The 111,454-nt window shown below is 58.5% G+C and carries 108 protein-coding genes and 18 pseudogenes (1 of these 126 running past the window's edge); 64 read left to right on the top strand and 62 right to left on the bottom strand.

The features are described from left to right. The 7 genes and pseudogenes from amyA to P3R82_RS07450 form a co-directional block, all read right to left on the bottom strand. Window positions 1–232 carry the start of an alpha-amylase gene (gene amyA, locus P3R82_RS07420; protein WP_113177616.1) on the bottom strand. 1,256 nt of this gene lie to the left of the window's left edge, so 232 of the gene's 1,488 nt are visible here — the first part of the coding sequence; it begins with the start codon at window positions 230–232; the stop codon falls past the left edge of the window. 718 nt (window positions 233–950) lie between these two features. Then, window positions 951–1,172 (bottom strand): annotated as a pseudogene (gene trkD, locus P3R82_RS07425) (potassium transporter Kup); the annotation flags it as partial. A gap of 732 nt (window positions 1,173–1,904) precedes the next feature. Next, entirely contained in the window at window positions 1,905–2,936 is a 1,032-nt protein-coding gene (locus P3R82_RS07430; protein ID WP_112949825.1) for an IS110 family transposase, read from the bottom strand. Window positions 2,937–3,214: 278 nt separating this feature from the next. Next, window positions 3,215–3,709, bottom strand: coding sequence for a lipocalin family protein (locus P3R82_RS07435; protein ID WP_283193910.1), 495 nt, complete (start codon window positions 3,707–3,709; stop codon window positions 3,215–3,217). A gap of 46 nt (window positions 3,710–3,755) precedes the next feature. Next, window positions 3,756–4,307, bottom strand: coding sequence for a hypothetical protein (locus P3R82_RS07440; protein ID WP_111564235.1), 552 nt, complete (start codon window positions 4,305–4,307; stop codon window positions 3,756–3,758). Then, window positions 4,307–5,335, bottom strand: a complete 1,029-nt coding sequence (locus P3R82_RS07445; protein ID WP_283193616.1) for a cyclopropane-fatty-acyl-phospholipid synthase family protein — start codon at window positions 5,333–5,335, stop codon at window positions 4,307–4,309. Before P3R82_RS07445 ends, P3R82_RS07440 begins: the two co-directional genes overlap by 1 nt. After that, the gene (locus P3R82_RS07450) at window positions 5,332–6,132 is read right to left on the bottom strand and encodes a DUF1295 domain-containing protein (protein ID WP_111564233.1); all 801 of its coding nucleotides are present in this window, start codon (window positions 6,130–6,132) and stop codon (window positions 5,332–5,334) included. Before P3R82_RS07450 ends, P3R82_RS07445 begins: the two co-directional genes overlap by 4 nt. A 152-nt stretch (window positions 6,133–6,284) precedes the next feature. Here P3R82_RS07450 and P3R82_RS07455 point away from each other — a divergent pair, with 152 nt between their 5' ends. Continuing rightward, entirely contained in the window at window positions 6,285–6,656 is a 372-nt protein-coding gene (locus P3R82_RS07455) for a DUF2147 domain-containing protein (protein WP_283193617.1), read from the top strand. Between the two features lie 63 nt (window positions 6,657–6,719). Here P3R82_RS07455 and P3R82_RS07460 read toward each other — a convergent pair whose 3' ends face one another. After that, complete coding sequence (locus P3R82_RS07460; RefSeq protein ID WP_111564231.1) at window positions 6,720–6,899, bottom strand: DUF3309 family protein; 180 nt, start codon at window positions 6,897–6,899, stop codon at window positions 6,720–6,722. A gap of 298 nt (window positions 6,900–7,197) precedes the next feature. Here P3R82_RS07460 and P3R82_RS07465 point away from each other — a divergent pair, with 298 nt between their 5' ends. Both P3R82_RS07465 and P3R82_RS07470 read left to right on the top strand, forming a co-directional pair. After that, entirely contained in the window at window positions 7,198–8,010 is an 813-nt protein-coding gene (locus P3R82_RS07465; protein WP_111564230.1) for a DUF1206 domain-containing protein, read from the top strand. A gap of 175 nt (window positions 8,011–8,185) precedes the next feature. Beyond that, window positions 8,186–9,055, top strand: a complete 870-nt coding sequence (locus P3R82_RS07470; RefSeq protein WP_111564229.1) for a TIGR02587 family membrane protein — start codon at window positions 8,186–8,188, stop codon at window positions 9,053–9,055. Window positions 9,056–9,372: 317 nt separating this feature from the next. Here P3R82_RS07470 and P3R82_RS07475 read toward each other — a convergent pair whose 3' ends face one another. From P3R82_RS07475 to P3R82_RS07510, 8 genes and pseudogenes are all read right to left on the bottom strand, one after another. After that, a complete protein-coding gene (locus P3R82_RS07475) occupies window positions 9,373–9,648 on the bottom strand; it encodes a hypothetical protein (RefSeq protein WP_283193618.1) in 276 nt (91 codons plus the stop codon). A gap of 459 nt (window positions 9,649–10,107) precedes the next feature. Next, a pseudogene (locus P3R82_RS07480) lies at window positions 10,108–10,586 on the bottom strand (pyridoxamine 5'-phosphate oxidase family protein). A 197-nt stretch (window positions 10,587–10,783) separates the two neighbouring features. Beyond that, window positions 10,784–11,008: pseudogene (locus P3R82_RS07485) on the bottom strand (DJ-1/PfpI family protein); the annotation flags it as partial. Between the two features lie 358 nt (window positions 11,009–11,366). Next, on the bottom strand, window positions 11,367–12,275 hold the full coding sequence (locus P3R82_RS07490; RefSeq protein WP_283193619.1) for a hypothetical protein: 909 nt from the start codon (window positions 12,273–12,275) through the stop codon (window positions 11,367–11,369). A 441-nt stretch (window positions 12,276–12,716) separates the two neighbouring features. Beyond that, complete coding sequence (gene catE / locus P3R82_RS07495) at window positions 12,717–14,864, bottom strand: catalase C (protein ID WP_111564225.1); 2,148 nt, start codon at window positions 14,862–14,864, stop codon at window positions 12,717–12,719. A gap of 81 nt (window positions 14,865–14,945) precedes the next feature. Further along, window positions 14,946–15,449 carry a ferritin-like domain-containing protein gene (locus P3R82_RS07500; protein ID WP_112437013.1) on the bottom strand — a complete coding sequence of 168 codons (504 nt, stop codon included), beginning with the start codon at window positions 15,447–15,449 and terminating at the stop codon, window positions 14,946–14,948. A 212-nt stretch (window positions 15,450–15,661) separates the two neighbouring features. Further along, a complete protein-coding gene (locus tag P3R82_RS07505; RefSeq protein ID WP_111564223.1) occupies window positions 15,662–16,219 on the bottom strand; it encodes a response regulator in 558 nt (185 codons plus the stop codon). Between the two features lie 68 nt (window positions 16,220–16,287). Then, window positions 16,288–16,497 carry a DUF4142 domain-containing protein gene (locus tag P3R82_RS07510; protein ID WP_111564222.1) on the bottom strand — a complete coding sequence of 70 codons (210 nt, stop codon included), beginning with the start codon at window positions 16,495–16,497 and terminating at the stop codon, window positions 16,288–16,290. A 287-nt stretch (window positions 16,498–16,784) separates the two neighbouring features. Between P3R82_RS07510 and P3R82_RS07515 the strand changes: the two genes are divergently transcribed. The 7 genes and pseudogenes from P3R82_RS07515 (at window position 16,785) to P3R82_RS30240 (ending at window position 22,496) form a co-directional block, all read left to right on the top strand. Continuing rightward, window positions 16,785–17,849, top strand: coding sequence for a DNA topoisomerase IB (locus P3R82_RS07515; RefSeq protein WP_112437012.1), 1,065 nt, complete (start codon window positions 16,785–16,787; stop codon window positions 17,847–17,849). Between the two features lie 117 nt (window positions 17,850–17,966). Further along, complete coding sequence (locus P3R82_RS07520; protein ID WP_283193620.1) at window positions 17,967–19,058, top strand: IS5 family transposase; 1,092 nt, start codon at window positions 17,967–17,969, stop codon at window positions 19,056–19,058. Further along, the gene (locus tag P3R82_RS07525) at window positions 19,058–19,402 is read left to right on the top strand and encodes a hypothetical protein (protein ID WP_112437010.1); all 345 of its coding nucleotides are present in this window, start codon (window positions 19,058–19,060) and stop codon (window positions 19,400–19,402) included. Before P3R82_RS07520 ends, P3R82_RS07525 begins: the two co-directional genes overlap by 1 nt. 402 nt (window positions 19,403–19,804) lie before the next feature. Further along, window positions 19,805–19,996, top strand: a pseudogene (locus P3R82_RS07530) (DsbA family protein); the annotation flags it as partial. Window positions 19,997–21,242: 1,246 nt separating this feature from the next. Next, entirely contained in the window at window positions 21,243–21,584 is a 342-nt protein-coding gene (gene fdxA / locus P3R82_RS07535; protein ID WP_113177632.1) for a ferredoxin, read from the top strand. A gap of 20 nt (window positions 21,585–21,604) precedes the next feature. Further along, entirely contained in the window at window positions 21,605–22,027 is a 423-nt protein-coding gene (locus P3R82_RS30235) for a dihydrodipicolinate synthase family protein (RefSeq protein ID WP_349294043.1), read from the top strand. Next, window positions 21,960–22,496: a dihydrodipicolinate synthase family protein gene (locus P3R82_RS30240; protein WP_349294044.1), complete on the top strand. Its 537-nt coding sequence runs from the start codon at window positions 21,960–21,962 to the stop codon at window positions 22,494–22,496. Before P3R82_RS30235 ends, P3R82_RS30240 begins: the two co-directional genes overlap by 68 nt. Window positions 22,497–22,514: 18 nt before the next feature. On the opposite strand, the gene P3R82_RS07545 is transcribed toward P3R82_RS30240, so the two are convergent. The 10 genes from P3R82_RS07545 to P3R82_RS07590 form a co-directional block, all read right to left on the bottom strand. Then, window positions 22,515–23,912 (bottom strand): amidohydrolase family protein, encoded by a 1,398-nt coding sequence (locus P3R82_RS07545; RefSeq protein ID WP_113177636.1) that lies wholly within the window; start codon window positions 23,910–23,912, stop codon window positions 22,515–22,517. A 7-nt stretch (window positions 23,913–23,919) separates the two neighbouring features. After that, entirely contained in the window at window positions 23,920–24,486 is a 567-nt protein-coding gene (locus P3R82_RS07550; protein ID WP_283193621.1) for a LysR substrate-binding domain-containing protein, read from the bottom strand. Next, window positions 24,378–24,842 (bottom strand): LysR family transcriptional regulator, encoded by a 465-nt coding sequence (locus P3R82_RS07555; RefSeq protein ID WP_283193622.1) that lies wholly within the window; start codon window positions 24,840–24,842, stop codon window positions 24,378–24,380. Before P3R82_RS07555 ends, P3R82_RS07550 begins: the two co-directional genes overlap by 109 nt. 35 nt (window positions 24,843–24,877) lie before the next feature. Beyond that, entirely contained in the window at window positions 24,878–25,654 is a 777-nt protein-coding gene (locus P3R82_RS07560; protein ID WP_283193623.1) for an enoyl-CoA hydratase-related protein, read from the bottom strand. Further along, a complete protein-coding gene (locus tag P3R82_RS07565) occupies window positions 25,651–26,808 on the bottom strand; it encodes a CoA transferase (protein WP_283193624.1) in 1,158 nt (385 codons plus the stop codon). The genes P3R82_RS07560 and P3R82_RS07565 overlap by 4 nt, the downstream gene beginning before the upstream one ends. Beyond that, window positions 26,805–28,163: an FAD-dependent oxidoreductase gene (locus tag P3R82_RS07570; RefSeq protein WP_113177644.1), complete on the bottom strand. Its 1,359-nt coding sequence runs from the start codon at window positions 28,161–28,163 to the stop codon at window positions 26,805–26,807. Before P3R82_RS07570 ends, P3R82_RS07565 begins: the two co-directional genes overlap by 4 nt. Window positions 28,164–28,234: 71 nt before the next feature. Beyond that, a complete protein-coding gene (locus P3R82_RS07575; RefSeq protein WP_283193625.1) occupies window positions 28,235–29,068 on the bottom strand; it encodes an ABC transporter permease in 834 nt (277 codons plus the stop codon). Then, the gene (locus P3R82_RS07580; protein WP_113177648.1) at window positions 29,065–29,877 is read right to left on the bottom strand and encodes an ABC transporter ATP-binding protein; all 813 of its coding nucleotides are present in this window, start codon (window positions 29,875–29,877) and stop codon (window positions 29,065–29,067) included. The genes P3R82_RS07575 and P3R82_RS07580 overlap by 4 nt, the downstream gene beginning before the upstream one ends. A 5-nt stretch (window positions 29,878–29,882) precedes the next feature. Further along, entirely contained in the window at window positions 29,883–30,917 is a 1,035-nt protein-coding gene (locus P3R82_RS07585; protein ID WP_113177650.1) for an ABC transporter substrate-binding protein, read from the bottom strand. 737 nt (window positions 30,918–31,654) lie between these two features. After that, window positions 31,655–32,509, bottom strand: coding sequence for a LysR substrate-binding domain-containing protein (locus P3R82_RS07590; protein ID WP_113177652.1), 855 nt, complete (start codon window positions 32,507–32,509; stop codon window positions 31,655–31,657). 88 nt (window positions 32,510–32,597) lie between these two features. Here P3R82_RS07590 and P3R82_RS07595 point away from each other — a divergent pair, with 88 nt between their 5' ends. The 3 genes from P3R82_RS07595 to P3R82_RS07605 all read left to right on the top strand — a co-directional run bounded on the left by P3R82_RS07595 (window position 32,598) and on the right by P3R82_RS07605 (window position 34,962). After that, window positions 32,598–33,299 (top strand): haloacid dehalogenase type II, encoded by a 702-nt coding sequence (locus P3R82_RS07595; protein WP_113177654.1) that lies wholly within the window; start codon window positions 32,598–32,600, stop codon window positions 33,297–33,299. Window positions 33,300–33,313: 14 nt separating this feature from the next. Then, on the top strand, window positions 33,314–34,105 hold the full coding sequence (locus P3R82_RS07600) for an aldolase (protein ID WP_283193626.1): 792 nt from the start codon (window positions 33,314–33,316) through the stop codon (window positions 34,103–34,105). 185 nt (window positions 34,106–34,290) lie between these two features. After that, the gene (locus P3R82_RS07605) at window positions 34,291–34,962 is read left to right on the top strand and encodes a GNAT family protein (RefSeq protein WP_283193627.1); all 672 of its coding nucleotides are present in this window, start codon (window positions 34,291–34,293) and stop codon (window positions 34,960–34,962) included. Window positions 34,963–35,185: 223 nt separating this feature from the next. Here the strand turns inward: P3R82_RS07605 and P3R82_RS07610 are convergent, their stop codons facing one another. Further along, entirely contained in the window at window positions 35,186–35,398 is a 213-nt protein-coding gene (locus tag P3R82_RS07610; RefSeq protein ID WP_162746483.1) for a hypothetical protein, read from the bottom strand. A gap of 577 nt (window positions 35,399–35,975) precedes the next feature. Here P3R82_RS07610 and P3R82_RS07615 point away from each other — a divergent pair. From P3R82_RS07615 to P3R82_RS07655, 9 genes and pseudogenes are all read left to right on the top strand, one after another. Beyond that, window positions 35,976–37,002: pseudogene (locus P3R82_RS07615) on the top strand (MFS transporter); the annotation flags it as partial. 177 nt (window positions 37,003–37,179) lie between these two features. Continuing rightward, on the top strand, window positions 37,180–37,884 hold the full coding sequence (locus P3R82_RS07620; RefSeq protein WP_283193628.1) for a YoaK family protein: 705 nt from the start codon (window positions 37,180–37,182) through the stop codon (window positions 37,882–37,884). Window positions 37,885–37,902: 18 nt separating this feature from the next. Continuing rightward, the gene (locus P3R82_RS07625; protein WP_111564218.1) at window positions 37,903–38,328 is read left to right on the top strand and encodes a DUF1622 domain-containing protein; all 426 of its coding nucleotides are present in this window, start codon (window positions 37,903–37,905) and stop codon (window positions 38,326–38,328) included. A 32-nt stretch (window positions 38,329–38,360) separates the two neighbouring features. Further along, entirely contained in the window at window positions 38,361–39,404 is a 1,044-nt protein-coding gene (locus tag P3R82_RS07630; RefSeq protein ID WP_283193629.1) for an LLM class flavin-dependent oxidoreductase, read from the top strand. 329 nt (window positions 39,405–39,733) lie between these two features. After that, window positions 39,734–40,912: an alkene reductase gene (locus P3R82_RS07635; RefSeq protein WP_283193630.1), complete on the top strand. Its 1,179-nt coding sequence runs from the start codon at window positions 39,734–39,736 to the stop codon at window positions 40,910–40,912. Between the two features lie 211 nt (window positions 40,913–41,123). Beyond that, the gene (locus tag P3R82_RS07640; RefSeq protein WP_283193631.1) at window positions 41,124–41,870 is read left to right on the top strand and encodes a cytochrome c; all 747 of its coding nucleotides are present in this window, start codon (window positions 41,124–41,126) and stop codon (window positions 41,868–41,870) included. Window positions 41,871–41,955: 85 nt separating this feature from the next. Continuing rightward, the gene (locus P3R82_RS07645) at window positions 41,956–42,405 is read left to right on the top strand and encodes a cytochrome c (protein ID WP_283193632.1); all 450 of its coding nucleotides are present in this window, start codon (window positions 41,956–41,958) and stop codon (window positions 42,403–42,405) included. Then, on the top strand, window positions 42,402–42,875 hold the full coding sequence (locus P3R82_RS07650) for a (2Fe-2S)-binding protein (protein WP_111564215.1): 474 nt from the start codon (window positions 42,402–42,404) through the stop codon (window positions 42,873–42,875). The genes P3R82_RS07645 and P3R82_RS07650 overlap by 4 nt, the downstream gene beginning before the upstream one ends. Beyond that, window positions 42,872–45,114: pseudogene (locus P3R82_RS07655) on the top strand (molybdopterin cofactor-binding domain-containing protein). Before P3R82_RS07650 ends, P3R82_RS07655 begins: the two are co-directional and overlap by 4 nt. A 4-nt stretch (window positions 45,115–45,118) precedes the next feature. Here P3R82_RS07655 and P3R82_RS07660 read toward each other — a convergent pair. Further along, on the bottom strand, window positions 45,119–46,039 hold the full coding sequence (locus tag P3R82_RS07660) for a LysR family transcriptional regulator (RefSeq protein ID WP_111564213.1): 921 nt from the start codon (window positions 46,037–46,039) through the stop codon (window positions 45,119–45,121). A gap of 189 nt (window positions 46,040–46,228) precedes the next feature. Between P3R82_RS07660 and P3R82_RS07665 the strand changes: the two are divergent. The 4 genes and pseudogenes from P3R82_RS07665 to P3R82_RS07680 all read left to right on the top strand — a co-directional run. Next, window positions 46,229–47,380 (top strand): annotated as a pseudogene (locus P3R82_RS07665) (MFS transporter). Window positions 47,381–47,382: 2 nt separating this feature from the next. After that, a complete protein-coding gene (locus tag P3R82_RS07670) occupies window positions 47,383–48,495 on the top strand; it encodes an FAD-dependent monooxygenase (RefSeq protein WP_112980588.1) in 1,113 nt (370 codons plus the stop codon). A gap of 72 nt (window positions 48,496–48,567) precedes the next feature. After that, window positions 48,568–48,793 (top strand): annotated as a pseudogene (locus P3R82_RS07675) (XdhC family protein); the annotation flags it as partial. After that, window positions 48,791–49,003, top strand: a pseudogene (locus P3R82_RS07680) (transposase); the annotation flags it as partial. The pseudogenes P3R82_RS07675 and P3R82_RS07680, both read left to right, overlap by 3 nt. 321 nt (window positions 49,004–49,324) lie before the next feature. Here P3R82_RS07680 and P3R82_RS07685 read toward each other — a convergent pair. Beyond that, the gene (locus P3R82_RS07685) at window positions 49,325–49,777 is read right to left on the bottom strand and encodes a VOC family protein (RefSeq protein WP_283193633.1); all 453 of its coding nucleotides are present in this window, start codon (window positions 49,775–49,777) and stop codon (window positions 49,325–49,327) included. A 12-nt stretch (window positions 49,778–49,789) separates the two neighbouring features. After that, on the bottom strand, window positions 49,790–49,951 hold the full coding sequence (locus P3R82_RS07690; protein ID WP_283193634.1) for a hypothetical protein: 162 nt from the start codon (window positions 49,949–49,951) through the stop codon (window positions 49,790–49,792). A 236-nt stretch (window positions 49,952–50,187) separates the two neighbouring features. Here P3R82_RS07690 and P3R82_RS30245 point away from each other — a divergent pair, with 236 nt between their 5' ends. The 7 genes from P3R82_RS30245 (at window position 50,188) to P3R82_RS07720 (ending at window position 55,083) form a co-directional block, all read left to right on the top strand. Further along, a complete protein-coding gene (locus P3R82_RS30245; RefSeq protein ID WP_349294045.1) occupies window positions 50,188–50,652 on the top strand; it encodes a LysR family transcriptional regulator in 465 nt (154 codons plus the stop codon). Next, window positions 50,580–51,128, top strand: a complete 549-nt coding sequence (locus tag P3R82_RS30250) for a LysR substrate-binding domain-containing protein (RefSeq protein ID WP_349294046.1) — start codon at window positions 50,580–50,582, stop codon at window positions 51,126–51,128. The genes P3R82_RS30245 and P3R82_RS30250 overlap by 73 nt, the downstream gene beginning before the upstream one ends. 442 nt (window positions 51,129–51,570) lie before the next feature. Beyond that, on the top strand, window positions 51,571–52,659 hold the full coding sequence (locus tag P3R82_RS07700; protein WP_111564207.1) for a PHB depolymerase family esterase: 1,089 nt from the start codon (window positions 51,571–51,573) through the stop codon (window positions 52,657–52,659). A 78-nt stretch (window positions 52,660–52,737) separates the two neighbouring features. After that, on the top strand, window positions 52,738–53,607 hold the full coding sequence (locus P3R82_RS07705; protein ID WP_111564206.1) for a transglutaminase family protein: 870 nt from the start codon (window positions 52,738–52,740) through the stop codon (window positions 53,605–53,607). A gap of 219 nt (window positions 53,608–53,826) precedes the next feature. Next, window positions 53,827–54,036 carry a cold-shock protein gene (locus tag P3R82_RS07710; RefSeq protein WP_111564205.1) on the top strand — a complete coding sequence of 70 codons (210 nt, stop codon included), beginning with the start codon at window positions 53,827–53,829 and terminating at the stop codon, window positions 54,034–54,036. Between the two features lie 167 nt (window positions 54,037–54,203). Further along, entirely contained in the window at window positions 54,204–54,413 is a 210-nt protein-coding gene (locus tag P3R82_RS07715) for a hypothetical protein (RefSeq protein ID WP_111564204.1), read from the top strand. A 178-nt stretch (window positions 54,414–54,591) separates the two neighbouring features. Continuing rightward, window positions 54,592–55,083, top strand: a complete 492-nt coding sequence (locus P3R82_RS07720) for a hypothetical protein (RefSeq protein ID WP_112437003.1) — start codon at window positions 54,592–54,594, stop codon at window positions 55,081–55,083. Window positions 55,084–55,693: 610 nt separating this feature from the next. On the opposite strand, the gene P3R82_RS07725 is transcribed toward P3R82_RS07720, so the two are convergent. Together P3R82_RS07725 and P3R82_RS07730 are read right to left on the bottom strand one after the other, a co-directional pair. Then, a complete protein-coding gene (locus P3R82_RS07725; protein WP_283193635.1) occupies window positions 55,694–55,996 on the bottom strand; it encodes a hypothetical protein in 303 nt (100 codons plus the stop codon). A gap of 329 nt (window positions 55,997–56,325) precedes the next feature. Then, window positions 56,326–56,838 (bottom strand): annotated as a pseudogene (locus tag P3R82_RS07730) (transposase); the annotation flags it as partial. Window positions 56,839–57,134: 296 nt separating this feature from the next. Here P3R82_RS07730 and P3R82_RS07735 point away from each other — a divergent pair. Continuing rightward, the gene (locus P3R82_RS07735) at window positions 57,135–57,512 is read left to right on the top strand and encodes a response regulator (protein WP_283193636.1); all 378 of its coding nucleotides are present in this window, start codon (window positions 57,135–57,137) and stop codon (window positions 57,510–57,512) included. Window positions 57,513–58,267: 755 nt separating this feature from the next. On the opposite strand, the pseudogene P3R82_RS07740 reads toward P3R82_RS07735, so the two are convergent. Then, window positions 58,268–58,771, bottom strand: a pseudogene (locus tag P3R82_RS07740) (transposase); the annotation flags it as partial. A 239-nt stretch (window positions 58,772–59,010) separates the two neighbouring features. On the opposite strand from P3R82_RS07740, the gene P3R82_RS07745 reads away from it, so the two are divergent. After that, window positions 59,011–59,136 (top strand): hypothetical protein, encoded by a 126-nt coding sequence (locus P3R82_RS07745; RefSeq protein WP_283193637.1) that lies wholly within the window; start codon window positions 59,011–59,013, stop codon window positions 59,134–59,136. Window positions 59,137–59,532: 396 nt separating this feature from the next. On the opposite strand, the gene P3R82_RS07750 is transcribed toward P3R82_RS07745, so the two are convergent. From P3R82_RS07750 to P3R82_RS07765, 4 genes and pseudogenes are all read right to left on the bottom strand, one after another. Further along, window positions 59,533–60,135 carry a general stress protein gene (locus P3R82_RS07750; RefSeq protein ID WP_111564201.1) on the bottom strand — a complete coding sequence of 201 codons (603 nt, stop codon included), beginning with the start codon at window positions 60,133–60,135 and terminating at the stop codon, window positions 59,533–59,535. 23 nt (window positions 60,136–60,158) lie between these two features. Beyond that, the gene (locus P3R82_RS07755) at window positions 60,159–60,470 is read right to left on the bottom strand and encodes a PepSY domain-containing protein (protein ID WP_111564200.1); all 312 of its coding nucleotides are present in this window, start codon (window positions 60,468–60,470) and stop codon (window positions 60,159–60,161) included. Between the two features lie 243 nt (window positions 60,471–60,713). Next, window positions 60,714–60,869 (bottom strand): annotated as a pseudogene (locus P3R82_RS07760) (transposase); the annotation flags it as partial. Window positions 60,870–61,589: 720 nt separating this feature from the next. Further along, complete coding sequence (locus P3R82_RS07765) at window positions 61,590–61,841, bottom strand: GlsB/YeaQ/YmgE family stress response membrane protein (RefSeq protein WP_111564199.1); 252 nt, start codon at window positions 61,839–61,841, stop codon at window positions 61,590–61,592. Between the two features lie 974 nt (window positions 61,842–62,815). Here P3R82_RS07765 and P3R82_RS07770 point away from each other — a divergent pair. Then, window positions 62,816–63,773 (top strand): IS630 family transposase gene (locus P3R82_RS07770; protein ID WP_112950595.1). Its coding sequence is split into 2 segments (ribosomal slippage): window positions 62,816–63,157 and window positions 63,159–63,773, totalling 957 coding nucleotides; the frame shifts between segments, so codons are not numbered across the junction. Window positions 63,774–63,911: 138 nt separating this feature from the next. Here P3R82_RS07770 and P3R82_RS07775 read toward each other — a convergent pair. From P3R82_RS07775 to P3R82_RS07785, 3 genes are all read right to left on the bottom strand, one after another. Further along, window positions 63,912–64,139 carry a hypothetical protein gene (locus tag P3R82_RS07775; RefSeq protein WP_111564198.1) on the bottom strand — a complete coding sequence of 76 codons (228 nt, stop codon included), beginning with the start codon at window positions 64,137–64,139 and terminating at the stop codon, window positions 63,912–63,914. 152 nt (window positions 64,140–64,291) lie between these two features. Continuing rightward, the gene (locus P3R82_RS07780; RefSeq protein WP_111564197.1) at window positions 64,292–64,480 is read right to left on the bottom strand and encodes a hypothetical protein; all 189 of its coding nucleotides are present in this window, start codon (window positions 64,478–64,480) and stop codon (window positions 64,292–64,294) included. A gap of 1,094 nt (window positions 64,481–65,574) precedes the next feature. Further along, window positions 65,575–66,828: a cation:proton antiporter gene (locus P3R82_RS07785; RefSeq protein WP_111564195.1), complete on the bottom strand. Its 1,254-nt coding sequence runs from the start codon at window positions 66,826–66,828 to the stop codon at window positions 65,575–65,577. Window positions 66,829–68,221: 1,393 nt separating this feature from the next. Between P3R82_RS07785 and P3R82_RS07790 the strand changes: the two genes are divergently transcribed. The 3 genes from P3R82_RS07790 to P3R82_RS07800 all read left to right on the top strand — a co-directional run bounded on the left by P3R82_RS07790 (window position 68,222) and on the right by P3R82_RS07800 (window position 69,727). Beyond that, window positions 68,222–68,605, top strand: a complete 384-nt coding sequence (locus P3R82_RS07790; protein WP_283193638.1) for a hypothetical protein — start codon at window positions 68,222–68,224, stop codon at window positions 68,603–68,605. An 86-nt stretch (window positions 68,606–68,691) separates the two neighbouring features. Next, window positions 68,692–69,165 (top strand): hypothetical protein, encoded by a 474-nt coding sequence (locus tag P3R82_RS07795; protein ID WP_283193639.1) that lies wholly within the window; start codon window positions 68,692–68,694, stop codon window positions 69,163–69,165. Beyond that, on the top strand, window positions 69,155–69,727 hold the full coding sequence (locus P3R82_RS07800; RefSeq protein WP_112989758.1) for a hypothetical protein: 573 nt from the start codon (window positions 69,155–69,157) through the stop codon (window positions 69,725–69,727). Before P3R82_RS07795 ends, P3R82_RS07800 begins: the two co-directional genes overlap by 11 nt. Window positions 69,728–69,730: 3 nt before the next feature. On the opposite strand, the gene P3R82_RS07805 is transcribed toward P3R82_RS07800, so the two are convergent. The 4 genes from P3R82_RS07805 to P3R82_RS07820 are packed head-to-tail and all read right to left on the bottom strand — an operon-like array spanning window position 69,731 to window position 71,500. Continuing rightward, the gene (locus P3R82_RS07805) at window positions 69,731–70,489 is read right to left on the bottom strand and encodes a hypothetical protein (RefSeq protein WP_283193640.1); all 759 of its coding nucleotides are present in this window, start codon (window positions 70,487–70,489) and stop codon (window positions 69,731–69,733) included. After that, window positions 70,386–71,054 carry a hypothetical protein gene (locus tag P3R82_RS07810; protein WP_283193641.1) on the bottom strand — a complete coding sequence of 223 codons (669 nt, stop codon included), beginning with the start codon at window positions 71,052–71,054 and terminating at the stop codon, window positions 70,386–70,388. The genes P3R82_RS07805 and P3R82_RS07810 overlap by 104 nt, the downstream gene beginning before the upstream one ends. A gap of 18 nt (window positions 71,055–71,072) precedes the next feature. Next, the gene (locus P3R82_RS07815) at window positions 71,073–71,246 is read right to left on the bottom strand and encodes a type II toxin-antitoxin system VapC family toxin (protein WP_283193642.1); all 174 of its coding nucleotides are present in this window, start codon (window positions 71,244–71,246) and stop codon (window positions 71,073–71,075) included. Further along, window positions 71,243–71,500, bottom strand: coding sequence for a type II toxin-antitoxin system VapB family antitoxin (locus P3R82_RS07820; protein WP_111564334.1), 258 nt, complete (start codon window positions 71,498–71,500; stop codon window positions 71,243–71,245). The genes P3R82_RS07815 and P3R82_RS07820 overlap by 4 nt, the downstream gene beginning before the upstream one ends. Before the next feature lie 410 nt (window positions 71,501–71,910). Here P3R82_RS07820 and P3R82_RS07825 point away from each other — a divergent pair. From P3R82_RS07825 to ligD, 3 genes and pseudogenes are all read left to right on the top strand, one after another. Then, window positions 71,911–72,675 (top strand): annotated as a pseudogene (locus P3R82_RS07825) (DUF1932 domain-containing protein); the annotation flags it as partial. A 78-nt stretch (window positions 72,676–72,753) separates the two neighbouring features. After that, window positions 72,754–72,948 (top strand): annotated as a pseudogene (locus P3R82_RS07830) (hypothetical protein); the annotation flags it as partial. 1,357 nt (window positions 72,949–74,305) lie between these two features. Then, complete coding sequence (gene ligD / locus P3R82_RS07835; RefSeq protein ID WP_111564189.1) at window positions 74,306–76,957, top strand: DNA ligase D; 2,652 nt, start codon at window positions 74,306–74,308, stop codon at window positions 76,955–76,957. Between the two features lie 604 nt (window positions 76,958–77,561). On the opposite strand, the gene P3R82_RS07840 is transcribed toward ligD, so the two are convergent. The 3 genes from P3R82_RS07840 to P3R82_RS07850 form a co-directional block, all read right to left on the bottom strand. Beyond that, the gene (locus tag P3R82_RS07840) at window positions 77,562–78,383 is read right to left on the bottom strand and encodes a Ku protein (protein ID WP_283193643.1); all 822 of its coding nucleotides are present in this window, start codon (window positions 78,381–78,383) and stop codon (window positions 77,562–77,564) included. Between the two features lie 2 nt (window positions 78,384–78,385). Then, a complete protein-coding gene (locus P3R82_RS07845; RefSeq protein ID WP_111565253.1) occupies window positions 78,386–79,270 on the bottom strand; it encodes a Ku protein in 885 nt (294 codons plus the stop codon). A gap of 258 nt (window positions 79,271–79,528) precedes the next feature. Beyond that, window positions 79,529–79,807 carry a hypothetical protein gene (locus tag P3R82_RS07850; RefSeq protein ID WP_113037631.1) on the bottom strand — a complete coding sequence of 93 codons (279 nt, stop codon included), beginning with the start codon at window positions 79,805–79,807 and terminating at the stop codon, window positions 79,529–79,531. A 747-nt stretch (window positions 79,808–80,554) separates the two neighbouring features. Here P3R82_RS07850 and P3R82_RS07855 point away from each other — a divergent pair. From P3R82_RS07855 to P3R82_RS07885, 7 genes and pseudogenes are all read left to right on the top strand, one after another. Then, a pseudogene (locus P3R82_RS07855) lies at window positions 80,555–80,983 on the top strand (NAD(P)-binding protein); the annotation flags it as partial. A 182-nt stretch (window positions 80,984–81,165) separates the two neighbouring features. Next, window positions 81,166–81,582 (top strand): DUF2177 family protein, encoded by a 417-nt coding sequence (locus P3R82_RS07860; protein WP_111565251.1) that lies wholly within the window; start codon window positions 81,166–81,168, stop codon window positions 81,580–81,582. 110 nt (window positions 81,583–81,692) lie between these two features. Next, window positions 81,693–82,370 (top strand): sigma-70 family RNA polymerase sigma factor, encoded by a 678-nt coding sequence (locus P3R82_RS07865; protein WP_349294047.1) that lies wholly within the window; start codon window positions 81,693–81,695, stop codon window positions 82,368–82,370. Beyond that, window positions 82,367–83,020, top strand: coding sequence for a ChrR family anti-sigma-E factor (locus tag P3R82_RS07870; RefSeq protein ID WP_111565250.1), 654 nt, complete (start codon window positions 82,367–82,369; stop codon window positions 83,018–83,020). Before P3R82_RS07865 ends, P3R82_RS07870 begins: the two co-directional genes overlap by 4 nt. A 189-nt stretch (window positions 83,021–83,209) precedes the next feature. Beyond that, window positions 83,210–83,722, top strand: coding sequence for a fasciclin domain-containing protein (locus tag P3R82_RS07875; protein ID WP_283193912.1), 513 nt, complete (start codon window positions 83,210–83,212; stop codon window positions 83,720–83,722). A 1,095-nt stretch (window positions 83,723–84,817) separates the two neighbouring features. Then, entirely contained in the window at window positions 84,818–85,231 is a 414-nt protein-coding gene (locus tag P3R82_RS07880; RefSeq protein WP_112437023.1) for an OsmC family protein, read from the top strand. Next, window positions 85,228–85,497 carry a hypothetical protein gene (locus P3R82_RS07885; RefSeq protein ID WP_283193644.1) on the top strand — a complete coding sequence of 90 codons (270 nt, stop codon included), beginning with the start codon at window positions 85,228–85,230 and terminating at the stop codon, window positions 85,495–85,497. The genes P3R82_RS07880 and P3R82_RS07885 overlap by 4 nt, the downstream gene beginning before the upstream one ends. 56 nt (window positions 85,498–85,553) lie before the next feature. Here the strand turns inward: P3R82_RS07885 and P3R82_RS07890 are convergent, their stop codons facing one another. After that, on the bottom strand, window positions 85,554–86,282 hold the full coding sequence (locus P3R82_RS07890) for an SDR family oxidoreductase (protein WP_283193645.1): 729 nt from the start codon (window positions 86,280–86,282) through the stop codon (window positions 85,554–85,556). A gap of 78 nt (window positions 86,283–86,360) precedes the next feature. Here P3R82_RS07890 and P3R82_RS07895 point away from each other — a divergent pair, with 78 nt between their 5' ends. Further along, complete coding sequence (locus tag P3R82_RS07895; protein ID WP_111565246.1) at window positions 86,361–86,783, top strand: helix-turn-helix domain-containing protein; 423 nt, start codon at window positions 86,361–86,363, stop codon at window positions 86,781–86,783. Between the two features lie 9 nt (window positions 86,784–86,792). Here P3R82_RS07895 and P3R82_RS07900 read toward each other — a convergent pair. Next, window positions 86,793–87,556 (bottom strand): IS5 family transposase gene (locus P3R82_RS07900; RefSeq protein WP_283193646.1). Its coding sequence is split into 2 segments (ribosomal slippage): window positions 86,793–87,241 and window positions 87,241–87,556, totalling 765 coding nucleotides; the frame shifts between segments, so codons are not numbered across the junction. Between the two features lie 821 nt (window positions 87,557–88,377). Between P3R82_RS07900 and moaA the strand changes: the two genes are divergently transcribed. Continuing rightward, the gene (gene moaA / locus P3R82_RS07910) at window positions 88,378–89,364 is read left to right on the top strand and encodes a GTP 3',8-cyclase MoaA (RefSeq protein WP_283193647.1); all 987 of its coding nucleotides are present in this window, start codon (window positions 88,378–88,380) and stop codon (window positions 89,362–89,364) included. A 129-nt stretch (window positions 89,365–89,493) separates the two neighbouring features. Here the strand turns inward: moaA and P3R82_RS07915 are convergent, their stop codons facing one another. From P3R82_RS07915 to P3R82_RS07950, 8 genes are all read right to left on the bottom strand, one after another. Further along, entirely contained in the window at window positions 89,494–90,051 is a 558-nt protein-coding gene (locus P3R82_RS07915) for a pyridoxamine 5'-phosphate oxidase family protein (protein WP_283193648.1), read from the bottom strand. Between the two features lie 263 nt (window positions 90,052–90,314). Continuing rightward, the gene (locus P3R82_RS07920; protein WP_283193649.1) at window positions 90,315–90,791 is read right to left on the bottom strand and encodes a heme-binding protein; all 477 of its coding nucleotides are present in this window, start codon (window positions 90,789–90,791) and stop codon (window positions 90,315–90,317) included. Window positions 90,792–90,896: 105 nt separating this feature from the next. Further along, window positions 90,897–91,478, bottom strand: a complete 582-nt coding sequence (locus P3R82_RS07925; RefSeq protein WP_111565242.1) for a response regulator — start codon at window positions 91,476–91,478, stop codon at window positions 90,897–90,899. Then, window positions 91,475–92,986, bottom strand: a complete 1,512-nt coding sequence (locus P3R82_RS07930; protein ID WP_283193650.1) for an ATP-binding protein — start codon at window positions 92,984–92,986, stop codon at window positions 91,475–91,477. Before P3R82_RS07930 ends, P3R82_RS07925 begins: the two co-directional genes overlap by 4 nt. An 821-nt stretch (window positions 92,987–93,807) precedes the next feature. Continuing rightward, window positions 93,808–94,404, bottom strand: coding sequence for a TetR/AcrR family transcriptional regulator (locus P3R82_RS07935; protein ID WP_111565240.1), 597 nt, complete (start codon window positions 94,402–94,404; stop codon window positions 93,808–93,810). 2 nt (window positions 94,405–94,406) lie between these two features. Further along, complete coding sequence (locus P3R82_RS07940) at window positions 94,407–94,871, bottom strand: DUF1348 family protein (RefSeq protein ID WP_112437041.1); 465 nt, start codon at window positions 94,869–94,871, stop codon at window positions 94,407–94,409. 634 nt (window positions 94,872–95,505) lie between these two features. Beyond that, window positions 95,506–96,024, bottom strand: a complete 519-nt coding sequence (locus tag P3R82_RS07945) for a DNA starvation/stationary phase protection protein (protein ID WP_111565239.1) — start codon at window positions 96,022–96,024, stop codon at window positions 95,506–95,508. A 178-nt stretch (window positions 96,025–96,202) separates the two neighbouring features. Further along, the gene (locus P3R82_RS07950; protein WP_111565257.1) at window positions 96,203–97,039 is read right to left on the bottom strand and encodes an alpha/beta hydrolase; all 837 of its coding nucleotides are present in this window, start codon (window positions 97,037–97,039) and stop codon (window positions 96,203–96,205) included. Between the two features lie 229 nt (window positions 97,040–97,268). On the opposite strand from P3R82_RS07950, the gene P3R82_RS07955 reads away from it, so the two are divergent. Next, window positions 97,269–98,267 (top strand): GlxA family transcriptional regulator, encoded by a 999-nt coding sequence (locus tag P3R82_RS07955; RefSeq protein WP_283193913.1) that lies wholly within the window; start codon window positions 97,269–97,271, stop codon window positions 98,265–98,267. A gap of 276 nt (window positions 98,268–98,543) precedes the next feature. Here P3R82_RS07955 and P3R82_RS07960 read toward each other — a convergent pair. The 3 genes and pseudogenes from P3R82_RS07960 to P3R82_RS07970 all read right to left on the bottom strand — a co-directional run bounded on the left by P3R82_RS07960 (window position 98,544) and on the right by P3R82_RS07970 (window position 100,529). Next, window positions 98,544–99,007, bottom strand: a pseudogene (locus P3R82_RS07960) (DUF1348 family protein). Window positions 99,008–99,353: 346 nt separating this feature from the next. Continuing rightward, window positions 99,354–99,824 (bottom strand): cyanase, encoded by a 471-nt coding sequence (gene cynS / locus P3R82_RS07965; RefSeq protein WP_111565237.1) that lies wholly within the window; start codon window positions 99,822–99,824, stop codon window positions 99,354–99,356. 45 nt (window positions 99,825–99,869) lie between these two features. Then, on the bottom strand, window positions 99,870–100,529 hold the full coding sequence (locus P3R82_RS07970; RefSeq protein ID WP_111565236.1) for a carbonic anhydrase: 660 nt from the start codon (window positions 100,527–100,529) through the stop codon (window positions 99,870–99,872). Window positions 100,530–100,637: 108 nt separating this feature from the next. On the opposite strand from P3R82_RS07970, the gene cynR reads away from it, so the two are divergent. Beyond that, window positions 100,638–101,651: a transcriptional regulator CynR gene (gene cynR, locus P3R82_RS07975; protein ID WP_283193651.1), complete on the top strand. Its 1,014-nt coding sequence runs from the start codon at window positions 100,638–100,640 to the stop codon at window positions 101,649–101,651. Here cynR and P3R82_RS07980 read toward each other — a convergent pair. After that, window positions 101,557–102,456, bottom strand: coding sequence for a LysR family transcriptional regulator (locus P3R82_RS07980; protein ID WP_111565235.1), 900 nt, complete (start codon window positions 102,454–102,456; stop codon window positions 101,557–101,559). The two genes, cynR and P3R82_RS07980, sit on opposite strands and share 95 nt — an antisense overlap. A gap of 108 nt (window positions 102,457–102,564) precedes the next feature. Here P3R82_RS07980 and P3R82_RS07985 point away from each other — a divergent pair, with 108 nt between their 5' ends. The 11 genes and pseudogenes from P3R82_RS07985 (at window position 102,565) to P3R82_RS08035 (ending at window position 110,843) form a co-directional block, all read left to right on the top strand. Further along, window positions 102,565–103,197: an HD domain-containing protein gene (locus P3R82_RS07985; protein WP_052821381.1), complete on the top strand. Its 633-nt coding sequence runs from the start codon at window positions 102,565–102,567 to the stop codon at window positions 103,195–103,197. A gap of 36 nt (window positions 103,198–103,233) precedes the next feature. Next, a complete protein-coding gene (locus P3R82_RS07990) occupies window positions 103,234–103,920 on the top strand; it encodes an amino acid ABC transporter permease (protein ID WP_111565234.1) in 687 nt (228 codons plus the stop codon). A gap of 1 nt (window position 103,921) precedes the next feature. After that, window positions 103,922–104,578 (top strand): amino acid ABC transporter permease, encoded by a 657-nt coding sequence (locus P3R82_RS07995; RefSeq protein WP_111565233.1) that lies wholly within the window; start codon window positions 103,922–103,924, stop codon window positions 104,576–104,578. A gap of 71 nt (window positions 104,579–104,649) precedes the next feature. Beyond that, complete coding sequence (locus tag P3R82_RS08000; protein ID WP_111565232.1) at window positions 104,650–105,435, top strand: transporter substrate-binding domain-containing protein; 786 nt, start codon at window positions 104,650–104,652, stop codon at window positions 105,433–105,435. A gap of 61 nt (window positions 105,436–105,496) precedes the next feature. Further along, window positions 105,497–106,228 carry an amino acid ABC transporter ATP-binding protein gene (locus P3R82_RS08005; protein WP_112437288.1) on the top strand — a complete coding sequence of 244 codons (732 nt, stop codon included), beginning with the start codon at window positions 105,497–105,499 and terminating at the stop codon, window positions 106,226–106,228. Window positions 106,229–106,289: 61 nt separating this feature from the next. Beyond that, window positions 106,290–107,171, top strand: coding sequence for an NAD(P)-dependent oxidoreductase (locus P3R82_RS08010; RefSeq protein ID WP_112437289.1), 882 nt, complete (start codon window positions 106,290–106,292; stop codon window positions 107,169–107,171). A 14-nt stretch (window positions 107,172–107,185) separates the two neighbouring features. Continuing rightward, window positions 107,186–107,527 carry a hypothetical protein gene (locus tag P3R82_RS08015; protein WP_112949879.1) on the top strand — a complete coding sequence of 114 codons (342 nt, stop codon included), beginning with the start codon at window positions 107,186–107,188 and terminating at the stop codon, window positions 107,525–107,527. A gap of 5 nt (window positions 107,528–107,532) precedes the next feature. Beyond that, a pseudogene (locus P3R82_RS08020) lies at window positions 107,533–108,298 on the top strand (SDR family oxidoreductase). Further along, a complete protein-coding gene (locus P3R82_RS08025; protein ID WP_283193652.1) occupies window positions 108,267–108,812 on the top strand; it encodes a gluconokinase in 546 nt (181 codons plus the stop codon). Before P3R82_RS08020 ends, P3R82_RS08025 begins: the two are co-directional and overlap by 32 nt. 29 nt (window positions 108,813–108,841) lie before the next feature. Then, window positions 108,842–109,789 carry a 2-hydroxyacid dehydrogenase gene (locus P3R82_RS08030; protein ID WP_112949943.1) on the top strand — a complete coding sequence of 316 codons (948 nt, stop codon included), beginning with the start codon at window positions 108,842–108,844 and terminating at the stop codon, window positions 109,787–109,789. Between the two features lie 10 nt (window positions 109,790–109,799). Continuing rightward, the gene (locus P3R82_RS08035; protein WP_112437290.1) at window positions 109,800–110,843 is read left to right on the top strand and encodes an L-idonate 5-dehydrogenase; all 1,044 of its coding nucleotides are present in this window, start codon (window positions 109,800–109,802) and stop codon (window positions 110,841–110,843) included. A 14-nt stretch (window positions 110,844–110,857) separates the two neighbouring features. On the opposite strand, the pseudogene P3R82_RS08040 reads toward P3R82_RS08035, so the two are convergent. Continuing rightward, window positions 110,858–111,034, bottom strand: a pseudogene (locus P3R82_RS08040) (IS21 family transposase); the annotation flags it as partial. Between the last annotated feature and the right edge of the window lie 420 nt (window positions 111,035–111,454).

Genomic DNA, 111,454 nt, shown 5'->3' on the forward strand with positions numbered 1-111,454 from the left:
CGTATTTTGTTGCCCTGCTCCCTTTTTGTTCGAACTCCCCGAGATCGAACAGATCATAGGTGTCGTATCCGACAGAGTCAGGCCCAGACGCCCCCTTATACGCAGGCGGCAACCAGGCGTCGGTGATTCCAATTCCTGCGAGATAGGAGGCCTTTTCACCAAGCTCCTTCCAGAGACTACCGTCCCCGGCCGAGTACCAATGAAAAAATTGGAACAGCGTGCGTTTGCTCATTAAGGCTCTCGTCTAAATTATGCTGATGAAGATCGGCACGGACAATGGAATTGACGATACAATCCACTGCCAGCTACCATATTAACGACACTTCGCGGGGAAGTGACAGTTTGTAAGCAACTCCTGAAGCGTCGCGAATGGGCCGAACAACGATCGAAGGTCTCGTCTTTGCCGCTCGTCCAAATCGTATCGGTTGGCAAATTCTTCCACCCGCAGGACTTGCCGAACTCCGGTGGTTTCCATGCTCTTGATTTGAAAATGATTAGTCAACGTCCCCTCACAAAATTGCGCGGAAGAAATGTACATCGCGGCAATTGGTTCCATGAGCGCCAGCGAGAATTTCGGTCCAAAGCGTCCTCATCGTTTCCATGGCTTTACAAGCTGATCGGACGGTCCCAAGACGATTCGATACCGAGGTAGGCAGCCTGGGGTTATCGAGCCTCGCCGCCGGCTTCGTCATGGATTCAGTGGGGGCAGTCCCGACGATAGAGCTGGCAACCGGTACGCGGCCAGCGCGCGAACGCCGCTGTCCACGCTGTGCTTCGCTCGAAATCTTTCGAGCCAAATCGAGCTCAACCCCTCGCTTGAAACCTCGCCATCTTTCTTCATCGGGAATCTCCTCCGCTCCTGAAACGTAACGTTGGCCCTCGCGGGTTCCGGATGGATGCGACACCGCGGAGATCGCCCGCGGCAAAAAGATAACCGTCTGCAAATCGAACTAGGCCACGCGTCCAGACGGGGCGGAAACGGCCGGTGGCGTTGTCCGCGTTTTGAGCGAGTAGGATTGGTCAGAAGGGCATTCGCTCCTTCTTGAATGGAAGGATCGTCCGGCTTGACAGGAAGAACGATGTCGACATGGTGTCCAACTTCAGTCCAAGCTTGCGAGAAAGTACCAGTTGGCGTGGACATTCGGTGTCTCCATGCATCCGAACGTGATCACCGGCGGGCTGGTACCGCCGCCGGCGGAATCGAGGCCTTTTCCATGCACTTCCGCGGCGCTGAGTTCTGCGAGGTCAGGGTCAGCGCCCTGACGGGCGAAATCCGCGTATAGCGTTCTCTCGGCTCCTTCGACGCCGGCCAGATCCTCAACGCCAAGACGACCGCCAAGCAAGTGCGGCATCGTGATGGGCATTGGGCTAGCGCTCACCATAGAGACAACAAAAGGACTGGCCGGATGTTCAAAGCTTCGCTCGCCGAATGTCATGTTCCAGCAGAGCGAATGGATGTTCCGACGATCGACATCCTCCGCACTAACACGCCCGATCCGCAGGCGCCATCAGTGCTTGTTGTATTGGCGAGATAGGCATGACGGGGGTCGGGACGGCGGTCGCAAATCCCCAATACACTGCCACCTGTATTCCAGTGCGAGACCTGCCCATCATCCTAGGTAAAGTGCTCCCGGATGTGCCAGGAGTGCCTTCTGTAATGGGCCTTTGTGCGTCAAGTCCCTCTGAATGAATATCTCGTCGCTGAGGTCATGCTTCTGTCCGTGGTCAGCACGAAGGCCGCCACACTATGCCATCAGATCAACAAGCCGACAGGTCAATCTAGGAAGCGTGCTTCGCCGAAGCGATCACAGCACTACACACGACCTTGCCAAGCCTGCGTCCCAGCGACGGGACCTCATCTGATGCAAGCCTTATACTTGCCTGCATCAATCACATATCGATCGTCATGCCGCCATAGGGCTTGCGCTCCAGCGAAAGTCCGTCGCATCCACCCACATGCGGTGAAGAACGACACCGAGTTTGCGTGCAAGGGCAACCTTCGCGCGCTTCATTCCGCGACGCCTGGCCACATCGAGCGCCCAGCGCTTCAGACTGGAAAAGCGCGTGGCCCGCGTCAGCATTATGTGCGCGGACTCGAACAATGCGGTTCTCACCATCGCGTCGCCGACCTTGCTGACGCCGCCATCGCGATCAGTTTCGCCGGATTGATATTTCTTCGGCGTCAGCCCGAAGTAGGCACCCACGGTGCTGGACTTTTGGAACCGGGCAGGATCATCGACGGCAGAGCGATAGGTCAGCGCAACCAGGGCACCGACACCTGGCGCACTCATCAGCCGTTGGCAAACTTTGTCAGCGCGGGCGATCCTGAGCATCTCGCGGTGCAGCTTCGCAAATTCGCTCCACAACACTGCTCGCGCCGTCAGCATCGCGTCAATCACCGTCGACAATGTCGCATGCCCTGCAATCAGTTCGCGGATGCGCACCTCAAAACGCCCTCGGCTCACTTCGCCGACCTTTAGTCCATAGCCGCGCAGGATACCCCGTATGCTGAGCTCGACGTCGAGCAGCTTGGACTGCAGAAGCTTGCGACCCACCAACAGAGCCCGAGTGTCCTGCGCCGGCGACGATTTCGCGTGGACCGGACGATACCATCCCATGCGCAGAAGTTGCGCGATCCCCCGTGCATCCTTGCGATCTGTCTTCACCGTCATCGCCGAAAGCGCCGCCTTCACATGTCGTGTTTCCAGCAAAACCACCTCATGACCCGCAGCAGCGAGAGCCGCGTATAGCCATTGGGACAAAGGCCCCGCTTCAAGGCCAATGCGCTCTACCGGAAACTCCAGTTGAGCAAAATACCCGACCAGGCATTCTGGCTCGCTGCCCACCCTGGCCTCGCGAACCAACTTGCCCGTCGCGTCGACCACGCACACGCTGCTCTCTTTCAGCGAGACGTCAATTCCTGCATAATACTCCATGGCTGTTCCTCTCATGATGCTTGAGACCGATCGCTCGGACCTCGTTCCAAAACATCATCATTCTGAGGGACAGCCACCTAACTGGCTACTCGTGAGACGCCGGCCCATTACGGCATCTAGGAGACCCTAGCACGCGATCGGGCAACGAACAGGCAGCCCAGTTGTTCTGACTGCCTGCGCATCGCCATGAACTGGCGGCGGGGCCGCTGTTCCCTCAGCTGGTTCGCCGCTCCGTTATTTGAGTCCGGAAGATCCGAGCTTGTCGAGATTCGCCACCATCAAGGCCCAGACTGCGCGGGAAACTCAAGCTTTCTGACATCATAGCCGAGTTGGCTCGCCTTGCGGATCATCACCTTCAGTTTTCCTTTCGATGGCACGGCGCGCGCGTAGATCCAGAGGTTTTGCATCTTTGGATCGGCACTGATGAACCACGCCTTGTCGGGGGATTTGTAAAGGACCCAATAGTTGAATGTAATGAAGAAGGGGTAGCGTACCCGCATCTTGGCATTGCCGTGCCCGAGGTCGAGGATCCTTCCATCGCCATCGACGGTCTTCAGTCGTCCGCCAGGGGTGCCGACGCGGCAACCGTCTTCCACCTGGATCTCGCCTGGCGCTTTTCCAGGCTTGTAGGTCGAGTAGCCCGCAACGCAGCCGTCGGTCAGCCACATGGGCCGGCGGCCAATCTCAAGCCATGTTCCACGATAGTGGTCCATGCCAACCGCGACGGGCTGCGGCTCTGCTGAGGCTGAAAGGGCTGGGCTTGATAACGACATCAACGCGAGTGCCGCGGCAAAACACCAGCGAGAAATCTTATGCATACTAAGCTCCCTTTCGTTGTCGTTTGATCGGTTGGTCTGATATCCCCGCATAGCGAAGGGCTATAAACGCCAACAGGCTGGCGACGGCGAACGCATTCAGGTTGAAGAGGGTCGCGAGTTCGGGTGCAGTCCAGACATGCAGCGGTGCACCGATGAAATTGCGCGAGAAGACGAACACGGCAAAGACAAGCACGGCCATGCCGCGCTGCCACCACTTTTCGTGTGCTTGGAAAGACAGCGCGACGAGCATGATGCAGGCGGCGAAGTACAATTCCGTGCCCGAAGCGGAACCGAAGAGTTTCGTCTCAAACAAGGTGTCGAACGTGCCGATCAGCGGCAGCGCGATCCGCGCCGCCAGTGAAGATCGCCTGGCTACGAACGGGATCGCCAGGAAGAGGGGCGCTGAGAGCAATGTGCCAAGCGATGCCGCCACGCCATTGCCGACCAGATACCAGACGTAGACAGGATAAAAGGGCTTGTTCAGCACGATGACCCAGACAATCGTCACGGTCGCCTGGGTGATTGGGTCGAGCTGTTTGGCTGCTTCAGACATTATGTGTTCGGCGCCAGCAGATAGTGGCCGACACCCCAGACATCACCCTTATCATGCCCGAACAGGCCTGCAGTCGACAGGAAAAACAGCCGCCAACGGCGAATCCAGAGGGGTGCATCCCTGCCATACACCTTTGCAAGGATTGGCCGGATGCGATTGATGTCGCGGTCAAAATTCGCCAGCCAGTCGAGTGCCGTCCGGCGATAGTGCGTTCCCGACCAACGCCATTCCTGCTCCACCTTGAACAGATCGCCGAACCGATGCGGCAGGTCGTGCGCCGGCATGATCCCACCGGTAAAGAAGTGCTGGGCAATCCAATCGGACGGGTCGTTGGGATCGAACCTGTAGGAGCGATCCTTGTGGGTGAAGACATGCAGGAACAGTCTGCCATCAGGCTTCACCCAACTGCGGATACGTTCGAGAAGCGTGCGCCAGTTGGACATGTGCTCGAACATTTCCACGGAGACGACACAGTCGAATTTCGCCTCCGTGGTGAAGTGGTTCATGTCGGCGGTGATGACGTCAAGGTTTGCCAGACCTTCCCGCCGTGCGAGGTCAAGAATATGGGCGCGCTGCGAGGCCGAGTTCGAGACGCTTGTGATGCGCGAATTAGGAAAGCGCCGCGCAAGATAAAGCGAAAGCGAGCCCCAACCACAGCCGAGCTCCAGGATCGTCATGCCGTCTTCGATCGCAGCATTCGCGACAGTGTCGGCGAGCGCCAGGAATTCCGCTTCCGCGAGCGTCGTATCGGGCGTCGGATAAAGGCAGCAGGAGTATTTGCGCTGCGGGCCAAGCGCTACCGCGAAGAAGTCGGCCGGCACCTCATAGTGCTGGCGATTGGCCTCATCGGTGTGGGTTGCCACCGGGAAGCGGTCCATGAGCTGGACGAAGTCGCGTTCGGTATCCGCCGTCGTTGTCGCGAGCTTGCGCTTGGTGCGCGCGCAGAGAAAATCGATGCCTGCCAGTGTCATTGCGTCAGTAAGCGGCGCGCGCTCGGCAGTGTTGATGGCGAATGCCAGCATGTTCATTGTTGATCTCCTGGAAGGGTGGATTTGCGAGGACCTGGGAAGAAGGCGTTGACCCGGCGTTGCAGGGCACGGAATTTGTCGCCGCGCGAGCGCAGCATGTGCTCTTCGAGAGGTGGAACGCCGGAGACGTGAACCAGCAGCCAGTACATCATCAGTGGCGCGAGCAAGGACAGCCAGTTCCATATCGATCCAGTCGACGCAAACAGCGGCCAGCAACACCAGAAAAGCCACTCGAAGAAGTAGTTTGGATGGCGCGAGTACCGCCAGAGCCCGACCTCACAGACTTCCGTCTTTGCCTCGGGCGTCTTTCGGAAGCGGGCGAGCTGGACGTCGGACAGGGCTTCGCCGCCCAGCGCGACGATGGCGAGCAGCATGGCCAGAGCGTCAATGGCGCCTGGAAACGGCCGGTCATTGGCTGCGGCGAGATAGACGGCCAGGACGAGGACGAACGCGGCCAATGCCTGTATCTGCAGGAAGACGAACAGCCGCCAGGCTGCGCCGTCGCCCCAGTCTTCGATGAATTTCGCATAGCGAGGATCTTCGCCACCACCTGTGGTGCGCGAGCCGATATGGCTTGCGAGCCTTAGTGACCAGGCGCAGATCACGATCAAGAGGGCGACACGGCGGTTGAAGTCACCACCGGCGAACGAGGCAGCGACCACGCCTCCGACACCCACGGCGGCCGACCATATTGTATCGATCCACCCACTTTGTCCGCTGCTGCGCTGTATCGCCCACGCGCCGGCCATGGCCAGCGATAGCCAGATAGCAACCGAGACTAGAAGGAAAATACTCATTGGCCTACCCGAGCGCGTCGACGTCTTTGTTTACGGACGTCATGCTTCCTCGGTTTAGACCGTCCGGATAAATTTTTCGGATCTGCAAGGCTTGATGAAACCGTTCACCACTACCTCTCGTATCGATATCAACCCGAGATAAGGATCCGAACATGAGTGCAAGGATAGTCGCCGCGATCACGTTGACCTTCTGCGTGATCGTTCAGGCCAACGCCGCCGAAATCGATGGCCAATGGGCGCGAGGAGACGGAAACGCCAAGGTTCGAATTGGTTCGTGCGGATCGGAAATATGCGCCACCAACACGTGGATGAGGCCAGGAACTCCGAAGGAAAAGGAAGGAGACAAGTTGGTCATGTCCATCAAGCCTGGAGTCGATGGTGTTTATACCGGCACGGCCTTCGATCCGCAGCGTGATATGACTTACAAGCTCACGGTGACGGTACGGGGCGACAGGATGACCACCAAGGGCTGCGTCCTAGCAGGGCTCCTTTGCAAGGGTATTGATTGGCGCCGTGTCCCGTAAATGCTATTTTCATTGATCTGGGACCCGCGCGAGAGGCGCGGGTCCGTCGACTGCCACAAGGGCTTAGACAGGTGGTGCGGCACCGCCGTGCAGCGCGCCGAACAGCCATAGGATGATCAGCACGAGGACGACTAAACCCAGGACGCCGCCCAAGCCTCGGCCCCCGTACCGCCCGTGAGCGTAGTAGCCCCCGCCGCCTCCGAGCAATACCAAAAGGATGACAATAATCAGCAAAGTACTCATGGTGTTAAACCTCTAGTCGAAAGATATACGTCGGTTCAACGCCGGTAACGCCGTCGGAGTTCCGACGACGTTAAAAATGTTTAGCCATCCGTCTCTCGGTTCGCCATTTCCCAAAACCCTAACGGCGAAACGAGCCGATGTTCAGAGCTGGGTAATCGTTAAACAGTTCCACGCGTGTTGACGTGAAACATGAAACATTTTGGGAGGCCATTGTGGCCTGATGCGTTTGCGCCGTGGACTGCTGACGCGGAACCTAAGCGCTGGCCCACACGTTCTTCAAGGCGCGGGAGAACAGTCGATGAAACATACGGGATTTGCTTGGTTGGCTCGATCTGGATACGGTGCAAGGGGTATCGTATTCCTGCTAGTCGCTGGACTGGCTACATTTTCGAGTTTCGGCGGCCGACAGGCTGACACAAAGTCGGCGCTGGATGTGCTCCTTGGCCAATGGTTGGGGACAATCTGGCTCACATTGATTGCCCTTGGTCTTCTTGGCTTCGTGGCGTGGCGCCTCGCGCAGTCCTTGGCGAACGCGGATGGCCACGACGCTAGCTTCAAAAGCTATCTGGTCCGTGCCGCTCTTTTTGGCAGCGCAGGCACTTACCTAGGTTTGGCGGCCTACGCGTTTCAGAGTGTGGTAGGGATGGGGTCGAGCCATGGCGGTGGGGAAGATAGTTTGGCGGCGTGGGCGATGTCTCAGCCTTTTGGCCGCTACCTAGCGGGCGCGATCGGCGTGGGGTTTCTCATTGGAGGCGTCGCAACGGCGGCGAAGGGCATCTCGCGGCGATTTGAGCGTTATCTTGATCTTGGAGAGAATCGGCCCTTGATCTTGATTTGCGTATATGGGCTCATATCTCGCGGCGTGGTTTTTGCCATCGTGGGCATATTTTTCTGCTATGCCGCCGTGACAGTTGATGCCAGTCGGGCAGGCAGCATGAGCGACGCGCTGAATTGGATTAGGCAACTGCCTTTTGGCCGCGTGCTTTACCTTCTCGTGGCAATCGGTCTAGCGGCCTTCGGTATCTATAATCTTGTCGAAGCCCGTTATCGGCGGGTAAAGTCGCCATCCGTCGCCGATCTGCGAGTGGGGTGGCACGAGCTTCGTCGCTAGTGTTTGAGCATCATCTTCCACGCGTGACAGGGACAATGAAGATGGCAACGTTGATGTCAATGACCGCGCTGCTTTCCGCTGCTCTCGCGCTCCCGAGGCCAACGCGACTGTCAACCGTGGCCGCCCTCTTCCTTAAAGGGGCCGCGTCGGCGTTTGGACGGTGGAACTTAATATCATGAATAACGCTCTGGCTCCACGTTCAACTGCGAAGGATTTCGACCTGGGCAAGTTTCTTGCCGGCATTGCGAGAGGAATCGCCGGCGCGCTTCTGTTCGCTTTACCCATGCTAATGACCATGGAGATGTGGGAGCTTGGGTTCTACATGGACCGAACAAGGTTATTGATCCTCATGGTCCTCAATATTCCTTTGCTTATCGTCTTATCGGACCGCGTCGGTTTCGAACAGACCACAACGTGGCTTGAAGCGATGAGGGATGCAAGCATTGCCTATTGTCTTGGCATATTCGCGAGCGGCCTCATTCTCGTGGCGATCGGTGTTGTAACCTCCGATCAGGCGCCTCACGAAATCATCGGCATGATCGCTGTGCAATCGGTCCCAGCCAGCATCGGCGCGATGCTCGGACGCAGTCAGTTGGGAGGGCAATCTCAACAGGGCGATCCCGATAGTGGCGATCCGCTGCGCGACCGGGAGACTAGCTATGCTGGCGAACTGTTTCTCATGGCTATTGGAGCACTTTTCCTGAGCCTGAATGTCGCGCCGACTGAGGAGATGATCCTTCTGTCTTACAAGATGACGCCATGGCATGCCCTTCTCTTGATAGTAGCTTCCGTCGCGCTCATGCACGGATTTGTTTACACACTTTCATTCCGAGGAAGTCATGACCTTGCCGAGGGAACACCGAGCTGGCATGCCCTCGTGCGCTTCACGATTCCAGGCTACGTCATCGCTGGAATGATTAGCGCGTTTTGCCTCTGGACGTTTCATCGCACCGACGACGTAGGGGCCACGCAAGCGTTGATGATGATCGTTATCTTGAGTTTTCCTGGTGCGATTGGCGCGGCGGCCGCCCGCCTGATACTCTAGAGGCCTAAATGACGAAAAACACCGGTCACGCAAATATTGAGACTAACGAGCCTCATTGGATTGAGTGGACAACCGGAACCCTATCCGCCTTGGTCATCCTGGCGGTGCTGATCTGGATTGGTAGGGACGCATTGATGGATCGCGACACTTCCCCCAGACCTCGGCGTGTCCGTTCTTCAAGTGGAGGCACGAAGTAATGGGTTTCAAGTCCTATTCGAAATCCAAAATCGTTCGAGCCAGACCGCCTCGCAAGTAACGGTAAGGGGAGAGGTATTTGAAGAGCCTAAACTGGTGGAAGCGGCTGAGACGGTTACTGACTATGTTCCCGGCCATTCGAAGGCAGTGGGCGGACTTATCTTTAAAACCGACCCTCGCGGGAGGGCGATTTCCATCAGGGCAATCTCGTTCAATTTGCCATAAGGACGATATGTTCGCTCGAGGTGGCATACCCTGCGCTGGATCAGCTGTATCAGCAAATTAGCCGCGACCTTCGCCTTTGGCGTGGTTTCACATGGCTCCGTCACCAGTTCAGCAGCGTCCCGCAACACCTCGTATAATAGGGCAAGGTCGCTGGGGTGCATATTGGCGATCATTTCGACCTCGATAGCTTGAAACCGCGAGAACGTTGGTTGGGACTTATGGTTCCAACTTTGTTCGTTAGCGTACAAACTTCGCGTCCAAATGAAAGTCGACCCCGCGCTTTCGTAATGCAAGCTTCCAAACCGCGTCCACCGCGCGATGGTCGAATCGGGGAACGCCGGTGTTCGATGGTGGCGGGGTCCGCCTGCGTCACGTCCCCGATCCACGCTACCGTAAGCTCCCGTGCCATCCCACCCTCAAGCGCGGTCTTTTCGCTATGGGGCTTAGCCGCTAAAAAGATGTTGAATTTCTCCATCTCGCCTAAAGGTGAGCGGCGCGTGAGGTTCGGGGTCACACCTTTCGCGCGCCATAGGTCTGCGTTCGGTTGATTCTGCCGTTGCGGCGCTTCACGTGTTTCGTCTCGAAAAGCGATGCTCTGGGACGCCGGCGAGGAGTCTTAACGCGCTCCCTCGTTACATATCGACTTTTTCATTGTTACCCATGTCAGGCTTAGCGCTGCCCAAGGCGGCGGCCGCCATCTTCATATAACTCTGATCGTACCGGGGCTGCTCCAATATTCAGCGAATGAAGGTGTGACCTTAAGAACGCGAATGGATGGGTCCTCGGGGCTATCCCACCATGCCTTGGCGGGCGTGGACCACAGTTCCTTAATGCGTTCGCGGTCATTGCTCACCTCCGCCGATCCTGATATCGACACGTACTTTTGCCCCTTGCTATCGGCGAACGCTAGACAGACATGCGGGTTACGCGCAATCTCTTCATCCTTGTGTCCGTCCACGTCAGTGAGAAAATAAAACGCGTTTTCCAAACGCTCGGGATGCGCGGCCATCGGGCGTGCGCGAAGTTCGTCTGATATTCGGGTCGTCAACATGCAGAAGCCGATCTTCTCGGCGAGATCCCAGACGTTGTCGAGGTTGTTGGTGTTTGCCATTCATTTATCTCCAAATTGACAGGTTAACGGCCAATGATCGTGGAAGTTCCTAGGGAGTGTGCGCTTCCGCTGAACCCGTGACAGACGGATGCTTGGCGTTGCGAGGCTGGCCGATCGCGGAACCGGACTTCGACCTCAAAGCTCGTCCTTGACCAGAGAGAGACAAACCGGCGAGGTGAGTGGATACGGTTCGGCAACTAAGCTCGATAAACCTGCCCGGGATGCTTTCCTTCATCGAATTGCTCGATAATCTTCGCGCAAAATGCTGGTAGGTCATGCGGCTTGCGGCTTGTCACCAGGCCCTGGTCGGTCACTACCTCCTGGTCAATCCATGTGCCACCCGCGTTTTCGATATTGGTGCGAATGGACGCATACGACGTCACCGTCCGCCCATTGAGGACATTGGCTTCGGCCAAAAGCCAAGGACCGTGGCAAGATGACCCCCACTGGCTTGGACCCGTTGATTACATCTCGTACAAAGGGCACCATCTGCGCGTTTGCCCTTAGTTGTCGGCACCTACCGTGCCCCCAGGGATGATCAGGCCATCGAAATCCGATGCCGAAACTTCGCTCACCGTCTTGTCGATTTTGTAGCTACCTCCTGGGCCGAGGTCGCCATTGTTTGTTTCCGCAGAGAAATCCACTTAAAGCCCGGCCGTCTGGCGTTTGCCGGTTCGCATCCGGAACAAGCATTGCTGGGATGCATGGTGGGGTTCATCAAACGTGCCATCGACAAAACGCCCCACATGTCGAGCCACCGTGGGGCGTCTTGAATCTCCATTACACGAGCGGTCCTCGACCCGTTAGTAAGATGTCTTCTTCCTCATCGCGCTGCCTCCCTCCAAAGGCGGCGGCGGCACTCGAAATAAAGGCGCCAATGAGGAGGGAGATCGACCCTACCAATGCCGTGGTTGCGGCAGCCTTTCGCGTTTTGTCCGCGGCGGCTTGCGTTGCAACCTTGGCGTCGTCAATTTGCTTCAATATCGTGTCAACGCGTGCCCGGGCGTCCGCCTCGGTCAACCCGGTACGTGCCGTGACGATGCTCGCGATGTACGCTTTGTCACCCTCAGGCACCTCGCCCTTTGCCGCGTCGTTCAAGAGGATACGTGAGACCTCCGCCGAAGCGGCTCCATCGTCGCTCGACGCATTCGCGCTGACGCGCTCCGGGCGCAAGAGGGCATCGGTGAAATAGGAAGTGGAGAGATCCGTCGCGGATGCTGAAGATGACGCGGCGGCCGTTCCCGCGGCACCGGCCGCGGTCGCCGCCGCACCGGCGGCACTTGCCCCCGCGCCGGCAAGAGACGTTAGGGATGATGTCAAAAAGCCGACCACGAACACGGTCGCCACGGCCCAACTGATAAAACCGTGGGCCGTATCGCGGAAGAAAACTTCGTCGGTATGGGCAGCCGTCCACTTGGTGCGCAGTCGTCCTGTAAGATAGCCGCCGAGAGCCGAAGAAAGCCACTGGACGACAACGAGCCAGATTGCGGCGGTTACACCAACCGCTGCCGCGGAGCTACTTTCTCCCGACCAAGGCGAAACCATGGTCAGGCCAACGCCTGACCCAAGTAGTAAGAGAATTAGCGTGGTGCCGACGGCCGCGAAGGCACCACCGAGGATAGGGCCCCAGGACACAGCTGACTTTGAGGATTCGACAGGAACGGCTTCTTGCACACCCGATAGAGACATCGTTGCCTCCTATCGCATGAATAACGCAAGAAGGATGATGATCGGCAATGGTACGCCGAGAAGCCAAAGTAGAATGCCGCGACCCATGATGAAATCTCCCATTAAATTAAGTGTTGCGACCTAGTAACGTCGAACTTGAGTGATCGTTCCCAAGAGTTAGCGGCGCGTGTGTTGCTTAATGAATTGAGATTGAAGGGCGTCAATGTATCACCGAGAGATAGCGGGTCGCCGGTGGATTTGTTGCAATCTGAGCGGTCGTTCTCGAACTCACCGATAAACCTTCATGCCTACCGGCACGGTCGGCGTCTGGGGTTGCCAAACAGACAAGTTTGTTACGCAAGCTGGATGACGATGCATTTTGGCGGATGCGGGAGTTCAAAATGATAATGGGTTCCTGTTGGCCCATGAGAGGGCGCGGGTTTTTCCCGCGCCCGCTTTGCCTCATGCGAGTGGCGGTGAAGCCTGCCCAAGTTTGAGCGAGGGTTCGCGACCCCATACACGTAGCTTGCCGAGTTCCTCGACAAACGCGGCAATGGCCTTGCTGGCTGTCAGTTCAATCGTCCCTTCGTCGAGCTGATCTGCAACTCCCGCTTTCCCTAGAAGCGGCATGGCGGACTGGTGAAAGCCTATATACTTGCAGTGCTGGAAGGCGTCCGCGACGAAGTCGCGGGCGGTGGCTTCCTTGACGAGATCGTCGATGGCTTGATGGGACGTCAAAAGGACAACCGCGTCGAACAGGACCGAAGGCCCTCCGTCGATCATATGATTGGCCGCGATGAAGCTCCCATCGTCCGCGGTCACCCCGCTCACCTTGGGCGCGATCAGCTCGACATTAGCTTTTTCGGCGGCAATCGCCTTGGTCAGCGCGATAAGGAGCTTTCGATCGACGCCGTCGGTAACGAGAATGCCAAGCTTGCGCCCCTCGAAGCGTTTTGGGCCTCGTTCGACGATACTAAGGGCCGGAGAGGCGTCCAGATCTTGGCGGGTCGGCATCGCCGCGTCAGCGGGCTCCGGCATCGACTGGAGGCCCAGCTTTTGCGCGACCGTGGTCGCCAGCGTCTCATCGATGTTCAGAAGGTGCGAAACCATTCTCTCTCGGATCGCTGGAATTTCGACCTTGCTCAACTCAAATGTCAACGCCGAGGCGATGTGACGCTGTTCCGCGCCGGTCTGGCTAATAAAGAATTGCCTTGCTTGGCTGTAGTGATCAGCAAAGCTTTCTGGACGCGCCCGCACCTTCTGTCCCTGTTCCTCGGCGGCTAGATGCCGATAACCGCGAGTGGGCGATTCTCGCGGTCCCTCGCCATGCGAGTTCGGTTGGTAGTTGGCGCGGCCGACGGGGTTGCGCATGGCCATATGCCCGTCCTGCTGGAAATTATGCATGGGACACTTAGGCGCATTGATCGGAAGATGAGTGAAGTTCGGTCCTCCGAGGCGTTTGAGCTGGGTGTCGAGGTAGGAAAAGTTCCGGCCTTGCAGTAGCGGATCGTTGCTGAAATCGATCCCAGGGGGGACATTCTGGGTCATGAAAGCAACCTGCTCGGTCTCGGCGAAAAAGTTGTCTGGCATGCGATCGAGCACCAGCCGGCCGATCGGACGCACTGGCAACACTTCCTCCGGAATGATTTTTGTCGGATCCAGCACGTCGAAGTCGAACCGGTCGGCGAAGTCCTGATCAAACAGCTGAACCGCGAGCTCCCATTCCGGGAAGTTGCCAGATTGGATTGAGTTCCAAAGATCGCGGCGATGAAAGTCAGGATCCGCGCCGTTGATCTTAACGGCCTCGTTCCAAGCGACCGATTGCAGGCCCAGTTTCGGTTTCCAGTGGAACTTGACGAATGTGGATTTATCCTCGGCGTTCACGAAACGGAAGGTGTGAACCCCAAAACCTTCCATGAAACGGAGCGATCGGGGGATCGTCCTATCCGACATAATCCACATGACCATGTGCATGCTCTCTGGGGTTAAGCTAATGAAATCCCAGAAATTATCGTGAGCGGTCTGGGCTTGAGGGAACGCTCGGTCCGGTTCTTGCTTGGCGGCATGGACAAGGTCGGGAAACTTAATGGCATCTTGAATGAAAAAGACGGGAATATTGTTACCGACGAGATCCCAGTTGCCTTCCTTCGTATACATCTTGACCGCGAAGCCGCGGACGTCGCGCGCGAGATCCGAGGAGCCCTTGTTGCCGGCCACCGTTGAAAACCGAACAAATACGGGCGTTTTCTCGCCCGCGCGTTGAAATACATCCGCGCGCGTGATGTCCGACAGAGATTCATACGTCTCAAAGAAGCCGTGCGCACCGTAGCCACGAGCATGAACGACACGCTCGGGAATACGCTCATGATCGAAGTGGAAAATCTTCTCACGGAAATGGAAATCGTCCACTAGAAGCGGCCCGCGTGGACCTATGCGGAGCGAATTTTGATCGTCGGCGACCGGCCCGCCCTGCGATGTGGTGAGGATATCCTGTCCTTGCTCGGCGAACTGATGGAGTTCACCTCCATCGCCTCGGTGAAGCTGCTGGTCGTTGATATGGATCGTCCCATCAGGGGAGATGGATGCGGATTTCGCTGGGCGTTTGGCCATGTTGATGTCCCTTGGTAAAAATCAGACAACTGCGAAGAGGCCGCCTTGCCGGCGGCCCCCTCGTACTTCCGCTTTATGGTGTCAAGCAGCCTTGCCCTTGGCAGGCGCGTTGGCCCGTGATTCAGCAAGCTGCGTCAACTTCCGATCCGTTGCCTCTTCCTCGGCCAGTGTGGCTTCCAACAGCGGGACAGCTTCTTTTAGACCGAGCTGTTTTGCCCATGCGATCAAGGTGCCATAACGGGCAATTTCATAATGTTCGACGGCCTGCGCCGATGAAATCAGGCCGGCATCGAGCGCCGGTGAGCCCTTGAACTCCTCAATGATCTCCTCGCCCTCGGCCAGTATGCCCTGAATCGCTTCGCAGGTCTTTCCACGGGCAGATTTCCCCAGGAGGTCGAAAATTTGCTCGAGCCGATCGATTTGTCCTTGCGTCTCGTCGCGGTGCTGAAGAAATCCGGTCTTGCCTTCCTCGGATTGCGCGGCACGGGCCATTTTTGGCAGAGCCTTCAGGATTTGCTTCTCCGCGAAATAGATGTCCTTGAGTGTATCGAGAAAAAGGTCATCGAGTGTCTTGGTCGTTGCCATGATATCCTCCGTTGGTTTGTTCTCTCCCTGCATGCAAGTTGCTGGTTTAGCCGCGCCTTCGATGGGAGACGAAAGCTAACTTGGCCGCGAGACGTTTGTTCCTGTCTGCTACCGGACGGATTCATGGGAAGCTTGGGGGGATCGACAAAACCAACCTTGTCATCCGGAGGAGCGCTCCATCGGAGCATCCCCCCAGACCCGAATGCACTGACCTATGCCTTTTGGGTGTTCGTGGCGATCAACTCGAGCAATTCGAAAGCCGAGGTGGGTTTCGCGAGAAACGAGACGCCGAGCTCCTCATCATAATGCGCGAGTGTGATAAGACCCGACGTCACGATTATCTTGATGCTTGGCCAGTTAGATCGAACCGTTGCCGCCAAACCAAGGCCGTCCAGGCTCCCAGGCATGTCGACGTCCGTGAAGAGGGTGTTGATCTCGTTGTTCCTGAGGTGCACCAATGCTTCGTCGGCATTGCCTGCTTCAAACGTCTTATGTCCAGCTTCGTCAAAAAAATCGACGAAGCTATAGCGGAGCTGCGGCTCATCCTCCACAATTAGAATACTATGTTTCGCACCATGACCAGAACGCTCGTTTTGCCGCGCGCGAGAAATTACCTCAGCGCCATCGCTCGAAGCGCGGGTACGTTCAAGGAGGTCTCTCTCAAGTACGGCTTGCGCCCAATGTCTTTCGTCCTGGCCGAAGGGACGTCCTGCCTGCTCCCAGAGGGAATAAGCTCGAGTTGCGGTCCAATCGTTTCTGTTCTCATCCATGATCGTATCTCGTGGGCGTGGGAAGTGGAGGTGTCCTGTATGATTGAAGGCGATGCACGACACCGAATTCAATCCGGCTGTTTACGGCCATAGAATGTGCAACGAACGCTTTGGTTCCGGCCTAATCTTGCCTCGGGATTCACCGATTGCGCATGACGCGCGGGCCAACATTCTTCCGTGGTTTTCGCAGGATCGGTGATCATCTGCTGAGGAAAGCTCTTGGTCGACGCATCTCGCGAACGCTTGAGAGCAAGCTTGCTCGCTTGAATCTGGAACATGTGCGGCTAGCCGCCTCGGTGACGAGGTCCTTGGTCTTGGGCGCAACGCCCGGCGCGGGAGAGTTCGGTAAGGCCGACTTCGGCCACTGAGATTATGTTCTAGCGAACAATATGGGTTTGATCCGCGGCGTCATTCAATATGACCCTCCCCTGCCATGGCACACAGTGTCCCAACAGAGATAACGGCGGATCCCGTGCGAGATGCCAACGAAAACTGCATGTCCGCAATGATCTCGTCCTGACGGAGGTCGTAGGGAACCTAGCTATCAGATTTGAGTTTTAGCGGAATGGACACCGTAATAACCAAAATCGATACCACGGTAGCCGAGGCGAAACTGTCCTCCGGTCTAGTCTATATTGCGGGACTTGAAACCGGGATAACCCGCCGACAGGGCGAAAGAGGATTTCGATACTACGGACCCGATGGTCGTAGGATCACCGAGGGTTCGGAAGTGGCTCGCCTTAACGCGCTGGCGATACCCCCGGCCTACACCAATGTCGTCATCTCGACTAACCCATTCTCTCACCTGCAGGCGGTTGGCACCGACGCACGAGGACGTCGCCAGTATCGCTACCATCCAGATTGGCACGCGGAGCGTGGAAAGGCGAAGTTTGAGCGACTTGCGGAGTTTGCCAACCGTTTGCCGGATCTTCGCGAAAGGGTTGACACTGACCTGCGTTCGCGAAAACTCAACATGGATAAAGCGCTCGCGACGGTCGTTTGGATGCTCGACAACCTTTATATTCGGGTCGGCAACGCCGCCTATGCCGAGACGAACAGGTCGTTCGGGCTGACGACGCTTAGAAACCGCCACGTCAACGTTGAAGGAGGCAGCGTGAGGTTTCGGTTCAAGGGGAAATCGGGAAAGGAATGGAATTTAGCTCATAGCGACCGACGGATCGCCAATGTCGTGCGGAAACTACAGGAACTACCCGGCCAGCATCTCTTCCAGTACGTTTGCGACGATGGAGGTTGTCGGCAGATATCGTCCAACGACGTGAATGCATACATCAAGGAAGTCGCTGGCGAGGATTTCACCTCCCGACAATTTCGAACCTGGGGCGCGACATGCATGGCGGTTGAGGCCCTCGCCGGTGTGGAGAAGGCTACCACCAACCGAGCGCTGGCTCGTCAGGTGAACGAAGCGATCGATCACGTGGCCGCCAAGCTTGTAAACACTCGGTCCGTGTGCCGCTCCTCCTACATACACCCCGCGGTTTTTCAAGATTTCGAAGCGGGCCAGTTGAAGGACATTTTCAAGTTGAAAACCAGGAGCATCCGACTACTCACTTGGCTGGACGATGAAGAGATACGTGTCTTGCGATGGCTGAATAAGCGACGGTCCGCGTAGCCTCGACGCTAGTTGCAATGAGTCGCCGAGTAGAAGACTGGCAGGCTGTTGAGAAAGGCGCTGGCATATATGGTCTTGTCGTGATTCACTCTCGGTATGGCTATTTGGAGTTGATGGATGCGCGGCGGCAATGCGAGGACAGGTCAACTCTTCAGCTATGTCGATCTGGAGGATCGGGTTCGTAAAAATCATTCTCTGCGTGCAATCCGGCAGATCGTGAACGACACGCTCGTTTCGCTGGAGCGGGAGTTCGCGGGGCTCTATTCATCAATCGGACGGCCATCGATCGCGCCTGATCAGCTTCTGCGCTCCATGCTTCTGCAAGCCTTCCATTCGAGCCGTTCCAAGCGGCTTTTGATGGAACGGCTGGAATACGACCTTGTGTTCAGCTGGTTTGTGGAGATTGGCTTTGACGATCCAGCTCGGAACCATTCGGTGTTTTCAAAGAACCGCGACTGGTTGCTGAAAGGCGATATCGCCGCGAGGGTCTTGAGTACGACCCTTCCGCCGCCCAAGGTAAAGCGGCTACTATCAACGGACCACTTCTCCGTCGATGGCACGCTGATCGAAGCCTGGGCGTCGATCAAGAGCTTCAAGCCGAGGAACGGCTCGGGCGGACCACCATCGGATGGCGGCGGTCGGTATGTGGAAGCAGACTTTCATGGCGAAAGGCGTTCCAACGAGGCGCATGCTTCAACGGCTGATCCAGATGCAAAGCTCTATAGGACAGGCAGAGGCAAGGAGGCCAAGATGTGCTTCATGGGGCACGGACTGATGGAAAACCGCCATGGCCTGCTGGTCGATGCCCGACTAACAGAGGCCAGCGGATATGCTGAACGGGTAACGTCGCCGCACATGATCGGGCCCTTCACCGGGCGGACGAAAGCGATCACGCTGGGTGCCGACAGGGCCTATGACACAAAGGACGTCGTCAAAGATCTGCGGTCGATGAAGGTGAACCCGCATGTCGCGCAGAACGTCAACGGTCGCCGCTCGGCTATCGACGGACGAACGACGTGCCATCCTGGCTACGGGGTCAGCTTGCGAATGGGCAAGCGCATCGCGGAGGCGTTCGGCGGGATCAAAACCGTCGCGGAGCAAGACAAGACGAAGTTGCGCGGGCGCGGCCGCGTCGGATGGGCTTTCACCTTCGCGGCCGCCTCCTACAATCTTGTGCGGCTGCCGAAGCTCATGACGGATGCAAGCTGATGGCGAGAGTTCCTGCTTTCGCCAAGGCCTTTGCCGGTCGTTGGCGCATCGTCGAGATGGACAACTGGGACAATGACGCGCTCGATCTCGTGGAAGAGGCACATCTGTCATTCCAGGGCACGGCCGACGGCGAGATCGCATTCGTTGCTCTCAAGGGCTTTCTCGATGTCCGCTATAGCGCGCGAAGTGGATCAGCCTGTGCGGAGTTCTCGTGGGAAGGACAAGACGAGAATGACCCGGTCTGTGGTCGCGGATGGGCAGCACTTGGCTCCGCTGGACGCCTTGTCGGGCATATCTATATCCACAACGGAGACGATTCCGGCTTCGTGTGCGAACGCGACTGACTTCTTCAACAGCCTGTTAAAGGTTCAAAGACCACGCTCACGTCGGAGCCGACTATTTCGTACGGTCTCACACCAAGCTGAGTTTCTATAATTAATCTCAACTGCGGCATGTGGTCATATCCCCGTTAATTTTGAGGGGGAGGTCCATGTCGTTGTTTTTCGTTATGTTTTAAATAAACTCATATTTCTTTCCAACGCGGCGAAGGCCGCTGACGACGACTGGCATGTGGCCCGGACTACTAATCAGGCCAAGTTCACGCTGGATCAAGAGAACTGGTCCGATGTCAATGTTGGCGATCTCATCGCCAACAAGGCGTGGCTCTCGACCTGACCGCGAGGTAGGCTGCAGCTGACGAGAGGCGTCGAAACGATTTCGCTGCAACCGAACACGCTGGCTTTCCGTCACGGGCGGTAGCGCTCGACCCCGAGCAACACAGACGCGTCGAGCAGGAGGCGGCCAGATCACTAGCTGCCGGCGTCAGCTCAGTTCCTCACTTCGTCTTTGGCGGGCGCATCGCCATAAACGGGGAGCGCAGCGAAGACGAGATTGCATCGGCTATCCGTGAGGCTACGAGAATCATGCCCGCCGCTTAGCTGTGGCGACACCGTCTCGTTTCCCTCGCTGCCCGGACGCCTCGCTTGTTGTCGACTTTGTCGAGACAGAAGCTTAAAAGAACAAGGCTGGCCGGCAATCCGACACCGATGGATGAGTGCCCACCGCTGGAGAGACTGGTACCTTTTCTGGGGGGCTCACGAACTGTTAGTGCCGGCTGAGCCATCTTGATTGCCTTGATGGAGGAGGCAACGATGGCAGTGGAATGGACGATCACGATCGAGGGCCAGAATGAGTTCGGCGAAGTTGCCGGCAGGAAATCCGCATAGACAAAAGGTGGGAGCGGCTGTTTGATGGTGACCTCGGCCTGTCGATTGAGGACGGCAAGAGGATTATGGAAGCGCCGCAGAACGCCGTCGTGAACCATGAGGCCGAGACGTATTCCCTTTACCGCCGTGTCTGCCCGGACTGCCACACGTTCGGGCAGCAAAGATTACACGACGCGCCGCATCAAAACCGTTTTTGGCACAGTGAAGGTTCGCAATCCCCGCTGGATGATGTGCAGCGATTGCTATCCGGGCATGGTCACTACGTTCGCGCCACTAAAGGAAATCTGCCCTGATCGGGCGGCGTCTGAGCTAATGGAGCTGACGGCACGGCTGGGAAGCGTTATGTCCTACAGACAAGCGGCGAGCGTGCTCAAGAAGTTTCTTCCTATTGAGCCAACCGAGACGCACACGACAGTGCGCAAGCGTACCATCAGGGTCGGTGAGCTCGAAGCTTCGAGCTTGTTGTTGCCCGATGTGGTCGTGGTCTTGGTGGTAGTGGCGATGGCGGCGGCCGCAATTTTGTCACTGCCAACGCGGATCGAACTTGGCATACGCTTCGACGGGAGGGGTATTGCGGTTACGGCGACGTTACCGTGCTCTCGGATGGGGCTGAAATCCTCAAGCGCCTGCCTCGTATCCTGCCGAAACCGACGCATATTATCGACTGACATTGCCATGCGGATCTGGCAGCCCGAAGATCCCTCTCGGCCCGTCCCGGGCCATGAACCAAGGGGCTGAGGTATGAATTCGTTTACGACCAGGCGGCGAAGGTATGCTCATTCAGCAAGGGATACCGCACGGCGGTTGAACGGCCTGCATCAGCTGCTATCAGACCCAGTCACAGGCGTAAGCGTTGCCGTTTCGGCAACACAAGAACCGAAAATCAGCGCTTCTTAAGAACGCTTCAGTTTGTCATAGTTTGCTAAAGGCGCCTTCAGAGCGCCATGAGGCGAAAGACATGGCTTACGTAATTACCGAACCCTGCATCGATACCAAAGATGGAGCCTGTACGGTCGCCTGTCCGGTCGACTGCATCTATGAGGGCGGTAGGATGTTCTACATCCAGCCGGAGGAATGCATTAATTGCGGGCTTTGCCTTTCTGTTTGCCCGGTCGACGCCATCTTGTGGGACGAGGAAATGCCGAGAGAGCGCCTGTTCTTGCGTGATGTCAATCGTGATTTCTTTGCTGACAGCGTCACCGGATGGGGCGCCCCGGGTGGTTGGGACCAGAGCCACGTCACCAGCCTCGATCATCCTTTTGTGGCAGATTATCGCAGCCAGACCAAGAATAGAATCTGATGGAATAGGAGGAGCCTCTCATGACGCAGACCCGGATCGCCGGCGTGATCGCCGCCTTGCCCACCCCTTTCGACCATCATGATGACGTCGATCGCGCCGCCTTCATCGAACATGGCCGCTGGTGCCTCAACCATGGCTGCGATTTCCTGAACGTGCTGGGCACTACGGGCGAGGCCAATTCCGTTTCTGCCACCCAGCGCAGCGCTCTCATGACGACCGCAGCCCGGGAATTGGATGGGAGCAGGCTGATGGTCGGGACCGGAACGCCGGATCTGGAAACGACGGTTGGGTTGACGCGCCGAGCCTTCGATCTTGGCTTTGCGGCGGCGCTCGTGCTGCCCCCCCTATTATTACAAACCGGTCGAAGAAGACGGCTTGTTTGCCTGGTTTGCCGAGCTCGTAAGGATGACGGCGGAGACACCGATCCCGATCTACCTCTATAACTTCCCGCAATTGACCGGCATTGAGTTTTCGCCCGCCTTGTCGGCGCGGCTTTCGCAGGCTTTTCCAAAGCGGATTCTTGGGGCGAAGGACAGCTCCGGAAATCTTGCCTATGCGCGGGAGCTAACCAAGATCGCCGGCTTCGGCGTTTTCCCGAGCAGCGAGGCGGTACTTGCCGATGCCGATCGCGATGGGTATGCCGGTTGCATCTCGGCGACCGTCAATATCGACCCTCGCTCCTCGCAGCGGCTCTGGCGCGACCAGGATAATGCCGAGCTGCTGGAACAGGTGCGAGGGCTGCGGCAAGCTATCGCTGCCCATCCCCTCATTCCGACGGTTAAGCATCTCGTTGGCAAGCGCACCGGAAATGCTGTCTGGAATAGGGTGCTGCCGCCGCAATTGCCGATCACCGACAAGAAGAGGCTCGAAGGCCTCGATGCAACACGGGTCGGTCCGCTTGTCGACGCATGATCTCCGCCTGGCCCTCTATCACGAGATTCCGGGCCAGGTTGCATAATAGGCGCGAGTCGCTTCGGATAAAGCTCGGACAAGGGGACGCTGCTTTTCAAGCCGTGGCAGGTCAGCTCTTGCCTGTGCCCCAAGTTCGGAAGAGGCTGCGTCAAAGTCGATACCGGTCAATTCTCCCTGACGCATCACCTCCCGCCCCGCGACGATGAGTCCCCTGGCGTACTTGGCGCTCATGCGCGTCAACAGTACTTCCGCTTCGTCGAGGTCGTAGAAGAGCGCTTCGGCAATCAGCGCCTGGTAGTCGATGATGGTGAAGTCATCGGCTTCGTTCGCATTGATCACTTGACCGCCCACGCGGATGGCGGCATCGAATATATCCTGCGCTGTCAACCGTCGCGTCAGGTTACGACCGCCCTGCAGGAGATAGAGGAGCCGCATCTCCCGCCAGAGATCCTGATCGTCGTCCAATCCGGTTCCGTCGAGACCAATGGCGAAGACCGAGCCGCCGATCTCTAGCGCGGAGGCGATCGGAGCGATGCCCGAGCGAAGGCGCAGATTGGCTGAGGGATTAGTGACAAGCTGCACCCCGCGCTCCGCAAGCAGTTCAAGCTCGTCTGGACGCAATTGGACGCCGTGGGCAATGGCGAGCCGCGGCGACAGGAAGCCTATGTTGTCGAGATAGGTGACGACGCCCTCGGGGAAGCGGCGGTCCAGCCATATGCGCTGGCGCGGACTTTCAAGCAGATGCATGTGGATGCGTCGATTATGATGCGCGGAAGCCTCTGCAATCGCCTCCAGAAGCGCATTCGAGCACCACTGTGGTCCAATGGGCCCATACTGCACATCGACCAGTTGGCTGGAGTTGGCTGCGGCAACCGCCTCAACGGCCGCGAGCAGGGCGGAAATCGGAGCGTAGCTCGGAACCGTTGACTCCAACGCCTGCCAGTCATCCGCCGATAGAAACGGTTTCAAGCGTTGCGGCCCGCCATCATAGGCCCAGGCATCGTGGTCGAGCAGTGGACAGGAAAGGGCAAGTCGAATGCCGACATCTCCTGCGGCCCGCATGACCGCGCCTGCCTCATCAACCAGACGATCGACATTGAGCGAGTTATGGCAGTGTATCGTTGCCCCAACGCCTGTTTTGGCCAGCCGGCCGAAGGCGACAAGCGCCTCGAGATAGGGGTCCGTTCGCGGTCGCAGCCTCAGGCCCGGTATCCACATCTCGAGGGCGTCGTCGACCGCGCCAAAATCAAGGGTGCGGATGCCGTAGCCATGATCGTGCGCATTGACAGGTGTCGGCATGATCAGATCGCCAGCCAGCACCGCCGTTGCACTAAATTGCGAGGGCAGGTCTGTCAATCTATCGAAGCGCGCGGCAGGCCCATGGCCAGGACATGTTAGCAGGCGGATCTCTTTCATGTTTTTCTCATCTGCTGACGATGTCTCTCAAATCCTCACCAAACTTGCGCAGCTCGGTATGGAGTAGCTCGATGACCGCCTGGCTGGCGTGAGTCAGATGCCGGTCGCGAGGTATGAAAATGCCGATATCTATTGCGCTGAGCTTGAAGTCGCGGACAGGAATGGCAACGATCTCGCCCGTCTGGATTTCTGGCCAGAGTCCAACCGGGGTAAAAAAACCAATGCCGTCACCCGACATGACCAGTGGTTTGAGGAGGATTGGATTGTTGGATGCGACCAAGGTTCGCCCCACTCGATTGAGCCCCGCAAGTTCGACTGCGATGGCCGAACTGACGACTTCGCTGTCGAGCGCCAAAAGCAGCTTATACTGGGCGCATTCCGGCAATGTCACCGATTTCGCGCGCGCCAACGGGTGCGATGGAGCAACCATGGCCATGAAGGCTGTGCGGATCGAGCCTACAAGTTTCAAATCGTGTGGGGTTGCAAGATCAAAGCTGATGCCGATATCGATGTCGCCAGCCGCCATGAAATTAAAGATATTATTGTAGGCTCCTGCTCGGACGCGAAAGTCCACCCGGGATGCAGCTTGTGAAACCTCTTGATGAAATCGGGAAGAAACGAGACAAGTAGGCTGTCGAGAGCGGCTATATGGACGCGGCCGGTATTCTTCCCCTGAAGGTCACCAAGGTTTGACTTCATGACCTCGAAGTCCTGCAGCGTTTCCTTGGCGTGGCGCAACACGATTTCGCCGGCAGACGTTAGGCGCAAACCGTCGGAAAAACGCTCGAACAATGGTGTCCCAAGCTCGTCTTCCAGCTTCTTGATCTGGCGGCTGACAGCGGAGGTTGCCACATGCAGTTCTTCTGAAGCCTTGCGAATAGATCCCGAGCGTGCGACCTCGGTGAAATATTTCAGGATGCTGGCGTGCATGGAAAGTCCTCGGCAATCTCGAAGCTATAGCATGCCTATCTGCCGCGCCAAACCGGCGCCCGCTTCTCCCGGAAAGCCGCGACACCTTCCATGGCATCCTCGCTTTTCAGGGCCTTGATGAGGGCCGGCGTCCGTAATGCCTGCGCCTCGGCCGGGCTCAAATGCGCCGTGCGATTGACCGTCTGCTTGATGGCTCGGAGCGATAGCGGCGCACAAGCGACAATGTCGGAGACCCAGCGATCGACAGCCGCATCCAGCTCTGCGGCCGACACGACTTCATTGACGATGCCATAGCTTGCCATCTCACTCGCGCCAAACTGCCGCCCCGTCAGCATAACTGCCATGGCGCGGTTGAACGGGATCTTGCGTTGCAGGAGCACCATTCCGCCATCGAGCGGCATGCGGCCGACACGGGCTTCCGGAAGGCCGAAGCGTGCCGTGTCCACCGCGATCACAATGTCGCAGCCGAGCACCATTTCGGATCCGCCGCCCAACGCATATCCGTTGATGCGCGCGATGACGGGTACGTCGAGCGTACGGCGAAAGGCAAGGCCACCAAAACCATTCTCCCGGCCAACCGTCCAGTAGTCGAAACCGGAGCTGCCGCTGCCGCCTTTGAGGTCGGCGCCTGCGCAAAAAGCTTTCTCGCCGGAACCGGTCAGGACAACACAGCTGATGTCGTCGCGCGTCTCGATCTCCGTCCAGACCGATTCTAGCCTCTCCTCGGTCTCGGCATCGACGGCATTCATCCGGTCGGGCCTGTTGAGCGTCACGCGGGCAACGCGGTCCTCTATCGTCAAGGAAACGCTCATGCGGCGTCTCCCTGTATTTTGGAAAGGGAAGCCAGAATTTCCTCGTTGTGCTGACCGAGCTGAGGCGGCGCGATCCGCACGGTGATGTGGGCAGCAGACATGTCGATCGGTGAGCCGATCAGGCGAATCGGACCGGCTGCGGTCTCACCGGCCTCAAGAATCATCTTGTTAATGATCGTCTGCTCGTCCTCCAAGGCTTCGGGGAGCGAACGGACCGGCGCGCAAAGAATGTCCACCCCTTCCAGCCGTGCGATCCAATGCGCGGTGCTGTTTCTCACGAAATTCTCGCGGAAGATCGCCTGCAATTCCGGCCGCCGCGCCATTTGCGCGTCGAAATCCTTATAATGCGGATATTTTGAGAGGTCCTCGATCTCAAGCGCTTCACAGATGTCGCGCAGGGGGTTCGGTTTGAAGGCGCCGACCATGACGATCGCACTGTCCGTTGTCTCGAAGACACCCGTCAGTGGGAAGGCGCCCCAGTTGAGATCCTTCTGCCGCATCAGATGCGTCGTGCCCTCCTGCATCTGCATAGCGATCATGGAGTTGTAGAGGCTGACGGCAACCTGTTGACCTTCGCCGGTCTTGTCTCGCTGCAGTAGGGCGAGCAGGATGCCTTGGACGAGATGCATGCCGGCCGAGTAATCGGCAAGCGGCGTGGCATAGATCGAGGTAGGGTGGCTGTTGTCGGACTTGCGGCGCATGACGCCGGAAACAGCCTGCGCCAGCACGTCCTGGCCGCCCTTGTGTTGGTAGGGGCCAGTCAGCCCGAAGCCGGTGCCGACGGCATAAATCAGACGAGGATTGATCTTCTTCAGGTCCTCGTAACCGAAGCCCATGCGTTCCATCACCCCGGGCCGGAAGTTGTTGACGACGATATCCGCTGTTTCGAGCAGGGCTAGGACGGTCTTGCGAGCGCCGACATCCTTCAGATCCAGCGCTAAGCTCTTCTTGTTACGGTTCAAAGAGCAGAAGACCGGGTTATTGAGCCCATCCGGATCGGAACCCAGCGACCAACGGGAAAGGTCGCCAATCTTCACCTTTTCGATCTTGATGACTTCGGCGCCATAGTCGCCCAGGACCTGCGTGCAGGAAGGGCCCAGCATGACCTGCGTGAAGTCGATCACGCGGATTCCGTTGAGTGGCAAAGTCGTCATTCCGCGGCCTCCAAATATGTAGCGTTCTCCGAGGGAATGTCGCCGGGATCGGCGCCCTGGGCGCGCATCTGCTTCTGAATTGCCCGGATATCTGCCTTGCGAACGGTCGTTCCGGCATTGAGGGCAACGGTTGCGGCGATACCCGCCGCTTCGCCCATCGCCATGCAGGGCGGGATCTCGCGGCTGGATTTTTGCGCTTGCGGCGTGGACGAATAATGTCGCCCGGCAACGATCAACTGGTCGACCTCCTTGGGCAACATCGCGCGGAAGGGCGTGTAGTAATCACGGCCGCGGCAGACCGTGTCGGCAAAATGGCGGCGCGTCATGACGTCGTCCTTCGTCACGACATAGTCTCCCTGCAGCAGGCGCGTCTGGCGCACGCCAGTCTGCGGCGCGAAATCGACAACATAGGCATTCTCGAAGCCGGGCATCTTTTCCCGTGCAAAATCGAGCAGCTTTGCGATCCGCGAGCGGCCTTCCATCTCCGCGTTCGTCAGGTCTTCGACCTTCAGACCACTCAGCGTCGGCATATGCGGGCAGTTTAGCCAGACGACGCCTGGCAGCGGCGTCTTCAGCCACCAGAAGGACCAGCATCCGCCGATCAGCCGCTTGGCTTCGTGATCGAGCGCCTTGAAGACTTCCGGCTCCTGCTGTTCGAAACGTTCGGCCGCATCCGTATCGACACCGCCCCACCGTGAAACAGTCGTCAGGATGAAATTGGATTCGATATGCGATGCCCCGGCATTTGCCGCGACATCGAGGTCGCCGGTGGTATCAATGACGACATCGCCCATGATGGCCTGCATGCCGTCCTTGGTCTGGCAGACGACGCCCTTGATCGCGTCATCCTCAACGATGGCCGAGGAGAACCAGCTATGCGTCCGCAGCTTGACCCGGCTCTCGCCGATCATGTCATAGGCAGCACGCTTGAAACCGTCGGGATCGAAGGCTGCCGAAAAGCAGATCGGGTGCGGCATTGATTGCGTATGGAAATCGAAAAGACCCCAGCGCGCCCAGCGCTGCCAAGCTTCCGGCGTCTCGCGAAATTCGATCAGCTGGTCGCGATCGCTTGGCGTGACGCACAGGTCCCAGCGCTTCATCCTCTCGATCATCTCCATGCAGATGCCCCGCACGGTGACCTCGAGCTGGTTGATCATGTCGTCGAGCACCAGCACCATGCCGCCGCTCGCAAGCCCACCGACATAGGGATAGCGCTCGAGCAGGGTGACGCTGGCGCCATTGCGGGCTGCCGAAACCGCAGCCGAAATGCCGGCGGGACCGCCGCCGACGACCACGACATCCGAACGATCGACGACACGGATCTCCCGCGCAGGCTGATGAATAACCTGGGTCATTTGTCTCCCCTTGATTTATATGGCTTGTGCCTGAAGCGCGTCGCGTTTCAGATCCTTGTTTTGCGCATGCGTTAATGCTGCCCGGCGGGCTTCCAGCGCACGACCTTGGTTTCGACGACCGAAACGATGAAGAAAAGCACCACCGCCAGCAAAGCGGCGATCACCACTGTTGCGTAAAGAAGCGGCGAACGGAAATTGTAGGTCGCCTCGATGATTAGCGCGCCGAGCCCAAAACTCGATCCGATCCATTCCGCAACGATTGCACCCATGACGCTGCTGGTGGCGGCGATCTTTAGCGCCGCAAACAGGAACGGCAGGGAACTCGGAATGCGCACCTTCCAGAGGATTTCCGATTGGCTTGCAGAGAGAACCCGCATCAGGTCCAGCATGGCGGGCGGCGCGGAACGCAGCCCCTGCACCATGTTGACCAGCGTCGGAAAGAAACAGATCAGGCCCGCGATGATGATTTTTGGCGTGATCCCGTTTCCGAAGATCAAGACCAGAATAGGCGCAAGCGCAATGATTGGGATCGCCTTGACGAATACCGCAATGGGATAAAACGCCTTTTCGGCGACTTTGCTGTGCACGAACCAGATTGCGAGCAGGATGGCGACGAGATTGCCGAAAATGAAGCCGAGCACAGCCTCCAGCAACGTCGGCAGAAAGTTGCGCATCAGCGTCGCGGCATTGTCCCGCAGGGCAAACATCACCTCGACCGGGCTCGGCGCCATGAATGTCGGGATCTTGAAGACCCAGACGACCAGCTGCCAGAGGACGATACAGCCGACGGCCGCGACAATCGCCGGAATGTTTCTCGAAAGAACGCCGACCGTTGCATCGATCAGCGCGATCTTGCGCGGGACGGCGCCCATGCCGCGCTGTCCTGTTTGTACCACGTCGCTCATAGGCATTCCTCCAGGAGCGAGCGCAAATGCGCCGTGACCTTGATGAACTCCACCGTGTCGCGCATCGCAAGCGAACGCGGATAGGGAAGGTCCACTTTCATGAATTCCTTCACGCGGCCGGGATGAGCCTGCAGCATCAGGACGTACTGGCCGAGGAAAGCGGCTTCCGGAATGGAATGGGTGACGAACAGGATCGTCGTTCCCGTTTCCTGCCACAGCCGCAGCAGCTCCTCGTTCAGCTTGTCGCGGGTGATTTCGTCCAGTGCACCGAACGGTTCGTCCATCAAAAGAATTCGCGGACGAGTTACCAGGGCGCGGGCAATCGCCACGCGCTGCCGCATCCCGCCGGAAAGCTCGTGCGGCAAGGCGTTCTCGCGTCCCTTGAGGCCGACCATTTCAATCAGCTTGTAAGGATCGGCATAGGAGGACTTGTCGTGTTTTCCGACTTCGAGCGGCAAGCACACATTGTCGATGACGCTGCGCCAGGGAAGCAGGGTCGCGTCCTGGAAAACGAAGGCGAAATCGCGTGCCTCCCGCGCTTGCTGCGGCCCGCGCCCGAGAACGGAGACCGAGCCGGCGCTTATATGGACGAGATCCGCGACACAGCGCAGAAGGGTCGACTTGCCACAGCCCGATGGCCCTAGCATGGTGACAAAGGCCCCTTGTGGGATATCCACCGTTACATCGGAGAGAGCTGTAAACTCGTTATCTTTGTCGCCGAAGCGGATATCGAGATGACTGACCGCAACCGCCAGACCTGATTCGTCTGGCACAGGCGCAGGCCGTTTGGCTGATGTCGCTCCCATCATGACCCTCATCCGACCTTTTTGCGGATAGCCGCGGTTGCCTCAAGAATGGACATGGTCGCGACGTCGTCGACAGTCGGCACCGCTCCGGCAAACTGCTTGAGGTCGGCATAGGCCTTGATCTGCGCCGCCCAGTTTTCCTTGCTCATCGCGCCCCAGCCGGTTTCCTTGGTGCTGTCGCCGAAGGAGAAATCGATCACCGAACGCACGGCCTTGAGTTCGCTTGCCTTGTCCAGATTGGGATAGGCTTCGACAAGCATGTCGACCGCTTCTTCCGGATTGTCGCGGACATAACCCCATCCCTTGGCCGCAGCGGTGGTGAAGCGAACCAACACGTTGCTATGCTCATCGAGCTGCTGATCGGTCGTATAATATACGTTGGCGTAGAGCTGCAGGCCGGCATCCCAGAGCATCATGTCGACGCGATCGTCACCGAGCACGGCAAGAGCGTTCGTGTTCGTCACCCAACCGGACACCGCATCGGCCTGGCCGGTGAGCAGCTGGTTCATGTCGGAGCCCATATTGACGATCTTCACCTGGCTTTCTGCAATGCCGTTCTTTGCCAGGAGAGCCTTGAGAAGGACCATCGAGGTCGGCGGCGTCGCAATCGTTTTGCCAATCATGTCCTGCGGCGTCCTGATAGGCTTGGCCTGTTTCGAGAAATACGTAAAAGGATGCTTGCGGTAGCCCGCGAGGAAAGCCTTGACCGGAACGCCGGCGGAACGCGCCAGCATGATCGACGGGCTTGAGGAGAGCTGACCTATGGTCGACTGCCCGGCTGCGACACCGGCGACGCCATCGACATTCGGCCCACCCGGAACGATGGTAAGCGTGACGCCCTGTTCCTTGAAGAATCCCTTTTTCATCGCGGCGACTTCGCCAATCACGCCATTGGAGGCGAGCCATCCGAGCTGCATCCGCACCGCGGCCTCATCGCTGGCATGGCCGGCACGGACGCCAATAAACGTCTGGGCCGCGGCAAGACCCCCGACTAAGGCAGAATTGGATAGGAAACGGCGACGATCCATCATTAATTGAGACATGCTGATAGTTCCCCTATTGATTGGGCGATCAGACTTTTCGTCTTTTATCCACCAATGAAGCGGATGATGAGGGAATTTGGCGTTCTAATAAAGAACAATTATGCGCACTTTGAATTGCCGAAAAGGCAACGCTATTTGACCCTGGTGGCTCGCCCGATAAATGAGCTTGTCAGCTTCCAGACGCCTCGTTAGTGAAAAGTGTCGTTCGGGGCGCCGCCTCGCCTAGACTAGATCGGTAAGAACAAGTTGATCTTTGAACGGTGACATTGCCTTGGCGCAACGATTGTCCGAACAAGTTGGCGCGCCACCTTAAAAGCCTGTCCAAACATGTTTCACGTCTGGGATAGCTTTGCCAACCTTATGGCCAAAGCAGTCGAGGCGTTAAGCCGCACTTGAATCAGCTTCGGGGCCCTCGAAAAGGCCATGCGCTCCCATGTCTCATTTCTGTCAGTTAACGGCTATTCTGAAGTGGAAGCTCTTGCGCAGCATGTTAGAGACAAGGTAGCCCCAGCCACGGATCGGAGAGGTCGTGGGTTCGACCACCGTATGCACATGCAGCCACCTGGGTCTCGCTCTCGAGGTGACGCCGACTGACATCGAAACGAAATTCCCTTCCGTTCATATAACATCGGTGGTCTCCTCGGTTGGCCGCTGGGCTTTCGGTAAACTTCGGTTACGCAACTTGTTCGGGCACCTTGACTGCGAGCGGCACGCGAGCAGCGATCGACTGGACACCGCTACGACAACATATCAGCCAAAAAATTCCCGACGGACTGAGCCTCTGACGAGAGACTCGCCCGTCCTTTAACCAGTGCGATTTCGGATGCCGGCTGATCGTCGAAGCCATCCTCCGGTCCGAGTTCCCGATGTTCAGGAAGTATGGCATCGGAAGGCAGGAGACTGATGCCAAGACCAGAAGCGACGGCTGCTTGTACCCCCATCAAACCCTGGCTCGTATAAGCAATCCGCCAACGCCGACCGCTGCGCTCGATAGCGCGGATGGCGCGATCCCGATAGATGCAGCCGACGGGAAATACCGCGAGGGGCACGGGATCGGCCTCGGCGGAGCGCGTGGCACTTTCCACCCAGATCAATTGTTCTTTCCAGCTGGCAAGACATTCCCCATTTCCGGGCTCACGCTTGATCAATGCCAGATCAATCTCGCCCGCATCCAGCAGGCGGCGAAGCTCCGTGCTCCAGCCGCTGACCGTATCAAGCCTGATATGGGGTGACGCGGCGGAAAATCCCGACAGCAGGTCAATCAGGCGACGCCCGGCAAAATCCTCCGGCACCCCGAGGCGCACGGTTCGGGGTGCCGAAGGTTCGCGCATCACCTCGGCGGCTTCCTCCGCGGTTGCCAGTATCCTGCGCGCATAGCTCAGCAGCAGTTCCCCGGCCTCAGTTGTCTCGACGGTTCCGGAAGATTTGTTCCGATGCAGCAGCCAGCTGCCCATATTGACCTCCAGCTTCTTGATCTGCTGGCTCACCGTCGATTGCGTCAGGTGCACCCGCTCGGCAGCCTTGGTAAAGCCGCCGCAGTCGACGACGGCGGCAAAGGTTTTCAGGAGGTCCAGATCGAAGCCGAAGCTCATTTGATTTGCCAATGATAGGGATAATAAGATTTAATTTCTCAATCTACGCAGGTTTTGTCAATCTTGGGAAAACGCTAGGAGAACATATATGAACTTGACCGGACCCAAGCCGGGCTGGCTGACCTTTGATTGTTACGGAACCCTGATCCAGTGGGACGAGGGCCTGTTGGCGGCGATGGACAGGATACTGTCCGCAAAAGGCGGCGATATCGATCAGAAGATTTTCATCGCGGTTTATGACCGGCATGAACATGCGCTGGAAGTGGAGCGCCCTCACCGAACGTTTGCCGAGGTCAGCGCCCTTGCGCTGGAACGGGCCATGAGCGAATTCGGCCTTGCGTTCGAGGCTACGGATGCCGATATCCTGACCTCCTCCATCGGCAGGATGCCTCCATTTCCCGAGGTCGTGGCAACGTTGGAAACGTTGAAGGCCGCCGGTTTCCGCCTTGCGATCATCTCGAACACTGACGACGCTATCATCGCCGGAAATGTCGCCCAGCTTGGCGGTTCCATCGACCGTGTCATCACGGCTGAGCAGGCCGGTGCTTACAAGCCCTCCAGCCAGATTTTTCATCATGCCTGGAACAGCTTTGGCATCGGCATGAACGATCTCGTCCATATATGCGCCAGCCCGCATCTGGATCTCGCCGCAGCGCGTGAGCTTGGATTTCGCACGGTCTGGGTTGACCGCGGCACGTGCCGCAAACCACTGTCTGACTACCAGCCCAATGCAATCGTCCCGACGCTCGACAGGGTGACGGCCATCCTTCTTGCGGCAGGTTGGATGTAACTCAAGGGGAAAGCATGGCGCATGAACTGAATATTTCCAAGTTGAACCACAGTCTCAGTTATAATCTGAAGATGTATAGCGACGAGATATGGCAGGCAAGGGTTGATCTTGCTGCTTGCCTGCGCATGGCTTCTCGCCTGGGTCTTGAAGAGGGGATCTGCAACCATTTCTCGGCCGTTGTGCCCGGTCACCCAGATCTCTTCATCGTCAACCGCCTCGGCTGGGCGTTTCAGGAGGCAACCGCTTCATCACTGCTGATCTGTGATTTCGAAGGCAATGTGGTTGCAGGCGATGGAGTGCCAGAGGCGACCGCCTTTTACATTCATGCGCGGCTGCACAAGATGTCACCGCGGGTGGGCGCTGCCTTCCATACCCATATGCCAAATGCAACAGCGCTCAGCATGGTGGAAGGCGAGCCGTTGGTCTGGGCAGGACAGACGGCCCTCAAGTTCTACGGCCGTGTCGCGGTGGATGAAAACTACAACGGTCTCGCGCTCGATGAGAGCGAGGGTGACAGGATCGCCTCCGTGCTTGGTGACAAGGATATCCTGTTCATGAAGAACCATGGCGTCATGGTTTGTGCGCCCAACATCGCTGAAGCCTGGGATGATCTCTACTATCTCGAACGAGCGGCCGAAGTTCAGTTGAAGGCGATGAGCTCTGGCCGCAAGCTCCTGCCGGTTTTGCCTGATGTCGCAGCCGAAGCGGCGCGACAGATGCGGGAAGGGGACCCTGAAAGCGCCAGTATGCATCTGCAGAGCATCCGTCGGGTGCTGGACCAGGAAGCGCCGGGATACCGCGACTGATAGTTAATTCGAGCCGTCAGGCACGTCTAGAAATCCTTCAGCCGATCTGACTGATTTCAGGGGCAGGAGCTTGGTAGGTGTGGTTCAAGGGTAACTGTCGCCATGCACTCGCAAAAGAGACGAAAGCGAAAGCAAGCGGCGGTAAAAATTGTGGCTAATCCCGACCCGCGTTTGGAGTTTTACCAATGACTGACTTTAGAAACTGGAATGGTGTACCTGCTCCAGAAAAAATAGCTATGGAGGGGCGCTATGTGCGTCTCGAGCCACTGAACGTCGACACACATGGTGACCAATTGTTCGATGCCGTCTGTGGGCCAGACGCCGAACGGCTGCATCGCTGGCTTCCAGACGTCGTGCCGGAAGATAAGAACGCCTTTCGGAACTGGTTGGAAGAAAAAGCGGTATCCATCGATCCCCTTTTTTTCGTCGTCCTTGACAAGGAAACCGACAGGGTGGTGGGGCGCCAAGCTTTGATGGATATCAGCACCGCGCACGGTTCTGCGGAGATCGGGCATATTTTATGGGGCCCAGGAATGGCCGGCACACGCCTCGCTACCGAAGCTTTCTTTCTGTTTGCGGACTATATCTTTAAGCTAGGATATCGTCGTTATCAGTGGCGATGTAATTCGCGAAATGCGCCTTCTCGGAAGGCGGCCGAACGGTACGGATACCAATTTGAGGGCATATTCCGACAGAACATGGTGGTTAAAGGCGAGAGCCGCGACACCGCCTGGTTTTCGATCATTGATTCCGAATGGGAAGCATTGCGTCGGGGTTATCTCAAATGGCTAGATCCCGAGAATTTTGAAAAAGACGGCCAGCAGAGAATACCGCTTCGCCAAGCATTTAAACAGTAGGTGCTACTTCCCCTGCTCGCTATTTCGAGAGACTTTTAGAAGCCGCCACCCCCTTCATTTAGACTGGTGGCTAGGCTGACCTCTCTTAGTCCTTTGCTCGTCGAGAACAGCATCGCATTCGGCGGGTTCTTAATCAGCGGGGACCTACCGACGGCTTATTGTCATAACGAAAGACGAGCTTTCAAAGTTAGCCCTCTGCCTACCTTCAGGCAGAGCGTGCCGATCACAGTGGCCAATCCCGCATTGTCAGCACCCATGAGCAGCCATCACACGAAAGCGCCAGTTTCTTCAGTTCCTCGACGAGCACATCAAACACGATCCGGCAGCGCGCGCTGCCCCGTAGACCCTCGTGCATTACAACCCAGGTTTCTAGGTCAAAGTTGAACCGATCGGGAAGCACCCGCACCAGCTCAGGATCCGCGGCGATGATCGGCACCTGGCAGATACCAATACCAAAGGCTGCCCGGATCGCTGCAAGCTGGGCGACGTCGCTGTCGACGCGCAGCGCAAAGGCACTCGGGTTATGGCCGGGTAGCGCTGCGCGACCGCCCGGATCGCAGGCGTTTCGGTATCGAAGCCAATCGGATCATGGTTCGCAAGTGCCCCCATGCTGTTGAGAACGCCCCGGCGCTCGAGGTATCGGCGATGCGCATGTAAACCGATGGATATGACGCCGATCCTTTTCGCCACCAGGGCCTGCTGCTCGGGTTGAACCATGCGGATCGCGATATCCGCTTTGCGCTGGAGGAGATCGTCAAGGGAATTCGAAAGCGAGAGTTCGATCGCGATTGCGGGTGGTCTTCGCGCAGCCGCGTCAGGATCGAGGGCAGATGTTTGATGCCCACGATTTCGCTCGCGCTGATACGCACGGTCCCACTGACTTCACCGGCGCACCCCTCGGCCGTGCGAAGGAATGCCGCCGACACGGAGGCCAACGATTCCGCAAGCCGTCTAATCTCCAGCGCGGCGTCGGTCGGCGACAGACCGCGCCGCGTGCGGACGAAGAGTGCCGTTCGCTGGTCTGGTGGCCGCGGGCTAAGAACGCCAACGATGCGCTCCAGGAGAACTTCTTCGGCGCATTCCGGGCAGGCCTTCGCTACACCCGCTCAAGCCGGCCACTGCATGTCGTGCTGTTGCGTGCCGCGATCTTCTTCGCCTTCGCCAGCGCCGTTTGGGCACTTTTGCCCCTCGTAGCCCGCCAGTTGCTCGGTGGTGACGCCAGCTTCCATGGCATTCTGCTGGGCGCGGTCGGCGCCGACGCGATCGGCGGTGCACTGGTCATGCCGAAACTGCGCGAACGCCTGAGTTCAGATGGCCTACTACTTGGCGCGGCGGTTCTCACCGTCATCGTCATGGCCGTCCTATCGCTCGCTCCGCCAAAGATCGTCGCCATCGTTGCGCTTCTTTTCCTTGGTGGCGCATGGATCACCGCGCTGACGACACTGAATGGCGCCGCGCAGGCTGTGCTCCCGAACTGGGTGCGTGGTCGTGGTCTTTCCGTCTATCTGACCGTCTTCAACGGTGTGATGACGGCAGGCAGCCTTGGCTGGGGCGCCGTCGGTACGGCGGTCGGCATCCAGACGAGCCTGTTCATCGGTGCGGCCGGTCTTCTCGTGGCAGGCTTCATCATGCACCGTATCAAGCTTCCGGCCGGCGATGCCGACATGGTACCGTCCAACCATTGGCCCGAGCCGCTCGTTGCCGAGCCCTTTTGCCCATGATCGTGGTCCGGTCCTGATCCTGATCGAATACAAGATCGAGAGGCAGCATCGCAGCGCCTTCCTGTATGCGCTCGATACACTCTCCCAGGAACGGCGCCGCGACGGAGCCTATGGATGGGGTGTCACCGAAGACAGTGCCGATCCGGAAAAGATCGTCGAATGGTTCATGGTGGAATCCTGGGCCGAGCACCTTCGCCAGCACAAGCGGGTTTCCAATGCCGACGCCGACCTACAGGGCAAGGTGCTGACCTACCATGTCGGACCCGAAAAGCCGGTCGTCCGGCATTTCCTGACGATCAATCGGCCAGGTGCTGCATAACGATACCAGCATCAGAACAAATGGCAGGGCGGCTTCGGTCGCCCTTTTCATTATGTCGCGCGGCGCAATAAATTCGAAACTATTGATACAATTGTTGAACGGAGGATTTGCGGGCAAAACTGGGGCATATCGCGAGACAGAACATCGCGATACCAGATTTTAGATAAGAGAACAGCGATGAAAACTCCCCCCCTTCCGACCCTCCTGAGCTTCAACGGCGGTTATGTCGATACCCTTGGCTTCCTGTCGCTGTCCGGCCTGTTTACCGCGCATGTCACGGGTAACTTCGTGACGCTTGGCGCAAGCATGGCGCACGGTCTGGATGGCGCATGGTCAAAACTCCTGGCACTGCCGGTGTTCTGCCTGGTCGTCTTTGCCTCACGGCTGGTCTGCCTGAAACTGCCGAGCCAAAATCGCTCGCCGATCCGTCCGATGCTTGTGGTCAAGCTCTTGCTATTCGTCGGCGTTGCCGCCTACGCGCTCTATCACGGTCCGTTCCGGGCAGACGAAGGCGTCGCCACTCTTACGGTCGGCATGGCGCTGGTTTCCGCGATGGCCATTCAGAACGGGCTTCACAAGGCGCATCTGTCGAAAGCGCCGCCATCGACACTGATGACCGGCACGACCACGCAAATCATGCTGGATCTTGCCGACATTCTGGCCGATCCGAAAGCCGACGAGGTTGCAACGGCCAAGGCGCGGATAAAGAAGATGGCGGCTGCCGTGGCGACTTTTGCCCTTGGCTGCGGCTTTGGTGCCGTCGGCTACATGTACGCACCCGCTGTCGCTTTCACCCTGCCTGCTGTCATAGCGGTCGTCGCTCTGTTTGCAAGCAGCGCGGCAGCCGAGATCCTGAAACCTTACCAGCTTCTGCTCTGTTGAATTGAAGAGGAAATCATCATGGATATCGGCAGTGAGGCAAGCGGTATCGCCAACCTGATAGCACCCATTCTCAAGCCCTTGGCTACCGGTCTGGAATTCTTCGGCGTGGGTGTGATCCTGGTCGGCGTTCTGGTCGCAACCGTCGGATACATCAGGGATGTCTTCTCGATCGACCAACGCGAGGCCTATGAGCGCTACCGCGCCAATCTCGGCCGCGGGATCTTGTTGGGACTGGAGATCCTGATCGGTGCTGACATCATAGCGACCATCATCGCACCACTGACCTGGGAAAGCGTCGGACTTCTCGGACTGATCGTGCTCATCCGGACATTTCTCAGTTTTTCCCTTGAAGCCGAGATCGATGGCCAGTGGCCGTGGACGAAAAATGCGACCTCGTCAGCAGGATCCGGCTCGCCCTCATCGTCACTCCCAGCTGTGCGCTAACAACGTCTTCTTTTATCCGATTGGAACATATCATGACACAACCCTTGGAATTCGGCCTCGATACGTTCGGCGATGTCACAACAGGCCCTGACGGAGACCTGCTTGCGCAGCCGCAGGTAATCCGCAATGTGGTCGAAGAGGCAGTTCTGGCTGACCGGCACGGCATCGACTTCTTCGGTGTCGGCGAACACCACCGCAAGGATTTTGCCATCTCCGCGCCGGAGGTGGTGTTGGCTGCCATTGCGGCTCAGACCAGCAAGATACGGCTCGGCTCCGCCGTCACCGTTCTCAGTTCAGACGACCCGATCCGTGTGTTTCAGCGGTTCTCGACACTCGATGCGATTTCGAACGGGCGCGCCGAAGTCATTCTCGGCCGCGGTTCGTTTATCGAGTCCTTCCCACTCTTCGGCTACGACCTGTCGAAATACGAGGAACTGTTTAAAGAGAAACTCGATCTGTTCTCGGAGATCGTCTCCAAAGACGTCGTCAATTATCGCGGTGACTGGCGCGCGCCGCTGGAGGATCAGCGCATCTATCCGCCCATCGGAGACGGTCGGCTTAAAACCTGGATCGGTGTCGGCGGTAGCCCGGAGTCCGTCATACGTGCAGTCCGGTATGATATGAATCTGATGCTGGCCATCATCGGTGGCGATCCAGCCCGGTTTGTGCCCTATGTCGAGCTCTACAAAAAGGCTTCCGACCAAGCTGGGAGAACGCCAGGCGGTATTGGCGTCCATTCACCAGGCTATATAGCCGAAAGCGATGAGCAGGCTCGCCGTGACCTGTTCCCACATTTCAAGAAGATCCGGGACCGGCTCGGCAAGGAACGTGGCTGGCCGCCGGTGACCGAGCAGGATTTTGAGAACGAGATCGAACATGGTTCGCTGTATGCGGGATCGGCGGAGACCGTGGCCCAAAAGATCGCAACCACCGTCCGGACGCTTGGGATATCACGGTTCCAGATGAAGTATTCTGCTGGTCCCATGGATCACGACAAACTTATGCAGAGCATTGAACTTTATGGATCAAAGGTCGTGCCGCTGGCGCGCACCTTGCTCGACGAGTCCCCGAAGTGAAAGCGAGTAAAGAGTTATTCATGTCAAATATGCCCTCACCACCGCTCCAAATCGGCCAGCTATAGTATGGATCACCAATGAAAACGGGCAGGCAGAATTTGCCTGTCGGCAAAGGAGGGGATTCTGTCAATCGGCGCGATCGGTGTTTCATAGGCCGGATTTCTTTCCGACGCGACTGCCGGCATGGTTAGAGCCAGGGAAATGTTGGTGCCTACTGTCGGACTGAAAAGGGGCACCGGCATCATTGTAACGGAAACCGATATGCCGGCTGATCATTTATAACCACTACAGCGTCGATCGTTTTGAAGTTAGATTGCAGGTCTCGGGCCATGCATCAAAACTTCAAATTGAAAGACAAAGCCGTGAACGCCAACATTTTTTCTCCTATAGAAATAGCAGGGCTAACCTTGCGTCATCGTATTGCGATGGCACCCCTGACCCGTTCTCGCGCCGGGCAACCAGGTAACGTGCCGACCACGATGAATGTGGAATATTATCGTCAGCGTGCGGGCGCCGGCCTGATCATTACCGAGGCGACGCAAATCTCGCAGCAAGCACAGGGTTACGCCTGGACGCCGGGTATCTATACGCCTGAACAAATCGCCGGCTGGCTTGAGGTCAGCAAAGCCGTTCACGAAGAGGGCGGGGTAATATTCCAACAGCTCTGGCACGTCGGACGCGTCTCTCATCCAAGCTTCCAACCGAACGGCGGGCTGCCGGTGGCCCCGACCACAATGCCGGTGCCTGGAAAAACGTTCATTGTTGATGAAACGGGCAAGGGCGTCTGGGGAGAGATCCCGGAGCCGCAGGAACTGACCACAAGTGGCATCAAGACGATCATTGCCGACTATGTCACAGCGTCCCGGAACGCTATCGCTGCCGGTATGGACGGCGTGGAGATCCATGCGGGCAACGGCTATCTCTTGGACCAGTTCATCAACAGCAACAGCAATCATCGCATGGATGAATATGGCGGCTCGACAGAAAACCGCGCGCGGCTGCTTCTGGAAGTCACCGATGCAATCTCCAAGGAAATTGGTGCCAGTAGGGTGGGTGTCCGTTTGACGCCAATGGGGCGTTTCATGGGGATGGGAGACGACACTCCGGAAGAAACATTTGGCTACATTGCCGAAGAGCTCAGCAAACGCAGCCTTGCATATCTTCATCTGGTGGAGCCGGAAATTGTCGGAACCGTTCTCGATGAGAATTACGACCCTCGTTGGGACAGCATCATGAAGCTGCTTCGCGAGCGGTTCAAAGGCCCCCTGATTTTGGCGGGTGGCTTCACTTACGAGAAAGCCCAGGCAGCAATTGCCGAGGGACGCGGCGATGTTATCGCATTCGGACGGCTGTTCATCGCAAACCCTGATCTTCCGGATCGCTTGCGCACGAGAGCTCCCTTGAACGAGCCTGACAGTTCAACGTTTTTCGGCGGCGACAGTCGCGGATATGTGGACTATCCAGCCCTCATCCACGCGGCTGCCGAAACCGGTGCGGGAAACGGCTGACTGAAAAAGCGAGGTCGGTCCTAAACCGAGGTATAGGTCGTTCAAACCAAAGTGCGATTTCGCCATCCGCCGAGGCTGTTAAACCTTCACAAATCGATTTCTGGATGACGGCATGGATGCTGAGGCAACGGTGCGCTCAGTCTTTGCGCCTGCCACAGCGATGCTGTCAGACAGATCGTCGCCTGCATTCGTAATACAGAGGCAAGTCCATATGCATTACAGTAAACGCACACTGCAGGCGGGGGCCTCAATCCTTGGCCTCGCGATCACCGTGGGCTTTGGGGTCTTTGGGTGGATCGCCTACGAACCGGAACTTTCGACAATCCCGCCCCCTGATCGGGCTTCGATTCCGCCGGCTCTGATCCGCAAGGGTGAGCAGTTGGCGACCGTAGGCGACTGTATCGTCTGCCACACCGCCGATGACGGCCCGGCGCTTGCCGGTTCGCGGCCGTTGACTACGCCATTTGGAACTCTTTATTCCAACAACATCACGCCGGATCCTGAAACTGGGATCGGCAACTGGTCGGCAGATGCGTTTCGCCGCGCGATGAAGGATGGCGTCGCCCGCGATGGCAGCCATCTCTATCCAGCACTTCCCTATGAACATTTCACGCGCGTCACAGATGCAGATCTCGATGCTATCTACGCGTTTCTAATGAGCCGCGAGCCGGTCAAGGAGAGCGCTCCTCCAAACGAACTTCTCCCTGGTCTGGGCTTTCGTCCACTTCTTGCCGGCTGGAAACTGTTGTTTCTGCGGCACGAAGCGACGGTCTCCGAACCCATGGAAAGCAGCGAATGGAACCGTGGAAAATACCTGGTCGACGGGCTCGCCCATTGCGGAGGTTGCCACACGCCCCGAAACATCCTGGGCGGGGAAAAGTGGGCGGACGAGTTTGCTGGGGGGTGTTGCGGAAGGTTGGAACGCGCCACCTCTGGACGCTTCCAACCCGTCAGCTGATCGCTGGAACGTCGATACGCTTCAAGCCTATCTGAAAACCGGGACTGCGAAGGGCCACAGCACGGCAGCTGGCCCGATGGGGCCAGTGACCGAGGGCCTGTCGAGGCTCAACGATGCCGACGTACGGGCGATTGCCGTTTACATCAATACGACAATTCATTCCGGTACCACGCCGTCTTCGACGGTGACGCCGCCCGCCATCGCTGGGCTGCCGGACGCTCGGACAAACCTGTTCGATGGTGCGTGTGGCGGATGTCACGAGCCATCCGCGCCGATGGGCAGGCAAGGGCGCCCGCTGCTTTCAGAGACGTCGGACATGAACGCGAAAGACCCCCGCAATGCGGTTCAGGCCGTCCTGCAGGGCATAAGGGATCCGTCCAGCGACGCTCCGTTCATGCCGTCGTTTGCCGACAATCTCACCGATAGACAGATCGCGGACCTGCTGGCCTACGGCCGATCGCGCTTCACAACGCAACCACCCTGGCCGCCTCTTGAAGACACCGTTCGCGATATTCGCAAGGAGAACGCACAATGACGACATCGATCACGGTCAACGGAAAGAGACACCAGGTCGATAGCGACACAGATACACCGCTTCTTTACGTGCTGCGGAACGATCTGGAACTCAACGGCGCCAAATACGGTTGCGGGCTTGGGCAGTGCGGCGCCTGCACTGTTCATATCGACGGCAAGGCAGTCTTTTCCTGCCTCACTCCGCTAGGCGCGATTGGCGAAAGGTCGGTTCGAACGATTGAAGGCCTCGGCTCTGTCGACGCTCCAGGCGTTTTGCAAAAGGCGTTTCAGGATGAGCAAGCCGCGCAGTGTGGTTACTGTATCGCTGGCATGATCATGCGTGCGCAGACCCTTTTGGACAAGATCCCCAATCCGAGCGATGATGAAATCCGCGACCATCTGCAACCCAACCTCTGCCGTTGCGGCACCCATGCGAGGATCCTCCGCGCCGTCCGGCGCGCCAGCGACGTCATGGCAGGAGTGGCCAGATGAGCGCGATCACCAGACGATCTTTTCTGGCGGCCAGCGGTATCGCGGTAGCATTCGCTCTCGCAAGACCTGCACGAGCCCAGTTGGCCGGAGGCGGAGAAGGGGGCGCCGGCCCGGCTATTGTCAATGCCGACCTGCCAGGCAGCCTGAAATCCTGGCCCTATCTTGACGCCTGGATACAGCTCGATCAAAACGGGAAAGCCACCGTCTTCACGGGTAAGGCCGAGCTCGGACAGGGAATACGGACAGCGTTGACGCAGGTAGCTGCGGAAGAACTCGATCTTCCTCCTTCCAAAGTCACACTTGTTACGGTCGATACATTGCGCACACCGGACGAAGGGCTGACGGCAGGCAGTCATTCCATGCAGGACAGTGGCACCGCGATCCGCAACGCTGCTGCAAACGTGCGCATGCTCCTGCTCGCGAAAGCCGCCGCAACGCTCGGGGTCGCAGAGGCCGATGTTGCTACAAAGGGGAATGGAACCATTGTCGCAGCCGATGGCCGCAGCCTTGGGTATGGCGAGATTGCCGCGGCGGTATCGCTGCATGTGGAAGCGCTGCCCAATGCACCTCTTCGCCAGAAAGGCCAGTTTCGGACGATGGGTTTCAACCTACCGAGGCTGGATATCCCGGCAAAGACGACCGGGGGGAGGCGTTCATACAGGACATGCGCCTGCCGGGAATGCTGCATGCCCGGGTCATTCGCGGTCCAAGCATAGGCACACGGCTGAAGCTTCCGCCGGATAGCGAAATCGAAGCTATGGACGGCGTTGTTAAGTTTGTCCGCAACGGCGATTTTGCGGCAGTCGTCTCCCGGCGCGAGTGGGATGCTGTCAAGCTGATGCGGAGACTGCAAGCCTTACCGTACACGGCCGCGAACGAACCTCTTCCCTCGGGAGGAGTCGCCGAGACATTGAAGGCGCTGCCTGCACGCGACATCGTCATACTGGATACGAGTACACCGACTGCTGACCCCAAGCATTCTGTCAGCCAAAGTTTTACCAGAAACTGGATCAGCCATGGGTCGATTGGACCCTCCTGCGCGTTGGCATGGCTGCAAGACGATCAGCTAACAATATGGACACACAGTCAGGGGACGTTTGACGTCAGGCGTGTGGCCGCGGAGCTTCTCAATCGCCCGATAGAAACCATACGCGCCATCCACGTCGAAGGCGCCGGTTGCTATGGACAGAACGGCGCGGATGACGTTGCTGCGGAAGCTGCCCTGATTGCCGCATCGATGCCGGGCAAGCCTATCCGGTTACAATGGATGCGAGAGCAAGAGTTCGGCTGGGAACCACTTGGTCCGGGAATGGTGACGGAAGTCGACGCCGCCATCGATGCCGGCGACCGGATCGTCAAATGGAACTACGATGTCTGGAGCAATCCTCACAACAACCGGCCGGTCGGGGCGGGCGGCGTGCTTGTTGGAAACGAGGTGGCGCAATCGTTTCCTATTCCGGAGGGCAAGCCGATCCCAATGCCGGAAGGCGACGGCAGCCGCAACTCGAACCCGCTCTACGATTTGCCAAACATGCATGTCATCTACCACTTCATCAAGGACATGCCGATACGGGTTTCCGCGCTGAGGTCGCTCGGAGCGCACCTGAACGTGTTTTCTATCGAAAGCATGTTTGATGAACTTGCGTTGAAGGCTGGAGTGGATCCGCTGGATATGCGGTTGGCTCACATGGCCGACGACCGAGCACGAAGCGTCATGCTGACCGCCTCGGAAGCCTTCGGCTGGAAAACTCGCAAGAAAACTTCGCCGCTGCAAGGGTTCGGCATGGCGTTCGCGCGTTACAAAAATCTGGGCGCCTATTGCGCCGTGTTCATGGAAATCACAGTCGAGCGCGACACGGGTCGCCTGACAGTTCGAAGGGTCCAGGCTGATGTGGACTGCGGCGAGGTTGTTTCTCCGGACGGTGTCCATAATCAAGTTGAAGGGGCGATTATTCAATCGTTGAGCTGGTGCACCCGCGAAGCATCGGGCAATGACGGCACTCTGCGCACAGCCTTCGATTGGAGCACCTATCCAATTTTACGCTTCCGCGACGTACCTGAAAAGATTGCTGTCACCGTCCAGCAGCAGCCGGGAAAGCCTTTCCTGGGCGTAGCCGAGTGTGGACAAGGCCCAGCTTCCGCAGCACTTGCGAATGCACTGGCTGATGCCACCGGTGTCAGATTCACTCACATGCCGATCACTGCCGAGAAAGTAAGAGCCGCGATTGTAACCCTCTAGCAGATCAAGTTGCGACTTGGCCCCCTTGATCAGCATAGGCGGCGAAGGCTTCCTGCAGTGCCAGGACGAATACCCGCACCTTAGGCAAGACCAGCCGCGTGGTGGGATACACTGCCCAGATTGGCATGTTCTCTGGCGCGCCGTCGGCGAGAGTGACAGCCACAAGCCGGCCCGCCCGCAGGTCATCGCGGACGGCCCAGTGCGACAATAACGCAATGCCGCCGCCCGCCAGGCAGGCGGCATGGCAGATGGCAATACTGCTCGACGAAAAACGCGCATGAACGCGGATATGTTTTTCCCGCTCACTTTCCGGCGCCCTCTCGTCCCGCATCGTCCAATGACTAATGCCGTTAAGCGGAAGGCAATCGTGCAAAGCCAAATCACCCACGAAAGCCGGCTGGCCACGTCGCTGAAGATAATCGGGTGCTGCTACCAGAAGCCGCGGATTGTCGGCCAGTTTTTGAGCGATCAAGCTGTTGTCGCGCAAATGAGCAATGCGGATGGCGAGATCGATACCAGTCGCGACCAGATCAGGAAGTGTGTCGGTAACGTCGAGCGAGATGCGCAGCTCGGGATTTTCCATCAGCAGACGGGGCACAAGCGGCGCCACAAATGTAAGGCCGAAGGCCGCGGATACCGAAACGCGCAGCAATCCGCCCGCGCCCCGGCCATCGGACCTCAACCGCGATGTGGCCTCCTGCTCATTGTCGATGATCGACCGGGCATAGGGCAGAAAGGTTTCGCCTTCTGGTGTCAGCGACAACGCGCGGGTGGTGCGGTGCATCAGCCGTATGCCGAGCGATGTTTCGAGCGCAGCCAGCCGACGGCTTGCAGCCATGGCCGGGATGCCCAGCCGGCGGGCTGCTTCTGCAAGGCTGCCAGCGTCGACGGCAGTGGTGAAAACGCGCAAATCATCGGTATTCATTATAACGAGTCTCGATATTCGGGCCAAACAATCGGACCCACTAAAACTGATTAAGATTAAATTATAGAAAAGTGGCTGACGAAACCACCCTGGAGAGACATCGAAATGAAAACTTTACAAAACTCGAAAGCATCACCCTTACCCAGTGACGTGACCGCCAAAGGAACCCGTAAACTCGGCCTGCTGGCCATGGCGGCCGCCAGCGGTATCGCTGTTGCCAATATCTATTATAACCAGCCGATGCTCGGTATAAACGAGGCGGAGTTTCCTGGGCAGTCCGCGGCGACGTTGATCCCGACCGCAACCCAACTCGGTTATGCGCTCGGCCTGTTTCTGTTGCTGCCGCTGGGCGATATCCTCCATCGCAAACCGCTGATCGTCGGTCAGTTTGTCGTGCTGGCTGTCGCCTTGGCTCTGGCTGCAATTGCGCCAACAGCCTGGATGTAGGTCATGGCCTCGCTCGTCGTTGGCGCGAGCGCCACGGTGGCGCAGCAGATTGTTCCGTTTGCGGCGTCACTGGCAACACCGGAAAAGCGCGGTGCCACGATAGGCACTGTCATGGCCGGCGTGCTGTCAGGGATCCTTTTCAGCCGCACGTTGTCCGGCTTTGTCGCAGAGCACGGCGGCTGGCGTGAAATGTTCTGGATCGGGGTACCGCTGGCTCTGGTCGCCGCCGTCTTGATGTTCGTGACTTTGCCCCATCACCGGGCAACCTCCAGCATGCCCTATGGTAAGGCGCTCCGCTCGCTCGCACATCTCTGGACACGCTTGCCAACGCTGCGCACGGCGACATTCGTTCAAGCTGCTCTGTTTGCCTCGTTCACGGCGTTCTGGACTATTCTGGCACTCTACCTCCAGGGACCGCGTTTCAATCTTGGAGCCGATGTGGCCGGTCTGTTCGCCATTGTTGGCGCCGTGGGCGTCTTCGCAGCACCGCTCGCCGGTCGCGTCGCCGACAAGCATGGCCCGTCCTTCGTGGTGTGGTGTGGTGCTATCCTGACGCTGGTTGCATGGGTGGTGTTCGGTCTTTGGGGCGCGATTGCCGGTCTAATCGTCGGCGTCATCGTATTGGATTTCGGTATCCAGAGTGCGCTCGTCTCGAACCAGCACCTCATTTATGCGCTCGACCAGCAAGCCCGTAGCCGTCTGAATACCATCTTCATGACGGGCATGTTCCTTGGTGGCTCATTTGGTTCGGCAGTCGCTACCGTCGCGTGGAGTCAAGGAGAATGGACCGGCGTCAGCATCTTGGGTGGAATGCTCGCCCTCATCGCGCTTTTGGTTCTGGTCCTCGGCAACCGACGCTCAGGCGCTGCCTTCAGCGAACAAGAAGGACGCTAATCATGAAACCATTGCGTATTCGCGTTGTCGGTGGCTCGCTCGCGGGCCTGTTCACCGCAATTCTGTTGCAAATTGACGGTCATGATGTGGTTGTTTACGAGCGCTCTCACTCCGGACTTGCCGGACGCGGAGCGGGACTGGTGCCCCAGGAAGACGTCTTTCACATGCTGAGGATGATCGGCGCGGATCACGCTGCCAATGTCGGCGTGATCGCCCGCGAACGGATCTACTTCAATGCCGATGGCTCGGTCGCCCAGAAGCTGTCGATGCCACAGATGCAGATTTCGTGGGACTTTCTTTACTCTGAAGTCTTGGCACGTCTGGAAAAAGGACGGTACCAAACCGGACGTGCCGTTGAGGCCGTAATTGATGCCGACGATGGTGCTACCATCGTTTTTGCCAATGGTTCATCCGAAAAAGCCGATTTGGTGATCGGTGCGGACGGGCTCGGCTCGGTGGTTCGGGCGACCCTCAACGAGGACTGGCATAACCGATATGCGGGATATGTCGCTTGGCGCGGACTGTTGCCTGAAAATGAACTTCCTTCGGGAGCATCAATTCTGATCGATCGTTTCGCCTTTTATATCCAGTCCGGTGTGCATATTCTCGGCTACCTAGTACCTGGCCCTAACGGCGAAACGACGCCGGGACAAAGGCGCTACAACTGGGTCTGGTACCGCCCCGTCAATGACGCCGAGCTGGCAAGCACCCTGACCGATCGTGACGGAACAGCCTATCCTTATTCCCTCCCGCGCGGCACTATTGTAACAAGCCGGGTGGAGGCCCTGCATGCGGATGCTGCGGCGATGCTGCCGACACCGTTCGCGCTCGCCGTTCAGGCAGAGAATACGCCGTCGATCCAGGCGATCTTTGACTACGCGGCTGATCGCATGGTTGGCCAATCCGTAGCGCTGGTCGGAGACGCGGCCTTTGTTGCTCGACCCCATACCGCGATGGGAGTTTCGAAGGCGGCCGCAGATGCAGTTTCCCTGCAACGAAACTTGGTGCGGGCAAGCTCACTTCGGGAGGGTTTAGCAGCATATCAGTCGGAGCGCATGTTCATCGACGAGCAAACCGTTGCTTATGGGCAACGACTTGGTGGCTCGGCTCTTTAGAAGCCGGGCACTTCCCTCTGAAATCAACGCACTCACGCTTTTACCTTGTCCAATTAACGAGGATAGGTCCTTATGACGGAAATACTCGTCCCGTTCAGGGTAAGCAGCACCGACAGTCCTGTCGATATCCTCACCTTTGCGGCCTCCGCTGTGCAACGCGGCGGAGCAGCCCTTGCGACATTGGTCGAAATAAGCGGCGGCGCAGCGCGTGCGCTGGGAGCGCAAGTTGCGATCGTTGCGGATGGCGGGATTTGTTGGCTATGTGTCGGGTGGGTGTGTCGAGACCGCCGTTGCAGCTTGGCGTGGCGGTGAAGTGAAGCCGACTGCCCGTTCCAAGCCAGCAGCCAAGCGAGAGCGGCGCAGACCCGATCCTCTACTCGCCGTCACTGCTGAACTCCCGGAATGGTTCGAGGCGGAGCCTTGGCGAACTTGGCGGGAGTTTCTTGAACGCTTGCAGGTCAAACACCCCGGCTCGTATCCCGACGGCCTTATTCGAACCGTGCAGCGCCCGCCGTCGACACCAGATGGTGAAGGCGCCGATATCGCCGAATAGGCGGCTCATCTCGGCTTCCTGTGTCATATCGGCGGACATGGTGCGCAAGCGGGATCCTGCGGCAAGCGTCCCAGCGGCTGCCTGGAGCTTGTCCTTCAGCGCGCCCGACGATCACAACTTCCGCACCGCGCTCGAGCGCAGCGCCGGCCACGCCCAGCCCAATGCCGGAACTGCCGCCAATTTACGATAACTTTCTTTCCATAAGCGATGCCATGGGAGCCTCCATAAGCTTGTGATTTGGGTTGAGTTTTGCGTCGGGGAGCGTTGCGATAGAAGTTAGCCTTGGTAGGCGCGCTCCAGATCCGCGATGACGATCTTCTTCATCTTGTACATGGCCTGCATCACCCGGCTGGCCTTCGCCTGGTCGGGATCGGCAATCATCCGGAGAAGAATACTGTGCGACACCTGCCAGTAGACGCCAAACTTGTCGGTCAGCCATCCGCAGGGCTGTTCCTTGCCGCCGTCGGCGATGAGGGCATTCCAATAGTAGTCCGTCTCCGCCTGGTCGTCGGTCTCCACCAGAAAGGAGAACGCTTCGTTGTAGGGGATAGACGAGTTGGCATTGAGGGCGGCTACAGGCAGGCCTGGCAGCTCGAACCGCACGACTGACAGTTCCGGGTCGGGCAGTTTCGTGCGTTCGAGGACCTTGGATCCGCGGAACACGGACATATAGAATTCCATGGCCTCCTCGGCTCGTCCGTTGAACCAGAGATGGGGGTAGACTTTCATATCGCTTCTCCTTCAGGGCGTGAGACCACGGGGTGCGGACGATCGGACCCGGTGGATCACCGGGCTGTCCCAGTCGCGCTCGAATCCGATATCGTTGAGCCGACGATCTGAAAACCGCTCGATGCGCCGCATCGCCACGCGGTGCAGCAGAGCGAAGAGCAGGCCCGTGGTCATTCCGCTCATCGTCGAGAGCAGGGAGGAAACCGCCGGGCCAAGAGCAGATGACGGCGCACCGCCACAGTCCCCCGTGTTTGAGTGAGTATTCATCATGGCTTGTCATTCTCTTTCCGTGGCGCTGCCTTCGGACAGCGCGAAAAATGTTCTGTAATGAGGGGATTTTGAGCCTTGCACCGCTGGACGACAAACGATGAATAGTCGATCATATGTGACTGTTACTCACAGGCTTTGCCATGGCTCGTAGACTGCCGCCCCTGACGACATTGCCCGCATTCGACGCTGCTGCCCGCCATCTCAGCTTCACGAAGGCTGCTGCCGAGCTCAATGTGACCCACGGCGCGATTAGCCGAGCTGTGCGCCATCTCGAAGACGGGCTGGGCGTGCGGCTGTTCGATCGCGGGACGCGCTCAGTAGAGCTCACGGCGGAAGGCCTGGCTTATGCAGCAGAGGTAGGAGCGGCCCTGGATCGGATAAGCGTCGCGACGATGGCAACCGCCGCTTCGCGATCGTCCGGCGTGCTGAATGTCAGCACGTCCGATGGCTTTGCCGGGCGGTGGCTTGTTCCCCGGCTACATCGGTTTCATCGGCCCACCCCGATATCGACGTGTGCCTCTCAACGTCCGGAGTGCTCGCCGACTTCGTCAGGGATGGAATCGACATCGCGATCCGCTATGGCGAAGGCAATTACGACAACGTGACGTCGGAATTATTGATGGACGAGGACGTCTCTCCGGTTTGCAGTCCCGAGCTCCTCCAAAGAAAGCATCCTTTGCGGACGCCCGAGGATCTGCGGCACCACAGGCTCATTCATGACAACTTCCGCATTGCCTGGTCGACCTGGCTCCAGGCTGCGGGCCTATACGGCATTGACCACACAAGCGGCGTGAAATTTGAAACCGCGGCCTATGCTATCGAGGCTGCGGCGCAAGGGGAGGGGGTTCTTCTTGGACGCAGCGCGCTGGTTTCAGCCGATCTGGCATCGGGACGGTTGGTGCGCCCGTTCGATCTCGCGTTGAAATCCCGATGGAGCTATTACGTAGTCTACCCTGAAGGCGGGCTTCGGCATCGGAAGCTGAGAGCGTTTCGAGATTGGCTCTTCAGCGAGACGACGGCTGATGAACACCGCCTCAAGAGAAGCCTGTCGGCAAACGATTCAGCGGAAAGCTCAGTCTGATCTGGCCACATTGCGCCGCCGGCGCCACCTCCGCACTGTCAGCCGGCGCTGAGCTCTCCTCGACGTGATTTTTGCCTGTTCTGCTCGATGATTTGGGCCATTCTTTAGATAATGCTTTTCGGCGCCATCTTGACGACGCATACCGATTCATTGGCTGCCTTAGGTACTTCGCGACCATCCTCAGCTTGCCGACGTTGGTCCTGTCGGTATTCGCGACAGCCCGGCGTCAGTCAGGCTCGTGCCTTGGAACGAGAAACGCAGCGATTTCCTGCAGCCAGGCCGAGAAGGAAGCGTGATAACGGCCCTATCTGCCAGTTGAATGCGGCGTTTGCAGTGGGCTCGGCTTCTCTATCCGACGTTCGGCACTTGCAATTGTGCAGTGCAGCATTACCTACGACATCCGGGACGTCGATTGGCCTTCCGCGACCAGCGAGGATGCTCCATGAGAAGTCTTTCGGATACATTGCAGCGCTTGCAACGATACAGAAACATTCCGGTGATGGATGCGGCTCCAACCAGACTAACGCAGCTGGAGATCGCTAGCGCTAATCCCGGCAACCTCCTCGGCTGGTACTATGCTCCCGAAAACGGCGATCGATCTGGCCCGCTTGCGCTTGTCGTCGTCCTGCATGGCTGCACCCAGACCGTGGCCGGCTACGATGCCGGATCAGGGTGGTCGAAATTGGCGGACGAATTCGGTTTCGCCGTTCTGTTTCCCGAACAGTCCCGCCAGAACAACCCCAACCTCTGTTTCAACTGGTTTTCCGAAAGCGACATTGAGCGGGATCGCGGAGAGGTCCGCTCGATCCGTGAGATGATCGATACGATGGTTTCCGACCACGGCATCGATCCAGCACGAGTGTTCATCACGGGGCTGTCAGCCGGCGGCGCCATGGCGAACGCTATGCTTGCTGCTTATCCGGAGGTGTTTTCCGGCGGAGCGATCATTGCGGGTCTGCCCTATGGCGTTGCATCCACGGTCCCGGAAGCGTTTGACCGGATGCGGGGCCACGGCCTGCCCTCCCACCAACGGCTCCAAGAGCGTCTCCGATCGGCATCGCCGCATGTTGGCCCGTGGCCCACGATATCGGTCTGGCACGGTACGGCCGACAAGACCGTCGATGAGTTGAACGCACGGGCCATCATTGAGCAGTGGAAGGCTATGCACGAGGTTGGCGATCAGCCGGCGCGGTCCGACGCTATGGATGGACATGAACATCACATTTGGACAAACAGGGCAGGCGCGGACGCCATTGAGCTTCACCGCATTCGCGGCATGGGACACGGCACTCCGATCGACACGTCGAGCGGCTATGGCGCGCGAGCCCCCTACATGCTCGACGTCGGCGTCTCCTCGACGGAACACATTGCCCGCAGTTGGGGTCTCACGCCCTCCTTCGAGCGTCGGGTCCAACCTGATGGGAGGGCGACGACCTCAAACGAGATAGGAAGCGATGACCGCAAGGATGTGACGAACTATGTCCAGGATGTCATCGAGAGCGCGCTGCGATCCGCCGGGCTTATGAGATGAGATTTCCTTGGCTGCCCCGAGGGAGAAACCATCCCTGAACACATGCGCGCTTTTGGTCCTTCTGCGCGAGGAGCGTAAATGGCAGAGCTTTCCATAAAGCACCGGACGACCTACAGCTACCGGTTTCCCGTCCAACTCACGCCCTATCGGCTATTGCTGCGACCGCGCGAAGGGCCGGATCTTTTGCTGCAACATCACCAGATTACGGTCTCGCCCGAAGGCAGGGTGGCCTGGACGACGGATGTATTCGGAAACGCGGTTGCGACCCTGACGTTCTCGGAGCCGACACGCCGGCTGGAGATCGTAAGCCATGCCGACGTCGACCTGAAATCGCAGGCCTGGCCGGTGTTCGACATCGCCGCGTCGGGCGCCACCTACCCTTTCCTTTACGACGATCAGGATTGGAAGGATCTTGGTTCTCTCAGGGATGCTCAATATCCCGACCCCTCCGGTGAACTGCATCAGTGGGTCATGGGCTTCGTCATGGGGAACTCGACCGACACGCTGTCGCTGTTGAAGGACCTCAGTGCCGGCGTTGCGAACGGCGTTGCCTATCAGGGGCGAGATATTGAAGGGACGCAGGCTCCGCTGGAAACCCTTCGCGTAAGGTCCGGGAGTTGCCGGGACCTTGCGACACTCTTTGCCGAATCTGTGCGGGTTCTTGGCCTCGGGGCGAGGATCGTGTCCGGATATCTCCACGACCCAGTGAGAACCCTCGTCGGTTCGTCGCCGGGCGGATCGACCCATGCATGGGTTGAAGTGTTCCTCCCGGGTGCAGGATGGATCGCGTTCGATCCGACGAACAGGAGCATGGGTAGCGCAAACCTGATCCCGGTGGCCGTCGCACGCGACATTACCCAGCTTATGCCTGTGTCGGGAACGTTTATCGGCCCTGCGGATGCGTTCGTGTCGATGGATGTCGCCGTGGACATCGCTTTAATCGCTTGACGGTGCGAGCAACAGACGGAGCGGTTGAATTTTCCATGGGCAGAACATAAATCCGGCGCGCCCTTGTAAAATCAGAACTTGTGCCCATATATTGTTTATCGACCATTGCTTGTGATGTTGGTTCGGAGCTTCGCTCCCGTCGGATTTCCTCTCAAATCATCGATCTTATCCCGCAAGGCATCGCGGGAACCACAACGATTGTTCTGAAAGGAGATCGTCATGACGACTGGTTCCGTCAAATGGTTCAACTCCACCAAAGGCTTCGGCTTCATTCAACCGGATAACGGTAGCACGGACATCTTCGTCCATGCGTCCGCTGTCGAGCGCGCCGGAATGCGTTCGCTCTCAGATGGCCAGAAGATCTCCTACGAGGTTGTTCGGGACCGCAAGTCCGGCAAAAGCTCCGCCGAAAATCTTCAGGCGGCTTAAGTTTTCATTCGCCTCGCTGACCACGGATGTACTGGCAGCAGAGCTGAGTGACTATGAGAGGTCGAGGTTAGCGCCCGGCCTTTTTGTTTGGCTGGCCTCGTCTCCCGCTTCGATCCGACCGTCGACGTCTCGGATGCGTCCGAGCTACACACCGAAAGAGAATTATCATGACCACGACGACGCAGGAGTTGTTCAAGCCCGAGAAAATCTCCGCACGCGATAAGGCTGCGACCACGAGTCAAGTCGCGCGACAGATCATTGAAACGGAAGCGGCCGACCGGATCCGCAAAACCGAGCGCCTGCGCCAGTTGCGCGAAGCGCAGCCGATCGAGCTGAAACCGATACGTCCTGCTCGGCGCCGGAAATCAGCACCATAGGTTGGGTGATAAGGGCGTATCAGCGGGGACCAACCGCTGCTTGGACGACGCTTTCACGGAAAGAGACGATGCTTCTCACCTTTAAAAATTTTTGGCCAAGCCCTTCCAGCGCCGCTCCTGTAGCTGTCGCCGTTACAAGCTTCGTCTACATCCTGTTCCTAATCTCGGAGGGTTGGCTATGGTGAGTATAACCGGCGTGAAACAGTCTCTTCTTCGAAAGCTTCTCAAAAGAGCTGATTACGCGACGCTTGACTTGAAGCCCGAAGCGGGAGCGAACCACGCGGCGGAGAGCACTCTCATTGAGCAGATCCGATCCGGCATGATCCGACCGGATGGCTATCCCGCGCCGACAATCAAAGCTGACACGCGACGCCCTGGCGAGCCGATGGATCAAGGAACGATCTCGCACGGGCAGGCGCATCGCCTGGACGAGATGAATCCTGTTGAGAAAAGCTGTGAACCGGAAGAGCAGATCGAATTCGCCGCGAGCTCCAATGGCGACTGCTGGATCCTATGCGGTCAGAGCAAGCCTGAAAGTGCCTTTGTCCTTCATCGGGCCAATCCGGCGTCGGGCGGGCACGAAACACGAAGGTCGGTCGACGCCTTCCTCGATCTGAAACCCAACGGGCCTGAACATGAGGCCCTACGAGCGTTACTCCAAGATCGATAAAACAGGAGCCCAACCCTGGAACCAGTTTCGGGTGAAGCTTTAGCTTCAAATTTCAAGCGAAGGGCAACGGGATGAAGTCGGCACTGAACATCTTCCCACCCGATTTCATACGGATGAAGAGGGCCGACTCCCCCAAAGCGCTTTCGCTTGGAGGACGACGCTCTAACTCTGGGACCGTACAGAGCGCAATGTCGGTAAGACGTCCTATCCTGATCGCCGCGCTCAGCCACCGCGACAGGTTTCAATCAGAATGTGAGGGCATAGGTTCGATGACCCGCGGACGAGATGGACACTTAACGACCAGGACGCCGCCTGCCCGGTTTCGAGAGCAGTCACAAAGAACTTTTCAGAGCAATTCACTGTAAAGCATGGTGATCCAAAGGACGCTCCCCGCGAGCCAGACCAGCCCGGGCCACATGAGCTTGCGGCTGTCGTCGGTTCTCATTGCAAACAGAGCGATCGCGCCCCCGGCCACGCACGATGTACCAGACGCCGAGCGAGGCGAAGTGCTCTCGTCCTTTGATGAGCGTGTCGATCAGGTCGAAAGCAAAGGATATGGCAAAGAGGGCGAAGAAGGCGTGCCGTCTTCGGATGACAAACATCCTCCCTGTCACCATGGCCCTGAAGATGGTCGGGGTAGAGCGGCGTCGACATCAGGAAAAACAACGAAGCGTTGGCAAGCACGAAAATGTAGATCCAGAAATTCCATGTCTCGACCAGGCGAAGCGCGAACTCCCACCACCAGAAATGGACGGCGCCAAAGCAGAAGTGCCATTGACCAGACGATCTGCGCATGCATCCTGTCGGTCTTTCCTGGCTCCTGCAGGCGACGAGACAGACCGGACAGCACGCGAGTTATCGACAGCCCGAGGATCAGGCTGACGAGAACTCGCAAGTGTCCATAGGCGTCCATGCTTCAAATCCTCTCGCGTTATCGAGGCCTCATTGCCGGCGTTGCGGTAGCCACCGGAGACGCCTGGTTGCTGTGGTGGCAAAGGTCCCGCGTCCGTGTCGGATCCCGCTGAGAGAAATCGCAAACAGCAGCCCCGCGCAGACCAGCAACAGATATCCACCCACTTGGCGATAGGCGATCACACCCAATATGCCGCCCAGGAGAAAAGCCACGATCGTCCAGACGTGCAGCTTGAGCCGCGTACGGTTTTCGGCGGCGTGGGCATCGGGTTCTCGTCCGCGTAGAATGTCGAACGCAATACCGAACGCCCGAGGCCACCGGCGCCGAGGCGGTGCATGGATATAGCCCGTTCTTGGCTTCAGGCGCAGCAGGTGCTTCGGATTGGATGAGCGCTTCTTCGCAATCTCTTCAGGCGAGAATAATGCCGGAATGCGCCGGGCGACCGTGACATAGGATGGCATGGCAAGACCGGCTTCCTCGCAGCGCGCCTGGATCTCGGCAACGACAGGAGTGAGTGGAGGCGCCTCGAGCGTCAGCCATTCCTCGCGCAGCGTTGCGTCGATGATGTCCTCGATCTGTTGGGGCAGTCGCTTGCGCCGGCTGACGGCGGCGCGTGGCGGCAGGGCCGTCGCCGTTCGATCCGCGCGATAACGGGCAAGGAGATTGTAGACTTGCCGCGTCGTCAGCCGCAGCTCCGCTGCGGCGCGAGCCATGGCAGCTTGCCGTGGGCCATCACTATCGAGGATTTTGTCCAGCTCTCGAGACAAGCGGCGAGCGGCCGACCATTGCTCATCCGGAATCGGTCGAGTTGCGACTATTGGATCGCGCAATTGCTTGGTCAAGAGAGTGCTTTATTGAAATCGTTAGCGGAAAATTCGCGCGAATCTATTCGCTAAAACTAACTTGCCTATGACATTTTGCCGTTTGAAATCGGGAAGTAAAAGCCACAGAGGTCATATGTATCATGGGATTGCGGCCACCGTCATCTTCAAGGCCGCGATACCTGGAGGTTTTAGGACGCCACCTTCCGGCGGTTCGTTCGTATTTTATTAAATATGTTCGATAATAATCCCGTCGGAGGGGCGATCGAAAACCTGGGCGAGCGAGTTCATCTCGTATCCACGGAATGGAGACGGCCATGTACCAGCGTACCGTACTTATCGTAGAAGACGAGCTTTTGATCCGAATGGTGCTCGCCGACACATTGTTTGACCGGGGCTACGATGTGCTGGAAGCAGGAAACGTTCTCGAGGCTGTCGCAATCCTCGGGCAAAAAGAGCTTGATGCCGTAATCACCGATGTTGATATGCCGGGTGGCTTGAGCGGCCTCGATCTTCTGCGGATGATGTCAAGAAACCAGGCGAGCGTCCCCGTCATCGTCGCCTCCGGTGGGCATCTACTTAGTCAAGATGATCTGCCGACAGGCGCGGTGTTTATACCCAAGCCCTACAGCGTGACGGCCATCGCGTCATTGGTCGATGAGATGACCTCTTCCGCCAAGCGCCGTCGGGCTTGAAGGCAAGGGCGACGCGGGGAACAGGTTTGACTGCGCCGGGTTCGATGTCTCGAAACCAAATGGTGGATGAGAGATAACCCAGATTTTTTCGTACACGGTATGTTTCAGAACCACAAAAACTGGGACCGCTGGGTCCGCTTTTTTCCGCACGGGGATATGACTGCAGCGCGCCCGCGTGACCGCTACCCGGCAGGACGCTCTTTAACCACGATCGCGGATCGCAGGCGGCGCAGCACTACCCTCGCCTGGTGAAGGGCTGCGGGGTTTTGGCGCTGGAGGAAAGTATCCCCGCTGAGCCTATACTGGCGAACGCATCAGAGCGCGATCGCCTTGAACGCGGCGGCGGCGTTCGGGCCCCGCTCGGCCTTTGATCTCACGCCGATCCGGAAGCTGGCGACCGTATCAACCTTAGGGGCGAAAACGAACAGATCGCTCGCGCGTCCCTCTTTCAGTTCGATCTCGACCTCCCTATCGGAGAACGGCGGTCAGCGGAAATGGCGTAAACCTCATCAAGGGCCACCTCTATCCGTTAGCCATTCTCCACGATATTCCACAGCCGCCTCGCGATCATCAAGTCGAAAAAGGATTCAAGCTTCAGCTCGCCACCGAATTCCCCAAGCAGCCGGCTCGTGTGATCGAGAACGGGTTCGTTGCTCTCGATCAGCGCTTCCCATTCGGACCGCGCAAACAGCGATCCGCTTGGCCCCGTCGCCTTCACGGCTTGCGTCCTGGTGTCGCCCACCCGCCTGACGCGCCCGCACTTTGAGGTAGGTGCCGTCCACCCACAAGTACGGCCAGTCGCCCTCGATTGGCCGATCGAGAAAGGCTTTGACCTTGTCATCGATCTCTTCGCACAGGCGGGAAACCTGGCTCTTTGAGATGCCGCTCATCCCCATGGCCTTGACGAGATCATCCACGGAACGCGTCGAGATGCCCTGAATGTAAGCTTCCTGGATAACAGCTGTCAGCGCCTTCTCGGCCATGCGGCGTGGCTCGAGGAAGGTTGGGAAGTAAGACCCTTTACGCAGCTTTGGGATACGCAGCTCTACCGTACCTGCACGGGTCTCCCAGTCACGGTCGCGATAACCGTTGCGTTGCGCCAATCGTGATGGGCTCTTCTCACCGTGGGCCGCGCCAGTTGCAGCGCTAACTTCCAATTCCATCAGTCGCTCAGCAGCAAAATCGATCATGTCGCGCAGAATATTCGCGTCCGGGGTCTTCTCCACGAGCTCGCGTAGGTCCATTATGTCGTTGGTCATCGATGTATCCTTCGTATCTGGTTGAGTGTCAGCAACCCAACCATACCGGAGATTATCGATGACCGCCCGCAAAGCCGCTCACTCGCTACAGCGCGCTAAGGGCGCGCTCGCGAGCGGCTTTGCTACCGTCGACTTACACCACATAGCGTGATCGCTCAGGGCCTAGGCTCAGGCGTCGACTCTCCACACTGTCTCTTGTCAACTGTGGCCAGTGTGCCCAAGCTATGAGGAGAACTGCCATGAAGTATCATGCCGGACTGGATGTCAGCCAGCAAACGACATCAATCTGGATCGCTGATGACGAAGGCAGGATTGTGGCCGAGCGGAAAGTAGCGTCGTGCCCAGACGCGATTGGAAGCGTTTGAACCGTTCTCGGTAAGAGGCGGTCAAAGTGCCGACCTCGAAGAGAACAATGAGCCTGACCCGCGATGCCAGCTGCGACCAGCTTGATAACCGCGATCAGAGAACGCTCGGGGACACGATCGCGAACTCGTGCGAGGCGTCTTAAAGGGGAGGCACAATCTTCTAATGATTGGCCGATATGCTTCACTACAGCCACGAAGCATAGATCCTAGTCGGCTCTTCAGCATATCCAACTGCTCTCCACCGGCTTCCTGAAGACATGGGCGCCAGTGTGTTGGTCAGGTCCAACCGGGCCGCCTCGTGCATTGGCTTTTCGCCACGCGGCGCCGCGAGACCCCATAAAGGCGCGCTTCGAGCGGCCCGAGATGGACCGTTCGACGTTGCCTCACCGCGATGGATCAACCGCGACGATACCGCGAACGCTCCGCTTCAATCTGTTCCGCCGAATAGGGCTCAGCGTTCTCGTCGAAGCGGTTCCAACCCTGTTCCACATAGCTGGCTCGTCGCGATTGATAATCAACCGGACGGGACTGCGTAAGGATGGACTGAGCGGTTGCGACCTTGCTCTCTTCGACCCTCGCGGTAACTACCGAACCCCCTCGGCGAATTCCCTCGGCGTAAAAATTCGCTTCGTCTTCGGAAACGCCTTCCCGAACCATGGCGCCGACGATGCCGCCAACCGCGCCCCCTGCAACAGCGCCCGCGACAGCGCCAGCTGCCGTGGCCGCCAGCCATCCCGCGGCGACGACCGGACCAACACCTGGAATGGCCAACATTCCAAGTCCCGTCAGAAGACCGCCCGCGCCGCCGGCAACCGCGCCGACACCCGCGCCGGTTCCAGCCCCTTCAGCCGCATGGGATCCCTGTCCCTCGACATCGACGCCGTTTGCCTTGTTCGTGACGATACTGATGTCGTCGGACGGCACGCCAGCGTCTTCAAGCGCCTTCACAGCGGAACGGGCGTCGTCGTAGCTGTCATATAGTCCAGTAACTGTTCGCATGTTTTTGTCTCCTCTTCTTTTGTTTACTTGGCCAACGTCACGTTGCCCTGAAAGTCCAGGGAAACCTTGACGTCCGCCCCGTCCTTCTTCGCGTTGGCGCGCCAAACGCCTTGGTCGTCAAGCTTTAGGCTCATGACGTCAGTGTAGCCGGCACCTTCGATGCGCGACTTCGCCTGATCCTCGGTGAAGCTATTCTTGCCGGCGACCGGGGCGGCGGGATTGTGTTCCGTGTTAACGGCCGGCGTCGTCTGCGAGGTGGACGGGGTCTCGCTCTGCGCGAACGCGGCGGTTGCCGAAAGGATTATGGCGGCGGAAAGCGTTGTGATCTTTTTCATTGGTGTCTCCTCGAGTTACGAGGACGAAACCTCGAAAAAGACTGTTTGTTCCGAGGCTTATGACAAATTGTTTGATTAAGGTTATTCGGTCCCAATCGCGCAGTCACTGCGTGACAATCCATACTGTCCCGTCTCGCCGAGTAGACCGCAACGATGATGGCCATCCCGGTAAAGCCGATGAGCCCACGATCCTGATAATCACGAGAGTGGATGTAAATGTCGATTACGCGATGAAATTCTCATCCCCATGGCCTTGACGAGATCATCCACGGAACACGTCGAGATGCCCTGAATGCAAGCTTCCTGGATAACAGCTGTCAGCGCCTTCTCGGCCATGCGGCGTGGCTCGAGGAAGGTTGGGAAGTAAGACCCTTTACGCAGCTTTGGGATACGCAGCTCTCACTGGCTTTGATCCAGGGCATGCGGTGATGGCTGACGCGCGTTTGGATCTGATTTTTGTGTGGGGAGACGTGTCCCCACGGTGACCGCGATCACGACAACCTCCTGATGGAAAGGGATGGGCTACCGGAACCGACCAGAGCTCAGTCGTTGGAAGAATTCGCCTAACTCGTTTGGAAAACGTTTCCGAGCTGTCTCGAATCACGCGTGCGCCGTGAAGATCTAGACCCACCTCAAGACCGGATCGCCCCTACGCGGACCACCAGCCGGTCGCGGTGTATTTTCCTGACCTCTCGAAAAGCGACCGAAGTCTTTTCGTTCCATCTGAAACTTCGAAGCCGCATCTGCTCCACGTCACGCGTTTCTTCCCACGAGACAAACATATTTTCGAGACCTGCGGGGTCTCGCGTGGGCCTTGCCACGCGTTATCACGGCGTTGTGGCGCACTGTAACCGACGGCAGTGGAAGCCGCCACCTTGTCCAACGATTATCCGTTTGAATTGCGATGTTGTGTCCCGCCGTCAGACTCATGTCCAGATGACCTCACGCGCCGCCCCACGGTGACCCGGCGCCGACAGAACGGGATCGCGTTCGAGCCGCCCGGGACAGACCCCGTTAGGAGCGAGGCGACGGCAACGCTGCATGGCCCAGGAAACTTTAATGGGCCGCCGCGTCGCCGCGCGCTTTTGGGGGCTTGGTTTGAGAGCAACCGTGATTTCCTCAACGCCGGAAGATTCGTCCGATCGCGATCAGGATGCAGGCGCCGACGAAACCCGCAATGAGGTATCCAATCCAACCTCCAAGCACGACACCGAAAACGGAAAGGATAGCGTTCGCGACGATTGCGCCCACGATGCCTAGTATGATGTTCATGATCACGCCCATGTTGGACCTCATGAACTGCTCGGCGAGCCAACCCGCGATTCCACCAATGATTATTGCCGCTAACCAGCCAATGCCTGCCTGTTCCATGTTGCTTGCTCCATCGAAGCCGTTGGTCGTCAGCTTGAGTTAGGGCTCGTCGCGAAGCCGTCAATCCGACCAGTTCGTGAAGCTCCGCGGATGAGCAGCCCTCGGCAGATTATCCCCTTCAGTCCAGCTGGCGAATATCCCGACACAGGGAACCTATTCAATCGCCTTTTGTTCGGTACGAAGGCGTCCTTTGCTACCCGGATGTCTGCCCGATATCCTTCGGTCGGGTGAAGCCCTCGCGAAATTCGCGGGGGCTTCGTAGCGTGATTGGAAAGAACCGCGCTATCTAAGACGGGTGGATAATATGACTATCGTTGGGAACCCAGTGGCGTCTTCCACATTGGACTGGGGTCTCATGACTTGCGACGGGATAAATGGCCGCGGAAAACCGCGACATCAACTGCCCGCTGGGCTGTTCGCCGTCAAATCGACCTCTCTTATCCCTGCCGAGCGTGAGATCGCGATCGACACCATGGCTGAGTGGTTGGCGCTAGCACGGGGATCGGCGCCGAAACGCTCGATTACACGGACGAGAATCTCCATGAGCGTATGCTCGACCTGCCGGACGGTAGGGGTGGATGCGGTGATCGAGGCTGTTGGCATCGAAAGCCATGGGGCGGGGAGATTGATGGAAAAAATGCAATCGAAGCTCCAGCATCGAGCCTCCTTACGCCTTGTGGCAAGCGGTCCTTGCATGTCGTCCAGGCGGCATCGTCTTATTGCCTGGCATGTTCGTTGGGTCGGCCATCGCGGCGCCCTTTGGTGCATTCGTCGGCAAAGCCCTCACGTTAAAGAGGGCGCGGACCCATGTTCAGAGATGCCCGCGCCCGCTGATGGAGCGGATCGTCGAAGGGAGGAACGATCCATCTTCCCTCACCACGCATAGGACCAGGCTAGAGCGTCGGGCAGTTTCTTTGAATCTGACGATTCCCCTGGCTTCGATTTTATGATTCAACATGGCAGGAGGACTTGCCATGTCTCGCGCCTATTCTTCGGACCTTCGCCAACGGATTGTTGATGCGATCACGCAAGGCCAAACGCGTCGGGCAGCCGCTGCTGCTTTCAAAGTCTCGCCCGCCACGGCTGTTCGGCTTAAGCAGCGGGCGGATCGAACGGGCTCGGTCGAGCCCTCCCGGCGCGGTCGGCCCAGCGGCAGCGGCAAATTGGGCCCGGTCCGGGATGCCATTATCGCCAAGGTAGAGGCGCAACCGGATATAACCATGCCCGACCTGGCGGCTTGGCTGGTAGAGCATCATGGTGTGAAAGCTGATCCTTCGAACCTGTCGAAGCTTCTTTGCCGGGCGGGCTTCAGCTTTAAAAAAAACACTGCTGGCATCGGAACGCGCACGCGCCGATGTGCGCCGGGAGCGCGATGAGTGGCGCAAACGTCGCCAACCCGCTATGCAACAGAGCCCCGGACGTCTCGTCTTCGTAGATGAGACTTCGGTCAAGACCAACATGACACCACTGCGTGGCCGTAGCATCAAGGGCAAGCGCCTTCAGGCGGATGCGCCTTTCGGCAAATGGCACACCCAAACCTTTGTCGCCGGTCTGCGCTGCGATGGCATCACGGCACCCTTTGTCGTCGATGGGGCCATGGATGGAGCCAAGTTCGACACCTATGTGCGAACTCAACTCGCACCGACGCTTGAACCAGGCGACGTGGTGATCTGGGATAACCTCAACGTCCACAAGAGCCCCCGAGCAGCGGCGGCCATCGCTGAGCGGAAGGCATGGATACTCTTCCTGCCGCGATATTCGCCAGACAACAATCCGATTGAAATGGCCTTTTCGAAGCTCAAGGCACTCTTGCGAAAAATGAAAGCAAGGACTTATGACGATCTCTGGAAAGCCGTCGGAAAGGTTTGCGACCTATTCACGCCGCAAGAGTGCTGGAACTATTTCCGCCAGGCCGGATGCGTTGCACATTAATCGCCCGAGGCTCTAGAAGGAGGGCCAGAGGCCTAAAAGATTCCGCGACAAGAAGGACGGCTGCGTGAAGGTTGTCATTCGACCAAACGCATAGTTCCCTGGGGCTCTCCGGTAAAGCGGAGGCTCCAACGGGCAAGGTTACTCGGCAGCAACCCTGAGTTCCGCCGCGACGGCGTCAAGCAATTCGATCGGCGCGATTATATCGAAGTCCTCGATCATGTGGTGCTGGTCGGAACCGGTCACCGCTAGCGTCCAATAGTCTGGGTCCTCGCCAAAGATCGTGGACACTTGAACGACTGTTGCACTTCCCTTTGCATGCTTTCGCGGTCGCGCCCAATAAAACGCATCTGGGACCAATCTCGTCATCACGCTCACTCCCCACGGGTGCGCCGACGATACCAGAATTTTCTTGAAACGCCATGGTTGGCATTTGTCGGGTACCGTACCATCGCCCTGCCGGCCGGTCGCCAGGAAGTTGGACCGCAGCACGCAGCAAGGCGATGGCATGATGATCGAAACTAGTCGGTGATGCGAATTCTTGTCGCCACCATGAAACGCTCCTTTCCAGCGTTAGTGCAATGAACCGCCAGCACGGTCCCATCTTTCCCGACGACGGTTCGTGGATAGCCGACGTCCGGCAGTGGCGCGGGTTGGCCGACGACTTCCTCGTCGGACCACGATTTGCCGCTGTCGGTGCTGATTTTCATTCAGATGCCATACGGCGCGATACCCGATCCGTAAACCAACGCCACTCGTGCGCCGGGCAGCAGGGATAAGCTACCGGGATTGCCGCCGAAGCCAGTATTCTCCCCCGGTAGACCCAGTGGGCGCCATGATCTCCCCAGATCTTCCGACTTGAATGCTTCCAGCCAGCCATCCTGCCCGGCCCGCGACCTGGTCGAATGACAGTCAGCACGGTATCATCGTCCAATCGCACGCTTGATGGCATTATGCTGTAACTTTCGTCGTCGTAGGGAAGCCGACACTTGGCCTGGAACGACCTGCCACCGTTCAAGCTCTCGGCGCACAGCGTTCTTCCCGCCTGACCGTCAGGCTTCACGCAGGTCACCATGAACAATGCATGTTGCGATGATATGGGAAGGATGTCGGTTCTGGTGGCGGCGCCGCCGATATCATGCCCGCTGAACCCAAAAGGTCCGTCCCAGTGCGCGCCTCGGTCCCGGCTGAGGTAGAACCAGCTCCTAGCATTGATCCCAAGGTCTGTTCGAGCCGCCAGCAAATGCACTCCGGGTCAAGAAAATCACTTGGTGCGGTGACGCCATCGAAGTGTCCATCATGAAGCCTCGGCCCGGACCGAAGGCGTCTTGCAACGTGCTCATCCGCGGAAAGACTTTCACCGCCCGGCGCGTGCCCGTGGAATTCCTCCACCATCCACGATTTTCCCCCCATCCTTGCTACGGGCCTGCCTAGGCACGAAGTTGTGGCTTTTATCGCGTGCGTGGAGCTCACCCTGATCCTCCAACCAACACGGCGAGAACCTCTTCCTCCCAGCGCCAGAGCCCATAATCGGCTGGCCAGGCGGCGAAGTGATGCTTCTCGCGGTAGACAACGGAATGTTCGGCCAAAATCCGTCATCTATCCCCCGCGATCGCGTACAAGACCGAGGAGTTTGAACGCCGAGACCCCATTATGGTGAGGACGTAAATTTTCGCTGATATCTCTTTTGTCTCGCGGCTGCGAATAATCTTGGCGGCTTGGGGAATGAAGCTAGCGACCGAGCACATGGACGCGCCGCAACCGATCATTGTCGCCATATCCATCACGACTTGCTCCAGTGCGGTTACATTGCCGTCGGCTTCGTGGCGTCCACGCCTCGTTTGCGATCGATCCATCCCATGACGGGAGTGACCGCGATCCCGTGCAGAAAGATCGATGCCAAGATTATGACAAAGACCGTCGCCCAAACGGTTTCCATGCCGGTGAAGTCAGCCTTGCCCGAGGCGTAGGCAAGGTAATAGATCGATCCCAGACCCCGGATCCCGAAGACCGACACGATTAGCTTTTCGGCTGTTGGGTGGCCGCATCCCGCAAGGCTTAACCAGCCGGCGAGAGGCCGAACGAAGACAAGTGTCGCCGCCCCGACGATGGCGACCCGCCAATCGACTAGATCCAGCAGCGATCCTTCCGCGACGATAGATCCGAAGCAGACGAGCAGGACCATCATCAAGAGCCGCTCGATCTGTTCCCCGAAATCGTGCAGTTCACTGTGGAAGCGGCTCTTGCGCTCGACGTGACGAATGGTCAGCGCGGTCACGAATACCGCGACGAACCCGTATCCGTGCAGGAGTTCCGTCGCGCCGTAGGACAGAAACGTGAAACCTAGCGCGGCCAAACCATCCCCGGTTTTTTCGATCCGTCTGGTCTCGGGCAGTTTAAAGGTCAAATAACCGAGCAATCGACCGATGAGCCATCCGACCCCAATTCCGGCCGCGAGCTTCCAGACGACATCGAAGGCCAACCAGTAACCGATCCACTCCTGTCCGTTGCTTGTCGCCATGGCGATCGCGGCCATGACGAAGGGGAAGCTTAGCCCGTCATTCAGCCCTGCTTCCGACGTTAGGGAGAACCGAATATCGTCTTCCTCGCCGGTTTGCGGCGGTCCAACTTGTACATCGGCGGCAAGGACCGGATCGGTGGGCGCGAGTGCCGCGCCAAGCAGAAGCGCCGAGGCGGGTGGCAAGCTGAGTAGCCACCACCCAAGAAGAGCGATGCCGGCGATCGAAAGAGGCATGGCGATGCCGAGCAGACGCCAGGTGATCATCCAACGTTTCCATCCTAGCGCTCGGTCAATCTTCAGGCCCGCGCCCATCAAAGCCACGATGACCACCAGTTCCGTGAGATGCTCGGCCCAGCTGGTGTTTTCCAGGGGATTGAAGCGTGGAAGGGGCGTGAATGGCGACCAGGTCAGCAACATGCCGATGACAATGCAACAGATGGGCAGAGATATCGGCATGCGTTTCAAGGCCAGCGGCAGCCACGTCGTCAGAAGCACGATCAACCCGAATATGAAAAGTGTAATGACGTAGCTGTTCAATCGGCTATTTCTCCCGCGTCGGCTTAAGCCCGTTCCAGCGGCAATCTGGCGACCTCCGCGCCACGACCTTCACGCTTGCTTGAAAGTCCTCGGCCATGTCATGAGAAACTTGATTGGTGGCGCGGGGCTCCCGGTAACCGACATGGCGGTCCACCTCGGCGGGTCTGTCCGCCGGTATACAGCATGGATTTGAGCCAATTCGCCACCGAACGTCGCACGTTCTCGGCGCGTTCGGTGTCACCATGAATAATGACCGATAACAGACCGCGTCCAAGACGACTTGTGTCGAGTACTGCGGCCCGACACCTCGGGTCCTGTTCCAGGACCGCTCTCGCGCTCTTTGCCCTCTTGAAGCTTTTCGATGACCCACCCGGGCAGGTTTGCTCGCTTCCCGAGCCATTCTCTTCGCGGTGAGTCCGGGTCTGGCCAATGGTGTGGTGAACCGCGATCTGATCCGTGGCCAGACCGTATTTCGGTCCCCCGAACTCCACCCCTGATTTTCGGGTCAGGGGAGCCCTCCCTGAGTGCTTGCGCGCGTCGCGAGCGCCATCGGCAATTTTCGCGAGTTCCTCGTCCAAGCAATCACAGGCGGTGTCGTGAAAGTCGTGTGGCGCGAATATGCCGTCAGACAAACCAAACATTGTCATCGCGTTCCTCCAGCCGGCCTGTTTAATTAGGTAAGCCTTACACATAATCAGGTGCCCGACAACGAAATATACTTTCCAGGGTTGGTGTTTGACACATATCGGGTCGGTCCTTTTATTAGCTCCACGACGTTTGTCGGGCGTTCGCCATGGAGGCATGCGACAGTTTTTCGGACTCGTCGCCGAGACAGTTGGTCCCGCGGCAACCCTTGGCGATGCGATGGACCTCGTGGAGCGTGGCCCGCCGATCGATGGAGCGATCCTGGATATCAAGGGAAGTCTGAGGCTTGGACTGCCTTCAGGTGCAGTTGGATCCTCAAAGCTGGGGCGGGACATCGGTTTGCTCCTGTCTCGAAGCAAGTTAACGTTGGGCAATGTCACCAGTTCCAAAGCCGGATCGTCGATTTGGGCCGGTCTTGGCCGCTACGTACCGAACCTCGTTTTGCGAGCGGTTACGGAAGGCCATAATCATAGACCTTCCTATTGGTCGAACCTAGCCGAAAGCCGCTGTCTGAGATAGATATTCACAAGATGGGCGGACTGAAACGAGCAATGCGATCAAAAACGGGCAAGGCGTGGCTAACCAAGCTGCTTGCCGGTGCCGGTGGGCTGTTGGCGGCTTCGATTTCACCGGGTACACGCTGTATGAGCGCAGGCAGGCCGATGTCGTCCCTCAGGTCGAAGTTGCGACACCGGTGGATGCTGGGCGTTGGAAGGTGTCTTTCGCCGGAAGCGCTTTGGCCAAAGAGATGCCGAATGGAGCGAAGATATCGCCGGGCAAGAAGGCCATCGTTGTCAGCATGATGCTAGAAAACCTGTCGGCACAGAGCTCCAATCTCTATGGAAGCTTGATCAAGCCCACCAATCTGCCCGACACGCCGAAGCCGCAATATTACCTGAGCCGCGACCGGGCCATCCTTTGGGATCTGCAGCCTCGAATGCCCGAGGCGGTGGCTGCGGTATGGGAGGTTCCCGCGAATGTCGCATTGCCTGATGTTCTAAGGCTGCGGGTCGAGGGCGAGTTCTTCAAGCCGAGGGACAATCTCTATAACGCGCCGGGCTGGTTCCCCTTGGGGACGGTCGCGGAAATCGCATTGCCGCTGGATGGCGAGACGTCGGAGACAAAACCTTGAGGCGTGCGGCACCAAAGATTCCGGCTGTTCTTGGAGCAGCGGCTCTGCTTGCGGCACTCCAGGCAACGACGCCACCCTATGCGACATTGACCGGGCCAATCAGCACCGTGGGTCGTCAGAGCGACACGGTTTCGAGTGATACGTTCAGTGTAAAGATCAACCGCGTCCTGAAGGCGAAGAGCATTGCCTACAAGCAATTTGGACGAGCGGTGGATCTCCAGAGTTCCGGCGTCTGGGTGGCGGTCTCCGCCGAGTTGCAGGCGTTCCAGAAAACCGTGCCGGTTCGCGCCGCGACGCTGATCGGTTCATCCGGTCGAATGTACCGTCAATCGCGACGGGCAGGGGATGCGCCAAACGTTCTCTCGACGAAAACCGTTCAACCCGGATTGCCGACGACGGGCCTGTTGGTGTTCGAGCTTCCTGAGGACGAGCTCCGCAACATGAAGCTTGTGCTTTCCGAACAGTATGATCCGCAGCTGAAGGATGAGATTAGCGTGTCGCTGGAGACGATCGAGACCGCACCGCAGGCTAGGCTGGAGATTCGCAAAGATGGCGTTTGACCGCGAGAGAAGGACTTGGTTGCTGTCGCTCGCAAGCTTGCCGCTTCTCGTAGTCGCAGCTGTTGTCGTCAATGCATGGCGCAACATCGAGGATTACCGGCATCGGATCGAGACGGATATCCAGCAGGGATCCGGCCAGCTCGACTACGCCGGCGCGGCGTGGCGCCTCGAGAAGGTGAGACTTATTGGTGATGGGCGCGACGCGCAACTGCGTCTTCCCGGCGAGATGCGGCTGATCATCGTTCGCATGGTCGCAACCGCCGCCCGCGATATCGGTGACGGCTGGAGCCAATGCGAGGTCAGCCTGGTGGATGGGACGGGACGCCGGTGGTTGCCGCTCGACGTTATTCTATCAAGCGACATTAGCCGCGATCTGGAACCTAACAGCGAGCCCGTGAAAGGCTGCGGTATCACGTCGCTCCATCCGCCTCATCAAGACCATGCCGCCTTGATCGAGGAGAAGTTCGTTGTTCCCGCCGCGGCGGTCTCCACACTGGCTGTCAGGTTGAGCGTCGCGGCCTTGCGGCCGCGGGCGATCGGCTTTCCGCTCGCGCTGAACTGACAATCACGCCTCGGCGGAGCGCAATTCTCGCCCCCTCCATTCCCGACCCTGGGCAAAGCCGATTTCCAGCGTCGCCGCGAGCAGGCAAATCTTGATCGGCGTGATCAGTAGGCCGTCGCCTGGATCGCTGGGTGTGCCAATGAAGGGTGAAATCGTCTGCGCGATGACTTGCCACAGCGGCAAGTCATGCGGTCCGATGAGCTGTGTCAGCCAATACCAGCTCCAGGCGGAGCCCCAATCCAACAGCCGATAGCCGATAATGGCGACGAGGATCGAACCAATACCGGAATTCAGCGCCAGGCCTATCCCTTCGGCAAGGGCGCGATAGCGTTTCACCGTGCCTGCAATGAAGTGCGAAATGAAATCGCGCACCGACTTCGGCAGTGCTTCCCAACGTGACACGGCGCGGGCGAGGCGCCCTTCGCCGGGCATACGCACGCTATCGATGTCATAGCCGTACACGACGGCAGCGAGCGTGAGCCAGACGACCGGGTAAAGCGCATAGAAGAATAGGCTGACGAGCTGCGCTGTGATCGGCGGTGACGCGAATTCGGGTGGAATCGGCACATCCCGTTGCGCAATGGCGTCTGTTACGGGCGAAAGCAGGCTGACCAGTGTGCCGATCGATTCCGGGATATGGCTGAACCAGGCCCTGATCTCATCCTGCCACTCCGACAGGACGAACAGACCGATAAACGCCCAGTTGGCTTCGCAGACCACGATGAGGATCGGCCAGATCGGCGCCTGCGAACGCTTGTGCATGGTTTTTGCGAACCGTCTCACCACCCAGGCGACAATGACAGGGATGATCAGCCACTTGCCGCGGGAAACATCCAGCAAACCGGCGCTTTCGCCGGCCAAGAAAAAGGCTGAGCGACAGTTTGGAATAGTCCCGCACCGTGTCGGCGAGAAAACCCCAGGCGGTGTAGAAGGCGAAGAAGGGGACAAGGCTGAGCGCCAGAGCACTGACGAAATCGCCGGGGGGCGGGGGCGTCTCAACCTCGGTCGTCGTTTCGAGTCGATCCGTCAATCCATGTGAGGCGGCATTCAGCGCCGGAAGGCCGCGCCGCACCGTCTCAAACAGGGCCATGATGACGACAAGTTTCAACAGCACGACCAAGGCGAGAACGGAAAGACCAGCGAGCGAGCTCCAGCGCCCGATCATGGCAGCGAATTCGTTCAGTAGAAGATTGCCGATGAAACCGAGCAGCCAGAGGGCTGCCAATTGCGGCCAGAAACGCCAGACGAGAGAGGCGGTCAATCGCAGTTGATGCAATGCGGTCTTGAAGCCGCCGTCTAAGGTAGTCGCCTGAGCGGAGTAGGACATTTCTCCCTGATACCATTGCTAGGATTCATGGCCAAGATTGGATTTGTCGATCCCAGCCTCTGGGGGCCGCACTTCCAGCAAGGTCGGCCAGCCAATGATGACCGGCTCTCGACCGATCAGCGGCCTGAAGACTTCAGCCTCGGGCTCGTCAGCCGCTATCGCGATGATCACCGAGGTATCGACGGCGATCATATTGGTAGACCGTTCTCGTCATAGAATTCGTCGTGCGCCGACGTCGTGCCGGCCGGGATGTTGCGCCGATCTTTGGCTGCCAGATCCCAAACGGCGTCCATTGGATAGCGGATCTTGTCTTCGCGCAGCGCCTGGTCGTAACGCTCGAGCGCCAGCTCCACCAGCCGGTTGATCGGCTGCCCGGTGCGGCTGGAAAGGGCATGGGCCAGATCGCGGGCCTTGCTGCTGCGAACGGAAAGCTGCGGTTCAGACATGCGGCGGACCCGATTTTTTATGCGGCGAATATCGGGGAAGCAACGCGAGATGGCAACGTTTTGTTTGGATGGCTAACTTACGATAAGAGGTACCTATCGGATATTGAGGCAAATCCTTTGATCGCGTCATCATCCGGCTAATCTTTGGGAAGGCGCCGCGAAGCGTTGTGATACGCCAGCATGATCGGATGCAACGGCAATGGCGGCATTAATTGACCTCGAGGCGATTGCACCGGCTCAATGAATGGCGACGCTATCAATACGGAGAGATACCGCCCGTTAGACGACCGACGAGAAGCCGTTCATCGGAGTTGGGGCGCCGAGCGCTTCAGCGGTCACATGGACCGCTTGGGTTGCATCTAGCGCCACCGCCGCTAGTTCTTATGTGAGTGGAATCGCGGAAGGTGACCATGTCAAGGATTGCCGTTGTCGGAATGGGAGCAATGGGAAGTGCCATTGCAAAGGCGCTCCCGTCATCGAGCGCGGAGATCGTCACCTATCTGGAGGGACGATCATCTACGACACGTGAACGCGTGGCCGCTGCGAGCATACGGGAAGTTGAGCTGACGGCGTTGGTTGACGCGGACGTCATCTTGTCGGTTCTGCCGCCTTCCCAGGCTCTAGCGGTCGCTGACCTTGTCGCACCCGCTATGCGCTCTTTCAAGTCTTCTTCCGCGGTCTTTGTCGACTGCAATGCCATTTCAACTGAGACGATGGGCAAGGTCGCTCAAGTGTTACACAACGCCGATGCCAAGGTGCTTGACGGCTGCATCATCGGCGGGCCGTCGGAGGTGGCAAAGCCAGGTCCACGCTTCTATCTTAGCGGGGGCGCGCGAGACACAATTCCTGTTCTTGTCGAATACGGCTTGGATGCACGTGCCCTGGACCGAGACGTTGGTGCCGCGTCCGCCCTTGAAATGTGCTACGCGGCCATCAACAAGGGCCTCATCGGTCTTGGCGCCTCGATGCTCTTGGCCGCCGCGCGGAGCGGTGCGAAGCAAGCTCTAATGGCAGAGCTTTCTGAAAATCAGTCTCGGCTCGTGGCGAAGCTCGCCAAGGACATTCCCGACATGTACCCGAAAGAATACCGTTGGGTCGAGGACATGGATGAGATTGCCGCGTTTCTGGGAGCAGATGACCCGGCCGCGGATATATTCTCTGGGATGGCGGCTGTCTTCCAACGACTGGCAAACGACCGCAAGGGCAACGGCGAGATAGCGACGACCTTGTCCGAGATGCTGGCGGATCGACCAGAAGGTAGCCTCAATCGGTACGATGCCTTGAGCAACCGTAATTTTGACGAAGGCAGCAAGTGCCTCGAACCGGTCCCAAGCGCTCGTGAAAGCCAGGATAGAGCTGAACTGGAAGAGGGGCTTGAGGCCAGCTTTCCGGCTGGTGACCCGATCTCAGCTACCGTGACCAGCGAAGCGGGAAGCACGAGGACGTGAAAGCTTCCGATGACCTTAGGAAATGAGGCACAAATGGCTGTCGTCCGCGTCGTCGATCTTGAAACAGGAGGTAGTGGCCAGCAGGAGGTGTGCGAGATCGGTTGGCAGGACGTCGTCCAAAGCCGGGGATGGTCGGTGGCAGCTCGATGTCGAGCGTGGCTCATTGATGGTCAATCCGGGGCGAGCTATCTCGGCGGAAACGATGGCCGTTCATCACATCCTCGACCGTGACGTCGCCGGAGCACCATTGTGGCGGGAAGTCGCATCGTCGGTGCTGCAACCGCGTCGGCGTCCTTTGGCACTTGCCGCTCACCGCGCCGCGTTCGAACAACGCTATTGCACTCCACGTCTGAGCGGAGGTGCGCAATGGATTTGCACATGGAAGTGCGCGTTGAGACTGTGGCCAGACCTACCGCGCTTTTCAAACCAGATGCTTCGCTACCTGCGAATGCCCGACGGGCTGGTTCACGAGCTAGGCCTCCCGGCCCACAGGGCTTTGCCCGACGCATACGTGACCGCCCACCATCTCCGTGACATGCTCAATGAAGCTTCGCTAGGTCAGTTGCTTGCTTGGAGTGCCGAGCCGGGTCTTCTACCCCGCATTCCATCCGGAACGGAACGGGGAAAGACTTGGGATGAAGTCGACATGGAGGTCGTGCGGCATTTCCTTTCCGACCGAGATCGAGATGTACGCTTCACCGCCCAGACGGAGATCACGAGACGGGGCGGCGAGCCTGCTCGGGAACGTGTCCCAGCTCAAGGCCGGCTCCTCTAGCGGGTGCGGGCACGAACGACAAGAAAATAACTAGCGAGGAGGGCCGATGTTAGTCGACCCCCCTCTGTGGCCGACGTCCGCAACAGGCTAACGGACGTGGGGCTCGGCGATCTATCAATCTTCGCGGCGGCGAAAGGTTGCGGAAATGCATGTACTCACTTCGGCGTAATGCCACCCCGGGCGACCGCTGGGCGACGGTGCGTCGAGCGCCCGTAACTATCGCGGCCACCGGCGGGGAAGATGGGACCTAAGGGACCAAGACCAACTCGGCACGGACGACGAAGCGAACGGCGGGCAAGGCACAAGGCCGACGTTAAGCGCGGCCGGGCAACCGGCGTCCGACCCACGTGGTGATGACCCTCGCGGCCCCTTGATCGCCTCGGCGTCAACGCTCGCGCATGGTCCTTGTGACCTTCGATGGGCTTCCTTAGATGCGGGGCGCGCGGATCGGCCATGTTGATAGGCCGTCATGCCACCGTTGCGGCACACGATCAGCCGGAACGTCGCCGATAAAGTCAGTCTGTCCTGGAACCGTGGACGCGTTTCCGCATTTGGATTAATGACCGATCCGCGAGAAAAACCATGGCCGACAACCTCTCCAAATACCGCGCGAAACGCGATTTCAAAAAGACCGCCGAGCCAAGCGGAGAGGTTCAGGTAAAGCCCTCGAACCGCCGACGCTTCATCATCCAAAAGCACGACGCCACTCGCCTTCACTACGACCTGCGGCTGGAATTGGACGGTGTCTTCAAATCCTGGGCGGTCACGAAAGGGCCATCGCTCGATCCGCAGGACAAACGTCTGGCGGTGGAAGTCGAGGATCACCCGCTCGATTACGGCGATTTTGAAGGTACGATCCCCAAGGGCCAGTATGGCGGGGGCACGGTCATGCTGTGGGATCGGGGTTACTGGGAGCCAGAGGGAAACAAGACGCCAGAGCAGGCGCTCGCCAAGGGCGATTTCAAGTTCACCCTTGAAGGCGAACGGCTTCACGGGAGCTTCGTCCTTGTGCGAATGCGTGGACGAGAGGGCGAGAAGCGAACAAATTGGCTTCTGATCAAACACCACGATGATTTCTCTGTCGACGAAGGCGGCGCGAGGGTGCTCGAAGAGAATGAAACATCTGTCGCCTCCGGACGGACCATGGATGCCATCGCATCTGGTAAAGGCCGAAAGCCAAAGCCGTTCATGACATCGGGCGGTGCCGTTGAAGCAGACGCGGTCTGGGACAGCAACGAAGGGCTTGCCGCCGACGAACGAAAGGCAGGCAGCAAGGAGAAGCCGAAATCCGCGACAAAGGCCGCCGCGGCCGCGATGCCTCTCTTCATTGAGCCGCAGCTCTGCGAAACATTGGAACGACCACCGTCGGCCAAAGGCTGGATTCACGAGATCAAGTTCGACGGCTACCGCATACAGATGCGGATCCAAGGTGGTGAGGTCACCCTCAAGACCCGCAAGGGCCTTGATTGGACCAAGAAGTATTCTGCTATCGCGAGTTCTGGCGAAAGTCTCCCGGACGCGATCATCGACGGCGAGATATGCGCCCTCGACGAGAACGGTGCACCGGATTTCGCGTCACTGCAGGCGTCGCTGTCCGAGGGCAAGACCGATGAGCTCGTCTTCTTCGCCTTCGATCTTATGTTCGCTGGCGATGACGACCTTCGTGAGTTGCCGCTCACGCAACGCAAGAAGCGGTTGGCTTCACTTTTATCCGAGGCGGGCGACGACCCGCGTATACGGTTCGTCGAGCATTTCGAGACCGGCGGTGACGCGGTTTTGAAATCGGCCTGCAAGTTGTCGCTCGAAGGCATCGTCTCGAAGCAGGCCGACGCGACTTACGTGTCGGGACGAACGAAAACATGGGCAAAATCAAAGTGCCGAGCGGGCCACGAGGTGGTGATTGGTGCCTATGCCACCAGCAACGGTAAATTTCGGTCGCTCCTGGTCGGTGTCAATCGCGGTAACCACTTCGTCTATGTTGGCCGCGTTGGAACCGGTTACGGGGCGAGCGTCGTCGAAAAATTGTTGCCGCGACTGAAAAAGGTAGAGGCAACGAAATCTCCGTTCACCGGCATCGGCGCTCCGAGGAAGGCACCAGATATTGTTTGGCTAAAGCCCGAACTGGTTGCTGAAATCGAGTTCGCGGGGTGGACGGCGGATGGCCAGGTCCGACAAGCCGCGTTCAAGGGTTTACGTGAGGACAAGCCCGCCGATGAGGTTGAGGCAGAGCGGCCCGCGAGCCCAGACGAAACGGATGTTCCCGACCCCGAGGCCGCACCCAAACCGCCAAAGGCGTCGAAATTTCGCAAGGGGGCCAGGGTCGATGTCATGGGCGTCCTGATATCCAGCCCCGACAAGCCACTGTGGCCCAATGCCCTGGACAAGCAGCCCGTCACCAAGGTTGATCTGGCTCACTACTATGAGGCCGTGGGACCATGGCTGATCGGCCACATAAGGGGGCGGCCTTGTTCGATCATCCGGACGCCAGACGGGATCGGCGGTGAGCAGTTCTTTCAGAGGCATGCGATGCAGGGAACATCAAACCTGATCGAGCAGGTTAAAGTAACGGGGGATAAACAGCCGTACCTGCGGATTGACCGCGTCGAGGGGTTGGTCGCCATCGCCCAAATCGGGGGCACGGAGCTGCATCCCTGGAATTGCGAACCCGAGCAGCCCGAGGTTCCCGGGCGCCTGGTGTTCGATCTCGACCCCGGTCCGGACGTTGATTTCGACACCGTGGTCGAAGGTGCGCGCGAGATACGAGATCGACTGGAGGAGCTTGGCCTTGTCAGTTTCTGCAAGACAACCGGCGGCAAGGGTCTCCATGTCGTGACGCCATTGTCGGTGCCGAAAGGTAGGAAGCTGACGTGGGACGAGGGAAAGGCCTTCGCGCACGATGTCTGTCAGGAAATGGCAAGGGACAACCCGGACCTTTACCTGATCAAAATGACGAAAAGTCTTCGGAATGGGCGTATCTTCTTGGATTACTTGCGCAACGACCGCACCTCGACCGCGGTCGCGCCGCTCTCGCCAAGGGCCCGACCGGGAGCGACGGTGTCGATGCCTCTCAATTGGACGCAGGTCAAGGCGGGGCTTGATCCCAAGCGGTTCACGATCAGAACGGTGCCCGGCATCCTGAAGAGCAGCACGGCCTGGCAGGATTATTGCGACGGCCAGCGGTCCTTGGAACAGGCCATCAAGCGATTGAAGCAGCGCAAAAGGCGGGATGACTGAGCGGGTGGTCGCCCGCCGGGCGATTGGCCGCTTATCGAATTCGAAAAGCATGGCTTCTCTGACCACGGGCACCATAAATGGATCTTGCCTGGAAGAAGCTTTGATCGGGGACCCAGTTATCCCACTGCACGGGGCCGGCGAACTCGAAGGCTGTTTCACTCTGCTGCCCCTCAACAGCGGAGAACTGAAATGCCCACGCGTCCACGTCGTGGGCTTTTTTCCTTTTTCCAGACGGCAATTGCGCTAATAGACAACCCAGCCACCGCCGCTCAAACCTCCCTGGTAGTTCGAGACCAGACACCGTAGGTGAGCTCCTCGATCTGTCCAGTCATCCCGGGGTTTAACAGCGCGTCCGCTGGGTGGACGTAAAAGGACGCTCCCCGCCTCTCTCTTGTCGGTGAAGAGGTCGTTCGGGCCGGTCCCATTGTTCCCAATCATTAAGTTGCGGTCGGGAACGCGCTGACGTCCCAAGAGCGTTGCGACCGTGGTGAAGCAACCTAGTAACCGCCAAGGCCACGACAGCGTGAGAGGCTGATCTTCGAAACGAGATGAAAAATGGATCCGAGCCGCGCGCGCGGCGGTCGCACGTAAGTGGGGCGACTTGTTAACCAGCCTTGCGCGATTTCAGTTCCTTTTGGACCGACTTCTTCAGCGCATCCATTATGTCTACAACGTTGCTCTGCTTACCGTCATGCAGTTCCTTCGATTTGGACGTCGCTTTCCTTACGGGCTCGTGAGCTTTTTTCTTTGAAGCAATAAGCTTCAGCAAGCTCTCCTGGATCGGATCGGACGTCATTGCTGGCGACCATTTTTGGGTCCGCTTCTTGATGAACTTTTCGAGCGCGGCGACACCCTTGGTGTCCGAACCCTTGCCGATGGAAGTGAAATACTCGCCTTCTGGCCGAACTTCGTCACCAAACCTGAGAGTCCACACGACAATGCCGTTGTCGCGCGGCTCAAGGATCACGGCATGTTCTCGACGCCCGAGAACCACGCGAGAGAGGCCGACGACGTCCTTAGCCTTCATGGCCTCTCGAACGACGGCGAACGCCTCGTCGCCGATCTTCTCGTTCGCCGTCAGATAAAACGGAGTGTCGAGATAGATCCACTCGATCTCCTCTCGCTGCACAAATCTCTCAATGTCGATGGTGCGGACGCTTTCGAGCTCAACGGATCCCAGTTCGTCATCGGTGAGAATGACGTAATCGTCTTTACCGCGCTCATAGCCCTTGGCCTCGTCCTCATCTTTGACCGGCTTGCCCGTTACACTATCGATATACCGCGAAACAACCCGATTGCCGGTCTTTTCGTTAAACGTATGAAACCGCACTTTCTCGCTTTCCGAGGTCGCTGGGACCATCGCCACGGGGCAGGTGACGAGAGACAGCTTCAAGTAGCCTTTCCAGTATGGACGACGAGGAGCCATGGTCAGCTTGCTTTCTTGCGAGTGGTCTTGGACGACGCCTTGGCATCCGCCTTCGGTTTCCTTTTCCCAGTATTGGCGTTCGCGGCGCTTGGCTTCCTGGACGAAGCCCTGTTCACTCCAGCGCTTTGCCTCAGTGCCTTCAAAAGATCATTGGGTTTGGAGACCTTGACCGCCCTTGGCTTGGGAAGTGCTTTCCCTTCCGCTTTCGCCTTCACCAAGGCGGCGAGAGCGGTCTCGTATCTATCGTCAGTCTTGGCGGGGTCGAATTCCCCGATCTTCGTGTCGATGATGTGCTTGGCCAAGTCGAGCATTTCGCCCTCGACCTTGACCTTCGCAACGTCCTTGAACGCTTCCTTGGAAGACCGCACTTCGTAATCGAAATTGAGTGTGGTTGCGATCAGGCCTTCTTCGTGTGGCCTGATCAAAACGGTTCGCATTCGCCGGAACAAAACGGTCCTGGCGATTGCTGTCACGTTCGTCTTGGACAGGGCGTCGCGGATACAGGTGAATGCGTCTCTTGCTTCATCGTCGACTGGCACCAGGTAGTACGGTTTGTCGAAATAGACACCATCGACTTCCCCGCAGGAGATGAAAGCCTCTGCTTCAAGCATCTTGTCTGAATCTGGGATGACGGCCGCGACCTCTTCGGGGTCGATCATGATGTAGTCGCCGCTTCCGGTCTCGAAACCCTTCACCTGTTGTTCCCGCTCGACAACCTCTTCGGTCTCGCTATCGATGAATTGCCGCTTCAGCCGATTTCCGTTCTCCTGGTTTAGTAAATGGAAGCTGATACGATCGGAAGTCGAAGCGGCGGTGTAAAGACCTACAGCACAACTAAGTTCGCCAATCTTTAGGTGGCCTTTCCATTGAGCGCGGTGCGCGGTCATTCCACGTCTCTCCCATCTGTTCAAGACAACTAACTAAATCGCCTTCAATATAGTTCCCGCAGCCCCGCGAGTGCGGCGAGACAGCCGGTTCAGACAGTGATTTTGCTCGGACCAATACGGTATCTGTCGCGCAAAGCTCGTGCATGGCTTCTTTAAGGGTCTCCTGAGGTCACGGATCTTGCCTCGCCCCAGCTGCTTCATTTTGAAAACATTGGGCGCTTGTTTCAACAGTACTCGTCCACCAACCATTCTCTACCACTAGTAACAAAGTGTCCGCAGCATTCCCTCGTAATTCGGTTTGCCTCGACACGATTCCACGAGGGGCGAGGTCATCCTCACTTGGTCTTTCGCCGGATAAGGCTTGGTAACGACCTTGCCTTGATGAGAGCAACCAAAAACCGGACAAAAGATGATCGCAATGGTCAGGCCACGGATGAGTTTCATCGCCGGATCTGCCTTTACGATTTCGCCGAGACAGAGTTCTTGGACAGCCAAGTGATATATTTTTCTTCCACGAACTGATTGCGTGGCATTCATTTGTCCCTCCTTAGCAGTGCCGTCTCAATATTTGCCGAAGCGCTCCAGCCAATCTTCAAATAAGTCCGCCGGAAGATCTCATTGATGAATTTTTCCGGATAGAGCCTTTTATACCGCTCCATCACCCTATACCGCTCCATCACCGCGGCGATGATGTTAGCCGCACGGAAGCCCCGACCCGCAACTGCCGCCGACAGCCCCGAAGCTCACTGCCCGGAATCCTTGTTGAATTGCCGCGAACTGAAATACTGCTCTACTGCCTGGTACACAACCACCGCAGCGCATGATCCCGCTTAGCGGAAAATCCGAGTGCTATAAATGTGGTTCCTCCAAGCGTACACAGCTGCCCCAAATTTTCAACCCACACTGATATGCTAAAGGGTCAATGGATCGGGCGGGCCGACATTGATGTAGAACGATAAGAACGCGTGGTTGAAAGCGGATCCGCGCTCAGCATGGCATCTTGCGTCTCACCGAAATTCGGCAAGAACTCTTTCACGAACGTCTGAGCCGCCGCTTGGGTGGCAACGGCTCGTTTTCTCGCGCGACGCGCGTGCCATCGACTGTTTCGATCTTGTCATTCGGTTCAATGGCTGTCGGTGGGTCGGCGGGGGACGCCCAGCAAATATCGCTGCGGTTCGCGACAATGGGCGGAATCGCAAAAAAGAGCGGCTAGCTAGAAAACCGCCACGAATTCCCAGCGTAAAGGTCGATAATCCATGAGATTGGATCCGCGAGAGGCTTTGTATGGAATTTGAAGCATTCGGCACCCGGTCGCGCCGCCTCGACGTTGGAATTATTGGCACGGCTATATCAAGTCCTTCCGCGGCTTGGCTTCTCGCGAAGCATCATGATGTAACGGTATTCGAGGCACGGGATTGGATCGGCGGTCACTGTAACACGATAACGTTTAAGTCAGAGAGCGGCGACACTGCTGTCGATACCGGCTTCATTGTCTACAACGAAGTGACTTACTCCAATCTGACAGCATTGTTCGATGTCCTTAGCGTTCCGACGGCTGCTTCCAATATGTCTTTCGCGCCGTCCCTCAACGGAGGTCAATTTGAATACTCCGCCCGCAGGGAACTGGGCTTATTCGCTCAGTGGTCAACCATCGCCATCCGCCGCTTTTTGTTGATGATGCGCGATCTCTTGCGCTTCTATCGTTACGCACCGGCATTATCCCTTAGCGACTGTCCTTCTCGCAACGGTCTAATCCCTTCTGATTGGGAGGCATTTGCATGATGATCACGCTGGCGATCGTCCATAAAGGTTGTGTTGTCTCCGGTCTGATCCACAAGGACGTGGACTGGACGCGCTTAAACTAAGCCTAAAATCCATCCATCTGGGAGCCCCTTATGAAAACTTACCTGACCGCCTACATCGCGACGCTGATCGCCTTCGTCGCGATCGATTTTGTCTGGCTGAGCACCATGGCCGACCGTCTCTATAGGCCGACACTAGGCGAAATCTTGGCGCCGCAGTTTCGACTTGCGCCGGCATTGGCGTTCTACCTGATCTACGCCGCCGGGCTGACCTTCCTCGCGGTCAGGACGGGGTTGATTTCAAGATCGATGACGACAGCCGTGCTTCACGGCGCTGTCATCGGCCTCACGGCTTATGCCACCTATGACCTCACCAACCAGTCGACGCTGAAAAACTGGTCGCTTCTTCTGACGATCGCCGATCTTATCTGGGGAACCGTCTTGTCAGCGGCAGCATCGGGCTTCGGGTTTTGGCTCACGCAACGAATCTTCGGGGTTGCTCGCCTCTAACGGTCGGCGCTACGCCGGCTGCCAGCGTCATCGTAGCCCAAGTAAGGGCTTAAGGGTAAATTTTCGAATTTATTTTTGATCCACTAGCATGCTGCTGCGTAGTTAACGCCATGAACATGCAGATGCCGCTTAGAACCGAGCTACGTCGAGCCTTAAGCGCCGAGGCGAAAGTGTGGCCGACGTCGTCGGGCGTGGCGCGAGAGGTCGATAAATTGGAGGAAGAACCCGTTAGCTTGGATGCGGGACGGATAAAGGCCTTGATGTCCGCGGTCGCGGATTCGCGCGACATCGGCGCGTTTGAATTACTCTATCGCTATTTTTATCCACGCGTGCGCTCTTACATGGTGAAGATGACGAGGGGAAATCGGATTTTGGCCGAGGAGCTAGCGCAAGAGACGATGATGCGCGTCTGGCACAAGGCGGGGCTTTTCGATCCGGCCAGGGCGCAGGCTTCAACCTGGATATTCACGATCGCCAGAAATCAGATGATAGACTCGGTGCGTAAAAGTTCTAAGCCTGACTTTGATCCAAACGATCCAGCATTCGTGCCAGATGATTTCGAGGCGGCGGACGTGCTTATCGAGCGGCAGCAAAGTGCCGCGGCGCTGGGTCGGGCGATGGCGACTTTAAAAGGCGGATATGCTGAAGTGCTGCGCCTGTCGTTTTTCGAGGGTCTTACCCACTCGACGATCGCGGAAAAACTAAACCTCCCAATTGGTACGGTGAAATCGAGGATACGACTTGCATGCGAGAAACTGCGTACAGCCCTTCAGGACGAAGCCAAATGATCGAACATCACCTGGATGACGATATGCTCCTGCAATACGCGGCTGGAACCTTGGCCGAAGGCTGGAGCGTTGCCGTTGCGACCCATCTCGCCTTGTGCCCGGAATGCAGATCCAAGCTGGCGGTCCTTGAAAGCGTTGGCGGATATTTTATCGATAATGAAATTGCCAATGACGCCAATGTTTCGCGAGACTGGGAGAGCTTGAAGGCGGAAATCGATGCAGGCAAGATTGACAAGGTTGTGCCTATTAAGAAGCGTTCTGATTCCGACCGGACATACCCAGAGCCTCTGAGGACCTATATCGAAGCAGCCGGTGGTCTGCGGTGGCGAACGCTTGGGCGCGGCGCCGCCCAGATGATCATACCGACCGGCGACGAAACGGCGACGTTGCGATTGCTCAAGATTCCAGCCGGTCAGCCAGTCCCGGAGCATTCCCATCGGGGCATTGAATTGACCCTGGTGCTTGATGGGAGCTTCAGCGACGAAGTTTCCACGTTCGCTCGAGGCGACATCGAAATGGCGGATGACAGCCTGATGCATCAGCCCAAGGCCGATGCCGGCAAGGACTGTATCTGTCTCGCCGTGACCGAGGCGCCGCTCCGCTTCAAGAGCCGGTTATTGCGGCTGATACAGCCAATGCTGGGCATCTGAGGCGGGGCATCATCCTTGCGTCGTCGAAAGTCAGCTCGCTTGGCTGGAAATTTCACCAGCTGTTTATCCAATGTTTGAACCGAGGCCGCCGTTATTCGTGAAAGCTCTACCGAGCCAAGGAGCCGGTATTGAGAGGAGATGATCATGAAAAAGTTGCTGGTGGTTTCTTGCGTAGCGTTGGCAAGCGTCATGGCAGGGAGCATGATTGCGTATGCCGCGAATCCGAAGGTTGGTGGAGCCGCGATGTTCGAGAACAAGAACATCGTTGAAAACGCCGCGAATTCAAAAGATCACACGACGCTCGTCGCTGCCGTCAAGGCCGCGGGGCTTGTCTCCACACTCGAGGGAAAGGGGCCGTTCACCGTCTTCGCTCCAACCAATGAAGCCTTCGACGCGCTTCCCAAAGGCACCGTCGAGACGCTGCTCAAGCCCGAGAATAAGGACAAGCTCACGAAAATTCTGACCTGTCATGTCGTCGCCGCGGACGCGATGGCCAGCAACGTGGCGAAGATGATCAAGGACGATGGCGGCGAGCATGACATCAAGACCGTCGGCGGCTGTGTATTAAGGGCGAAGGACCACATGGGCAAGATCACGCTCACTGACGAGGCAGGCGGAACCGCGACGGCGACGATCTCTGATGTGAAGCAGTCGAACGGCGTGATCCACGTGATCGACAAGGTACTTCTTCCCAAGATGTAACTTCCAGCGCCGGGCTAGTTTGGCGCATGGATTTTCAGGGACAGCAAAGCCACCACTGGCACTTTCAAAAGGTGCCTTCAGGAACATGGTTCTCCTTCAAAAACAACAAAGAGGGTATTTGAGACCGGCTCGTGGCAGGCACATGCGGTCTTCCACGTTTATCGATTAACCTCCTTCCAGAATGGGCCGGCGACCGAGCCGCCGGCCCCCGCGGAGCCAATGACGATCCGCGCCAGCTCCTGGGGCGTGGAGCCGGGTCCAGCGAGTAAGTAGCTCGCATGGGACGATTTTGTTACGGAGTACTCGAGCACTGGATCAAAAAAGAATCATGTGATGCAGCCATGCGTCCGGAGGATCGCGAGCCAGCAATCATTGCACGGTTCGTGGATGCGGCCGCGGAAGCAGCACTGTGATCAAAATGTCGTCGCCTATCTATTGTCAGGGCTCCGCGACCCACCCAAGCCGCGGCTCTCATCCAAGGTTCCAGAAGGTTACGGGGCGGCCGCTGGTAGGAAGCCTAGCTGTCAGGCGGCGGAAGGAAGCTAGCCCCTCGCTCGACGACCTGCTCGATCCGGCCGACAATTTCCTTCGACGCATTGCTCCATTGATGATCGTATCCGAGAGGAAGCCGTTGGCCGGGCAGAGAATTGGCGGGCTTGCACCGGTTGTCGACGATCGTCCAGCCCTCCCGCGCCTTTCGACCGCCCTGCAAGGAACCGTTCGCCACGGCGGACGGATCACGAATTAGAGATTCAATTCCGAGCATCGCGGTCAGGGCAGCACATCCACTCGGTTGAGCGTCTCTCGAACCATCGGGTTATGAAGCAGACGCGGGTTTGTCATGTTGCTTCCATCCAAGACCTGGCTGACGCGGATGCGGCGAAAGGGTAAGATGTGCTGTCGACGGAAGCTCATTAATTGGAAAAGCCTCCAAACGCTTAAGAAGGACCCTATGGTCGTGTATGAATAACGGGCCAATGGCCGAAGTTCCGAAACTGCAAGACGCAGCGCATTACCCTCAACATCTTCCGTGGCCATTGACATGTCGTGTGGATGACAGAAGCTGACGATCCAGCACTCGGAACGGAGATGGAGATGGTCCAGTCGATCGTGGAATTGCGGAACGTCCCGGGCACGAAAGCGGCAGTCGGGTGGGCTGGCGGTCACACTGTGGTGGTCGACAGACCAGATGGTAAGGCTGGCGGCATGGGCCTCGGTTTCAACGGCGGCCAGCTGCTGGCCCTGGCCAACGGAGGTTGTTACTGCAACGACCTCCGCTATGTCGCTCACGATCTCGGCGTTGCCATCGGAGAGATCGAGGTAACGGTGAAACTGGAAATCGACGGGGCGCCCCTAGTAGTGACCGACGCCGTCCTCTCCGTGAGATGTACGACGCTGCACGGCCCCGATGCGCAGACCTTGATCGACCGCGCGTGGAAGGCCTGCACGGTCGTAAATTCCCTGAGGGAAGGCGTGCCCACGAGATTATTGGTGATTGACGGCTCATGACGCGTCCGGCCATGCTGGCCAGCCTTGTATCCTCGGACAGACGTGCTTTAAGAACCTCCAATATCCTGCCTTGCTGGCCGCCGAACCTGTCGATGAAGGGTGCGAGCCTTCGCCTTAGCCGAGACTTCCGGCAAATCTTTTGGCGTATCGGCGGCACGATCACGCTAGCGGTCATGGAAACACTCACTATCGAAAATGGGCTCATTACCGTCTGGCGGGATTATTTTGATCCCGGTGACTTCGATAGACAGCTGGCTGCCTTGTAAAGTAAGGTCGAAACGATAGGCCCGGTGCGTGCGCTATCGGGCCTATCGTTCCAGCGTCAGACCTGGGCCATGCCTCCATCCACAGCCAGTTCCGCACCCGTCGTGAAGCTGCTCTCGTCGCTGGCAAGGAATAGTGCCGCCGCCGCCACCTCATCGGGTCTAGCCATGCGTCCGAGAGGGACCATGCTGGACAAGGCGTCCCGAACCTCCCGTGAGGCGCTCGCCATCATCGCTGTATCGGTTGGTCCTGGGCTAACGACGTTGACGCGAATGCCCCTGGGAGCCAGTTCGTTGGCAAAGGTGCGTGCAAACGAACGGATCGCGGCCTTGCTCGCACCATAGACGCCATAGCCCTTGGTGCCGATGTCGCCCGCAATGGACCCGATCAGCACGATTGTGCCACCGTGTCGCATGAGATCTATCGCACCTTGAGCCGCGAATACGAGAAACCGGACATTCAAGCCAAATGTCCGATCGAAATGATCCTCGGTAATGTTTTCCAGCGGCGCGTATTCAGACAGGCCCGCGTTGATCACGAGCACATCGATCCGGCCTCGTTCCGATGCGATATGCTCGAATACGCGCTTACGATCGGCATTTTCGCTGGCGTCCGCTTGAATGACCCTGATGCTGCCCGTGGTCCCTGCCTTTGATGTGCTGTCGCCACCCTTCCGGCTGGTCGCGAAGACGTGCGCGCCTTCGCTGGCGAATCTCTGCGAAATGGCTCCGCCAATCCCGCCCACGCCGCCGATCACGAGGGCGATCTTGTTTGCTAAGCTGCTCATGTGAACTCCATTGATATATGAGCTATACCTACGGTCAATTACGCACTACATATAAAGCAGATATCGAGGAGTATACCCATGTCGGAAGTGGAGGCTGTTCTTTCACCCAAAGACAGCTTGTCTCGTCGGGCAAAGCCCGTCTCCAAGGAGGCGTTGGTGGATGTCGAGAAGGCACGACCGGTGCTAGAGCAGATCGCCAACAAATGGTCGGTCCTGATCCTGACGGTCTTGTGCAGCAGGCCGTCACGGTTCAACGAGATTATGCGGCGTCTTGACGGGATCACGCACAAAGCGCTCGCCGACGCATTGAAACGGCTAGAGCGCAATGGGCTCATACGCCGTGAAGTGCTCACGACAACGACGCCTGTAGGCGTTGAATATACCATCACGCAGCTCGGCCGTTCCCTTCAGCAGCCGTTCGAGGCGCTATACGCGTGGTCCATGACCTTCGGTCCTGAGCTTGAGCGGGCGCAAGTGGAATACGATCGCCAGCGAGACTAGGGCGTAGACTCATAACGACCTGATCCAGATGCGGGTGGCGAGTAGTTTTACGGCTGCTAGGAAGTTTTGAGGGTCCTTGTCATATCGAGTGGCAATCCCTCTGAACTGCTTGAGCTTGTTGAAGAATCGCTCGACGAGGTTTCGCTGCCTATAGACCCATGAGCTGAACGGAAAGCTCTCCTTGCGGTTTCGCTTTGCTGGAATATTGGCCCACGCCCGTTTTGTTTTTGCCAAGGTTCGAAGGGCGTTTGTATCATAAGCCCTGTCTGCCAAAAGTATGGCACCCTTTCCGATATCCTTCAGCATTGGCTCGGCGGCCCTGCTGTCGTGCACTTGTCCTGGGGTCAGGTCGATGCCAATTGGACGGCCATCTGCATCGACAAGAGCATGGATTTTCGTCGTCAAGCCGCCGCGGGAACGTCCCATGCAGCCATCGTCTTGATCCCCCTTTTTCCCGTGGCCGCATGTTGATGAACGCGGACACAGGAACTGTCGATCATGACAATATCGCCGTCGAAGGCCCTTGAGACCTCCTCCAGAACATGGTCCCAGACACCAGCCTTTCTCCAACGGACAAAACGATTGTAGCAGGTTGTGTAGGGGCCATAGCGCTCAGGAACATCCGCCCAGGGCGAGCCGGTCCGAAATCGCCACAAGATGCCGTTGATTACGCGCCGGTCGTCAACTCGCGGGACGCCGCGAGGCTTGTTAGGAAGAAGCGGTTGGATAATGCTCCATTCGAAATCAGTCAGGTCGAACCGGCGACGGGTCATCTGAGGCCTCCAAATCAAAGCCTCATTGAATCAAAGCCATGCCCGCGTGTGAACCCCGTTTATGAGTGTAGGGCCTAGTTCCCTGGCGATCGTAATGCGTGCTACTATCCGCCTGACGCGCGGACCACCAACTTGCCAAAATCGCGCCCCTCGAGAAGACCCATGAATGCGGCAGGGGCATTTTCGAGGCGTCGATCATGTGTCCCCGGTACTTCAGCCGGGCGTCAGCGATCCAAGCCGCGGCTTCCTTTAAGTTCATGCAAGACCATGCCCGAAATTAATCGTTCCAGGCGACCCGGGCCGTCGAGAGGCCTTGGGAGCTGAGTGACTAAGGCAGAGCAGGCAGCACGGATTGCGTCCATCGTTTGCTAGTGTCACGTTTTTGCCAACATTCGCGGTAGCGTTATCCGCGCTTGATCGATCGCCGCGCAACCGAAAATTTTTGGCGGACTTGGACCATGCCGACTTATGAGATAGACCAGCCTTCAATATCTTTTCAGACAGCTGCTAGGACGCTTGCGGATCATATGGAGGATTTCGCGAACGAGCTGTCCAAGTTACCCCGCTCGATCGAGCTTACTGCCCTTGAACTCAGGTTTGCGATGCTGCGGGCTTTGATGGAGGAGCGACTGACCGGCGAGGACCTGCCACCATGCGGGGCGGCCAATCAGAACTTCGCGGCTCAGGAGCGACTTTCCCGCTCCTGATCTATGCTGAAGGGTCTTTTGAAGGTGGCACGCAATGCGATAACTTTGGCATATGCGGATCAACCCTTAGCTTTAAGCAGTTCCACGCCACGGTCGGTAGTCGGAGAAGACCCGATGATCGACCCGTTTCAGCGGGCCGTCACCTATCTGCGTGTCTCGGCGACCGATCGCTGCGATTTCCGCCGCACCTATTGCATGGCCGAGAACATGAACTTCCTGCCGAGGAAGGATCTTCTGACGCTGGAGGAGCTGAACAGGCTCTGTTCCGCCTTTATCGCCAAGGGCGTTCGCAAGCTGAGACTGACCGGCGGCGAGCCGCTGGTGCGCAAGAACATCATGCATCTCGTGCGCCAACTCGGCCAGCAGATCGGCTCCGGTCTCGACGAGCTGACGCTGACCACCAACGGCTCGCAACTCGCGCGTTATGCCGACGAGCTCTATGATTGCGGTGTTCGCCGCATCAACGTGTCGCTGGATACGCTCAATCCCGACAAGTTTCGCGAGATTACCCGCTGGGGCGACTTCCACAAGGTCATGGAAGGGATTGATGCCGCCCAGAAAGCGGGCCTGCACATCAAGCTCAACGCCGTCGCGCTCAAGGATTTCAACGACCTCGAGATGCCCGAGATGATCCGCTTCGCCCATGGTCGCGGCATGGATCTGACCGTCATCGAAACAATGCCGATGGGCGAGATCGAGGAAGACCGCACCGATCGCTATCTGCCGCTCTCCAAGCTGCGCGCCGATCTCGAGAAGCAATTCACCATGAGCGAAATCGGCTACCGCACGGGCGGCCCTGCCCGCTACGTCACCGTCGAGGAAACCGGCGGCCGCATGGGCTTCATCACCCCGATGACCCATAATTTCCGCGAGAGCTGCAACCGCGTGCGCCTCACCTGCACCGGCACGCTCTACATGTGTCTCGGCCAGAACGACGCCGCCGATCTGCGCTCGGCCGTGCGCGGCACCGAAGACGACGGCTTGCTCTACGCCGCGATCGACGAGGCGATCTCCCGCAAGCCCAAGGGTCACGACTTCATCATCGACCGCACCCACAACCGCCCCGCCGTCAGCCGCCACATGAGCGTCACCGGCGGGTGATCCAACCGGCTCTCCCTGGGGGAAGTTCCTGAACTTCAACGGTCGACAACCACCCGCGCGCGGCAAGGGACTGTTTCAAAGGCAAGGTGTCACGGCGCTACGACGAGAATCGGCCATTTTTCAATCCGACTAAGCGTCGTCGAACATCCCAGTCGGAAGCCCGTCAATGCTGTAGCTGTTCTTCTCGCGGCGATAGATCTCGATACCGTCCGGGCCCTTTGCGTCCGTCCATTGGTCCAGGCGCGACCGCTCGGCCTTGTAGTCGAACAGCGGAACGCCGAAGCCGCAGGACGTTTGTACCAGATCGATTTCCAGCACGATGAATTGACGGGCTCCGGAAGGTTCCGAGCCTCCAAAATGAGTGAGCAGGATGTTGCCGTATTCGGAACTGTCACGGCGTATGGTTCGCCCGCGGCCGTAAAGACGCAAGATCATCGGCGGCCCTTGGACGGCGCAAAACATGATCGTCAGGCGACCATCCGCGCGCAAATGCGCGGAAGTCTCGTTTCCACTGCCGGTCCTGTCTAGGTATACAATCTTGTTCGCGTCGATCACACGCAGTGAGCCCGTCTCCCGAGGCGAAATATTCACCCGGGAATCGCCGGTGGCCGAGGCCGTGAAGAAAATGTGCTGCCGATCAATGAAGTCTTTAAGACGAGCGTCGATACTCTCGAACTGCTTTGCCACGGCTCATGCGCCTCGTGTTTTCATGAAGATGGGTGCAAATAGCCACGAGCCTAATTGGAAATCAAGCAGCAGACCACCGCGCAGGATCACCTTTGACGTTGGGTTCCCCGCGGCGACGAGTGACGCCGGAGCCGTTTCACCAGTATGGCGACCTCGCCCTGTGAATAGAGCGCGGCACTCCGCCCGGGATGACTACTGCAGCCACGATAGAGCTGCTGAACGGCTCCCAACCGTATGATCGGGAGCCGTTGGCGGTATTCGCTTCACTTGATGCGGGCGCTGACCTTTTCGATTGCTTTGTTCGCGCACGCTTCGTCCAGGTTGCCGCCCGGTGCGCCTGCAACGCCAATCGCGCCGATCGTATCCTTGCCGACCTTGATCGGGACGCCGCCGGCTAGAACGAGGAAGCCTGGAATATCCGACATACCGGCCGCGACCGGGTTCTTGGACACATTTTCGGCGATGGCGCTGGTGGGGTTGCGCGACGAGGCCGAAGTGAAAGCCTTCTGCGTGGACGCATCGGCGGTGTGGGCGCCCGCGTTCTCGGAGCGAACCAGCGCAAGAAGGACCCCAGACCGGTCGGTCACGGCTGCTGACACGTTATATCCGTCGGCCGTGCATGCCGAAACGGCCGCCTGGGCGATATCAACCGCGAGCGTGGTCGCAATACTGGTCTGCTTCACGGTATCCTGCGCAAAAGCCGGGGCGGCTACAAGCGCGCTGGCAGTAAGGGCGAGCATAAGGGTTTTCATTTTGTCCGCTTTCTTTCCATTGTTGATGGCTTCCAGCTTAAAGGGAGCTAGCTTGGAGTATATTCGCTGTGTCACCGAGTGGGATCGGTACGATTACCGATGTCCCATGAGCCAGATGCGGGTTTGCTCGGCGACTGCCGGCGTTCCGAGTTTAGTTGCAATGCTAGCCCGATGACTGTCGACGGTTCGGACCGACACATCGAGCGCGACCGCGATGTCCTTGCTTCCAAAACCCTTTGACACCAGCTCGATCACCTCCAGTTCTCGGGATGTAAGATGGTCGAGCAACCGACTGTTCTCGTCGCGGACGAGTAGATCGTCGAGCGCGGCCTCGCAGGTTGCGATTGTTTCCATCAGCACGTGCTCATCGACTGGCTTTGCGAGGAAATCGAGGACGCCGGCCTTGAACGCACGGCGACATGCCTCGACGTCGCCGTGTCCTGTAATCATGATGGCAGGCCAGCGGATCCCGAGATCCTCGAGCCTCTTCAGAAGCTGCAGGCCGCTGATCGCGGGCATTCTGAGATCAAGCAGCATGATTCCGGGCTTTGCCTTCTCCACATGAGCGAGGAGGTGGGCCGCGTCAGGGAAGGCCGCAACTTCTTTTCCATAGGTCGCGAGCAGAAGCGTCATCGCCTCCCGCACCGCAAGGTCGTCGTCGACGAGGTAGATCACGTGGGCTCTCCCAGTGGCAGGCGGATGATGAAACTGGCGCCGCCGTCATTGCGTGCTTCCAGACTGCCATCCATCCGTTCGATCAGCCGTGAGGACAAAGGCAGGCCAAGACCCAATCCGTCAGCCTTGGTGGTGAAGAACGGGTCAAAGATCCTGTGGAGCGAACCCGTCTCGACGCCTGGCCCATTGTCCGCGACAATGATCGCGACGCCGTCGCCCTCGCATCGAGCCTCCAATGTAATGCGCGGAGAGGGGCGCCCACCGAGCGCATCGGCGGCGTTCCGAACGAGGTTGTGAATAACCTGCTGAAACGAAACCACATCGATCGGGACGGCGGGTAGGTCCGAGGGAACGTTCATGTTGAGGGTGATTGCCCGCGCGTCGATGTCCGCTTCAACGAGTCGCATGGCTTCAATGATCGCCTCATGGAGAGGGACCATTTTGATATCGGCCGGCGCACCTGAAATATATGCCCGCATGCGCCCAAGGATATCTCCCGCACGCTTGGCCTCGCGAATATTCGCCTCGAGTGCCTTTTCGAGGATATCCTGACGGCCCATGGCCAATGCTCGTCTTGCGGCCTGGCTCTGGCTGAGCATTGCCGCTACCGGCTGGGCCAGTTCATGGGCAATGCCGGAGGCCATTTCGCCTAGGGCATTCACGCGCCCGGCATGGGCAAGTGTCGCTTCCTGTTTTAGAAGTGCTGCTCGTGTCTCGTGACCACGGCGTTCAGCTTGGGTTTGCAGGTACGACACGGACAACCAGATGACCGCCGCCCAGCCGACGATAAGCGGAATGGCCAACCGGAGCGGGACCAGTTCAATGATGCCAAAATTCCGGCCGATCTCCAGCTGGAGTGGCTGGGTATGGCTCGTCATCACGATCCCGGTCGTCGTGGAAAGGAGCCCTGCATCGATGGCACCATGTAATGCCAAGGTCTCATCGTTCAACGTCAGCCTTGTGGAATAGTTCTGGGGCGGCTCCTCACCAGCCAGCAAGGCATTCGCGTCGATGCGCAGACGCAAGATCCGACCGGGCTCGACAAGCTTGAAAAGATCGTAGGCGTGGATGCCGGGCAGGGCGTGCGTTGTGATTTCGCCGACATTGGAGAGCTTTGGCAGATCGTCGAGGGTGCGCCCGCCTTCCTCCCGAGCCCCGCCGGCATGGCCGTAGCGGAAAATTCGCGCCGCACCCTCATCGAGACGGAACGTGGCAATTTCGACGATGCGAGGGTAGCGGACCAGAATGTTTTGCGAGAGGCCCTGAATACTCGGCGACGGCTCCTCCGGCGACATTCGTACGATCGCGCCCAGCGCGCTAAGGTGTGCATCGTGCTGCGCCAGCTTCTCGGCGAGAAGCGTTTCTGTGGCACCAGCCCTGTCCAACAACTCCTGCCGACCCGACCGATATTCGACCGCCGTGAGGGCAAGAATCGACAGCGAGCTGGCCGTGACCCATGCGAGGACGGCCTTAGCAAGATGAGTGCGCTGGTTTAGAAAGCTATGCATGACATATGACGCCGCAGGGCATCCGCTCCGTCGTTGGGTGGTTTATGGTCAAATCAACACTTATCGGGGGGACGCGGCAATCGGTAATCCTACTGGAACAGAACTGCCGGATCCACAGGGACGGGCCAGATAGACGGCGCGATAACGGTGCCAAATCGGAGGAGGCGGGACCACAAAGGGATAGGGTTGCCACCGCGGGCCGCTGAGATCCGCATCTTTCGCGATATCCCTAAAGGATGGATGCGTTGAGATAAGCGGCAAATCCCGCAGCGGACACGCCGCGAGACGGAAGCGGTCCCAGGATGTCACCGAATTTGTAAGCGACCAACATCCCGACCATTACAATCGCGCCGCCGTGAGCGACACCGGCTGAGACTGCCAGCCCGATCGCACAGAGGCACATGTTCGTCGCCAGGCACGTCATTACCAACTGCCCCGTGATGTGCTCGCGTCGGCGGAAAAGGTTGACATGAAGCCGATCCAGCTGAAGCCTACCGCCAAGCATAAGCAGAGTGATTGCATCTTCGATCCTTAGCGAAATAGTGAAACCGACACCCGACGAACTGTCATGTCGTTTGCAGCTCGCAAGGCGAAATCCATAGCACGATTATCCCGGTCATTAGCGCCATGCCCCGGCGCTCACGGTCGTGAGCGCCGCGAGACATTGGCGATCTCGACCACGGCCCATGGTGGCCCGAGAGGAAAGCGGGATGCACTTTGGGACCGCGGCTCCGATCACGCGCCACCGGGCGCCTGCCTCGCCCGAGGGGGTGGCGAGGTGAAAGGCCCGTCGTCGCATTCGTTTGGGCTTTGCTAAGTTGTCAGAGCGTGCTGCCGCTGGCACCGCCGCCGTGGCCTTCATTGAACGCCAATCGAGCATGGAGTTGATCGATCGCGCGTTGGAAGACGGCGGGATCATCGAGTGCCCGGGAGAGGACGATCGCGCCCTGGATGGCGAGAACGGCATCTTCCGAGAGGAGGCGTGCCTGCTCAGCGTCACGGCCTTGCCGGACGAGCGCTGCTTGCAAAGCGTCCACCCAAGCGACGAAGTAACGCCGGATGGCCTGCGCGAAGAGGTCCCGGGTGTTGGCAACAGCCAGGGCACCGACGAGACAGACGCGCCTGCCCGACCTGAAGTATGTCGCGGTTTCATTGAGCATTGTCGCTATCGCGGCATTGGCATCGTCCCCGTCTCGCAGGGGAGAATAGACGGAATCTTCAAACCATTGCTCTATCTCGGCGAGCACGGCCCGGACCATCTCCTCCTTCCCATTCGGGAAGAAGTGGTACAGGCTGCCCTTGCCCAGGCCGGTGGCCTTGCCGATCAAGGCAAGGCTCGCACCTTCGTATCCATGCTCGCGAAAAACTTCGGCCAGGGAGGCGATGGCATCAGATCTTTCAGCGACCATGCGGGCCATGATTAGAGGCCCAGATCGCTGAGGCTGGGATGGTCGTCCGGACGACGGCCGAGCGGCCAATGGAACAGGCGATCGCCTTCAGCAATCGGCATTTCGTTAATGCATGCGTGGCGGTGCGCCATCAGGCCGTCCTCTGCGAATTCCCAGTTCTCGTTACCATAGGCACGGAACCAATGGCCACTGTCATCGCGATATTCGTAGGCGTAACGCACAGCGATGCGGTTGCCGGTGAACGCCCATAGTTCCTTGATGAGGCGGTATTCATGCTCCTTGTTCCACTTACGCTCCAGAAATGCCTGGGCTTCTTCGCGGTTGGTGGCGAATTCAACGCGGTTCCGCCAGCGGGTATCGACGGTGTAAGCGAGGGCGACCTTGGCGGCGTCGCGGCTGTTCCAGCCATCTTCGGCCAGACGAACTTTTTCGACTGCGGTTTCGTGATCGAACGGGGGGAGAGGAGGACGTGACATGTTGATTTTCCTTTGTAAATCGCTTTTGTGTACTGATTGGTCAACGCTTGACTGATTGGTACAGTAGTCATGGTGATTTTGGGTGTCAACGATTTTTTGAGGCGTCGTGACGTTTCTTCCGACGGAATTTTCCGATCGCGAACCGAGAGGCCTGGCGGTCAGAACGCCACGCGAAGGCTGATCAACCGCGCGACCATGGACCCGGGCGCGCCGACGGCAAATCAAGCGGTGCTTCCGCATCGATCTTTCGGGTAGCAAACCGACGGCCTGAGGCGGCGAACGGATGGATCAGCGCAGCGACGCTGCAAGACTGCCCCGCCATGTTGGCGACCTGGCAATGAGAGACATGCGTTTTGGCGGACTTTGGTGCCGCGCGCGGGCTGGAATGGCGTCGCAATCAAAAAGGGATGTCACGCCTCGTTGCGAGGCGAGCGGCAAATCGGCGTTGGGCGCTCTAGCCCGGACGCCCATCGCGTTGCTGAACGATGGGAAACCCCATGGAACAATGGCCGACGGGGTTGACGGGCGAAGGTAAGAAATGGCGGAAAGCGCGCCTTGTCGGCCTATGGGCGGGGCGTCCGAGCCATTATGGAAAAAGAGGCGGCGCCCAATCTGGAGGCCGCCCGTCCGGCGATCAGTTGTTGGTGTCGCGGAGGATCTCGAACAGGAACCAGACACGCTTCTCGGTCTCGTCGATCCAGTTTTCCAGCAGACTGGCGGTCGCGACGTCGCCATACTCAACGCAGAGGTCATGTAGCGAGCGCATGCTGGCCACGAGCGAACCGTTGTCGTCGCGCAATTCCGCAAGCATCTCATGCGGATGAACGAACTCCGCGTCATTGTCGGCGATGCGCTGCCTGCGCGAGATATCTCCAATCGACCGCAGGGTGCTGCCGCCGACCTTCCGTACCCGTTCAGCCAACGGATCGGTCATCGCGAACAACTCGTCGCCGTGCTCGTCGAGCAGGAGATGGTAGTCACGGAAGTGCGATCCCGACATGTGCCAATGGAAATTCTTGGTCTTGAGATAGAGCGCGAACACATCCGCCAGCAAGGCCGTCGCGCCAGCGGAGATATCCCTGACCGCGTCGCTGCCCAATCCTGCCGGAGTTTTCAGCGTGGCGGCGCCACGCGACCTAATCTGTTGGTCCATGACCCTATTCCGTTCTTGGAAACGAATTGATTATGCCGCCCCTGAGGCGCCGGGCATCGCCTGAGCGGGCGGTGCGGCGTAATCCGGTGGCTCGCGGCTTTCGAAGAGGGACAAAAGCCCCTCTTCGTTTTTATCGGCCGAGACGGCCACGGCGCGGGTCATCCACACCGGACCGGGGTCAGCCCTTGATAAAGGCCAGCAGGTCCTTGTTCAGCACGTCGGCATTGACGGTGAGCATGCCGTGCGAGAAGCCGGGATAGGTCTTGATCTGGCCGTTCTTCAGAAGCTTGATCGACTTCCTTGCAGCATCGGCGATCGGTACGATCTGGTCGTCTTCGCCATGCAGGACGAGCGTCGGAACGGTGATCGCCTTCAGGTCTTCCGTCTGGTCCGTTTCGGAGAAGGCCTTGATGCCGTCATAGTGCGCCTTGGCGCCGCCCATCATGCCCTGGCGCCACCAATTCTGGATCACGCCTTCCTGAACCTTGGCGCCGTCACGGTTGAAACCGTAGAACGGGCCCGCCGGAACGTCACGGAAGAACTGCGCGCGGTTCGCGGCAAGCGCGGCACGGAAGCCATCGAACACTTCGATCGGCAGGCCCTCGGGGTTGGCGGCGGTCTTGACCATCAGCGGCGGAACGGCCGATACCAGAACGGCCTTGGCCACGCGGCCGGCCGGCTGGCCGAACTTTGCAACGTAGCGGGCAACTTCACCACCACCCGTGGAATGGCCGATGTGCACGGCGTTCTTCAAATCCAGCGCTTCGACGACGGCAAAAGCGTCAGCGGCATAATGGTCCATGTCATGACCGTCGGCGACCTGGGCGGAGCGGCCGTGACCGCGGCGATCATGGGCAACGACGCGGTAACCCTTCGACAGGAAGAACAGCATCTGCGCATCCCAGTCATCCGACGACAGCGGCCAGCCGTGGTGGAAGACGATTGGCTGTGCGTCCTTCGGACCCCAGTCCTTGTAAAAGATTTCAGTGCCGTCCTTGGTTGTTACGAGGCCCATGTCGATATCTCCTTGTACTGAATTGTTTGTGGAAGAGTTGTGTGAGAAGGCGAGCGCCGGAATGCTCACGCTGGCAAGTGCGATGCTTCCGATCAGTACGCTGCGTCTCGACACGAAAAACCGATCTGCATCGGATGCCATTGTATTTCTCCTGTCGCGCCGTGTTTGCGAATTCCGTATTTGACAAATAGAAGGTATCGCCATCTTCTGGCGGAAACACGTGGCGGAAATGACTTTATCCGAGGCAAAAGTGGCAAAACGCAAGGAACCTGATTTCATAGAGGTGGGGTTGCTGATCTACCCGGATTGTCAGTTGGCCGCTGTCTACGGACTGACCGATCTGTTTCGCGTCGCCAGCGACTGGTCGACGGATCTGCAAGTGCCGACCAGCCTTCGGAAAATCCGCGTCAGCTACTGGAAGATGGAGGGAGGAGATGTGTCCTGCACATGGGATTCACGACCCGGAGCTCCGCATTTGCTGAGCTACGTTATCGCGCCACCGAGCATCATCATGCCGGAGAAGATGCAAAGCATGAGCCCCGCATCGCAATGGCTCGCGTCCCAACATGCGCGTGGTGTAACCGTCTGCTCAATCTGTGCCGGAGCGTTTGTCCTTGCCGAGACCGGGCTCATCGACGGCCGGCGCGCCACGACTCACTGGGCTTTTGCCGAAAGGCTTGCCGAACAGTTTCCCAATATCGACGTCTCGCCGGACAATATGATCATTGACGACGGTGACGTCATCACCGCGGGCGGTATTCTCGCCTGGGCGGATCTTGGACTGCTGCTTGTCGAGAAGCTGTTGGGGCAGGCGGTGATGCTGGAGACAGCTCGCTTTCTCGTCGTCGATCCGCCGCGTCGCAGTCAGAGCCAGTACAAGGCTTTTCTCCCGCGGTTCGACCATGGCGACAAGGAGGTTCTGCAGGTCCAGCACCAGTTTCATGCGACACCAGAGCTGCAAAAGTCGATTGGCGAGCTTGCCGATAGTGTGCGTCTTTCGGAGCGAACCTTACAGCGCCGCTTTCACCGCGCGACACGGCTGAAGCTGACCGAATATCTGCAGAACGTCCGCATCATGAAGGCGCGGCAGTTGCTGGAAACAACGAACGGCTCCGTCGGGAGCATTGCCTGGGCGGTTGGCTATACCGATCCGGCGGCATTTCGAAAAATCTTCGGCAGGTTGACGGGCGCGAAGCCAAACGTCTATCGCGGCGACGCGCGGCTTTGATCGTGTCAAAGATGTAGCCGACCGCTGATCGTCGGCCCGCCGGAAATTGCCGCTTGCGTCCGCGAGGTGAGCGGTGATGTCGGTTCGATATCAAACTCTATAAGCGCACCCACCCGGTTATCGGAAGTTACCGACGTTTCGGTCTGCCGCGGCTCACCAGCATAGCCGATTGTGAACCCGCACCTGGAAAGCCTCGCCGGGTGCCCGGCTCTCCCGACAACAAACCGCGCCAGTGCGGGCGGGCACTGGCGCGGTCGATCAGAACGGGCGTGTTGGTCAGAAGCCAAAATCGCTCAAGGACGGGTAGTCGTCCGGGCGCCGGCCGAGCGGCCAAAGGAACTTGCGATCCGCTTCGGCGATCGGCATCTCGTTGATGCTGGAGTGGCGATGCGACATCAAGCCGTCTGCTGCAAAGAGCCAGTTTTCGTTGCCATAGGCGCGAAACCACTGTCCGCTGTCGTCGCAATATTCGTAAGCATGGCGCGCGGCTATCCGGTTGTCCTTAAATGCCCATAGCTCCTTGATGAGCCTATACTCGCATTCCTTCTTCCACTTGCGCGCCAGAAAGGCCTGAGCCTCCTGCCGATTGGTGGCGAGTTCCACGCGGTTGCGCCAGCGGGTGTCGAGGGTGTAGGCCAGTGTAACCTTGGCTGCATCACGCGAGTTCCAGCCGTCTTCGGCAGTCGAACCTTTTCGATGGCGGTTTCCCGCGTTAAGGAGGGGAAAGGGGGGCGCGTCACTGGCGTTGCCTTCGTGATCTGAGCGGTTTCGGCAAGCGCCGACCCAGCGAGGGCCGCAGCGGGCGGTGCAGCAATAAAAGGGCGGCGGTTCATAAGATTCACCTGTCAAGAAATGGGGGCTGTAACGTTTCGCGGGGAGGGGAGGCGATGAAAGCCTCGCCTGGACGATCGACCGCGCTATCGCCGCAAGCCACCCGGGGATCCGAGTTCTGCACATCAACTCGAATCGGGCGGGGTCAAGCGCGGTGGGGCGCGTGCTGAAGGCCAGACAACCCGCAATGCGTCGCGTCGCGGCCTAGAAGAGGCAGCCCGAGCGCCCAAAGCGCCGCGCTGCCCATCGGCGCCGTCAAAACGGCTTGGTCGGAAGGTATTTGCCGTCGAGCGTGATAACGGCACGGGAGCCGCCTTCCGGATCTTCAACCTTTTCGACTTTCAACGTGAAGTTGATCGCGCTGATAATGCCGTCGCCGAACTTCTCGTGGACCAGAGCCTTCAGCGTGGTACCGTAGACCTGCACGATTTCGTAGAAGCGATAGATAGTCGGATCGGTCGGTACACCATTTCCGAGGCTGCCGCGGACCGGAACGGTCTGCAGAAGTGCAACGGCGTCGTCATCGAGGTCAAGCGCCTTGCCCACGGTCTTGGCGGCGTCAGCCGGAAGCGGATGCTGGCCGAGCAAGGCGGCGGTGACGAAGGCCTCGGACAGGCCGGTGCCTTGGGTGATCTGGGCATAGCTCAGGTCCTTCTTGAGCTTCGATGCCAGAATGATATCGGTCAGGTCCTGACGGCTGTTCTGTGTGGCTTGAGACTGTAACATTTGGGTGCTTTCTCTTGTTGGGATTGGGATGTTGGTCTTGAGGGGTCAGGCAACGCGTCTTGCTTGATATCTGATGGCCTGGACCTCGGGATTGTCGGCAAGCGAAACGAAGGCGCCCCTGCTGCCATCGAAAGCTTCGATGTTTCCGCTCGCGATGTCGTAGATCCAGCCATGCAGGGCGACGCGGCCCTCCTCGAGAGCCAGGCGTACCGATGGGTGGGTCTGGATATTGGCGAGCTGTGCGATGACATTTTCACGCACCATGGATGCGACCTTGGCGGGCTCGTCCTTGTGCTCGCGGGCCTCGTTCACCACACGGGCGGAGTCGGCGTAACGCAGCCAGCTGCCCACGGCAGGCATGTGGTCCAGGCACTTACAGGAGGCGATGGCGGTCATCGCGCCGCAATCAGAGTGGCCGCAGATCACAATGTCAGAGACCTGCAGAGCCGCGACCGCGTATTCGACCGAGGCGGAAACGCCGCCCGGCTCGGGGCCGTAGGACGGGACGATGTTGCCGGCGTTGCGGATAACGAAGAGGTCGCCCGGTTCGCGTTGGGTAACCAGTTCAGGCACCAGGCGGCTGTCCGAGCAGGAAATGAACAGAGCCCGGGGGTTCTGCTGATTTGCCAAATCCTTGAAGAGCTTAACCCGCTCAGGAAAGGCCTCCTTTTGGAACTTCAGAAAGCCGTCAATAATGTCTTTCATCGCTGCGATCTCCGTTTCGCGATCTGTTGAGATGAAAGCTAAGGGCCGCATGGCATAATGTAAAAGTCTCGTTTATTATGCGATGGATTAGATAATCTGATAGGTTTGATGATGCTTTCTCGACAGGTTCGCTATTTCCTTGCAGTGGCGGAGCACCAGAGCTTCACGCGGGCCGCGGAGGCCATGCATGTCTCGCAGCCGGCGCTTTCGCAGCAGGTCAGGCTGATGGAGGAAAGCCTTGGCGTGCAGTTGTTCGACAGATCAGGGCGCATGACACGATTGACGGATTCCGGAGAGGTTTATCTCCAATACGTGCGTCGTGCTTCGCAGGAGTTCCGGGAAGCCAAGCGCGCGCTCCACGATGTGAACGACCTCAGCCGTGGAGGGCTGCGGGTGGCAGTGACGCCAACGTTCACGACCTATCTGGTCGGCCCCCTCGTCGAGGCGTTCCACAGTCGGTACCCGAATATCTCCCTCAACCTGCGGGAAATTTCGCAAGAGCACATGGAGGATCTGCTTCTGTCTGACGAGATCGATCTGGGGATCGCGTTTTCCGGAACGCCGACAGCCGACCTCGATCTTGAGCCCCTGCTGGTGGAAACCCTGGCCCTGGTCGTCAGAACCGGACATCCTCTGGCGGGTGAAGCATCAGTGGGACTTGAGGCCCTGAGTGCGGCGTCCTTGGTGCTGCTCAGCGCGGAGTTCGCCACGCGCGAGCAGATCGATCGTTTCTGCCGTCAGCACGGCATTCAACCGCAGGTCCGGATAGAGGCCAACTCCATCAGCGCGGTGATCGAAATTGTTCGCAGGACGTCTCTCTCGACACTCCTACCCGCAACGATCGCCTTCGCCCATCAGGACCTGAAGGCAATTGCCCTCGATCCGGTGCGCCTGCAGCGCACCGCCGTGTTGATGCAGCGCCGGGACGCCTACCGAAGCGCCGCGCCAAGATCTTCCTTGCCCTGGCAAGGGAGGTTGCGGCCGGGTTGGAAGGGTTTGAGGCTGCGTGAGGCCACCGCGCAGGTGATCAGCCGCAGAAGGCGACGTCCACACTCACCTTGCGGATCATCTGCGCCACTTGCGGTAAGGCCCGCACGACGGCGCCCTTGTTGGTCCCGATGAACACGTCCTGCATGGGGAGGCGGGAGTGGGTCCTCAGCAAATGTACCGTTCCCGCTTTCAGTTGGGTATGAAGCAGTCTGCCTGGCAGGATGCTGATGCCCGTGCCTGCCTCAACCAAGTTGAGGATGGCGCCAAGGTTGTTGCAGACGTTGAGGCGAAGGCCAAGCTCGCGGTTGCCGCTCAGGGCATTGGTCGTCAAAGTATGGAGATTGGACGGCGCGGGGGTTGAGAATATTCTCTGTCGGAGAAGCATCGCTTCCGAGACGAATTCGCGCGGCATCTCGAGTTTGGGGCTGGCGAACCATTCGACCGTTTGACGGCCGAGCAATTCCAGCGCGACGTTGTCGTGTTCGGGTGGTGTCGACAGGACTGCGATATCGAGCAGCCCTTCGGAAAGCTGTCGGGCGAGGTTGTGGCTGGTGTCGACGGTGGCTGCAACGCGGGTCTCGGCAAAGCGACCGTCGAGTTCGTCCAGCAATGCGGGAAGGCACACGACCGCGAAACTGTCCATCACGCCCACTCTGAGTGTCGGCAGCCGGGTGTTGCGCGTCTTGATATTGGATTCGATGTCCCTGGCAATGCCGATCATCGCCTCGGCATAGTGCTTGAGAGCCTCGCCCTCGCTGGTCAATTGCAGCTGGCGCTTTTGCCGGATGAACAGCGCCACACCGAGTTGCTCCTCCAACTCCTTGATACGATAGGACACAGTCGGCTGGGTGATGCTCAGCTTCTCCGCCGCGGCATTGAAGCTGCGCAATTGCGAGGCCCAATAAAATGCCTCGACCGCCGAAAAGCTGAGAGCCATGTCAACCTATAGAAAAATTCGATCGATACCTGGCAATATCCTAATTGGATTTTGAATTCAATCACTCCTAAGCTCACTCAGTAAGCAGCTCAGCTAGGTGGTCAAAAAATGTACAAAACCATTTCCCGCGCGCATATCCTCGAAGATCTGCCAGAGATAGCGGATATCGAGTCGGCCGAGTTGCGTGAGAAGGTTATCGACGCCTGGGTGTTCGCTCTCGAGCGCTCGTCCTTCGATCGCGTCACCGACATTCAAGGTGAGGGCAGCCCTAACATTTTCTCCCTGAAGCGCGGCACGCAGGATGCACATCTGCGCGGCGTCACCCGTCTGGCTCTGTCGATCTATGAAGAATTCAAGGCGACCTATCCCGAGGCCAAGGTCGATCGCGACATCATTCTGGCCGGCGGCCTTTGCCACGACATCGGCAAGACCTGGGAATTCGATCCGGTCAAGCTGAAGCGCTCGGCCGAGCGCGGCGATCGCTACGGCGACCCGACCTACCGTCATTCCGCCTATGGCGCACATGTCTGCTTGTCCGTCGGCCTTCCCGACGAAATCGGCCATATCTGCATGGGCCACGCAATGGAATTCGGTCAGATCGGCCACAGTACCGAATGCTTCATCATCCGCCAGGCCGACCACACCTGGTGGCTGGTCGCGGCAGCGCTCGATCTTTGCCATCCCGATACGATCGCGCAAGCGGGCAAGAATATCCGCGTGCGACCGCTCGGGACTGAATGACGACTGTAACTGTAAGGCGCGAAAGCCGAGGTTAGCATGGATTACACCTTCCAATTCGGCCCACTAGCAAACTACCTACCGCAGTTCATCAGCGGCTTCTGGCTAACGATGCTGCTGGCGTTCGTGGGAATTTTCGGGGGCATTGCGCTCGGCGTCGGCTGTGCCGTCGCCTCCACCTTACCGGGCTGGTTGCCGCGTTTTCTCGTCCGTTGCTACGTGGAGGCGATGCGCAACACGCCGCTTCTGGTGCAGATCTTCGTGATCTTCTTCGGACTTCCGAATCTCGGCGTGCGGATGTCACCATTGACGTCGGTCTTCATCGCGCTGGTTCTCAACAATGGCGGCTATATCGCGGAGATCGTCCGCGGCGGCATCCAGTCGACGCATCGCAGCCAGGTCGAGGCGGCCGAGAGCCTCGGGATGACCTATTTCCAGACGCTTCGCTTCGTCATCCTGCCGCCGGCGCTCGAGAAGGTGTTCACGCCCGTCGTGTCGCAATGCGTGCTGCTCATGCTGTCTACCAGTCTCGTGTCGGCTATCGGCGTCGAGGACCTGACCGGAGCTGCGATGATCGCCAGTTCGGAGACCTTCCGGACGATGGAAGTCTATCTCGTTATCGCCGCTGTCTACGTCATGATGAATTTCGTCTTCCGCGCCATCTTGAACCTTGCCGGGTTGCTGATCTTCCGCCGCTCGCGCCGCAATCTTTTCCGGGGGAACTGACATGCGTACCTTTGGCTCGCCGGAATTCTTCTTCATATTTCACGCGCTGCGCTGGACGTTGACGCTGACTGTCATCGCTTTCGTGGGCGGGGGTCTGGTCGGCATCGCGCTCGCCGTGATGCGCATCTCGTCTTCGAGAGCGCTGCGCGTGGCGACCTCCGCCTATATGCAGTTCATCCAGGGGCTGCCGCTGCTGATCCTGATGTTCATCTGCTACTATGCCCCATCGCTGTTCGGCCTCGAAGTCAGCGCGATTGCAGCTGCCGCCGTGGCACTGACCATCAATTCCAGCGCGTTTCTCGGCGCCATATGGGAAAGCGCGCTTCGGGCCATTCCGAAGGCGCAGTGGGAAAGTGCGGATGCCTTGGCACTGCACCCCTACAAGGTCCTTCGCTACGTGATTGCACCGCAGGCCATCCGGCTGGCAATGCCCTCGACCGTCGGCTTTCTGGTGCAGATTATCAAACAAACCTCGATCGCCTCCATCATCGGCTTCGTCGAGATTACCCGTGCCGGCCAGCTCGTCAGCAATGCGACATTCGAGCCACTGAAGTCCTTCCTGGCCGTAGCCGCCTTTTATTTTGCTGTGTGTTTCCCGCTCACCCAGCTCAGCCTCTGGCTCGAGAGCCGCGCCGCAAAGCGTGGAGCTCGTGCCTAGGCAATATCATCATCAACGACACGAAGAAGGTCGCTGATCATAGCCGGAACCCAAAACTGAGAGGATACAACATGCGCCTGAAATCCCTATTCATGCCCCTGATCGGTCTCGCCATCGCTCTGGGCGCCACTGCGGCCTCCGCCGCCTCTCTTGACGAAATCATCGCCCGCAAGAAAGTCCTGATCGGCGTTGATCTCTCGGTCCCGCCCTTCGGCATCACGAACGCCGAAATGCAGCCTGATGGTCTCGACGTCGATGTCGCCAAGCTGCTCGCCAAGGATCTCGGCGTCCAGCTGGAACTCGTGCCGGTCACCGGCCAGAGCCGCATCCCGTCGCTCCAGACAGGCAAGGTCGACTTTGTCGTCGCGAGCTTCGGCATCTATACCGAGCGCGCGCTGTCGGTCGCTTTCTCGAACCCCTATGGCGGCCACAAGTCGGTCATCATCGCGCCGAAGGGCACCGAGATCAAAAGCCTGGAGGACCTGAAAGGCAAGAAAGTTGGCGTGCCGCGCGGAACCGCGCATGAGAAGGTGCTATCGGCGGCGAACATTCCCGGAATGGAGCTGGTCCGCTTTGACGATGACAGCACGACGCTGAATGCGCTGGTCGCCGGTCAGGTGGATGCCATCGGGACCGTGAACTATATCGGCGCGCAGCTTCAGCAGCGCTATCCCGACAAGTTCGAGGAAAAGACGACCTATCTGCAGAGCTTCTATGGTGTGGGTCTGCGCCGTGGCGATCCGGATCTCCTCCACTGGCTGAACACGGTTCTCTTCGTCCACAAGCAGAGCGGCGAGCTCGGCCAAATCTACGAAAAGTGGATGAAGACGCCGATGCCCGAACTGCCATCCTTCTAAGCCTAATGGTCGCAGGGGGCAGCATAGGTCGCTGCCCCGGCATTCCCATCGTGAGGTGAACATGTCTGTCGTAATCGCAAATGATATCCGCAAGAGCTTTGGCCCGCTCGAAGTGCTCAAGGGCGTGTCCTTGAAAGTCGAGGCAGGTGAGGTTATTGCACTGATCGGGCGGAGCGGCTCGGGGAAGAGCACGTTCCTGCGTTGTCTCAACGGATTGGAAACGGTCGATAGCGGCCATATCCAGATCGCTGGTCACGCCATGTCGCGCAAGCCAGCGGCCTTGCGGGAGCTCCGGCGCGACGTCGGCATAGTTTTCCAGAGCTACAATCTCTTCCCGCATCTGACAGCGGGCGAAAACATCATGCTCGCCCCCGTGCAGGTGAAAGGCGAGGCCAAGGCCGCCGCCCGAGACGAAGCGCAGCGTTGCCTGTCCATGGTCGGGCTAGGCGATCGCTTCGATGCCTATCCGGACATGCTTTCGGGCGGCCAGCAGCAGCGCGTTGCAATTGCCCGCTCTCTTGCCATGCGCCCCAAGGTCCTGCTGTTCGACGAGGTGACTTCGGCTCTCGATCCGGAGCTGACCGGTGAGGTGCTTGCCGTCATCGAGGATCTCGCTCGCCAGGGCATGACCATGCTGCTCGTGACCCACGAAATGGGTTTCGCGCGCCGGGTCGCAAACCGGACAATTTTCATGAAGGACGGCATCATCCACGAAGAGGGGCCGTCCGCCGAATTTTTCACAAGTCCCAGAACGCCCGAGCTGCAAGCCTTTCTCAGATCAGAGATCGGCTGACCGCCACGTAACTCGTTTTGGCTATCACATTGAGCCCCCGGTCGGGAGGAGAGGAAAAGCTTTGTCGAAAAAACGAAAAATCGCACTGATCGGTTGCGGCGTCATGGGTCACGCAATCGGCTCACGTCTCCTGAAAACCGGCCATACCGTCGTTGCCTTTGACGTGGATTCGGTCAAGGTGGAGCAGATGACCGCCCAGGGCGCGGAGGCAGCATCTACCGCATCCGACGCCGCGTCGCGGTCCGACGCCGTCGTTCTCAGCCTCAACTCCGCAACGATCGTCCGCGAAGCGGTGTTCGGTTCCACCGGCGTCGTCAAAGGTGCCGCGGCCGGGACCGTGGTAATCGACATGTCATCGATCGACCCGATCCTGACCAGACAATTCAATGCAGACGCCGCGGTGCTCGGCCTAAGGTGGCTTGATTGCCCGCTCTCCGGCGGGGCGCCAAAAGCTTACGAAGGCAAGCTCACGGTGATGGCCGGTGGTAGCCCCACCGACTTTACCGAGGCGAAGCTGATCCTTGATGACCTGTGCCAGAACCTGACCCTGATGGGCCCGAGCGGGGCTGGGCAGACGACCAAGCTTATCAATCAGGTCCTGTGCGCGCTCAATTTCGTCGCCGTGGCGGAAGCGACCAAGCTGGCAATCGATTCCGGTGTCGATGCGCAGCGGATCCCCGCGGCGCTGAGTGGTGGCCGCGCCGACAGCGCGATCCTGCAGGAGTTCATGGGCAAGATGGCGCGCAACGACTACTCGCCGACCGGCCGCATCGACAACATGGTCAAGGATCTCTCCGCCGCGCAGTCACTAGCCATCCACACCGGCACGGCAATGCCCATGACATCGCTCTGCATGGAGATCCATCGGCTGATGGTCTCAGCGGGCCTCGGTGCGGCGGACAATGCCGCCCTGATGAAGTTTTACGATGGCCCGAAGGCCTGACGAGGAGGAATGACATGCTGATCCGCTACGCAGAATTCGTTGGAACGATCAAGGCTGGCAAGGAGGACGAATTCCACAGTTTCGTGGAGAAAACGCTGACGCCACTATGGACAAAATTTGACGGTGCGGTGAGCGTTTCCGTCTGCCGCGAGCTCGAACGCGACGAGGGTGCGCCCTCCACGCCTCTCATTCTTGCCATCACCTATCCGGACCACGCAGCGCTTGAGCGCGCCATGGCCTGCGACGCACGCTTCCAGTCGCGCGAACAGACACGGCACCTGCTGACCATGTTCGACGGCAAGGTCTATCACCGCGTCACGAGTGCCGCGATCCACGATCTCTCGGCACAGGGGTAAGCGCAATGACGTTCCCGCTTTTCGACCTTGCCGGTCTGCGAGCGCTCGTCACGGGCTCGTCGCAGGGGATCGGGTTCGCGCTTGCGCGCGGGCTTGCCGAGCACGGCGCCGAGGTCGTGCTCAACGGTCGGAATCAGCGCAAGCTTGATGTCGCAGTCCGCGAACTGGCAGACATCGGCGTCCGGGTTTCGGCCAGCGATTTCGATGTGACGGATGCCGACGCGGTCAAGCGCGGCGTCGACGCGATCGAAGGCAGCACCGGCCCGATCGATATTTTGATCAACAATGCCGGCATGCAGTTTCGCGGTCCATTGGAGGAGTTCCCGGTGGATCGCTGGGAGGGGTTGTTGAAGACCAATATCTCCAGTGCCTTCTACGTCGGGCAGGCGGTTGCCCGGCATATGATTGCCGCGGCCGCGCAAAATCGTCAACATCGCCTCGGTACAGAGCGAACTCGCTCGCCCCGGGATCGCGCCCTATACGGCAACCAAGGGCGCTGTGAAAAATCTGACCCGTGGCATGGCGACGGATTGGGCAAAATACGGTCTGCAAATCAACGCGTTGGCGCCCGGCTATTTCAGCACGCCGCTTAATCAGGCGCTGGTCGACAATCCCGAGTTCACGGCGTGGTTGGAGAAACGCACGCCAGCCGGTCGCTGGGGCAATGTCGAGGAACTGGTCGGCGCAGCCGTTTTCCTGTCGTCCCGAGCATCATCTTTTGTGAATGGACACACGCTTTATGTCGACGGCGGTATCACAATCAGCCTTTGATCCGGTGGCATTGGTCGGGCCTGTTGTGGTCATGGGCGTCTCGGGCTGCGGTAAAACCTCGGTGGGGGACGGCCTTGCCCGCCGCATCGGCGCCGATTTCATCGAAGGTGACAGTCTTCATCCCGCGGCGAATGTCGAAAAGATGCGGACAGGCTCACCACTGCATGATGCCGATCGCTGGCCCTGGCTCGATGCGCTCGGTCGGGCGCTGGGTGCCGACGGCAATGTCGTCGTCTCCTGTTCGGCGCTGAAGCGGTCATATCGCGATCGGCTTCGGGCGCTGGCCGGCAGGCCTGTGGTCTTCATCTATCTGCATGGCGACCGCGACGTCCTGGCCGCGCGAATGGCGGCCCGCAGTCACGATTACATGCCGCTATCGCTGCTCGACAGCCAGCTCGCGACGCTTGAGCCTCCTCACGCAGAGGACCGGGTCGTTGCGATCGAGATCAATCAACCGCTGGAGGCGATCGTCTGCTTGGCGCTCGAATATCTGGCGTCGCCAAACTGTCCTTGAGACCGGATACAAAACAAATGGAGGAAACCATGAGCAAGCCGAACATCCTGATGATCGGACCCTATCCGGAATGGGATATGGTCGAATTGGAAGCGCAGTTTGAAGTACACAAGCTTTATGAAGCCCCCGATCGCGAGGCGTTTCTGGCGCAGCGTGGCGCCGATATCCGCGGCATCGCCACGCGCGGCGAGCTTGGCGCCTCAGCCGAACTGATCGAAAAGCTGCCGAAGCTGGAAATAATCTCGGTCTATGGTGTCGGTTACGATGCGGTCAATCTGGATGCGGCTCGCGCCCGGGGTATCCGCGTCACCAACACGCCAGATGTCCTGACGAACGATGTCGCCGATCTCGGCATTGGCATGATGCTGGTGCAGTCGCGTGGCATGATCGGCGCGGAAACCTGGGTCAAGGACGGCAGCTGGACGGCCAAGGGACTCTATCCGCTGAAGCGTCGCGTCTGGGGCCGCAAGGCCGGTGTTCTCGGCCTCGGCCGCATTGGCTGCGAAGTCGCCAAGCGTCTCAAGGGCTTCGACATGGACATCGCCTATAGCGACGTGTCGGCCAAGGATTTCGCCAAGGACATGACCTTCATCGCTGATCCGGTCGAACTGGCAGACCGCTCCGACTTCCTGTTCGTAACGCTCGCCGCCTCCGCCGTGACACGCCATATCGTGTCGAAGCCGGTGATCGAGGCACTTGGTCCGGAAGGCATGTTGATCAATATCTCGAGGGCGTCGAATATCGATGAGGATGCGCTTCTCGACGCGCTCGAAAGCGGCAAGCTTGGCTCGGCCGCACTCGATGTGTTCGAAGGCGAGCCGAAGCTCAACCCGCGTTTTCTGACGCTCGGTAATGTTCTGGTGCAGCCGCATCATGCATCGGGCACGATCGAAACCCGCAGGGCAATGGGCAAGCTGGTGCGCGACAATCTCGCCTGCCACTTTGCCGGCCAGACCCTGCCGACCCCGGTGTTGTAAGGAGATCCCGATGAAAGCCGTCGTCATCCACGCCGCCAAGGATCTTCGGATCGAGGAACGCGAAGCCGAAGCGCTTCAGCCAGGACAGGTCGAGGTCGCCATCGAGGCCGGCGGCATCTGCGGTTCCGACCTGCATTATTACAACCATGGTGGCTTCGGCACGGTGCGCGTACGCGAGCCTATGATCCTTGGCCATGAAGTGGCCGGGACGATCGTCTCTCTTGGCAAGGCGTCGGGCGAAGGCGTCTCCGGTCTTGCTGTCGGCGACCGTGTCGCCGTGTCGCCATCTCGGCCCTGCAATGCCTGCGACTATTGCCTCAAGGGCCAGCAGAACCATTGCCTGAACATGCGTTTCTATGGCTCGGCCATGCCAATGCCGCACATCCAGGGCGCGTTCCGGCAACGTCTGGTGGCCGAAGCCTATCAGTGCCACAAGGTGGCCGAGGGCGTCTCGATCAACGAGGCGGCGATGGCCGAGCCCTTCGCGGTCACTCTGCATGGCGTCAACCGTGCCGGTCCCTTGACCGACAAGCGGGTTCTGGTGACAGGCTGCGGGCCGATCGGTGCGCTCGCGATCATCGCGGCGCGCGCCCACGGCGCCCGCGAAATCGTCGCCACAGACGTGATGGACACGGTTCTCAACAAGGCGCTGGAGATCGGTGCCGACCGCGTGATCAATGTCGCTGACAATCCGGACGAACTGTCGGCCTATTCGGCCAACAAGGGCTATTTCGACGTGCAGTTCGAAGCGTCGGGTAATGAGCGCGCGGTACGCTCAGGCCTCGAAGCACTTCGGCCGCGTTCCACTCTCGTCCAACTCGGCCTTGGCGGCGATGTTTCCATTCCGCAGAACATGGTCGTCTCAAAGGAAATAGAGATGAAGGGAACGTTCCGCTTTCATGAGGAATTCGGGCTGGCCGTCGCGCTGATCAACAAGCGCCGTGTCGACCTGAGGCCGCTTCTGACCGGAACCTTCCCGCTGGAGGATGCAATTGCCGCATTCGAAACCGCCGGCGACCGAAACAAGTCGATGAAAGTTCAGCTGTCCTTCTGACATCCAGGTAGCGGGAACCGCACATTGACGTCTCGCTCCTTGCCGCGGCCGACCTTGTCGATCGCCGTGCGCATGTTGTCGTAGATACCGCGGCCGGGAATGTCGTCAAACACGCGAAATGCATGATTGTGGGCATCGAACAGCATCTCATGCGTCTGAAGGAGATAGGCCCGAATAATGAAGACGCGGCTACCGTCGCGTCATTTGTTCCTCTCGCATCGTGCTGCTCCTAGTTGCCTATCCGCTCTTTACGGCTGCACATGGATCGATCCCCGGTGTAATTTTGCTTAGCAGCTTGGTCCCGTTCCTTGCGACGATCAGTGGTGGGGCGAGTTTTGGCGCGATTGCGGGTGCGCTTCCTGCTTGGCGACAGGCCGGGCGCGGGCAACACGGCAAGTGATACCGACGTCCTCTAGCGCGTGTCGTCTGTGAGCCGGCCGGTGCCAATCACGGGGCATTCGAACGCTTCATGGCCACCGGTGGCCCGTCGTTTCCAAGGTCAATCCGCGTCAGGCGCGACGGCTTGCCGAGGCGATTGGAAAACTGGCGGAGACCGTCAACTTGTTAGGCGCGCACAGCGGGCGACCGTCGCGGAAGCAGTTAATTACCTC

It is taken from the genome of Rhizobium sp. AN80A, from assembly GCF_030053015.1.
Lineage (GTDB): Bacteria > Pseudomonadota > Alphaproteobacteria > Rhizobiales > Rhizobiaceae > Rhizobium > Rhizobium metallidurans.

Bases quoted from the DNA above. Each gene is read 5' to 3' on its own strand.
- P3R82_RS07750 (WP_111564201.1), bottom strand. From the start codon at position 60,135: ATGCGAACAGTTACTGGACTATATGACAGCTACGACGACGCCCGTTCC.
- P3R82_RS07810 (WP_283193641.1), bottom strand. From the start codon at position 71,054: ATGTCCTACTCCGCTCAGGCGACTACCTTAGACGGCGGCTTCAAGACC.
- P3R82_RS07765 (WP_111564199.1), bottom strand. From the start codon at position 61,841: ATGGAACAGGCAGGCATTGGCTGGTTAGCGGCAATAATCATTGGTGGA.
- P3R82_RS07555 (WP_283193622.1), bottom strand. From the start codon at position 24,842: ATGCACGCCAGCATCCTGAAATATTTCACCGAGGTCGCACGCTCGGGA.
- P3R82_RS07880 (WP_112437023.1), top strand. From the start codon at position 84,818: ATGGTCCAGTCGATCGTGGAATTGCGGAACGTCCCGGGCACGAAAGCG.
- P3R82_RS07650 (WP_111564215.1), top strand. From the start codon at position 42,402: ATGACGACATCGATCACGGTCAACGGAAAGAGACACCAGGTCGATAGC.
- fdxA (WP_113177632.1), top strand. From the start codon at position 21,243: ATGGCTTACGTAATTACCGAACCCTGCATCGATACCAAAGATGGAGCC.
- P3R82_RS07450 (WP_111564233.1), bottom strand. From the start codon at position 6,132: ATGAGTATTTTCCTTCTAGTCTCGGTTGCTATCTGGCTATCGCTGGCC.
- P3R82_RS30235 (WP_349294043.1), top strand. From the start codon at position 21,605: ATGACGCAGACCCGGATCGCCGGCGTGATCGCCGCCTTGCCCACCCCT.
- P3R82_RS07515 (WP_112437012.1), top strand. From the start codon at position 16,785: ATGGACACCGTAATAACCAAAATCGATACCACGGTAGCCGAGGCGAAA.
- P3R82_RS07780 (WP_111564197.1), bottom strand. From the start codon at position 64,480: ATGAAAATCAGCACCGACAGCGGCAAATCGTGGTCCGACGAGGAAGTC.
- P3R82_RS07590 (WP_113177652.1), bottom strand. From the start codon at position 32,509: ATGAGCTTCGGCTTCGATCTGGACCTCCTGAAAACCTTTGCCGCCGTC.
- P3R82_RS08015 (WP_112949879.1), top strand. From the start codon at position 107,186: ATGCTGATCCGCTACGCAGAATTCGTTGGAACGATCAAGGCTGGCAAG.
- P3R82_RS07575 (WP_283193625.1), bottom strand. From the start codon at position 29,068: ATGAGCGACGTGGTACAAACAGGACAGCGCGGCATGGGCGCCGTCCCG.
- P3R82_RS07700 (WP_111564207.1), top strand. From the start codon at position 51,571: ATGAGAAGTCTTTCGGATACATTGCAGCGCTTGCAACGATACAGAAAC.
- P3R82_RS07570 (WP_113177644.1), bottom strand. From the start codon at position 28,163: ATGACCCAGGTTATTCATCAGCCTGCGCGGGAGATCCGTGTCGTCGAT.
- P3R82_RS07950 (WP_111565257.1), bottom strand. From the start codon at position 97,039: ATGGGCCTCGTAACAACCAAGGACGGCACTGAAATCTTTTACAAGGAC.
- P3R82_RS30245 (WP_349294045.1), top strand. From the start codon at position 50,188: ATGGCTCGTAGACTGCCGCCCCTGACGACATTGCCCGCATTCGACGCT.
- P3R82_RS07455 (WP_283193617.1), top strand. From the start codon at position 6,285: ATGAGTGCAAGGATAGTCGCCGCGATCACGTTGACCTTCTGCGTGATC.
- P3R82_RS07670 (WP_112980588.1), top strand. From the start codon at position 47,383: ATGAAACCATTGCGTATTCGCGTTGTCGGTGGCTCGCTCGCGGGCCTG.
- P3R82_RS07640 (WP_283193631.1), top strand. From the start codon at position 41,124: ATGCATTACAGTAAACGCACACTGCAGGCGGGGGCCTCAATCCTTGGC.
- P3R82_RS07465 (WP_111564230.1), top strand. From the start codon at position 7,198: ATGAAACATACGGGATTTGCTTGGTTGGCTCGATCTGGATACGGTGCA.
- P3R82_RS07445 (WP_283193616.1), bottom strand. From the start codon at position 5,335: ATGAACATGCTGGCATTCGCCATCAACACTGCCGAGCGCGCGCCGCTT.
- P3R82_RS07635 (WP_283193630.1), top strand. From the start codon at position 39,734: ATGCATCAAAACTTCAAATTGAAAGACAAAGCCGTGAACGCCAACATT.
- P3R82_RS07885 (WP_283193644.1), top strand. From the start codon at position 85,228: ATGACGCGTCCGGCCATGCTGGCCAGCCTTGTATCCTCGGACAGACGT.
- P3R82_RS07745 (WP_283193637.1), top strand. From the start codon at position 59,011: ATGAAGTATCATGCCGGACTGGATGTCAGCCAGCAAACGACATCAATC.
- P3R82_RS07620 (WP_283193628.1), top strand. From the start codon at position 37,180: ATGAAAACTCCCCCCCTTCCGACCCTCCTGAGCTTCAACGGCGGTTAT.
- P3R82_RS07945 (WP_111565239.1), bottom strand. From the start codon at position 96,024: ATGGACCAACAGATTAGGTCGCGTGGCGCCGCCACGCTGAAAACTCCG.
- P3R82_RS07720 (WP_112437003.1), top strand. From the start codon at position 54,592: ATGGTGAGTATAACCGGCGTGAAACAGTCTCTTCTTCGAAAGCTTCTC.
- P3R82_RS07820 (WP_111564334.1), bottom strand. From the start codon at position 71,500: ATGTCTGAACCGCAGCTTTCCGTTCGCAGCAGCAAGGCCCGCGATCTG.
- P3R82_RS07955 (WP_283193913.1), top strand. From the start codon at position 97,269: ATGACTTTATCCGAGGCAAAAGTGGCAAAACGCAAGGAACCTGATTTC.
- P3R82_RS07565 (WP_283193624.1), bottom strand. From the start codon at position 26,808: ATGACGACTTTGCCACTCAACGGAATCCGCGTGATCGACTTCACGCAG.
- P3R82_RS07600 (WP_283193626.1), top strand. From the start codon at position 33,314: ATGGCGCATGAACTGAATATTTCCAAGTTGAACCACAGTCTCAGTTAT.
- P3R82_RS07980 (WP_111565235.1), bottom strand. From the start codon at position 102,456: ATGGCTCTCAGCTTTTCGGCGGTCGAGGCATTTTATTGGGCCTCGCAA.
- P3R82_RS07490 (WP_283193619.1), bottom strand. From the start codon at position 12,275: ATGTCTCTATCGGGTGTGCAAGAAGCCGTTCCTGTCGAATCCTCAAAG.
- P3R82_RS07920 (WP_283193649.1), bottom strand. From the start codon at position 90,791: ATGCTCGCCCTTACTGCCAGCGCGCTTGTAGCCGCCCCGGCTTTTGCG.
- P3R82_RS07815 (WP_283193642.1), bottom strand. From the start codon at position 71,246: ATGATCGCCGTCGATACCTCGGTGATCATCGCGATAGCGGCTGACGAG.
- P3R82_RS07715 (WP_111564204.1), top strand. From the start codon at position 54,204: ATGACCACGACGACGCAGGAGTTGTTCAAGCCCGAGAAAATCTCCGCA.
- P3R82_RS07500 (WP_112437013.1), bottom strand. From the start codon at position 15,449: ATGGCAACGACCAAGACACTCGATGACCTTTTTCTCGATACACTCAAG.
- cynS (WP_111565237.1), bottom strand. From the start codon at position 99,824: ATGTTACAGTCTCAAGCCACACAGAACAGCCGTCAGGACCTGACCGAT.
- P3R82_RS07775 (WP_111564198.1), bottom strand. From the start codon at position 64,139: ATGACGAGATTGGTCCCAGATGCGTTTTATTGGGCGCGACCGCGAAAG.
- P3R82_RS07790 (WP_283193638.1), top strand. From the start codon at position 68,222: ATGCCGAATGGAGCGAAGATATCGCCGGGCAAGAAGGCCATCGTTGTC.
- P3R82_RS07710 (WP_111564205.1), top strand. From the start codon at position 53,827: ATGACGACTGGTTCCGTCAAATGGTTCAACTCCACCAAAGGCTTCGGC.
- P3R82_RS07970 (WP_111565236.1), bottom strand. From the start codon at position 100,529: ATGAAAGACATTATTGACGGCTTTCTGAAGTTCCAAAAGGAGGCCTTT.
- P3R82_RS07460 (WP_111564231.1), bottom strand. From the start codon at position 6,899: ATGAGTACTTTGCTGATTATTGTCATCCTTTTGGTATTGCTCGGAGGC.
- P3R82_RS07705 (WP_111564206.1), top strand. From the start codon at position 52,738: ATGGCAGAGCTTTCCATAAAGCACCGGACGACCTACAGCTACCGGTTT.
- P3R82_RS07995 (WP_111565233.1), top strand. From the start codon at position 103,922: ATGCGTACCTTTGGCTCGCCGGAATTCTTCTTCATATTTCACGCGCTG.
- P3R82_RS07930 (WP_283193650.1), bottom strand. From the start codon at position 92,986: ATGCATAGCTTTCTAAACCAGCGCACTCATCTTGCTAAGGCCGTCCTC.
- P3R82_RS07525 (WP_112437010.1), top strand. From the start codon at position 19,058: ATGGCGAGAGTTCCTGCTTTCGCCAAGGCCTTTGCCGGTCGTTGGCGC.
- P3R82_RS08035 (WP_112437290.1), top strand. From the start codon at position 109,800: ATGAAAGCCGTCGTCATCCACGCCGCCAAGGATCTTCGGATCGAGGAA.
- P3R82_RS07935 (WP_111565240.1), bottom strand. From the start codon at position 94,404: ATGGCCCGCATGGTCGCTGAAAGATCTGATGCCATCGCCTCCCTGGCC.
- P3R82_RS07895 (WP_111565246.1), top strand. From the start codon at position 86,361: ATGTCGGAAGTGGAGGCTGTTCTTTCACCCAAAGACAGCTTGTCTCGT.
- P3R82_RS07850 (WP_113037631.1), bottom strand. From the start codon at position 79,807: ATGAATGCCACGCAATCAGTTCGTGGAAGAAAAATATATCACTTGGCT.
- P3R82_RS07470 (WP_111564229.1), top strand. From the start codon at position 8,186: ATGAATAACGCTCTGGCTCCACGTTCAACTGCGAAGGATTTCGACCTG.
- P3R82_RS08025 (WP_283193652.1), top strand. From the start codon at position 108,267: ATGTCGACGGCGGTATCACAATCAGCCTTTGATCCGGTGGCATTGGTC.
- P3R82_RS07690 (WP_283193634.1), bottom strand. From the start codon at position 49,951: ATGACCACGGGCCTGCTCTTCGCTCTGCTGCACCGCGTGGCGATGCGG.
- P3R82_RS07865 (WP_349294047.1), top strand. From the start codon at position 81,693: ATGAACATGCAGATGCCGCTTAGAACCGAGCTACGTCGAGCCTTAAGC.
- P3R82_RS07630 (WP_283193629.1), top strand. From the start codon at position 38,361: ATGACACAACCCTTGGAATTCGGCCTCGATACGTTCGGCGATGTCACA.
- P3R82_RS07685 (WP_283193633.1), bottom strand. From the start codon at position 49,777: ATGAAAGTCTACCCCCATCTCTGGTTCAACGGACGAGCCGAGGAGGCC.
- catE (WP_111564225.1), bottom strand. From the start codon at position 14,864: ATGGCCAAACGCCCAGCGAAATCCGCATCCATCTCCCCTGATGGGACG.
- cynR (WP_283193651.1), top strand. From the start codon at position 100,638: ATGATGCTTTCTCGACAGGTTCGCTATTTCCTTGCAGTGGCGGAGCAC.
- P3R82_RS07545 (WP_113177636.1), bottom strand. From the start codon at position 23,912: ATGAAAGAGATCCGCCTGCTAACATGTCCTGGCCATGGGCCTGCCGCG.
- P3R82_RS07845 (WP_111565253.1), bottom strand. From the start codon at position 79,270: ATGACCGCGCACCGCGCTCAATGGAAAGGCCACCTAAAGATTGGCGAA.
- P3R82_RS07430 (WP_112949825.1), bottom strand. From the start codon at position 2,936: ATGGAGTATTATGCAGGAATTGACGTCTCGCTGAAAGAGAGCAGCGTG.
- P3R82_RS08000 (WP_111565232.1), top strand. From the start codon at position 104,650: ATGCGCCTGAAATCCCTATTCATGCCCCTGATCGGTCTCGCCATCGCT.
- P3R82_RS07605 (WP_283193627.1), top strand. From the start codon at position 34,291: ATGACTGACTTTAGAAACTGGAATGGTGTACCTGCTCCAGAAAAAATA.
- P3R82_RS07520 (WP_283193620.1), top strand. From the start codon at position 17,967: ATGCGCGGCGGCAATGCGAGGACAGGTCAACTCTTCAGCTATGTCGAT.
- P3R82_RS07440 (WP_111564235.1), bottom strand. From the start codon at position 4,307: ATGTCTGAAGCAGCCAAACAGCTCGACCCAATCACCCAGGCGACCGTG.
- P3R82_RS07585 (WP_113177650.1), bottom strand. From the start codon at position 30,917: ATGTCTCAATTAATGATGGATCGTCGCCGTTTCCTATCCAATTCTGCC.
- P3R82_RS07560 (WP_283193623.1), bottom strand. From the start codon at position 25,654: ATGAGCGTTTCCTTGACGATAGAGGACCGCGTTGCCCGCGTGACGCTC.
- P3R82_RS07840 (WP_283193643.1), bottom strand. From the start codon at position 78,383: ATGGCTCCTCGTCGTCCATACTGGAAAGGCTACTTGAAGCTGTCTCTC.
- P3R82_RS07875 (WP_283193912.1), top strand. From the start codon at position 83,210: ATGGCAGGGAGCATGATTGCGTATGCCGCGAATCCGAAGGTTGGTGGA.
- moaA (WP_283193647.1), top strand. From the start codon at position 88,378: ATGATCGACCCGTTTCAGCGGGCCGTCACCTATCTGCGTGTCTCGGCG.
- P3R82_RS07735 (WP_283193636.1), top strand. From the start codon at position 57,135: ATGTACCAGCGTACCGTACTTATCGTAGAAGACGAGCTTTTGATCCGA.
- P3R82_RS07860 (WP_111565251.1), top strand. From the start codon at position 81,166: ATGAAAACTTACCTGACCGCCTACATCGCGACGCTGATCGCCTTCGTC.
- P3R82_RS07985 (WP_052821381.1), top strand. From the start codon at position 102,565: ATGTACAAAACCATTTCCCGCGCGCATATCCTCGAAGATCTGCCAGAG.
- ligD (WP_111564189.1), top strand. From the start codon at position 74,306: ATGGCCGACAACCTCTCCAAATACCGCGCGAAACGCGATTTCAAAAAG.
- P3R82_RS07800 (WP_112989758.1), top strand. From the start codon at position 69,155: ATGGCGTTTGACCGCGAGAGAAGGACTTGGTTGCTGTCGCTCGCAAGC.
- P3R82_RS07505 (WP_111564223.1), bottom strand. From the start codon at position 16,219: ATGGATGAGAACAGAAACGATTGGACCGCAACTCGAGCTTATTCCCTC.
- P3R82_RS08005 (WP_112437288.1), top strand. From the start codon at position 105,497: ATGTCTGTCGTAATCGCAAATGATATCCGCAAGAGCTTTGGCCCGCTC.
- P3R82_RS07625 (WP_111564218.1), top strand. From the start codon at position 37,903: ATGGATATCGGCAGTGAGGCAAGCGGTATCGCCAACCTGATAGCACCC.
- P3R82_RS07580 (WP_113177648.1), bottom strand. From the start codon at position 29,877: ATGATGGGAGCGACATCAGCCAAACGGCCTGCGCCTGTGCCAGACGAA.
- P3R82_RS07595 (WP_113177654.1), top strand. From the start codon at position 32,598: ATGAACTTGACCGGACCCAAGCCGGGCTGGCTGACCTTTGATTGTTAC.
- P3R82_RS07660 (WP_111564213.1), bottom strand. From the start codon at position 46,039: ATGAATACCGATGATTTGCGCGTTTTCACCACTGCCGTCGACGCTGGC.
- P3R82_RS07755 (WP_111564200.1), bottom strand. From the start codon at position 60,470: ATGAAAAAGATCACAACGCTTTCCGCCGCCATAATCCTTTCGGCAACC.
- P3R82_RS07990 (WP_111565234.1), top strand. From the start codon at position 103,234: ATGGATTACACCTTCCAATTCGGCCCACTAGCAAACTACCTACCGCAG.
- P3R82_RS07475 (WP_283193618.1), bottom strand. From the start codon at position 9,648: ATGATCGCCAATATGCACCCCAGCGACCTTGCCCTATTATACGAGGTG.
- P3R82_RS07940 (WP_112437041.1), bottom strand. From the start codon at position 94,871: ATGTCACGTCCTCCTCTCCCCCCGTTCGATCACGAAACCGCAGTCGAA.
- P3R82_RS08030 (WP_112949943.1), top strand. From the start codon at position 108,842: ATGAGCAAGCCGAACATCCTGATGATCGGACCCTATCCGGAATGGGAT.
- P3R82_RS07870 (WP_111565250.1), top strand. From the start codon at position 82,367: ATGATCGAACATCACCTGGATGACGATATGCTCCTGCAATACGCGGCT.
- P3R82_RS07890 (WP_283193645.1), bottom strand. From the start codon at position 86,282: ATGAGCAGCTTAGCAAACAAGATCGCCCTCGTGATCGGCGGCGTGGGC.
- P3R82_RS07435 (WP_283193910.1), bottom strand. From the start codon at position 3,709: ATGTCGTTATCAAGCCCAGCCCTTTCAGCCTCAGCAGAGCCGCAGCCC.
- P3R82_RS07510 (WP_111564222.1), bottom strand. From the start codon at position 16,497: ATGTTCCAGATTCAAGCGAGCAAGCTTGCTCTCAAGCGTTCGCGAGAT.
- P3R82_RS07805 (WP_283193640.1), bottom strand. From the start codon at position 70,489: ATGCACAAGCGTTCGCAGGCGCCGATCTGGCCGATCCTCATCGTGGTC.
- P3R82_RS07725 (WP_283193635.1), bottom strand. From the start codon at position 55,996: ATGGACGCCTATGGACACTTGCGAGTTCTCGTCAGCCTGATCCTCGGG.